This is a genomic window from Thalassotalea sp. SU-HH00458, assembly GCF_040362795.1.
In the GTDB taxonomy this organism is placed as follows: domain Bacteria; phylum Pseudomonadota; class Gammaproteobacteria; order Enterobacterales; family Alteromonadaceae; genus Thalassotalea_H; species Thalassotalea_H castellviae.
Genome location: NZ_BAABWW010000003.1, coordinates 1 through 115,343 on the forward strand (window position 1 = coordinate 1; position 115,343 = coordinate 115,343).

Consider the following 115,343-nt stretch of genomic DNA (forward strand, 5'->3'; position numbering starts at 1 on the left):
TAGAAAAGCCCGTTACGATAGTGACGGGCTTTTTGCTTTTTAAGTTACAACGATAAAATCAAGATAAAGGTTTGTAGTGCAATACCTTCGAGTAGAGTTCAATTTCTATTTCACCGCAATATTCTAAGAAACCGCTAATTGAAAAGTTAGCGGTTTTTTTCGTCTTAAATTTAATTATTAATCATAGGGTTTGTAGCGCAATACCTTTGAGTAGAGTTCAAATTTCTATGCAAAAAGTACGTGGTATTTTTATGACTTTTCGTTCGATAAAAATTAAATAAATTCTTAAGATTGTAAGTACAACACTTTAATTAAACCTGCTTTTAATATTTTTATGTTCAAAGTTTAAAGTCAATAAACTGTTTTTTTACAAAAGGTTGCAGTTTAAGTGATAAATAGTTACTGTAACTGTATAAATATCAACCGACGGATGTTGGTAATATTTGATAATAATAATATAAAAATATAATTGAAGAGGGGATGTTCTATGGAAAAAGTAAAAACTGAAGGTGGAATTGAAAACGAAAATTTATTCCGTGCACTTGTTACGGCACCAATTGCGGTCTTTTTTGTCATAATAGCGGTTAATTCAGTCACATCATCCGGTTTATTTTTATTTAAGTTTATCTTTGTTTGTATGGCGATATATTTTTCATTAAGTACACTCGCGTATGCAGCTTTCTATTCAAATGACCATCAAACAGAAAAAGCAGATAAAATTTTTAACAATAAGAATTTTTTCAACTTAGTGTTTACAGCTCCGATTTCTTTATCGCTGATAATTTTCACCGCTTTATCATTTTCTTCAAATGCAAGTCTGTTTTTTAATATTGTCTTTGGAGCGTTAGCTTTTATTTCCTGCTTATATACAATTGCTTATGCTGCTTTTTATACTAATGATTGTTATGAAGACAATGCCGAGGCTCATTAATTACTACTCTTTATTTATCAGCTACAGTCTTTAAATGTTGAAAAGCCCAGTAACTATATTGTTATAGGGCTTTTCAACATTTAACGAGTAAATTGTAATAAACTATGAATGGTGAACAGAAAACATACAATTCCGACAAGATTGATATATAGTTAGTGTTATAAGCATTCTAATTTATGAGAAATCTATTGGAGGTTTTATGCTTAAGCTATCTTATAAAAAATTATTCATTATTTTTTCTTGGCTTTTCATTGTTTCATGCCAGTCAACTATTGCGACTTCTGATAATACGCCTATTTATAACGAATTATATTTAGATGATGAATTTGAAGTTGATTCAGCACAATCCATAGAATCCGAAGAAGAAGTGTTTGCGCTCGATGATGAAATGAAATTAATGGTAACTGAAAAGTTACTTTCAGTACGAGCCCCAAATAAAAGAGCTAAACGATTATTAAGACATATTTTTGCAAAAGAAAATATCGATTTAGCATATCAAAGCGCTGCCAATCTCACGGCTAGTCAAGCCTACCATAGTCAAACGGCTAATTGTATGTCGCTCACAATCATGGCCTATGCTTTAGCGAAAGAAGCCGGGCTAGATGTGAAGTTTCAAGACGTGAAAGTTCCTGAATATTGGGTTAGAAACGGGCAATACAATATGCTCACTGGCCATGTAAATCTAATACTGACTGAGGCTAAAGTCCCGAATAAAACCGTAGTTTACGGCAGAGAATTATTACAAATTGATTTTGATCCTGATATTTATAAAAAATCATTTCCGAAAAAAGTTATCACTAAAAATACTGTTTTAGCGATGTTTTATAACAATAAAGGAGCTCATGCACTTGTCGACCAAAATTATCAACTTTCTTATAAATACTTAAAACAAGCGACACTTGTTGACCCGTCGTTTTCATCGGCATGGGGGAATTTAGGTATTCTATATAAGTTAAACGATTTAACTGACTTCGCGGAAAAAACTTATAGACATGCCATTGAATTAGATAACGATAACCTGACAGCACTAACTAATTTATCGCTATTATTAGAAGATAATAATAACCTTGAACAAGCACGTAAAATTGAGAAAATGTTGCATGATAAACGCATTAAAAACCCTTATTATCATGCGTTATTAGCAGATGAAGCTTTTTTTAGAGGTGACAACCAAAAAGCTTTAAAACATTATAAACGCGCTATACGTATGGATAATAAAGTCCATGAGTTCTATTTTGGTATTGCTAAAGTTTATTATGCCTTAAACCGAATAGAACGAGCCGAAAATGCGATGAATAAGGCCATTGCCTACAATCGTGCTTCTGCAATTGAATCCCAATACCTAGCGAAATTAAATTTTTTAAAAGACTTGGAGATTGACAATTAAACACAGAGTTAGCGTATTAGGTTTGATATCTGCTGGTTTACTCGTCTGTAGTGCATGTCAATCAACAAACACAGTAGAATATTTAAAACCATTAACAATAAATATTAAATCAGAACAACTACTGAATCATTTTAAAGTCTTGTCATCAGATACTTTTCAAGGACGAAAAGTGTCAACAACAGGCAATAAAAAAGCTCAACAATATCTTATTGACCAGTTATCAACCTTATCCGTTCAAGGTTTTAAAGGGCAATACAAGCATTCTTTTCATTATGGCTCTTCTACTAATCCTAAATCTGGTAACAATATAATCGCTTTCATTCCTGGTAGTAACGAAGCAAATAAGTATATTGTATTAACGGCACATTTTGATCATTTAGGTACTAAAGGTAATCGCATTTTTAATGGTGCAGATGATAATGCTTCTGGTACATCGGCATTACTTGCTATGGCTGAACAATTAGTTAATCAACCATTGTCACACCATATTATTGTTTTATTCACAGATGGCGAAGAAAATGGCTTAAAAGGGAGTAAAGCATTTATTCATGATAATCAAGAGTTACTCAAAAACATTAAGTTAAATATTAATATGGATATGCTTGCCGGTAGTAAACGCAGCAAAAACTTACATTTTATTGCGCGTGGTTTAACTAAAATATTGACCGATAATCAACTGACTATGTTTTATCAAAATCAACAAACCCGAGAGTTCTCTGTTGTTAAAGGGTTTAAACGAGAAAGGCATTCATTAAACAAACGGACTCATTGGTTGCTTGCCAGTGATCATAGTAGTTTTCATCGAGCAGGTATTCCATTTATATATTATGGTGTAGGCACGCATTCAAATTATCATAACCCGAGTGATGAATACTTAAATACCAATCATCAGCTATTAGTAAACTCTACTAATATTATTTTTCAGCAACTTTTGTTTCTCGATCAGGCAATTTAAACTCATCCTACCATTAACTTTTCATGTTAAAGCACGTTATAATAGTTAAAATCTTGAAAATTAGTTATTGGATATTTCAAAATGCAAAAGCGTTTTATTACGGCACAAGAGCTTTTAGAAGACTCATTTCGTGTGGCTGCAAAAGTTTATGAAGATGGTTTTAGACCTCAGTTTATTGTTGGTATTTGGCGAGGTGGGGCACCAATAGGTATTGCTGTACAAGAATATTTTGATTTTAAAAAAGTTGAAACCGATCATATTGCTGTTCGAACGTCATCTTATTACGGAATCAATCAACAAAGTAAAGAAATTAAAGTACATGGTTTACATTACATTATCGAAAATGCCAATGCTGACGATGGTTTATTAATTGTTGATGATGTGTTTGATTCAGGTCGCAGTATTGAAGCATTAATTGCTCAATTAGAATTACTTACTAGAAAGAACATGCCATCAGACGTTCGCATTGCTTGTCCATGGTATAAGCCAAAAAACTCTAAAGTTGCAATCAAACCTGATTACTATGTACATGAATCAGATGAGTGGTTAGTGTTTCCACATGAGCTTTCAGGCTTAACACAAGAAGAATTATTATCGGGTAAAACAGATTTAGCGAATGTTAAAGACTTATTTGTTTAATAACCTTTAATTGGTTTTAATAAGCACAATAACCTCATTATTGTGCTTTTTATTTTTTGGGTGATCATTTACATGGATACGGGGAAAAAATGACACGTATTATTTTGATAAGTGTATTGGCATTAATATCGTTTAATAGTTTTGCAAAAAATCCGGTGATTTTATTGTCTGTTGATGGCTTTTCACAACGATATTTAAAGGAATACCAACCCAAGAATATTCTTGCGCTTTCTCGAAATGGCGTTATTGCACAAGGGCTTATTCCTACTTTCCCCTCAAAAACGTTTCCCAATCATTTATCGATAGTTACGGGAATGTATCCTGCTAATCACGGCATTATTCATAATAATTTTTATAACCGATCATTACAGCTATACTATACAAAAGGTGCCGCTGCAAACAATCCAGCTTGGTTATTCGCAAAGCCCATTTGGACGATAGCTGAACAACAAGGCATAAAATCGGCAATATATTTTTGGCCTGAATCTGAAGCTAAAATTGACGGTGTATTACCGAGTTATTATTTCAAATATAAACACAATGAAAGCAATTTAAACCGGATCAATCAAATCGTCGATTGGCTAAAACTCCCTGAAAATCAAAGACCAGAGTTAATCATAGGTTATTTCTCAACCATTGATGATGCAGGACATCATTATGGTCCGAACTCAACTGAACTTGCTCAAGCGGTCAAAGATTTTGATCAATTACTTGGACAATTACTCGATAAAATAAACCAAGAAACTGAGTTGACACCAAATTTCGTATTAGTATCAGATCATGGCATGATGACAGTTGATAAACAAAAAAACTTATTGTGGAAAACATTGTTTGAGAATTTTACGTCGTTAAATATTGTTAATGGACAAACGCAGTTATTCATTTACGAGAAAAATCAAAACATATTAAACGATGTCCGATCACATTTATCATCACTGCCAGTAAAATCCTATTTTCAAGTTTTTGATAAAAGCGATTATCCAGAACATTGGCATTTTAACAATCATAATGCCGCTGTTCCTGACATGGTGATTAATGCGCTACCGCCAACAATATTTATTGATGAACACTCAGACAATAATCCTGGTGTACATGGTTATGATCCTTATGGCCAAGACGAATTAACGGGCATTTTCATCACACAAGGACCAGATGTAAAAACCGGCATTCAAATTGATGCTTTTGAGAATATTCATGTATTTTCATTACTCGAAAAATTACTCGAAATATCGCCTTCTGATCAGGTTGATAGTCAAATAAGCATTCTTTCAAATGTTATAAATACTACTAAAGCTAATAAATTAATCACTAAATCTAACTAAATGTATAAATTTCCCAATGAAAACACGGTTAATACTTTATTTTCATAGGGAAAGTAGGGTATGTTTAATAGTTAATAATGAATAACAACAATAAGTCTTATTAATAGATGTATAGTACCTATATTGCACGTCAAGCGATTCTTGACAGAAACTCAAAAACCATTGGTTATGAACTATTATTCCGTGATAGTTCTGAAAATACGTTTCCTGAAATTGACCCGGATGTAGCCAGTTCAAAATTAGTCATTCAAAATCATTTATTAGGTGATATAAAAGCAATCAGTCTAGGTAAATTGGCATTCATTAATTTCACTGAAAAATGTCTTATCAATAAATATCCCTTGATGTTTGACCGTGATTCAATTGTTATCGAGTTAGTAGGGCATATCACAGCAACAGATCGTCTGATCAAAATTATTAAGTATTATAGTGAGAAAGGCTATAAAATCGCGTTAACAGAATATGATCTTGACACTAAATGGGATGCATTATTCCCATACCTTTCAATCATTAAAGTTGATATTGAATCTGTAAATCCAAAACGTTTACAACCTGTTATTGAGAGAATCAAACCGTTTAATATAAAGCTTGCTGCAGAAAAAGTTGAAACTAATTATCAGCTTCAATCGCTTGCCGAAGTTGGTTTTAATTTCTATCAAGGTTTTTTCTATCATGAACCTGAAATTCTTGAAGGGCAGACATTAGCGCCATTTAAAACGCAAATGTTAAACTTGATCAGTGAAACATTTAATATTCCACTTAATTATGATGCTATTGCAGATATTATTAGTCATGACGTCAATTTAACTGTTGGCTTACTAAAAATGGTTAACAATGTCGCTACCAGCACTAAAGTAGAAATTACTTCATTAAAACAAGCAACTGCGTATTTAGGTGAAGATAAACTTAAACAATTTGTCACGATTTTAGCGCTATCCAAATTAACCACGGATAAAACTAACGAAGTATCAAGACAAGCTTTAATCACCGCCAAACTCATGACCGCTATTGCCACAAACCAACCATTTGCTGAAATTAGTGATTTTGCCTTTATCACAGGTTTATTAAGTGCTATCGAAGTTATTCTTAGTATGCCTATCAGTGAAATTGTTAAAACGATGCCATTAGCTTCACCCATTGAACGAGCGTTAGTAAGTCACGATGGTTTATTAGGTGAATTGTTAGAGTTAACAACAAATTATATCACCGGTACTGATGACCACATTGAACCGCTCATTGAAAGATATTCACTGGACGCTGAATTTATTCATAAAGAATTTGTTGAAGCAAGCCGTTGGTGTCAAGAATTGGGTTTTTAAACAACACTTGGTAAAAGAATATTGTTCTGTGGTGCTTATTGCCGAAAAGGCATAAGTACTTCGCAATGTTAGTTTTCTATATTGATTATTCTGATAAACATCAAACACATTAGCTAAGTGCTTTTATTGGGCGAATTCATGGCTTCACAACAATTAATTCCTTTATTTCCAACCTATGATGAATTAATTAAATTGGATTTTTCTGATTATCCACAGTTATCCAAATTTATAAATGATCCAAACCAACCTTGGCGATTAACACTATGGCAATGGGGTAAATCGTTCCTTGAATATACTGGTCGCAATAAATCAATTCACACTTATGATCGTTTTAGAAACGAAGTAGAGAAATTTCTTCTGTGGGCTTTTCTTATAAAGCAATCACCGATTGATGAATACCGAAAATCAGATATTTTAGATTATGCTGATTTTTGCTGGAAGCCTCCTGTAGCTTGGATAGGTTCGAGTAATCAAGAACGATTTAAGTTACAAAATGCCTATTTTCAAATAAATGTAGCTTGGCGTCCTTTTAAAATACAAGCGCCAAAAAGCCAGTTAATTAAAGACATTGATAAAAAGAAATATCGACCATCTCAACAAACCTTAACCTCTAGCTTTACCGGTATTATTGTCTTTTATAATTATTTGATGGGGGAAGAGTTTTGCTATGGAAACCCTGCTCAAATTGCCAAAAAAGACTGTAAACATTTCATCAATGATGCACAAGTTAAAGAAATAAAACGGTTAACCTCAGAGCAATGGCAGTATTTACTGGATACCGCTGTTGAACTTGCTAATGCTGACGAAGTGTATGAACGTAATTTGTTTGTTATCGCGGCTTTAAAAACCTTATTTCTAAGGGTTTCAGAACTCTCGGAACGCGCAAATTGGTCGCCAGTGATGGGGCACTTTTGGCAAGATGAAGATGAAAACTGGTGGTTAAAAATTTATGGCAAAGGTCGAAAACTAAGAGATACCACGGTACCTCCAGACTTTTTACCCTTTTTACAACGGTATCGATTATCGCGTGGGCTTTCTGGCTTACCATCAAGTGGTGAGAATAATGTCTTAGTTGAAAAAATACGTGGCCAAGGTGGCATGACATCACGGCACTTAAGACGTTTGGTTCAAGATATATTCGATCAAGCCTATTTAAAAATGAAACAAGCTTCAGGTGAAAACAAAGCCCTAAAACTAAAAGAAGCTACAACACATTGGTTAAGGCATACCGGTGCGAGTATGGAAATTGAACGAGGTAGGGCACTAAAAGATCTGTCTGAAGATTTAGGTCATGCCAGTATGGCCACCACAGACACCATTTATGTTCAGTCAGAAAATAAAATGCGTGCTGAGAGCGGTAAAAAACGCAAAGTCGATTAAGTGATTCATTACTTCACAGTAAAACAATGATTTACCCTTTGATATTTATCTTTTACGATTATTGATAAGAAAGGATGGATCAAGACGTGATTTAAGTGTTGACTCACTCAGTTCAGTCATTTCAATGGCCACATCTAATACGGTTCTATTTTCTGCATATGCTGTCTTGGCGATTTCAGCACTTTTATCATAACCAATTAATTCATTTAGCGCGGTTGCCAATATAGGATTTTTTGCCAGATTTTCTTCAACCTTGGCATAATTAATAGAAAAATCTCGTATGGCTTTATCGGCTAATGAACGTGCGCACTGACTTAAAATTTCAATGCTTTGTACTAAGGTATGGCCGATCAAAGGTAGCATAGTGTTAAGTTGAAAATTACCAGAATGACCGGCTAAACTAATAGTTGCATCATTTCCTATAACTTGTGTACAACCCATTAAAACAGCCTCTGGGATCACAGGGTTAACTTTTCCAGGCATAATGCTACTGCCTTTTTGAAGTTCTACTAACTGAATTTCATTCAAACCATTAATAGGGCCGCTACTTAACCAACGAAGGTCATTACTGATTTTACTGATGCTAATTGCCGTTGTTTTAAGAATACCACTAACAAATACTGCAGTATCTTGAGCACTAATAGCATGAAAATAATTATCAGCAGGTTGAAAGTTTAATTGTGTTTGTTGGCTAAGGTACTCGGTAACTTTCTTCGAAAAATCGGGATGTGTGTTCACACCTGTGCCGATAGCTGTACCGCCAATTGCCAGTTTTAGTAAACTTGGCAAAGCATTATTAAGCTGTTGATAAGCATGGTTTATTTGCGAACTCCAAGCGCTAATTTCGTGTTCAAAACTAAGCGGCATGGCATCCATTAAATGTGTTCTACCTGTTTTTATCGTAGTAGCATGTTTTTTAGCTTTGCTATCTAACGTGTCACGTAAGTGCATCAAAGAGGGCAATAAATTATCGGAAATGAGTTTAGCTGCGCTGATATGAATACATGAAGGAATAATATCATTAGAGCTTTGTCCCATATTGACATGATCATTAGGATGAACCGACACATTACCTTTAGTATTAAGCTCAACCAATGTGGCTATCACTTCGTTAGCATTCATATTAGTACTGGTGCCCGAACCAGTTTGAAAAACGTCAACGGGAAATTGTTCATCATATAAACCATCAGCAATCGCTTTAGCCGCTTGTTTAATTGCATCCGTTTGCTCTGCGCCCAATAAATCCAAGGCATTATTGGCTTGTGCACAAGCGCATTTTATTTCACCTAAAGCCCACAAAAAAGCTCGAGGCATTTTAATATCGCTAATCGTAAAATTACTCATTGCTTTTGTCGTTTCAGGACCATATAACACGTTATCAATGCCGGTTTTATTTTGTTGTTCAACGTCATTTTTATTCTGCATTAAAGTTTCCTTTTTCCTGGGTTTAATTTTTTAAGCAATTGATCATCATCATTAACGCTAAATACTTATTACATTGATAAATCATTCACATCTGATAACTTGTCCATTTAACCGATGATGTCTAAACAAATCCACTTGGTGTTCCGAATAAATCAAAATTGAATTGACGAAAATGTTTTATGATTATTAGTTAATATCATAGAACAATTCTTGGTAATAACTTTTTTACATTAAAGACAGGTTAAGTAAATTTAAATCAAAAATACAAATTGGAAATAATAAATCTCAACGGTGTAAGTTTTCTCTGTTAATTTTACCGGCAAAGATACGTAAAACTTGTCAGAATTCACGTAGCGTTACGTAAGTTAAATTATTTAAAACCTTAAATCTTGAATAAACCTTATAAAAGTCAGTTTAAGTAGATAACCACAAGTATTAGTCATGTTATTGTATCCACTCTTACTATGTCCGATACTAAAAGGTATCGGATATAGTGACATGTATTTTGAATACTCTATTCACTGTCTGCCGTTCAGTGTTAATCAAAATTAAGAATTAGATCAGATCCAGCTTTCACTGGGAAATTATCTTATTGAATTGATTAGTCTATTTAGTGTTTTAGCTTACTGACATTTTACCGTTTGCAAGTTAACAAGGTGTCCTATTTTGCGTAACGCTACGTGCATGAAATTTATTTTTGCGTATATTCCCTCGTAAATTTTACGTAGCGTTAACTTAATGTCTGCGATTAAAAGTGAATTCTAGTTTAGAAAATATTACTTTAAATACTTTTCAACTTCTTTTAGCGTTAAACCATAGTTAACTTTATTTCTTACAGTCTTATTCCAATAGTTTTGAATTAGTTCGTGACTTCTAACTGTTGCGCTAATTCCATGTGCCCAATTACGCCAAATCTCTAAAGAAATTCGACCTTTTTTAAAATAAAAGTATTCTTCAACACACAAAGAAAAATACTCATCAAGTATTTCTTTTTCATCATCTGTTAAGTTATTACCTTCATCCTTATTTAGAATGAGTTCGATTTTTGAAGCTAGTTTAAAGTATCGACTATTAAAGCTAGAGAAAGCTTCTAGTTCTAATTTGTCATCTTCCATACTTTGTTTTTGAACAAAGTATACGAATGAAATAATTGCTGTAATTATTGTTATTAGATTCTTTGTATCTAAATCTTCAATTAACAGTAATGGCGCTATAACTAAAGGAACTAGCCATACAATTTTCATTTTTATCTGTTTTACAATCTTTCTATGCATTTTATTTAGCTTCGTAATTCAAACATTAATAACCGCCCTGCTTTTTATAATCCTACACTACGCTGCATGCTTTGCGTCCACGAAGCTTTAAATGCACTATCTCCTGCGAATAACTTATACAGCTCTAGCTCATCTTTACGTCTTGCTAACATGACTTCTTTAAGCATTTTTTCAAACGCTAACTCACGGTTATGCGGATCAGGGTTGTTTTGATATTTCGCTTCAAAATCAGGGTGACTTTTCACACTTTCAGCAATGTTTATAAACTTAACTTTTTGTTCATCAGGTGTTGCACTCCAGCCTTGAAACCATCTTTCGTTAAAGTTTTTAATGATCTCGTCTAGTGGATCTTTTTCATCATCCCCGCCGTGAGCACCACGAGGGTTTGGGTTTTGAGGCTCTAATTCAGTTTCACCATCATCTAGGCCTATGCCATAATTAAGTTTTACACGCTGTAAGCCGTAAGAGCTTAAATCAACGGAATCTAATAATGCATCAAGCTTTTCTGAATCAGGATCTTTAACGATTAACTTTGGAATTAAGAACTTAAGGAACCAAAATAGCTTTTCCCAAGCAACAATTTCATAAGGCATGATTGAAGCCATCTGCCCGTAAATCTTCACAAATTGTTTAGCTTTAATCTTAAAGTCGACTTTATCGTCATCTTCTAGATCTAACTCAACATTAAAACGATTAGCCGCAGTATCAATTATTGGGCTTAAGGTTTGAGCGTCTTCATTATCAAAATAGCGTTTAACAAAATCTTCAACTTCGTACCATTCATAAACGCCAATATCATCCATTGCATCTTTTAGCTCATGTAATACATTTACATCAGTTGCTTCAGATAAAGTCGTTGAAGTATAAAATGGGTCAAATGCCATTTTTATTTCATCAACACTATTAAAGAAATCAAGTACAAATAAGTCCTCAGTCTTTTTACCAAGTTTAGGTGCTGAACGGTTTAAGCGAGATAATGTTTGCACACAAAGTACGCTTGCTAACTTTTTATCTACGTACATAGAACAAAGCTTTGGCTGATCAAAACCCGTTAGGTATTTATTGGCCACAACCAACAATCGATACTCATCAGTATCAAACTTATCTTTTGTTTCACTTTCAGCAAAGCCATTCATTTCAGCTTCAGTATACTCAATGCCATCAACTTCTTTGGTGCCTGAAAATGCTATCGCTATTTTAAATGGGCTACCCTGGGCTTCTATCACTCGCTTTAATGCTTTGTAATAACGAATAGCGGTTACAATATTTTGTGTAACAACCATACCTTTGCCTTTACCACGTAGCTTTTTGGCATTTACTACATGCGGTATAAAATGCTCAAGCATAATTTCAGCTTTGGTATCTATGGTCTGTTGGCTGGTTTCAACGAAGGCGCGTAAGCGTTTTTGCGCTTTTTTAATATCAAATTCAGGATTGTCTTGAATCGATTTTTCTATCTCGTAATAACTTTTATAGGTAGTGTAATTGGCAATAACATCAAGAATAAAGCCTTCTTCAATGGCCTGTTTCATTGAATATAAATGAAATGGCTTAAAGCTACCGTCTTCTTGTTTTTGACCAAACTTTTCTAAGGTGCTGTTTTTAGGCGTTGCAGTAAAGGCTAAATATGAAGCATTACCTCGCATTTTGCGTGAGCGCATCGCTTGCAGTACTTTATCTTGCGCATCTTCAGCTTCCTCTACTTCAGTTTTTCCCATCGCTCTGTTCATATTGTCGTGTGCAGAGCCAGACTGAGAACTATGTGCCTCATCAATAATCACAGCAAAACGTTTATCACTTAAATCACTGATGCCATCAATAATAAATGGGAATTTTTGAATAGTGGTAATGATTATTTTCTTGCCATTTTCCAAGGCAGATTTAAGTTCTGATGATTTAAATGCAGGAGCAACAATGTTCTTAACTTCTGAGAATTCTTTAATGTTATCTCTAAGTTGTTTATCAAGTAACCGTCTATCAGTAACCACAATCACTGAGTCAAATAGCGGTTGTTCAACACCTTTACTACCTTGAATATCAGCAGTAGCAGGATACGTTTCTATTAACTGATAGGCAGCCCAAGTAATTGAGTTCGACTTACCTGAACCGGCAGAGTGCTGAATTAAATAAGTGTGACCAACACCGTTAGTTAAAGCATGATCAATTAAGCGGCGAACAACATCCATCTGGTGATAACGAGGAAAAAACAAGGTTCGTTTTTTCAAATCATCTTTACTACTACCATCTAAACGAACAAAGTGCTGGATGATGTTAGCAAGGCTAGCTTTGCTAAAAACCTCTTCCCATAAATAGCTTGTCTTGTGGCCCCCTGTACCAAATAAAGAGGTATTTGGTGGATTACCCTGACCATGATTATTACCTTTGTTAAACGGTAAAAAGAAGGTGCTTTTACCTGCTAACTTGGTCGTCATATATACTTCGTCAGTATCTACCGCCATATGCACTAAACAGCGACCAAACTGCAATAATGTTTGCGAGGTATCTCTATCATTACGATACTGCTTTTGCCCATGGTAACGAGCATTTTGGCCGGTCCAAGCATTTTTCAGTTCTAGAGTTATCAACGGAATACCGTTAATAAACAGCACCATATCAATTTCTTGTAACGGATTAGTTTTTGAATACCTTAATTGACGCGTTGAGCTAAATATATTGGCATTAAAGTTCTGTTTAACAGAGTTACTACTACTAGCTAATGGTGCTGGATACATCAGATTTAAATGCGCATCTTCAACACTCAATCCTTTTTTAAGCAAATGCAAAATGCCATGTTTTTTAATAAGCCTATCAAAACGCTCAAGTACTTTCCGTTCCCAGTCATTGGGGCTATTTTTCTTAAGCTTTTCTAGCTCTTGCTCTTGAGTATTTTGCAAAAACTGCCAAAATAACTTTGTATCTATGGCGTAGTGCATATCAAAATCAGCAGGATAGCCTAGCTGATACATCGTGTTGTTATAGTCAGGCGCAACCTCTTGCACACTGGCTTTTAAATCTTCTAAACAAGTGCCAGTTAGGTGCTTTTCGATTGCTGCTTCTAAAGCTTGTTCGTTTGTTTGGCTAACCATCCCTATAATATCTCCCTGCATTTAAAACAAAGCTTCAAGCACCGATGTTTGATACTCTTGTTGTATAACTTTATGTTTAATCTTGTTAAGCTCTTCACTTAGTTGCCGCTCATCTAATCCAACACTGATCTCTACTAACGTTTTTAATTCGTTCTTAAAAATATCTATTTGCCTTTTTCTTGCGCTATTTAAAGCAGCCAAATTTAAAACTCTTATTGTTTCTTTAGCTTTATGAGTGTCATTGGCTGACAAGCCTTCTTTAGCTTCTATAACACCAGTAGTTAAGAAGTTAAAAAAAGAACAAGGGTCATCTACATCAGGCTTAATTATATCGTTAGCATTATATGCACCTGGACCTTGCATACCTTGGCGATCCTTAAAATGTCCACAAGTATTACTTTCAAACTTCCCGCAACAGCCAAAAAGGTTATCCCATGAAAATGTTAAATGACGATATGGTGCTGAACCATCAGGCTTTTGACCTTTATGAAAAAAATGTTCAATGTGACCACTGTTTTTAACTGTTGCCCTTTCACAAAATGCACAAAAATTTCCTTGCATTGCTTTAAATTTTTGCCAGATCTGAGTGCGGCAAGAACTAGATGGTCTATTGCTACTCCATGATTGAGTTCTGTAATCGTAATTTGATAATGCAGCGGGTGCCGACTGAGGCCTATTTAACTTTCGCATTGTTTATGATTCTTTTTTTAATCGAGCGTTCATTTCCATTATTCGAATTTGACTTTCGCAGTCGGCCACTACAGGATGATTATCACCAAAGTGAGCCTTTATCTTTAGGAATACTTCATCACGAGATTTTTTATCATTAGCTTTCAGTAATCTTGAAAAGTCATTTAACCATTTTGCCTCTTCAATATGTTCTGGTACCGAGTTAGTTCCCATTATTCTCGCTAAAATATCAGCACTAGTAACACCCTTAGTTTGAAATTGCGGTGTAGATACTAAAAGCTCGCTGTCATCACCAAAGCAAATTTGCCTAATACACTTATTATCAACAGTAGAAAGAATTTGAGGACTGTGAGTAGTTACAATGAATTGAATATTTGGAAATGTCTTTTGTAATCCTAATAATACTTCTTGCTGCCACCTAGGGTGAAGATGAAGCTCTACTTCATCAATAATAACTATTCCATGGCCAGACAGCGGGAATTCAATATCTGGGTTTAAGGTAGAAAGGCGGAGTGCTAAATCACCAGTTAGAGCTAATAAAGACTTTTGGCCTTGAGATAATTGAGAAACATTTACTCTATTACCAAAATTATTAACTAAAATCCTAGGGCTACCACTGCTTCGATCTACAGTTAAGTCTTTTACATCTGGAACTAAAGTTTCAATGGCATCATTTACCCATTTTAATAATTTTTGGTGCTTTATTGATTTTGAGCCCAATAAACTTGCTAAGTTTTTTTTCTCAAGTTTTAGTTCCTGAGCCAACTCATTATCATCAGGTACTTTTTTTCCGCTATGAAACTTATTAATAAGTTTTTCTAAAGCCTGAATGGCTTGTTTTGATTCTTTAATCTCTTGAGTCTCTTCCCCTTCAGCTAAGTTATACAATTCTATATACAAGCGAGTAAAATCATCTAACTGTGTGCTAGCTTCTAAGCTATCTTTTAATGCATCAAACCGAGAGTCAGGGCTATTTAATAGTGCTTTTTCTAATGATGCTTTAGGTAACTTAACACTTGACCTTTCAACAGAATAAAAAGCAAATAGAGGTAAAGGTAACAAACTATGCTCCGCAACCATGCGATACATATCACCAAATTGTTTAGCTGTAGCGACAACTCCTGAAACATTTCCTGAATACCCTGAAATAGGAGACGCTAATGAAATTTCAAATTTATTATCTTTATCAAGTTGAAACTTTCCAATCAACTCTGAATAATCTTTTGCCTTTGAATTAATATCAGATTCAACAATTTTTTTACCACTAACATTACTTTTTACCAAATTTCGATTAAACCAAGTTAGAGCTTTAGCGAGTGATTCTGCAATACTTGTTTTACCTGCTCCATTATCACCAATGATAACTGTTACCTGATTATTAAAGTGAATATCTAGATCTCTAAACCGTCTAAACTCGTGAAGGTTAATAGAACTAACCTTAAACTTTAGTGATGGAAGCTTGTCAACAATCATCTCCATATATGTTTGAGCAAGCTCTTCATTTACAGCCTCAACATTCTTACCAGTTGAATAGTTTTCATATAATTGAAACATAGATAACAAATTGCCTTTAACAGCGTTTTGCTTAAGATTTTTTATAGTTTTACTATGCTCTTTGCGATCTGGCTTATTCATAACTTTCCTCAAATATTTGAGCGATCAATCTAGTTGAATACTTAACTTCCAATCGGGTTATTAAAAATGGTTCGATGTGTTTTGCGAAAGCAAGCAAACCTTTTAAATGATGAATATCTTCTTTATCCAATTTATTAAATAGGTATTGATGAACTAAGTGCTTTATGTAGCGCTTTCTTTCTCTTCCAAGAGATAAATTACCATTGTTATCTATAGTGATTCCGGTCACATGCCTGTTATGGCCTTTCGAAGAAAAAGCTGTTTTTTTTCTGTTTACATTTAACGCGTCGTTAAAATGTTCTTTTAATTTTTCTGTGACTAATTTCGGAATGCTGAATAAAGTATCTTTATGATTAGTAGAGAAAGTTAAATCATCTGCATAACGTGTGTAGACTATATCCTGGTTCGAACATAGATCAGACATTGAGACATCAAATTGAAACATGAAGAAGTTTGAAAGCATTGGAGAAGTAGGTGCGCCTATGCTCAAAATTAGTTTTCCCGAAGAAGACTTACTAGGTGACCAAAATAATAACCTTTCCATGAGAACTTTTTCTTTATCTGATGGTACTGAATAGTGTATTTTCCAAACAGACCAAAAAAGTTCGCTAGTAATTGAATTAAAGAAGTTTTCTAAATCTAATTTAAGTAAATAACGATTACGTCTATGCTTATTAGCATTATCTTTAATACTTAACCCTTCACGGTATGCCATAGCGGCATCATGAATATGTAATTTGAATAGCGATAAAAATGCTCGCTGGTATTCTTTAAGTTCTCTCGAAGGCTGTGCTATAACCCTGTGTCCTGAGGTTCGCTTAGGAATGGTATAAACTTTATATTTAAGTGGAGCACTAGCTAGAAAGCTTATCATTTCTGATTCGCCTTTATTTAAATTCTCAGCTAGTTTTTTTATAAATTCCATTCTTTGACCTACAAATAAAAAAGCCCAAAAGCATAGCTCTTGGGCTTAGCTCTTTACTAGAGGCCGCGATATGTACGCAACCTTCATGAGGAACGAATGACGGTTGCGTACATATCGCAACCGTAAAGTCGTTCAATAAATTAGAGTCTGGCTAAGCACCCGACTAGACGAATTACGTCCTAAGCTAAAGAGCACTTCAAGTGTACAACAGCCCAATAACTACTTCAATTAATTAGTGATTATTCACCTTTATCTTCCCCGTTACCGCACTGTTGATCAGCGTTGTTTTATACTCTTTAAGTTTTCCGATTTGTTGAACTTGCAGTTTAATTGCGATATCAAACTTTTCACTTTCAGAATCGATATATTTTAATATTTCTATTTGTTCCTCTTCTGGTGCAATCGGCACTGAAATATCAAATAAGTCATCTGTATATAAACGAATAAAGCCTTGAACAATACCCGTTGCTCTGATGATGAATTGCTCTATATACTTTGGGTGTCTGAAAAGAACCTCTAAATATCGCATATCATGGATATATGCTTTAGGTTTATAAACGGCATAATCAGGACTTACCAAGCCTTTAAAGTCAATATTTGATTTAAAGAAAACTCCGAGATGAGCCTTTAATTTATTGAAGACTAGATCGTTTTCATACACGATTTTATTATCTATATTAGAAGCTGCTACTTCCTCTTTTACATGGTAATCAGATCTAACAACAAGGCCATGAATTTGGCTCATCATAAATAGTGGCTCTTCACCAGTTTTAGATCTTTCATTACGCTCATCAAGCACGTATTTAAGGCGCTTAAGCACCCAATGCTTAGGGATTTCACCAACCCAATCAACACCAGAATCTTTCATTGGTATATTTGGGTTTAATCCACGAGTTACTGCTTGTTGAGTAATTATTTGCTTACGCTCTTTTAACAGCTCAATTTGCTTTTCTTTGATGGTAATAGCTTCGTCAATTTGCGCTGTTTTTGTATCGAGAAACTTAGCAATAGTCGTTTGTTCAGCCTCTAAAGGAAACCATAAGTTTGTGTCTTTCAGAATCGTTTGAGTGATACTGAAAACTTTAACACCTTTCACTTTTTTACGAATTTGATTCCTATAACTTGTTGAGTCAATGACGTATGCTAAAAATCTTGGATTTATCCTACTTTTTGGTCGTGCGATTACCGTATGATATCCGGCAAACACATCTTTCGAACTATTTAGGTAAGTAAAATTTCCTGAGCCTTCTACATCTTCTGATGTGTCAGCAAAAACAAAATCACCGTGTTTCAACAAAGAACTTTTAGAACGTTTTAAGTAATCTGTATGGACACATTTTAAAGGGTGCTTAGCTGGATCAACTTCAAAACCATATTTTGAATGAATTTCACCATAATTAACGCAAGGCACACCTTCATCTTGTAAATTTTCTTTCGTAATTGTTAGCCCTTTGCCAAATTTAAAAATATTTTTAAATCGATTTATTTTCCAATGAGTTGGTATATTCCCAAGAGCTTCGACGCCTGAATTTTTATATGCCTCATACTTAGGCATAGTCGATAAATTATCCATCACTACACTCCATGTACTTTAGCGATATCAACACCAAGTATGTCAGCAATTAATCCCTCTGCTTTTTGCTCAAGGTTAATGATGTCGGTTGCTACGTCATCAATTGCTCGTAATGGTTTGTGCTGGTAGAAGTACTTGTTAAAGCTGATTTCGTAACCTATTTTGGTGCTATCGAGGTTTATCCACGCTTCAGAAACATGAGGTTGCACTTCATCAAGGTAATATTGGTGGATTTCGCTATTGTCTTGCACACTATTCTTATAAGCTTTATCTTCAAGATAAGTTAACGGTACTGATTCAGCATCACGTAAATCAGAGTTTGATTCAAAAGTGGTAAATTCCAATTTTTTACCTTCAACGGCATAATAACCAAAGTCAGCTAAATCCGTTTGTTCACAACCTAAATGATGTAATAGTTCATCGAGCTTATCTTGTTTAAATTTAACGACCTTTTTAATGATTTTTTCAGCATTTTCGTCGTACCAACTCATGGCATTAACCACTGTGGTGTAAAAGGCTTTGCGTTTATTTGCTTTAATATCTGCTAATACATCAGCTGAAACTTCTTTAAATTGAGCTTCCACATCAGCTTTAAATACGTTGTAATCGTTATATTCTTTGGTAATGGTTTCAGCTAGTTTGTTTGCAAGCTCAACCAATAACCTACCGTTTAGCCAAGTATCGGTTGAAAGTAGCTTGGCTTTCGCTTTAGCGTTTAGGTTGATGTCGTTATCTTCACACCATCCAATAATTTCCTTTTCCATCGCTTTATTGTCAGCTGTAAAAAAGTCAGCCTGATAAACCTTATCGCCATATTCCGCAAAAAGGTGTTCCATTGGCTCGCGAAGAGTTTTATCAAAACGCAGTGGTGCAATAAGTTCGTCTTTAAACTGAGCACTGCGTCTGTCTGGGCGTTCAATATTTACTTTGTAGTAACCAAAATCATCATTATTAAATACTTTAGCGGCAATGCCTGTTGGATCATTATCTTGTGTTACTTGGCGTTCAACACTTGCGGCATCAAGATAGGTTTGGGTAATTTCAGTAATATGCTCTGGTGAAAACTCACAGTTTTTGTTACCTAAATTTTTTCGTAGCTTTCTAAATAACAAACTCGCATCAATAAGCTGTACTTTGCCTTTACGCTGCTCAGGTTTGTTATTGTTCAGTAGCCAGATATAGGTAGTGATACCTGTGTTGTAGAACAAGTTATTGGGTAGTTGCACTATGGCATCTAGCATATCGTTTTCGATAATGTAGCGGCGAATGTTACTTTCGCCTGAGCCTGCATCACCAGTAAATAAACTAGACCCGTTATGTACAGAGGCAATACGAGAGCCTAACGGACTGGTGTCTGTCGACTTCATCTTGCTGACCATTTCCATTAGAAACAGTAATTGGCCGTCTGATGAGCGTGGCGTGGCGTCTACAAAGCCTTCTTTTGGTAAATTTCCCCAGTAATCTTTAAGTACAACCTGAAAGCGTGAGTCGATAACGTCTGAGCCTTCTTTAATATGCTTTTGTTCACTTGCCCAACTTTTACCGTATGGCGGGTTAGATAAACAAAAATCAAAGCGTTGACCTGCAAATTCATCAGTAGAAAGTGTTGAACCTACTTTGATGTTTTTAGGATCATTGCCTTTGATCATCATGTCTGATTTACAAATAGCGTAAGTTTCGTCGTTGATCTCTTTACCGTATAAATTAATATCACGGGTAGTGTTTTCTACTGGGTACTTTTCATTAATAAAGTTTTGTGTTTCGGTAAGCATACCGCCACTACCACAAGCAGGATCATAACAAGTAAGCGTTAGTGGTAAATCTGATTTGATTGGATCAAATACTAGGTGAGTCATTAACTCAATTACTTCACGTGGGGTAAAGTGCTCACCAGCCTCTTCGTTGTTATCTTCATTAAATTTACGGATTAATTCTTCAAAGACATAACCCATGCCTAAGTTGCTCAAGGCAGGCAGTTTATTACCTTCTGGGTCTTCAACTTCGTCAGGCGTTAAGTTGATAGTTGGTGAAACAAATTTCTCTAATACATCAAGCAATACGTCTTTACTTGCCATGTGCTGAAATTGAGATTTGAGGTTAAAGCATTCGATAATTTCTTTAACATTGGCACTAAAACCGTTTAGGTATTCTTCAATATTCGCCAAAATAATTTGGCGGTTATTGGTTGCTGTTTCTTTAATGCTGGTTAATGTCCATTTAGAAGTGTTGTAAAACACATATCCTGCGGCATCAATTAATGGTGCATCATCAAGCTCTGTTGCTTCCATTTCTTCTTTCTGAAATTTAACTTCATCAAGTACCGCTTGTTTAGTGGGCTCTAGTAAGGTATCTAAACGGCGTAACACCACCATAGGTAAAATTACGTCACGGTATTTACCACGTACGTATACGTCACGCAGGCAGTCGTCAGCAATTGACCAGATAAAAGAGATAAGTTTGTTATGTGCACTATGATCCATTTGTATTCCTAGTTGCATTAACCATTTAAGGTTTGCGTATATAATTCGTTAAAATCTGAGTCTGTAACCGTGCCTGGGAGTAAGGCGTTCAAACTGAGGTTACGTTTTTTATTTAATAATCTGTTTAGGTTAGCGTCGAATGAATGTTCACCGTATTTAGGGTGTATCGCCATCGGAATATAGACGTATACAGGCTTTTCTTGGCCTATACGAAATGCACGGTCTGTACTTTGATCTTCTACGGCTGGGTTCCACCATCTTGTAAGATGAATAACATGATTTGCTGCTGTTATCGTTAATCCGACACCACCTGCTTTAGGTGACAGTAACATAACGTCAAATTGGCCTATTTCACCTTTTTGAAATTCGTCTACATATTTTTTACGCGTATTACCATCAACTTGTCCATTGATCCGGAATGGCCTCTTATCGAGTTGGTATCGTTGTTGTAAATAACCTGATAGATATTCTTGAACGTCAATCGTTTCGCAAAAAACAAGTGCCTTTTCACCCTTGTTTTTTATCTCATCTAGTATTTTTATAAGCGAGGTTAATCTTGCTGAACGCTTTATGACACCATCATTAATACCTGAGCCATCGAACTCTTCGGCTACTAATGACGCTTTTCTAATTTTTTGGATAAATTTAAGAACTGCACCAGCATTGCCTTTTTCTAGTTGCACTTCCTTTACGATATTCTCATATTCTAGTGCTTGAAGTTCAGGCATCACCATCGGCACTTCTTTGATGATTTTTTTAGGCAATCCGTCAATATGGTCAACCTTCATTCTGCGAAGCATTAACGGAGGTGTACTCTTTTCGACGAGTAACTCTTTTAGACGTTGTGCTTCAAGTGGGTCAGCTTCCGCAGGCTTTGCATATTCATTATGAAAGCGGCTGAGTGAACCAAAAAGACCTGGTTGGGCAGTGTCAACAATACACCAGAGATCAGCTAGTTCATTTTCAACAGGTGTACCGGTTAACATTAATGTGAAATCAGAAGATAAAGATTTCGCCATTTCAGTTACACGCGAAACGGGGTTCTTAATTTTTTGCGCTTCATCGAATATCGTTATACCCCAATCTATCGATAGAAAGTATTTGATCTTATCCCTTAATGTTTCATAAGTTGTTAACACCCAGTCAGCACTTGTTAATTTTTCATTTCTTTCTACAACATTTAAGTCTTTCAATTTTCGGATACTTGGCCCGTAAGCTTCGAATAACTCTCCAACGCCTGGATTATGCAAATGTATTGCGGCTTCATCACGCCAGTTTTTTAACAGGCCTGAGGGTGCAACTATTAAAAACGGTTTATTAGGGTAATCATTGGTGTTCATTAACTGCTTAACACCAGCCATGAACGTTAAAGACTGTATGGTTTTACCTAAACCCATATCATCGGCTAATAACGCTCCAATAGAGCCTGACTGCCAATGATTTGCTAACCAAGCTAGGCCAAACTTTTGATGCTCGTACAAACTTGTTGTTTTCAGGCGCTGTGGAATTTGTGGTAAAACTGGCCTAGGTGTTTTCTTAATGACTTCAAATTCAACATCTTCAATATTGTCTTTTAAAATTGGGGCTTCTACAGCTAGTGCAAAGTCAGGTTTGTCACCTTTATCTTCAAAAGGTTTTAGCATTTTTATCAGAAGGTTTTTTACTTCTAATGTCACTGGCACTGTTTGACTTTTAAAGGTGATGTTTTCTAACTCATCGTCTAATGCTGTTTTGATTAACTCTAAGAGCTGCTTCATTTCTTCGACAGTGAAGTTAACCATCATATCTTCTATAGGGAAGAATAAGCGCATTTCGTCATCTGGCACCCAGTCTCCATCACGCTTAACAACATAAGCACACAGTTTTGGTTCCCATACACCTATTTGCTCAATTCTTTGACTAACAAATTCAGGTGTTTCAACAAAAATGGCTTCTAATTCTTCCGGTGTTTCATCTAACGAGAGTGACTCATTAATGTATTGATGCGGGTTCGCTACGAAGGCTAGTCGTTCTTCAGAAGATTTTTGTTGAAACTCTTTAACGACACTGAGCACTCTACTAACGCGTTCTGGTAAAACTACGTATGTACCATTACCAATCGCATAATTGCTTTTAGCACTGTTCCATTTTTTTAATTGTTGCTCAAATTCCTTTTGTTTTGCTTTTGGTACTGCGTATTCAACATCTGATTGGCTTTGAACGTCCCATGACTTCTCTGACGATGGCTTTATTAATAAAGGATTGAAAGCACCATGTTCTCTTATATCAAGTGTTAACCTATCAGCTCTGCAAATCGTAATTGTACTTAATTGCCCCTCTACAACTGAATCGTCAGGTAATAATTCTTGAACCTCACCCCACCTTACAAATCGTTCATCCAAATCATTAGTAGGAACTAAGTTAAAATAGTCAATCTGCTTTATTATGCTGTAAATAGGGTCAAGAATTAGTTGTTGTTCCGCTCCTAGTTTAAGAACAGCACCATCTATCTTTGCGCCAAGAAATGGCCTACCTTCAGGGCGAAGTAATCGATAGTTTAATTTAAAACCTGGACGGCTGATCAGGCCTTCAGCACTTATCTTTAGTTTAGCTTGGCAAACCGTTGGAAGACTAAGTTGTTTGGTTTCAATTTCTGTAAATGTGGCGATAAATCTATCTGAACATATCACTTTGTCTTCTAAAAATTGTGGGCGGTGCTCAGAGTCACACTCTCGAAATAAAGCATCAGCAATAACAACACTATCACCATTGGATAATTGATAACGGCCCCAGCTACTTGGCTCCAATTTTTTGTCATTAAACTCGACATAAAATTCAAATCCCTCTGAAGCTCTAGACCAATGTAAATTAGCTTTATTAGTCATTCATATAATCCTTTGCTAAAACTCTAAGTCCAGTTAAATCGCGAATATGCGTTGATAGCCTTTCTTGCCAACCACCAGTTTCATTACCGTGGTGGGCCCCAGTATGGTCACAATTAGCTATCACATCATCTCGGTTATAATGCTTTTCATAAAATGCGGGTGCATATTGAGTTGAGTTCCAAACACGATAACTACCTGAATGACTCCACTCTGTTAAAATTAAATCACCAATTTTCATTATTAAAACACTGTGTCTTGAATCTCCTCCTGATAGTGAAGAGTAGTTGTGTTTGCCTTTAATAAAGTTAGGTGCTTGTTCATACGCCCTATGACCAAGTGCAAACCACGCTTCTTCGATGTAACCCTTTTTCAAATAGGCATTCCAAAAGCGTTTACGATAACGCCAGTGTCTATCTGAATCCGACTGCGTATCAGCTACATGACTTAATAAGTTAAAGAAGTCTTCCATGGTTTTTTCAACTAACCAGCTTTGGAAAACTCTTCTAGCTTCATCACTAACGCCATGCCAGCCTGATAGCTCTACTCTTGGGTCGCCATAATGTGTCAGGAAAAATGTTTTTAATGCATCCTTAACAACTGGCTGAATTTGAATATGATGTAAAGACGTAAGAATAGAATCCGCTGTTTCTATTCTAAATTCTGGGTAACGCAGTTTGTCCTCAAGCTCAGAAAACTCGATCAAATTCGATATCAAGGTCATTTTTTGATTGAATGAACTCGAAGTAACATTTTCTTTAAAGTTACTAAGGTAATGACTTAAGAAAGTTAAAGTGAACTTACTACTACTAAGGCCTTCCAATAGTCCCCTGCTTTTAAGTTCTAAGCCAATTTTCCCAGTTCGAATTACATTCTGTATCAACGCTGAATGGGCATTTGTATCGAGTGTATTCCTACGAAGTATTTCAACCGACAGCCTTGCTACTTTTTTGTTTTTGCTGTTGTTAAATAATGACTTAATATGGTTTTGAATGTCATTTATATACTTTTCTTTATAAGGATAAGACACTAAGTAAGCGTTATAAAAAGCCATGATAAATCGGTAATTATCAACTTCATTTGTGAGGTTTTTATAAAAGTTCATAAAACGCCACCGCTTTATAAGTGGTTTATCCTCATCAAAATGCTCAAACAAAACCCACGGTGAATGATTTATATCGTAACGAGACAACGATGAAACATTTTTAGTTTCGAACGCCAACTTCAAACGGGTATAGATTTGCTGAAGTGAACTTTTGGATGGTGCTTGAATATCACTATCGATAGTTACTTTTGTAATGTCGTTACTTGCTTTTGCTAGTAATGACTCTCTAAGTGCTGGAGGCTTGTTCCAACTTTCTACATCAAGTGATTGAAGTGCAGATTTAGCAAACATTAATTAACACCTTCCGCATTAATGTTTTTCTGAACATCAGTCAATGAAGGTGGTGTCATGATAAAGCGTAAATCGATACGTCTATTAGTAGGATCAGACTTTGGGTATGAATAACTGTGACCAGCTACAGGTCTACCTTCTCCATAACCACTTACGGAGAAAATGGGCTGCATGTTAACGTTTACAATTTGGTTTAACACTGTATTAGGAATAAGTACACGATACGCCGTAATTGCACGACTTGCTGATAAGTCCCAATTGTCTTTATATTTGTATGACTTCATCGGAACATTATCTGTATGTCCCTCAACAAAGATTGAGTCTATTTTACCTTTGAACTCTTCAAAACCTTCACAGTCATGATGTGTAGGAGGGTTTGCGGCGTAACAAGGAATCACTGCATCTAAAACTTTGCCTATTGTTTTTAAATTCAATTCATTTTGTTCATCTAAAGAGGCACTGGCTGTTTCAAACTGGACGGCATTTTCAGTTAACCTTAAAACGCCATGTTCAGCATCCACTTCAACAATGATATTTTCAGCTGCTAATTTTTGTTTTAACAATAAAAGCAATTCGCTTCTTGTTTCATCCAAGTTAGTGAATTTTTTAACTAGCTCAGTCTTTTTTCTGGTAGCTTCTTTTTGCTTTTGAATCGCATCTTGAAAGTTAATAATAAAAGCGACCAAGGTTATGATGAATATAAATAGCAAACCAGACATCATATCACTTACAGAAATGAGGTATCCGGCACCTTCGTCTTCTAAGAGGTCATGTTGGCTCATCAGTTATTCCCTTATTGAACTGTGGCTTTTTTGCCACTGCTTGTCGCTGATGATATTTGTTTAATAAAGTCACTACTATGCTGCTCTAAACCATCACCTAATGATTCTATTGAGTCACTAATTTCTTTAGAAGCAAACGCGAGCTCTTTAACTACTTTTGCTGCATGCTTATCTAATTCAATAAGGTATTCATTTGTTGAACGAGCGTATTGGGTCATACCATCATTGAGGTTGTTAAACATGTTCCCTAAAGACTCATCTACTGTAGTAAATCTATCTTGGTAGTCTTTCCAGTTTTGTTTTATTTGCTCTTGAGTCTCAGAGATTAACACGTGAGTTTGCTCAATATTCTTAGCTGTATTCGAGAATTGCTCAGCGATATTGTTAGTTTGTGATATCAATTCACTTTGCTTATCAACGGTCGTGTTGGCATTTTCTAAAACGTCATTGCTTTTCTCAATTAAATTACCTGCTGTAAATACTGTCTCTTTAATTCTTTCGTGCAGCTCACCATTGCTTTCGTTCAGCCCTTTTTGAGCTGTTACGGCATTACTTAATTCACCAGATAGATCATTTATTTTAGTTGAAGCGTTTTCTGCAACATTAGTCATTTCATTCATAATAAAGGTTGCAGTTTCATTCATTGCTTTGTGACCATCAGATAAAGCAATTAGTTGTTCTTCTAGTTTCGCACTAATAGTCTTTATCGTCTCAGCAAGTGATTGCATTTCTACACCAGCAGCTCCTGAGATAGAAGCTGCAAATTCTTCCATTACCTTTTCAATGGTTTCATCGTTAGCAGATTTTTGATTTTCAGTCAGTTCATTAATGGCTTCAACTAGGGGCTCCGCAACTTGCTCTTGCATTACTTGTCCCATTGTTACTGCTAAGTCATTAGCAAAGGTTTCAAGAGCAAACGATTGTTTCTTGGATTCTTGAAGTACCTTATTTGAGAGGCGCTCAGCAGAAAAATACTCTACACGTTCATCTATTTCAGCAACAAAATCCTGACATAATATATCAAATTCATGAATTTTATTTTTCTCTGCTTTTGAAAAAAGCATTGAAGATGATAAGCCTGCTATTGAGGTGAGGAATGCGAGTGAAGCACCAGATAGCAAGACATTTAATGCTTTTTTAGCCTCATCAATATTATCTGCACTAAGGCCTGGAGAAGCGATATAAATTCCGGCTACTAACCCGATAAAGGTTCCGACAATACCAATGCCTGTAAGGATATTCGGTAATGCATTGAACCAACGCATATTAACTTTGGCCCAAAGGATATATCGCTGATTAAAGTACGTTGAGGTGTGGTGTGTATTAAGGATCTTTTCATCTTCATTATCAGGTTCAAAATCAACATAAGGTATTAAAAGAGTTTCGTTAAATTCTCTCCAACTATCACTTAAATATTTTGTTTTAGTCATTGATTCATTAAATGTTGAATCATAAAACGCACTAAATTCTGACTTCGAGTGTCCGGATTTGGTTAAAGCCTTATTTATATCTCTAAATTCACTAATAATCGGGTTAATTCTATTTGAGAATTTTCTATATTGAATAAAAGCGAATAAGACAATTCCAATTAAGACAATTACAACAGTTTCTGTTTTTATGAATAACGATGCTAAAAATTCCATTTTTTTACCTTCTATTTTAAAAATTATTGCCAGGCGCTAAAGCAAGATTTTCTGCGCCATCTAAAGTTTTATTATTCTGTAAATATAGCTGATATTCAGGGCCTGAAAGTGAGCCACTTTCAGAACAATCCACATTCCAACGCCTTAGTAAATAACCTGCCATTGCTGCTCTAACATCTAATTTGAGCACGCCATTTTCCATTCCGTAATCCATTTTAATGGCGGTTGGATATTCAACGTTCTTAGGGTGCGGAACGATTTCTAGTGGCATGATAGTATTCCACTGCTCATCTTGAACTTTAATTTCGTTTACTTCAGGCTCGTTATTAATCACCGTTACTTTGGCAAGGCGTGTTAAAACAAAATCTCTAAAGGCATTACTCTTTCTGTCATAAGCACGAACATGCCAGCGTAGACCATTATCAACAATGGTATGTGGTACTAATTCACGAGCACCAGAGCCACTTGAAAGTGAGGTATAGATAACACTTACCGCTTTGCCATTAATCATCGCTTGGGTGAGTTTGGCGATAACGTTTATATCAGGTACGTTAAGCTGGCTTGGTTGCTCTACGGGGAATTCAACATCGCCAATGGCATCAAAGCCATCAGAGATTTGATGTGCAAGCTTAACTAGCGTGCGCTTAGCATCATGTGTAAATAATGGTTTGAAGCTGTTGGTTAGAAAGTATTTCTTTTGGGTATTGTCATACGCCATGTTCTTTGTCGCATGTTCTTTATAGAGGTTGATATCGCGAGTCGCGGCAGAAACACCAAGCTTGAAATGCTGGACGATTTCGGAGCGTGTAACGCTTCCGGTAAAATACAACTTAAAGTCAATATAGGCGAGACGCTGCTGTTGAGCGTAGCTTAACTTTTCCAATTGATTGTCCATATCGTAGAAATTTCTTTTTATTATTCAAATAGTCAAAGTTAGTATGTCTCATAATGAATCACACCTCAATAGATAAAATATCAAAATCGGTTATTTGTCTGATAATTATTCGCATTAGTTAGTTTGTTTGCATGTGAAGGCCCTTTTACACTACTCCCTCAGTTTTACGGTTATTTCGCGTATTATATTAACGGTAATTTGACAATTACCAAATATGACTTATGGTTAATTTTTATACAATTATAATTACTAATAATGGTCAATATCATGGACGACTTTAATCGCCGGCAGATGCTGAAGGCTCTATCTATAGTACTAGGCTCATCTTTGTTACCCTCTTGCTCTATTTTCACTGGTAGAGATTCGTATTGTAAACACTATAAATTTGATCATTTAGATAAACCCGATCAAGACTTTTTAAAACTAACCCCTGTTATTGATATGCACGCGCACTTTTTTAATGCGACGGATCTTCTTGCCGTTGAGTATGTTATGGGCCCTGTGCTTAATGACTTTTTAGGTAATAAGTTCAAGTTTACCAGAGCATTATTAACACGTATTGCAAACGGTATTTTTGGTGTACTAGAAAGTAAAAGAAAATTTATTCATGCCAATGCCGAGCTAATTTGGCTGTCATCTTCAAGTGCTTGTGCACCTGATATTGAATATGGAGAAGTTTCAAGTCAATTTTATGATGTGGTGCAACAAGAAAACCGTAATAAATCACTTTCATTCGATAAAACCCAACCATCCATGAGTTTCGACGACCTACTTAATGCATCAGCAAATGAATTATCTGGTGGTTTCCAAGCTCAACAAAAACAACTTTATGACGCTAACACTAGGATTGAGTTTGATAAAGACACAATACTTAACGCGGTAAATTTTAATAGTGTGTATGAACAACAAAAAGGACTCACTAAGGGCTTTCGAACGTTTGCAACTTGCCCTTCTGATCCTGGTTTTTTCTCTAGAATTTTTGCTTTTGTTGGCCGTGTATTGGTTCGGCGCAGTACTAATATCCAAGCATACTATGATCGATATACTAAAAGTCCATTGTACGAAGGCACAGGCGTTAGGCATGTAATGAATATAGGGTGCGATTTTGATTTTTTCTTAGGTAAAAATTGTAGAACACCTAGCTCATCAATTGCTGATCAAATAAAGGTCAATGAAAAGTTATACGAACATACCAATGGTTATGCTATCCCAGTACTTGGCGTAAATCCTTGGAAAGCAGCTCATGATGATGATTATTGTGATCTCATCGAAGGCGCTCTTTCTAGAGGTATATATAAAGGCGTTAAACTTTATCCTTCGATAGGTTATTCAGTTACCGGAGATTTCAGGAGCGGAGTTAAAACTTATCAATGTGGTGGTAAAGGGGTAACTAAAGATAGTATTTTTTCAGGAATCAATAAAATATTCGATATCGTAGAGGATTATAAGGGCTATGTTACATCACATACTACTCACTCAAAAGGTGGTCAGCCAGGCTCTGAAAAGCTCGCATCATCGAAATATTGGAAAGAAATATTAGATCAACGCCAAGATATGCGGATTAATTTTGGTCATATGGGCGACACAGGTGGCAATATTGGGTCGCATTGGCGTAAAGGCTTTTTAGACTTAATGCTAAATTATGAGCATGTGTATGCAGATTTTGGTTATCACGAGTATGCAAACTATCAAACATTAAAGTCTGATTTAGTAACATTTAAACGTTACGGACAAGCGCTATTTAATAAAATCACTTATGGCTCTGATTGGTACATGATTTCAAAAGATAAAGGCTCAAATGCATACCTTTGTAATTCAGTTAGTAACTTTAGAAAAGCAGTGGCTGAAGGAATTATTAGCAAAGCTCAATTTAAAGCAATGATGTATGACAACGCTAACAAATTCTTAAAGCTTTAACTTCAATCTATTAAGTTTTGTTCTATGAGCATTGGGCTTAGTAGTCACTCAATTTAGTTTAGCTATAAATTTATAAGGAAATTCAATGTTATTAAAATGCGTTATTTATTCGGGTTTACTTTTTGTTATTTTTGCAACACCCACTCAAGCTAGGTCGATTTGGCTCAAAGGGGAGTACCATGAACAGATGAGCCTTGATTCCATGTATTGTGCACAGGCTTCAGGTGAACAACCCACTTCATGTACTAACCGCCCTACGTCTTGGCATCAAGGTATCGATTTAACGAGTATTCATATTGGTACTTTGTCACAAGAAGAAATGATTAAAGCCGTGCGATTCCCTGACGATCCTGTTAAAGAGTTATCCTTTAAAAATCCTATAGGACTTATTCGTTGGTCATGGAATATGGGAATTGTTGGTTGTAACGATAAAGTGAATGGCCTAGTACAAGGTCTACGCTGCAGTTCACATTATGGACCGTTTCAGTTTTTACATGCAATGAGTAGTAAAAATGATATTGAGGCAAAAGAAACCAAAGCAAAAATTATGTCATGGATTGAATACTTAACATTAATTATTGAAAATAAAAATAACTTTATAAAGTCAAACTATTGTGAATATTGGTCTAGTGAAAAAGAAAATCAAAACCCAATTGCTAACTATATGATCCCCGAAGGTAAAGATGGGTTTCCCTGTAAATTGGATAGTGGGTCCCCTTGGACAATAGCAACACCATTGGCTTTTCATTGTAAATTTAAAATCGTAACTTGTAATGTTAATTTAAATGAAAGGAATATAAAAAACAATGCGATAGGCGCTTTGCTACATTTGATTCAAGACTCTTATACTCAAGGACACGCTATACGGGGAGATTGTTGTAATAACACCTCAAAAGTTGATATTGCAAAATACCAATGTTTACCAATAGAGCAATTTAATTCTTATCAGAAGCAAGAAAAGAGCGCGCATGCCGATGCCGATGGACAACCCTCAGCCGGAACTTCCTGTAAAGATAATCAAGTGCAACACGATCCAATCACTGCTGGCGCAATAATATTGTGGAAAATACAACATGAGAAAACTAATTTATCGGCATCTATATATCAGTATTTAGATGCTAATGTTTTTCAACTTATTAACCCGAACGCTTTATCTTCAGCTGGGCAAGGTTTTCAAAAAATTTAGCTATCTGTAATGCAGTAAAGATAATGTTCGTACTTTTACATTTTTTATAAAGCGTTATTAAAATGTCTATAAAATAATTCTCACTATACTGGTGAACTATCGGTATAGTGATACAAATAAGAGCAACGTGTATTGGGAGGTAATTGAGCGTTTACCCTTGATGTTGCAGCTTAGTCCAGTCGTTGATGATCTCAGTGAGTGTTCCGTTTTGTCTTAAGGTTTTAATGGCATTGTTTATCTTAGTTAACACGGTTTTATCTGCTAGTTTTTTACTGATCATAATATAAATATCATCGCTGTAAATGGTGATCGGGTGCTGTTCGAATTCACCTTGCATTTTGTATTTATTGACAAAAGCATTCATGGTTACCGGATCAACTAAAAAGCCATCGATATGACCTTTAAGCAGTAATTGTACATTTTGTTCTATGTCTATTACTTCGTTAATTTGCGCGCGAAATTTAGATTGTTTGATCAGCTCTTGATACGCTTTTCCGTAGTAATATCCCCCTTCAACACCTATCATGTAAGGACTTGATATTAAATCCGCCAGTTTATTCAAAATAATGCTATTTACCTGACCTTTTTTAACATATAACTTTACGGTTTCTTGTCGATAAGGAATGGAATAATCCGCGTATTGCGCTCTGTCTTTGCTATAAGAAGCCCCCATCGCTAGATCCATGTCTCCGGTTTTAATGTAATTTAAATGGCGTTTCCATGGTAATTCGGTATAGGTAACCGATAAATTTGCTTGTTTAATGATGGCATTAAAAATATCTAAATCGAGCCCTGTTAGTTGTTGTTGAGAGTTATGATATTGATACGGGTACCATAACTCCCAGCCTACGGATAATGGAGCTTGTTGAGATACACTGTGAAAAGAAATCAAGAATAGACCAATAACGGATAGTTTATTTAACAGTCTTTTCATCAATGAATACCTCGCTTATCGGTTTTTATTTTAGTGGTTTTGCAGCTAAAACCAGTTTTGGATCTAAACGCATTTGATACCAATTAATGCGCCAATCTAAGTGTGGTCCTGTCGCTCTGCCACTAGCGCCTACAGCTGCAACAATATCACCTTGGGTAACGGTATCACCCACATTAACATATGCATCACTTAAATGAAGAAAGCTTGATGTGATGCCATGGCCGTGATCAATGATCATAGTGCCACCAGAGTAAAACATATCTGCAACATATAGTACAACAGTACCATCAGCCGGAGCTTTTACCGGATCGCCAGTTTTACCCGCATAATCTAAACCATAATGTGGGCTTTTCGGCACACCATTATAATAACGCTGACTACCGTAAACCCCCGTAATAGTCCCTTTTATCGGTGCAATAAACCCTTTTGCAAATGCGTCGTTTTCACTGAACTTAGCGCGAGCCGCTTTCACTTGGCTACTGTCTTTCTTTGCCCTAGCAATTGCCACAGGGTTTGGCTTCATAATCTTTTTAGCAATACCTTCAACGCGTTGTATATTATATTGACGTGGTTTAGGGGTAAGCATTCTAGTAAATGTTTTCCCTGTTACATCGGTAATTGTTAAGGTATGAGTTTGTTTATCATCACGGCTAAAACCAAAAACAAAATCGCCAGAAGCAGATACCGTTAGTTTTTTGTCATCAAGTTTGACTATATTATCAGCGTTTGTTTTACCTAAAACATAGCCTCCTTGTGCTATATTTCCTGATAATTCAAATGGCATATTATCGGCTTTTACAAGCGCACTATTAAAAATAATACTCGTAATAAAACATAAGTGAGCGAAGACGTTTTTTTTATGCACTGGCAATAGCTCCTTTCCCTACTCCTTCATAAGCAATAACTTTAATTGTTTGCGTTGGCTTAGGTTTATTGATTTGTCTGGCAATATAGTCCGCTAATAATTCAACGGTTGAATCACAATCTACCACTTCTAAAACCTTTTCATCCACCGCAATATCAAACCGCCCTTGAGGAGCTGTATATGAAAAATACTGATGAGCATCAGTCAATTTGTTTTTTGCTTGCTCCGATAATTGAATGTCAGCTTTAGCTACGCGATCATCTTCTGATGCAATATATATATCTTCCCAACGTTGGCACCAAAAAAGTTCGAGATCTGTTGATCGTTCATCATTAATATAAAAGTTAATTTTAGAGCGATGACCATGGGCGATTCGTTGACAATTACCATCGTGCAACTTTAAGCCATGCGTGTAATGATAATAATCACCAGCAATATTTTCAGGACGTAAGGTTAATGTTAACCCTTGCACATTAGTTGGTAACTCTTTCAAAATTATGTCAGTTAAATGTTCATTTACTGAAGTTATATTAATTTCTTCGGCAGCTATTTTTGCAAAAGCACATGTGGGTGACTGCAAGAAATAATCAGCGCGCTCTGTGTAAACATCAACAAATTCATGATCTACATTTTCTGTTGAGTTAGAACATTCAATCATTTTGTTATTTATCGGCAATAACAATTTATGATCAACGGCTTCGTCAATAATGGCTTTTATTTGCTTTTTCACTACCGCGAAATCTAATACCATGCTCATTTCATTCAATGAGCCATCGAGTAAAACATCAACAATCCAGCTTTCACCCACAATGCCTCGTTGAGGACAACAATAAGAAAAATCGATTACAGTTAAGTCATTTACAAAAAGTTGCATATTTTGTCCTTACTCTTTCACTTGCCAAGCAATCGTATCGTTTGCACGAATAGGCACCACAACGTCATCGCCAAAGTTAAGTGTTTCAGGAACGTGCCAACTCGTTTTTTCTAATGTGATTGTATCGTTATTAACGGGTAGATTATAAAATGCCGGGCCATGTAAACTGGCAAAACCTTCTAATTTATCTAACGCATTTTCTTGTTCAAATACTTCAGCATAAAGCTCTATCGCAGCATGTGCAGTATAAGCACCGGCACAACCACACGACGACTCTTTAGCATGTTTTGGATGTGGCGCAGAATCGGTACCTAAGAAAAACTTACTTGAGCCACTAGTTGCCGCTGCAATTAATGCCTGTTGGTGAATGTTGCGTTTAAGGATCGGCAAACAAAAATAGTGGGGGCGAATTCCGCCAACTAACATATGGTTTCGGTTATAAAGTAAATGATGCACCGTAATAGTCGCTGCTACATTTTCACCAGCCTGTTGAACAAATTCAACTGCATTTTTTGTGGTGATATGTTCTAAAACCACTTTTAAATTAGGGTAACTTGCCACTAACGGTTTTAAAATTGTGTCAATAAAAACCGCTTCACGGTCAAAAATATCGATATGATTATCGGTTACTTCGCCATGGATCAACAATGGCATATCTACTTCTTGCATTGCCGCTAATACTTGAGCAATGTTATCGATCGAAGTAACACCTGAAGACGAATTGGTTGTAGCACCCGCTGGGTATAATTTTGCTGCGTATACAATACCACTTGCTTTCGCCTGTTTTATATCTTCTGCCGTGGTGTTGTCAGTAAGGTATAACACCATTAATGGCTGAAATTGTGCCGCAGGTTTTTCTGCCATAATTCGTTGATGATAACGTTGCGCTAATTCTGCATTCGTTACTGGCGGAACAAGGTTTGGCATAACAATGGCACGACCAAAATATCGGCTAATATCTGCAACGGTAGTTTTTAAAGCATCACCATCGCGTAAATGTACATGCCAATCGTCTGGACGAGTTATCGTTAATGTTGTCATTTTTTACCCTATTTTCAATTATCTGTAATTCTGTTTGATTTTTGGTTTATTTCTTTGGTCAATTCAATGTGAAATGCTACACAATGAGCCTTTCAAGTAAAAGTGAACTATTTAGAATTCTTCATTTTGTTGATCTTGTTTATCTTGTGCTTGTAATAAACTCAATAATTGCTCTTTTAAATTTGGCGGCACTTTATAAATCGTAATACTTTCATTTGCAGCATTATAGATAACATCTTGTCCGAAATGGCTGCGCTCGAAACTTAAACTGATACCAGCACCAAAGCCGGAATATTTCGTGATTTTATTGACTACGGCTTGATCATGCGGAAAAGATTCTTCAATAGGATAAGACTGGTCTTGGCAAAACTGATAAAAATCTTGTTCACTGCCTTCTTCACCAATAACGTGTCCTAGCTCTTTAATTGATACATCTTGTGCCGATTCTTTTTGTTCTTTGCAATAGCTGAGTAATTCTTTTCGCGTTTTTTGCTTTTCTTGGGCATCTAGTTGATTAACCGCAACAAAATCTTCCACCGCTTGTACTAAGGTTTGAGTTTGCTCTTTTGCGTCTAAGCCTTCTTCACAGCCTAAAAATTCTAAAAAGAAATCCGATACTTTTCTACCTGCACGCCCTTTAATAAAAGAGATATATTTATTGCCGTTAGCATTTTGCTGATAATCAAATAAATCAATACGTGCCGCTAATTGCAGTCGTGACGTGTCTAAATGTTGATCCGCAGAAATATTTAATTCACCATCTACCGAGTAATGCTCTGAAATTGGAATAATAGCGGCAAGTAAATAACGACCTCCCATATATTCATAATGACAAACCACTAAATAGCCAGTTTCAGCCAGCTCATATTTTTCTAGTTCATTTTTTAATAAATTACCGGCTTGGCAACTAAAGTCATGAAACCCTTGCGCTTCTGACAGGTAACTTTCCATGATATCAACAAAGCGTGCTTTGTCACCTTCAGCTGGAATGGTAGCAAAATGGCCATAGGCTTTACTGCCTTTGCTGTTGTAAATACCGTGTAAGGCATCAACAAAGTTTTCTATTTTATGGGTAACTTCAACCGATTCAGGCCCTAAACGAAGCAAAACTTCGCCTGTTTCTTCTTTTTTCGATAAATAATGTAGTGCAATATTAGAAATAATTAAGCTCATAATTAAAGGTCAGTATTATATTGTTAACGCATTTGATAAACTTACGACAAATTATCCAATGCTATTTAGTAAATTATATGCCTATTGTATCTAAGTATTCGAACGAACGTGTAGAAAAAATTATCCAAGAGCTATTAAATGTTCTTGTTGCTGAAAAAGTAACGCCTGATCTTGCCTTAATGTGTTTAGGAAATACCATTACAGACATTATTCATAATGAAGTACCTGAAAACCAAAGAGCCGCGATGGTAGAAAATTTTACTAATGCGTTAAAACAGTCTATAAAGTAAAAAATTAATAAAACCAATATAATAGATAATTCAGTACCCTGCTATTGAATTAATAACAATATAAAAAGAGCACATACGTATCCATGGTTTCATTTGGTTCTACAACATATAGTAAACGGCTATTACCTTTAGTAAGTTGGAGCCATTGGTTTACGTTTTTTAATATTATTGCCTCAATTTTATTATCGTCTTTCTATTTATTTAACGAAGCGAGTCCTGAAACTTTATTAGGCAAAGTTTATTTAGTGATGACTTGGTTAAGTCATATGAGCTTTTTAACTTTTATTGGCTTTGTTTTACTTATATTTCCCCTAACGTTAATTTATCCTAAAACACGTTTTATCAGGGGCTCCGCCTCGGTAATATTTACCTTAGGGCTATTACTGCTTTTACTTGATGCTTTTATATATTCACGTTTAGGTTATCATTTAAACGCCTCGTCTAGCGATCAAATTATCGCGTTAATACAAACCCAAATAGCTGATAACAGTCGTGTTTTTTGGTTTGTTAGTGTTTTATTGTTTATCTCAATTCTTGTTTTTCAATTGGTGGTGAGCAATTACGCTTGGAAACATTTAAGACAATTACAAAAAACGGTGTTTGCTCGTTTTATTGTCATGGGATTAGTAACCGCGTTTTTTATCAGTCATTTATTACATATTTGGGCTGACGCTAACCTCAATTATGATATTTTAAGACAAGATACCATTTTGCCTTTATCTTATCCGTCGACAGCGAAAACGCTACTAACTAAATATGGCATGTTTGATAAAGAGGATTACATCGCCCGTAAAACGAGCCCTTTATCTTTTACTGATGTTTTACCTACTTATCCTGAATTAAACCAACAATGTGCCTCGATTAAACAGGTAAATCAATCAGCTATTTTAGTGTTAACCGATCGGTTATTAGATAATCAGCAAATTAGTCAGTTTGCGCGACGTGCAACAAGTAAAAAGCTAAAATTAACCAACCATATTGACAACGCGTTACCAAAAGATGCTTGGTTCAATCTCTTATATAGCTTGCCTTCTATCTATAAACAAGGCGTTATTGAGCAAGATAAAAAACCGTTACTTTTTTCTGCTTTATCAGCCAATAATTTAACGACTTCTTTAACCGTTATCGATGAGTTGAAAGATGTTTCGTCTGATTTACCTGGTTCTTTGTTGAACTACAAACCGCTTTTTGATGAGGTTAGTCATTTAAAAGATATTTCGAGCTTAGTGTTAAGCCAACGCCTCAATAATTTGACCCATGGCTTACATGTTTTTTATTTTACGGCTTCAGATCATTATCAATATGAATTGTTTATCGATGCCCTATTACTTTCTCAAAAAAATAAAACAGAAAAAGACATTGTTTGGATTAGCTCTGTTGGCAATAAAACTGAGGAAACTAGTTTAACCATTAAGCCCGCTTTGTTTATTTTACCTGATGAAAGAGAACAAGAAATTCATCATTTAACCAGTCATATGGATATACAACCGACGTTAATGCAGCATTGGTTAGCATGTGATATTTCATCTAGTTCATACAGTTCAGGTAAAGATATGGTTAAAGTGAATAATGACCGTGTGATCGCCAATACTATGGATAACGGCATGATAGTTTTTAATAAAGATAAGTCTGTTTTTATCGACCAAAATGGTAACTTTCAAAGTTATTCTCGAGAATTAGAATCTCCGATCACAGTCAGTGCTGATTTTCCTTTAATGATTGATGGCGTTCATTTTATTAAAAGTTTCGCTCAACAACAAAAAGTGACGAATAAATAAGCTAACAGCTTAATCGCTATAGTTTTTTCTTTGCATTAACGGGCGAATTCATTATCATACATGCGGTAAACTGATTATCCCTCCTCAAGTTTACCTTACTCAATAAATAATTCGGGGTGTAGCGCAGCTTGGTAGCGCGTGCGTCTGGGGGACGTGAGGTCGCAAGTTCGAATCTTGCCACTCCGACCATCTTTTATGTCTCCATACGTCCTTTTACGTTTTTATGTCTTTTTTTGTCAAGCAACACATCTTGTTGCCATTTACTTGGTGCTTTATCTGTTCGATGAATACAACCTGGCCAGCAACAAGGACGTTTCTTACCGTTCGTTAAATCATCTATGGTTCGATACACTCGCTTAATTCTGGTTTTTTCTTGTTTAGCATCTTCAATCCAACAAATAAACTCATTACGGCCAATTGGAGTTAAGCTTTCCCATTGATTAATCATTTCTTTTTCAATCAATAATTCAGCAAGAACCGCCGGTATTTTATGGAACAGACCATTTGAAAGTGTGTGATTCATGAGCAAAAACCTCCTTTATTTAGCATATCCTTTACCAGCTTAACTTTTTCGATAACTCAAGATTAATATTCGTTAATCGGCCAATAATCTTGATAGCCGGCAAGATATTCGACTGTTTTTGGACTTGGCGCTAAACATCGTGTTGCATTCGCTAACATCAATATTTCTTGAAAATTTGCAGTGATAAATAATTCAATATGGCAATGTAAGCCTTGTGATAGATATTGATAACCCGCCCACATATTTTTTGGCTCACCACAGGTATGATGTATTTTTATTAACTCATCTTTAAGGGTTTCAAGTGTTACTTGAGCTATATTGGCATCACCTAAATCTTTACAAAACCAAGTAGTGTTCGCCATAAAATAAACTCCTTTTATTTTTACTCAAGCAAACAGTATAGCGTTATATCGAGTTATTCAATACATTAGCAAATAGGCTTTTGTTAAGTCCATTGAATCACTTATCAAATATTGTGGATTGAATAATCTTGTTAACAACGTATTTTCGGGATGTCACGCCAGTTTGTGGTGTATTGAGGACTAAGAAATTGACGTTTCATATTCCACTTTTCGGTTTGTCCGGCACTGGCAATATTGATCGCCCCTGCTCCATAACGTTTATTAATGGTATCGAAGCACTGCATTAAAGCCGGATCACTTTTTTCAACGCTAAAAAGATCTCCTTGTTTAAATTGATCACTTGCCAGTTCAATAGCCCCCACTCCACACCGATAAAAATTAACGCCCGCCTGATATATTTGTGGTAACACCAATGAAACAATATTCGCTAAATAACTCGCACTATTGCTCGGAACAACCAGTGAATAAACAATGGCTTGCTTATAGTAATAATCATCATGTGGAGACGTTGAAGCAAACACCATTAACTTCTTAACCTGTGACGATTGCTGGCGTAGTTTTTTTGCCACAATACTGGCATGACTACACAATGCCGCTTTTAATACATGATAATCGCTAATGCGTTCACCAAAACTTCGTGTTGAAAATATCTCTTTTTTCGGCTCTTTAACCTCATCCCAAGTCAAACAACTGATGCCATTTAGTTCATTGACGGTCCGCTCAGACATAACACTAAATTGTTGACGAATATCTTTAGGATTTTGTTGGGCTAAATCAAAAGCACTATAAATATGTTGTGCGGCAAGCCTTTTACTAATGCGGCTTCCCACGCCCCACACTTCCGATGTTTGCATTCGCTGTAAAATTGGTGCTGCGCTATTAATATCATCAATTACAGCAACACCATCAAAACCATCCAGCTTTTTTGAGGCATGATTTGCTGCTTTGGCTAACGTTGCGGTAATGCCAAAACCAACGCCCACAGGTAAACGTATCTCTTTCCAGATGGCTTTTCTAATTTGGTGACCGTAGTCATACCAATTATCAATAACCTGATGAAAACGATCAAAATATAAAAAGGCTTCATCAATCGAATAAACATGTTGGTTATCACAATAACGAGCAATAATTGTCATCATGCGCTCTGATAAATCGGCATATAGCTCATAATTCGAAGAACGAATAACAACACCGTGTTTGTGTAATAAGTCTTTAATTTGAAAATAAGGCGTAAATTTAGGGATGCCTAATTTTTTAGCGATAGGACAAGCAGCACAAATACATCCATCGTTATTGGTTAATACCACCACAGGCTTATTACGGATACTAGGATCAAAAACCTTTTCAACAGAAGCATAAAACGAAGTGGCATCAACTAAGCAATACATGCTGAAAATTCTGGCACTTGATGATGTAAACGAATAGAACGAGTAACAACGCCTTCTAATTGAAAGTCATCTTCTGGTGTAATCATAACTGGCTGATGATGCTTGGACGCAGAAAGCAACCTAGCTTGTTGTTTATCAATTAATTTACAGACAAAGCAACCGTTAAAATTAGCCACAATAATGTCACCATTTCTTACGGTTAAAGATCTATCTACAATCAATAAATCACCATCAAAAATACCGACACCTTTCATTGAACCGCCTGATGCTTGGCCAATAAAAGTAGCATTGGGGTGTCGTATCAGTAATTGATCTAACGACAAACCTAATTCTTTATATTCTGCTGCAGGTGATTCAAAACCTGAAATTCCTGCTTCTATATATATCGGAATAACTTTCATAACGCTCACAAAATAACTGTATATAATTACAGTATACTTATCTATTGAAAATTAGAAAAGCTAAAAATATATATTTAACTGTTTGAGTTAAGATGTAGCGCTACAAACCCTTTTATTAAATTTATCATTGAAACCTGAAAAGCAAAAAGCCCGTCACTATCGTAACGGGCTTTTCTAAATATGGCGGTGAGATAGAGATTTGAACTCTACTCGAAGGTATTACGCTACAAACCCTAAAATTTATCTAACAAATTAAAGACGAAAAAAAACCGCTAACTTTTCAATTAGCGGTTTTTTAGAATATGGCGGTGAAATAGAGATTTGAACTCTACTCGAAGGTATTGCGCTACAAACCCTTATCTTGATTTTATCGTTGTAACTTAAAAAGCAAAAAGCCCGTCACTATCGTGACGGGCTTTTCTAAATATGGCGGTGAGCTAGAGCTTTGAACTCTACTCGAAGGTATTACGCTACAAACCCTAAAATTTATCTAACAAATTAAAGACGAAAAAAAACCGCTAACTTTTCAATTAGCGGTTTTTTAGAATATGGCGGTGAAATAGAGATTTGAACTCTACTCGAAGGTATTGCGCTACAAACCCTTATCTTGATTTTATCGTTGTAACTTAAAAAGCAAAAAGCCCGTCACTATCGTGACGGGCTTTTCTAAATATGGCGGTGAGATAGAGATTTGAACTCTAGAAGGGCTACAAACCCTTGCCGGTTTTCAAGACCGGTGCTTTCGACCACTCAGCCATCTCACCTGTGTGTTGCTTCGTTAAAAGCGGTGCGAATAGTAAAGACTACCAATATATTTGTAAAGGGTTATTTGAAAAAAATCTGTATTTTATTAAGAAAATATCAAGAATAAGCTTTCTCCCTTTCAATAAAAGCAATTGGTTAGTCAAAATGGTTGTTTAAACAAGACACTAAGATAAGTGACAAGAATAATAAATTATGGTTAAAAGTGCATAAAACTTTATGGTTGTGCTATGTTTTTATTAATAAAATATAATTTTTTAAAAGTTTCCTTCCTATGATAATTAAATTACCTACATTTATTGCTTGTAGTTTATGTAGTACCACTGTCTTTGCCCAAGAAAATTTTTTAGAAATAATAGAAGTTACCTCACAATTTAAAAAAGAAAACGTGCAGAAAGTCGCCATTTCAACCTCGGTAATAAATTATGAGCAATTTATCGAGCAAGATATCAACAATGCTACCGACCTCGCGAACATAACCCCCGGCATGTCATTTACTTCATTTGCACCTGGACAAGGAAATATGTCAATTCGAGGAATTCTCTCAAGTGAAGATGGCGCAGGAATGGATAGCTCTGTAGCGATATTTATTGATGGTTTATATCAAGGGCGAATGGCTCATTTAAATACTGAACTATACGAAATAGAACGTATTGAAGTGTTAAGAGGTCCGCAAGGTACAGTTTTTGGTAGAAATGCCATTGGCGGTGCCATTAATATCATTACTAAAAAGCCCGAAGATGAGTTTGCAGCCAATGTTTCAACGACGGTCGGTAGTTATAATACCTTACGATATAACGGCACGATTACAGGCCCCATCAATGAATATATGCAAGGTAAGATCAGTTTTAGTCATCGAGAGCACGACGGCTTTACCGAAAACATATTACTGAATGAAGAAAATCAAAATGAAGATAGCGACATTTTTCGAGCTCAGTTATCAATAAATGAAGCAAATTATCAATGGTATTTTTCTTATGAGAAAAGTACCGATGATCAAAATGATATGGGGCGAACCCCCATTGTAAATGGCAATTTTGACTATGTTAGTACTTGGCAAGCTTTGGGAGGAAAACCGTATTCTGCAACCTCTCCTATCTCTGGGTTTTCATTACGAGAAAGCGAAAGTATTACGATTCAAAATGACATTGAACTGGCTAATGGCAAAATAACGACAATTGTCGGATGGCGAGACAACTTATCTGACTGGGAAATGGCCAGTGTTGGCGCTCCTTTAGCGGGTAATTATGATCTCAATAATGGCATATTAGGTGCTGATGTTAATGATGATATTTATGAAAACGTTAAACAATATTCCATCGAATCACGTTGGTTAACTCAAATAAATCCTTCGTTAGATTTTACGCTTGGGCTCTTTTATTTACAGGAGAAAACCGACAGACTCGAACAATATAAACTCGATTTTAATTCCCTTGATACTGGGCAAAAAACCTTAGGGAATGAATTATCAAGTCAAAAAAATAAAACTCAAAGCGCTGCAATATATGCACAAACGCAATGGCAGTTTATGCCGCAGTGGCAGCTGATATTGGGTGGCCGATACAGCCACGACAAAAAAAATGCTGAATTTCTCACTATCAATTGTGGTCATCAAGACAACACGCTCGCCATTAATAGCCCATACTGTAGTTCAGGCCAAGGCAGCTTAAACATTTTACAAGAAACCTTTAATACCAAAGTAGATAAAACATGGTCAGATTTTTCACCTAAGTTGGCTATTCAATATTCACCAAACAAAAACATGATGACTTATGCGAGTATTTCTAAAGGCTATAAATCAGGTGGCTTTCCTGGCTCACCCGGGCTTGAGAATATTTCGTTGCAATCGGTTGATCCGGAAAAAGCGATAAGTTACGAATTAGGCATAAAATCAGATTGGTTAAAACAAAGGTTACGTGTGAATAGCAGTGCTTTTTATACCGATTATAAAAACTTACAAGTTACTTGGTTTGGTCCTTCAACGTTAAATCCCAGTTTTGGTAGTTTTGTTTCTACCAATATTGATAAATCAAAGATCACTGGGGCAGATATTGACGTACAATACGTAGTAAATGACTTTGTGTCGTTATCAGGAAATTACGGATACTTAGAGACAAAAGTAAATGATTTTATTATCCCAACTTTTAATGGTGAATTAGATTTAAGTGGCTCTTCACTGCGCCAGTCGCCAAAACATAAAGCCTTTATTTCAGCTGATATAGACTATCCTCTTGCTGATGCAAGCCGCCTATTATTCAATATCACTTACCAATACACAGATGAGCAACTTGGCGATTATCTTAATCAGCAAGTGGTTATGCCGAAAACTAACTTAACAAATGCTCGGTTAACTTGGCGGTCAGAAGATGAAAAGTATCAATGGACATTGTGGGCTGAAAACTTAAGTGATCAACAATATATTGCCCATAGTTATGTATTGGGTCCGGGAATAATAGGTGTTTGGGGAAGCCCAAGAACTGTTGGATTAACTTTTAGCATAAAGTTTGAGTAACACGATTATGGAACTATCTGTCATTATTAATATTGTAGGGATCACCGCTTATTCTTTATTAGCGATATTTTTTCTTTGGGTTATGTTAGTCCCGAATATACTATCTCGAACTTTTTTTTGGTTAATTTCAGTTCTTGCAATTCTTTTCGGTAGATTAAATTTATATTTTTTACCTGAATATCTTGCTCAACAAGAAATACAAACAATTTACATGTTCTTGTTAATAGTAGAAAAAGTGTTCTTAGTGTTGGGGTTATACTATTTTTTCAATAAAAGAATTTCTGTTAACTATTATGTAAAAGTTTTCTCATTCGCGATAACAGCGTTTGTTTTAATTATTGGTCTCAAATATGGTGCGGATGCTTCATTTATTGCAATGATAGTATTTTCAACTTGCCAAGCCTTTTTCTTACTGTATATCATGAAAATGCTGTATCACAAGAAAAAGCACATGTATTTAAATCAGCCTTTCTTTATTTTATCTCTATTTGTCTTTTACGCCATACATTGGTTAACGTACCCCATAGCATTAAATTATCCACTTTGGCTGACATACGGCTACTTATTTGGCAACGTATTGAATTTAATCATCTACCTTTACTTAGCTTATCTAGTGTTAGAACGTTTTCAATATAGAATGCTAAAGGCAGAAACATCAGCACTTGAGCTATTAGATGAGGCGAAAAAGGCAAATAGAACAAAAAGTGAATTTTTAGCTAATATGAGTCATGAAATAAGAACTCCCATTAATGGTGTCATGGGCATGCTTGAATTATTGCAAGATGCTGAGATGAAAACTGAGTATAAAGAAAAAATAAATATTGCGTTTACCTCAAGTAAAATTCTCCTTGATGTAGTAAATGAGGTTTTAGATTATTCAAAAATAGAAGCCGGAAAATTATCCTTAGAATACATAGAATTTGACCTGATCAATTTATTTACAGAGGTTTTTCATACCATGGAAAACCTAGCAAATAATAAAGCATTATCACTTACTTTAGACACTGACCTTATAATAAGTCGGCATGTAAAATCTGACCCACTTCGAATTAAACAAATTCTCTTTAATCTGATTGGTAATGCCATTAAATTTACCGAAGAAGGTGAAATCATTGTCAAAGCGAAACAAGTACATAAAGCTAATGTCGATTATTTAGTGTGTTCGATTATTGATACAGGTGTTGGAATTGATGAAGATAAATTAGCCACGGTATTTGAATCATTTCAACAAGCCGATAGTTCTACAACCCGTAATTTTGGAGGTAGTGGCCTAGGGCTTTCAATCTCAAAACAATTAAGTCAATTATTAAAAGGCGATATCACGGTTGAAAGTGTCGAAAACCAAGGCAGTATGTTTACCGTTACTATTCCTCTAGAAATCATTGAGGATTTTACTTTTGAAAGTACAGAACTTGATACAACTGACATACCTAAATGGCAAGAGAATACTAAAATATTATTGGTAGAAGATAATCGCATCAATCAAGTAGTTGCGATTCAATTACTGAAAAGCTTTAACTTAGTATGCGACGTCGCTGAAAATGGCGCCATCGCAATAGCTAAACTTAAATTATCATTAAGAATTGATACCCCCTACACTTGCATATTGATGGACTGCCAAATGCCCACCTTAGACGGTTATGAAACAACAAAACGGATCAGATCGGGTGAATGCGGTGGTTTATATAAAAAGGTACCTATTATCGCCATGACCGCCAATGCTATGACAGGTGATCGCGAAAAATGTTTAGCTACAGGTATGAATGATTTTATTTCAAAACCCATTGAACGAGAAGTCATGTCTAAAGTGTTAAAAAGCTGGATATCAGAAAAGTAAAACACTATGAGAGTAAAGGTGTTTCACTGTTTAAAAATAAAGCAGAGCCAATACTTAAAAACAATTATTTAATAGGTCTTTGACAAACTATTAACGATTCATTGCGTTTTAGTGAAACACGGTTGTTAGTTGTTTATTTTAAACGTAAGATAGCGACAAATTAATTGGTCATACCTATATTTGATTTTTCTAAAGCGGTATCTACTTCATGAATAAATTTAAACTTTTCGGCATTTGTCTGCTTCTATTACTTTTCATCGGTTACAAACATCATCAATCAGAAAACGAAGGCAATATTGAATATGTTCATGGCGCGGGATATGAAGCCTGGATTAACGGTCCTTCATCACATCCATTATCCCCTACTGATGCCGTAAAAGCATTTGAACTGCAAGATAATTTAGCGATAGAAAACGTAGCGGCAGAGCCATTGGTTCGTGATCCAGTATTAATCAGTTTCGATGCTAAAGGACGAATGTGGGTAGCTGAAATGACCAACTATATGCTTGATGTAGCTGGTACTGGCGAGACAGATCCTGTTGGCCATATCGTTATTTTAGAAGATACCAATAACGATGGTATCGGTATGGCGTAGTCTTTGCCTTGGTAACGATATTCTCCCTCGTTTAATCGCCCCACCACGGGAAATAAAATAGGAGCAGAGCCTGCCCAAATTGCAGGATCTGCTTGCCATATATACTCTTGATGGTGAGTGGTAGATACTAAACTGTTAAGCTCTGCACCTCGTTCATTAATTTGACAAGTTAACAAGTTGTTGGAAAGCGTATAAACAGCCATAGTCAGTTACTATCAAAGTTAAGCAAAAGTGCGTAACACTTCAAAACATGCGCCTAACGTGTGGTAGTCACATTTAGCGCCAGCACTACTTTTTTCATTAGATACCTTACTATTATCTCGGTTTAACAGTCTAAACCAAGCGCCATGACTATGGTCAACAAAATGATCATCACAATATTGCCACAGCTTCATATAGTGCTCTAAATATTTTGGTTCATTCGTTTCTTTATACAAGAGCGCAGCGGTTGCGAAACTTTCAGCTTGTACCCAAAAGTATTTATCATCATCACACCAGTTTCCTTGTCGATCAAAACCATAAATTAAGCCACCATATTGATTATCCCAGGCAAGGTTGTATGCTCGTTCATACAAATCAATTGCGCGCTCCACCAGCCAATCTTCTGGGGCGTGTCGATTCAGGACCAGCAATAATTTTGCCCATTCAGTTTGATGACCAGGTTGAAACCCCCAAGGTCGATATAAGTTTTTAGGATCATTTTTATTATAGTCCCAATCAGGTTCAAAGCTTGGTGTAAAATGTTCCCACACTAAGTCATCCGTTAAGCCCGCTTGTTTTACTGCGATATTTTCAGCTAATAATTTAGCACGAGTTAAAAACTTGTCGATTTTGGTTGCTTCGTAAGCGGCGATCATTGCTTCACATAAATGCATATTGGCATTTTGGCCACGATAATCACTAAGCACACCTTCTGGGCTAATTTCATCCGCGTACAAGCCAAAATCACTTTGCCAAAATCGTTGTTCTAATAAGTCATAAGTTGCCAGCAGTTTCTCATCACTGGCAATTATGCCTACTTTTCTTACCGCTGCATAAGCTAACAACACAAAAGCATATCCATAAGCTTGTTGAGTCATATCGCTTGGTTGATTATTGACAAGCGTCCATGCATAACGTTGGGTATTTGCTTGCCAATGTGTTTTTTCTAAAAACTCTAAGCCGTGTTTTGCAATTTCAACATACGCTTGTTTGTTAAAAACTTGCGACGCTAAAGCGTAATTAACAATTATACGAGTACTGCTAACTAATTGTTTATGTTGCTGATTAAATGTTTCACCATCATCATAGTAATTTTGAAAATAGCCGCCTTGTTCATCAACAACACGAGGCGTGTAAAAATCTAATATTTCTTGGCAATGTTGTAATAAAAATTGATCACTTAAATAATTCATTTTCTGATCCTACTTAATGAAACGTTCTCTATAAATGTGTTAAAACTGGTGTTGCTCCGCGCTGCGAGCAAACATAGGATGATACAAGACTGGCAAACTCACCGATTTCACTCAACGGCTTGTTTTGTAATAAACCTAAGGTAAGCGCCGCTGTAAACGAATCACCCGCCCCGACAGTGTCAATAACCGTCGTGGCAACAATTGGCACTTCTATCACTTCATCATGATGCAATAACACCGCACCTTGCGCGCCTTGGGTAAAAGCTATTGTCGTTAATTGATATAATTGTTTTAACTGTTGAAGTAACTCGTGGTTATCTCCTGAAATTCCAACGACTTTAGCAATAATCGGTAATTCTTCTTCATTCAGTTTTAGAACATTCGCTAATTCAAGTGACTGCAGAATAACTTCGGTCGAATAAAAAGGCGCTCTTAAATTCACATCAAACACTTTTAACGCTTGTTTAGGCACGTGTTGAATAAAGCGATGAATGGTCTCTCTTGAACCAGCATTACGTTGAGCTAGGCTTCCAAAACAAACCGCATCAATTGATGCGGCAGTTTCAGCAAGCTTGGATGACCATACTAAGTTATCCCAAGCACAATTATCAGCAAATTGATAACTGGCTTGATTAGCACCATCTAACATTACCGTTACCGTACCTGTTGGATAGTTTACTTTTTCAATAAGTCCTATATTCACTTGTCGATTTGCCAAATAAGCAATCGCATCATCACCTAATTGATCAGCACCTACAGCACTTATCATACTAACTTTAGCGTTTTTGCCTGATAAATCCGTGATAGCACAAATCATATTAGCAGGTGCACCACCAAAGCGAGGTCCGTCAGGGAAAATATCCCACAGCACTTCGCCGATGCCTACAATATTAAAAGGGTTTTTCATTGTTTACTGTCCTACTATTGATGAACTTTGTTTAATTTCAATATCATTATGAGAAGCAATGCCCAGTTTTTTCTGTAACGCTTCAAGGGGAACACCTTTTGTCTCTGGCACCATAAAAAATACCCAAATGAATTGACCTATCATCATCAAACAGAAAAAGCCAAAAACATATTGTGGTGAAAAAACCGCGACAACCGTTGGAAAAAACAATGTCATCATAGCGGCAAATACCCAATGGGTAGAACAACCGAGTGATTGACCAGTTGTGCGGTGCTCGGTAGGGAAAATTTCTGCAATAAATACCCAAATTACGGCTCCTTGCCCTACGGCATGTGCGGCAATAAAGAAGAAAATACAAAATGGAACAATAGCATATACTTCATTGGCAAACGCACATGCACATGTTCCTAGTGCAAGTATATAACCAACAGAGCCTATATAAAGTAAAGTTCTTCTACCAATACGGTCGATCAACCATAACCCAACAAAGGTAGCGATAAGGTTGGTAATACCTATACCAGCAGACTGTAATAATGCAGCCTCTTGCCCTAAACCGGTCATTTCAAAGATACGAGGGGCAAAATAAAGAATCGCGTTTATTCCTGATAATTGATTAAAAAAAGCAATTAAAAACGCCAAAATGATGGGATATTTTAAGCGTTGACTCCAAAAAGGTGTTTTAACTCCCACTGTGTTGGCTGCATTGACAATAGATTGTGTTAAGTCTTCAATTTCACTGTCTGTCATGTGTGGGTTTACTTGCGCTAACACTCGTTTACCTGATGCAATATTTTTACACTTACCTATTAACCATCGTGGGCTTTCTGGCAAGAAAAAACAAAAAGCACAATAAATAACCGCAGGTATGGCTTCCACACCAAGCATCCATCGCCACGCGTTTTCACCTATACCACCCAACAAAGCATTAGAAATAAAAGCGACAAGAATGCCAAAGACAATATTAAACTGGAACAAACCTGTTAAACGGCCACGTTTATCTGCTGGTGATATCTCAGAAATATATAAAGGTGCGACAATGGTTGACACCCCAACTCCTAAACCACCAATAAAGCGAGCGATCATAAATGAATAAGGATCAGTCGCTAACGCTGACCATAATGCCGACACTAAATAAAGCACACCAATGGCGACCAAGGTTTTTACACGACCAAACCGATCCGTGGGCCAACCGCCAAATAACGCTCCTAAAACCGTACCCCATAATGCAGCGCTTAACGCTAAGCCATGAAGTGTAGATGATAACCCCCATAACGATTGAATGGTTTTCTCAGCACCTGAAATAACCACAGTGTCAAAGCCAAAAAGAAAACCCGCTAAAGATGACGTGAGCGCCCATAAAAATAATTTATTTTTATTATTTGTTTTTTTATTATCGACCATTAAAGCATCCTTTAATTTGTTTTGTATTACGATTCTATCCTTAAAAATTTGATTTAAAATGGTTCTTATTGCTATTTTCTTGTGATAGATTGTGATTTGGTAAAAATTAACAAACATTAGGTAAAGCGTGCAGAATCAAAATCCCCCCGATTATTTACGCTGGGATCACCCGCTATCTGACGATAATGACAAGGTTATTCGCCATTGGTTTGGCGATGAACTCCAGCCCGAATCGTTAATGACCGTGCGTGGTATTGGTATTAAAGAGCCGATGGTAAATGCCAATGTAGATAGACCCATAGGTACGGGCGATTGGTTGATCATGTTGTTTCATCAACCGGCCAGATTGATTAAACAACAAAAAGCACCTTCTACTGAAGCTAAAACGTTGATCATTTGGCCACCAGGTGAAAAACAATTTTTTAGTTGGGCGACCAAAGCAGGCATTGAATACCACTCTTGGATGCATATTGAAGGGACATGGGTAAATACACAAATTGAAAGTAATTTATTACCAATAGCAACACCGATAACTTTAACGGATGAGTCAGTAATGATCTGTCATTTACAAAATATGATGGATGAAATGCTGCACCCTATTGCATTTGATCCCATTATTATCCAAAACCTTTTTCAAAATTGGGCTCGTGCCATAGCAAGACAAATTGGTACAAAAAATCCTTACAGTAAAATGCCAAGTTATGTACTCAGTGTTAAAAACTATTTAGACAAATATTTTAATCAAGCGATTGTATTAGATGAATTAGCGTCATTAGCTGGCGTCTCTAGAAGTCATCTTTGTCATCAATTTCGACAGCATTTCGATACCAGTATTAGTCATTATGTTATTCGAAAACGGATGGCAACCGCGCAAAGGTTGTTATTTGATGTTGATATTAAACTCGGGGCAATTGCTCACCAAGTAGGTTATGCTGATATTTATCAATTCTCTAAACAATTTAAAAAAACCTTTGCTGTTTCACCAAGCCAGTATCGTAAACAACAGCTTGTACATTGCCAATAAAATAAAAATCTACTTCAAAAAACAAACCATTGATTAAACTTGATGACTTTCATTAATGACAACTTGCAATTGTTTTGATTCTTTTCAAGTTTTAAATTGAGTTCATCAAGTATTTTCAGCTGCTTAGTTTCAGCATTTAATGAAAAAAGCATTCACCATTATCTCAATATGTTCTTTTTCAATTTCCGTTATCGGTTTTAAAATGATCAGACACTATTGAAAATTACCAGCAAATTTTGGCAATTCCTACCTGACAATCTCGGATATTTAACTGTCGTAACTAACACGATAACGTCTGCAATTTCTTATATTTACCACATTATTTACAACCCTAATAACTCCTTAGTACTTTATCTCTATTGGCTTAGATGGCTAAACACACCTTTAATAAATATCCACTGATTTAACTATTTACATTGAAAGTGAATATTCACATCAATAAAACACAGAGTTATCAGAGTTATTACCGCTCAAGATTCAAGAGTTATCAGAGTTATTAACATTAATTTAATGGAGTTATCGGGGTTATTAGTTATTGACCATAAGGGGTTATCAGGGTTACTATGAAAAACTCATTAAAAAGGGACAAAAACAATGAAATACCCTATTGCACTAAAAAAGATTATTGGCAGTGAACACTATAAAGTTAGCGTGCCTGATCTACCTGGTTGCGAGTGTCATGCTACGACCATTGATCAAGCTTTAATCGACATAGAAAAAAGCATGGCATCACACTTTTCGATTTTGGCTGAATATGGGGAAAGTATTCCTCATGCGTCAACGATAGAGAAACATCAGGAAAGTATTAATCAGGTAATTTGGTGTTTAGTTGATATCGACATCACGCCCTATTTAGGCAAAAGTCATAAAATTAACGTGACATTGCCAGAGCTGTTAATTAAACAAATAGATGATCGGGTGAGTAAATCAGAAGCACATAAAACACGCTCTGGTTTTATTGCCAGTGCGTGTTTACAAGCATTAAATAATTAACTTATGTATGACAGTTATATTCTAAAGACGCTTATGTTTTAAAAGTACAAGCGTGTTAAAGATGAGCCAGAAGCGGTTGTAAATTAAATTTAGCCGCTGCTTTTTGTATATCGGTTTGTTTATCAAGTTGTGCTAGCAAAGGCATAGGAAAAAACTGTGATAGTTCAGCAATGTTTTCCTCAAGATATGGCATGTTGTCTAGGCAATTTGCCACCCAGCCTACACACGTTAAACCGTCTGAAACAATTGCTTGATAAGTTAAAATTGCATGATTTAAACAACCAAGTTTCATATTAACTACGAGAATAACGTCTTGCTTGCTGCTTTGAACAAATTGCGATAAAAATTGTCCATTACCTAGCGGTAGGCGCCAGCCACCAGCCCCTTCAGTGATCACAACATCACAATGATTATTGGTGATACTCTGATAATGTTCATCAAGAAAAGCTAAATCTATCACCTTATTATGTTTTTGAGCGGCAATATGCGGTGCAATGGGTTCTTCAAAAGCAATCGGGTTTACGTTCGCTAACGATTGTTGACAATTTGAAGCATTTGCCAGTAATAAGGCATCTTCATTAACAAGCTGGAAACCCTGCTGCATTTCGACTTTATCACAGCCTGCTGATATTGGTTTATAAACAGCAACGGTTAATTGCTGTTCAACAAGTGCAGTAATAAGCGACTGCGCCACATAAGTTTTACCCGCATCGGTGTCAGTAGCAGTAATAAAGAGTTTAATCATTTAGTTTTACCATTAAGCCAGAAAAAACTTTATACGTGGCAGGATAAATACCACTAGGTTCAAGAAAGTCCTGATAAGAAACCATCATTTTTTGCCATTTATCTTTACCTGCTAAGCCCTTTGATTGCTTTTTAGGTACTTGGTTAGCGCCTAAACCTTTTAGTTCTTTGGCAAGATGAAGCACATTTTCATATTCTAAAACAATATCTTTGTTTGAAAATTCAATTAACTTTGATTCATCGGTATTGAAGATCGCGGAAAGGTCTTGTTCAGTTTTAAAATCAATAACATGTTTATCATCATCAACTTGTGCCCACGACGATTTTAGTTCGAATAAGGTTCCATCGACTAACGTTGAAAAGATAAATAAACCACCTGGTTTTAACACTCTAATGATTTCAGCTTTTAAAACAGGTAAAGCTTCACACCATTGGATCATCAAATTAGAATAAATCAGATCAATGCTACCATTTGCAAAAGGTAACTGGTAAGCGTCGGCTTCTAACCAAACAATTGACTCATTTCGGTTGTGTTTGGCAAATTCCAACATTTTCGTCGATATATCTAAACCAATCACTTGATGATATCGAGACGCTAAAATATCAGTAAAAAATCCGGTTCCGCTGCCTAAATCTACCACGGTTAAATCGTTACGATTTGGTAACCAAGGCATTAAATTTTTTCCACTATAGCGTTGTAAACGAGCAGAAATATCGTACGACTCACTGGCTGAGCCAAATGATCGCGCTATCTTTGATAAATTTATATTTTCTGGCATCAATTGATGGCCTTATTAATGTTTTCAGCTAAGTACTTGATATCTCGTTCATTATGATTAGCACAAATAGTAACACGTAACCGAGATGTACCATTAGGAACGGTCGGTGGCCTAATGGCCGTTAACCAAATACCCTTTGCTTTTAATTTCTCTGCAATGTCTAAGCTCTTCTTTTCATCACCGACGATTATGGCGTGAATTGATGAGGATGTTGGGATCATTTCGATGTTATCATTTAAACTTTTGGCAAAAAGTCTACTTAACTCTGCAATTTTTTCACGTCGCCAATTGTCCTTTTGAATAATTTCGACACTCTTATTTGTTGCCCAAGCAATTGCCGGTGACATTGCGGTTGAATAAATATAATGACGTGAAAAATTAATCAAATAATCATGCAGTGTTTCATCACACGCAATAAACGCACCTGATGTGGCAACAGCTTTGCCAAATGTCGCCATAACGATATCAACGTGCGGATTAATACTGACACTGCCTTGACCTTTTTCACCTATGATCCCAAGGCTATGAGCATCGTCTAAATATAGCCAAGCTTGGTGTTTTTGCGCGATTTTTTGTAAGGCATTTATATCGGCTTGATCACCATCCATGCTAAATACTCCTTCAGAAACAATAAGATTGTTTGCTAAAGATTTTTTCAGTAATAATTGTTCCAGTTGCTGATAGTTATTGTGTAAAAAGCGTTTCACTTTCGCTTTTCCTGACAATGCTCCATCGATAAGCGATGCATGAGAGAGTTTATCTAACCAAAATTGTGTTTGCTCAGATGCTAAAGCACTCAATAGACCATGATTTGCAGAAAACCCACTATTAAATAACAAACACTTTGGTTTGTTTAACCATTCGCATAAAGTATTTTCTAACGCGTTATGAGCATAACTAAAACCAGTCACTAAACTGGAAGAACAAGACGATACACCAAATTTACTAACCCCTTCTTGTAAAGCATGATTAATATCAGGATGTTGATTTAACCCTAAATAATCATTCGAAGAAAAATTTAAATATTCTTTATCATTACAGAAAAGGTTTGCTTCTTGTTGCTTTGCAATACAATGGCGTTGCCTGAAACGATGGGTAAGTTTTTGCTGAGCGAGTTGCTCAGCAAGATATTCAAAAGCCATAATGTTTAGTCAGTTAAACGCAGACTATGCTTGAGTAGCATCATAAAACAACTCACTGTTCTGCTGATTGATCACAGCAGTGTGAATGGCTTTTTCGTCATTTTGATCAGGGCTATCAACCGTTTCAGTATTTATCCCTAATTTTGCAAATAACTGCATATCTTTATTCGCTTCAGGATTACCTGTGGTTAGTAGTTTACAACCATAAAAGATTGAATTAGCTCCTGCTAAAAAGCACATGGATTGCATTTGTTCATTCATGGCATCTCGGCCTGCTGATAAACGAACATGACTTTTGGGCATCATGATACGAGCAACGGCAATACAACGAATAAAATCGAAATGATCTAAATCGTCGACATCTGCTAATGGCGTGCCTGCTATTTTCACTAACATGTTAATTGGCACACTGTCAGGGTGCTTAGGTAAATTCGCGAGTTGGGCTAAAAACGAGACACGGTCTTGTGCTTTTTCGCCTAAACCAACAATACCACCACTACACACTTTCATGCCGGCATCTCGCACGTTTTGTAAGGTGTCTAAACGGTCTTGGTAACTACGGGTAGTAATAATTGAATTATAATGCTCAGGTGAAGTATCAAGATTATGGTTATAGTAGTCTAAACCAGCTTCTTGTAGTTCACCGGCTTGATCGCTATCAATCATGCCTAAGGTCATGCAAGTTTCCAACCCCATGGCTTTTACGCCTTTCACCATTTCTACAACATATGGCATATCACGAGCTTTTGGGTTTCTCCATCCGGCTCCCATACAAAAGCGCGTTGAACCTTGCTCTTTAGCAATTTTTGCGGCTTCAAGTACTTTTTCTACTTCCATTAACCGTTCTTTTTCTATGTCCGTGTTATAACGAGCACTTTGAGAACAATATTTACAATCTTCAGGGCAAGCACCTGTTTTAATGGACAATAATGTACTGACTTGCACTTCATTTGGATTGAAATTTTCACGGTGAACCGTTTGTGCTTTAAACATTAAATCATTAAAAGGTAAGTCAAATAATGCTTTCACTTCAGCATGTGACCAATCGTGACGGATTTGACTATTGGGGTTAATGCCTAATTGATTATCTTGAACCATTGCGCTACAGCCTATTTTAATTGAAATTGCATCATATAATTTTAACGGGTAGTCTATGGCGCATTAGCGAGTTGTCAACAAAAAACACTACAAAAAGTTTACATATGAACAATAAATATACAGAATTACTTGAATTTGATCGCCAACACATCTGGCACCCTTATACGTCAATGTCAAAACCATTACCGTCATACCTTGTCGAATCTGCTCATGGAGTAGAAATTAAACTTTCATCCGGTGAAACATTGATTGATGGCATGTCTTCTTGGTGGTCAGTTTTACATGGTTATAATCATCCTGTACTTAATCAAGCATTAACAGAACAAGCTCAGGATTTTTCTCATATTATGTTTGGTGGCCTTACTCATCAACCGGCGATTGATTTAGCCAAAAAGCTGATTCATTTAACCCCGAAAACATTAGACAAAGTCTTTTTCTCTGATAGCGGCTCTGTTGCAGTAGAAGTCGCATTGAAAATGGCGTTGCAATATTGGCAAAGTAAAGGACAATCAGATAAGCACCGAGTTATGACCGTCAGAAACGGCTATCACGGTGACACTTTTGCAGCAATGTCCGTGTGTGACCCCATTACAGGTATGCATCAAATTTTCGAAAAAGTACTGATGAAGAGTATTTTTGCTCCTGCACCAAGTATAAACATTGATGAAACTTGGCACGATGATGAAATCACGACACTAGAAGCTTTATTTAAACAACATCATCACGAAACAGCCGCCTTTATTATTGAGCCTATTGTTCAAGGCACTGGCGGCATGCGTTTTTATCATCCTAATTACTTAAAAGCGGTACGTCAGTTATGTGATCAATATCAAATTTTATTTATCGCAGATGAAATTGCCACAGGTTTAGGCCGTACAGGAAAATTATTTGCTTGTGAATGGGCTGATATTTCACCTGATATTATGTGCTTAGGAAAAACATTAACCGGTGGTTACCTAACCTTAGCAGCAACCCTTTGTACGGCTGAAATAGCGCAAACCATTAGCGAAGGTGAAGCCAGTTGTTTTATGCATGGCCCCACTTATATGGCTAACCCCCTTGCCTGTGCTGTTGCAAATGCGAGTATTGACTTATTAATTAATCAAGATTGGCAACATAAAATTAGTTCGATTGAACTACAGTTCCAACAACAATTATTACCATTAAAGCAATGTAACAAAGTAGCCAGTACTCGTGTGCTTGGCAGTATTGGGGTGGTTGAAACCACTCATGCGGTTAATGTGGCAACGATTCAAAAACGTTTTGTTGAGTTAGGGGTTTGGATCCGCCCTTTTGGTAAGCTAATTTATATCATGCCGCCGTTAGTGATCAACAAGACACAAATAAGCCAACTGGTTTTAGCGATTAAAACTGTCCTTTCGGAAGATGAGTGTTTTCTCGATTAAACCAGTCTAGTAACAATATAAGCAACCCATGCGATAGAGACAATAAACAATAGAAAGACATTAAATTGTTTATTGTCGGTTTTTCTTCTGCTGCGATATTTGTGCACAAAAATAGAGATATAGCTAAATAAAGCACTTAACCACAACATAATATATAAATACCCAGTCAAAGGTGTTAACCAGAATTTTCTAATCGAGATATTGTGATAACGTAAAACACCGTAATCATTTTCAGGTGCTGCATAGTACGAAATGATCAACGCAATGGTAAATAATCCCCACGCTAACAAGGTAGAAATACGAATAGCTTTTAACCAAAAATCTTCTGATCGCCTCCGTTCTTGTTTATCTGACTCCATAAAAATGCCTTTGATTTAAAAATTTATAAAAATTCATCAATAATTAGACCGTAAAACTCAACTTTTACTTGTTAAACAGTACAAGCACGGTAACATATCCCTCCTTATTTCGAGAACAAAAATTTACTAGCAAAGAGGTTGATAAATGTCAGTTATAGCAATTACTGATGTCTTAGCAGGACAATACCCTGTAAACGAAGAAATAACCATCAACGGTTGGATTAGAACTCGCCGTGATTCTAAAGCAGGTATTTCATTTTTAGCGATACATGACGGTTCATGTTTTGATGCCATTCAAGCAATTACGCCAAGTGAACTAGACAATTATCAATCTGAAGTTTTAAAACTGACTACCGGTGCTGCAGTTAAAGTGACGGGTATTTTAGTTGAATCTCCAGGTAAAGGTCAGTCATATGAAATTCAAGCAACCAATGTTGTCGTTCATGGCTTAGTGGATGATCCTGATACTTACCCAATGGCAGCTAAACGTCATAGTATTGAGTTTTTACGTGAACAAGCTCACTTACGTGCACGAACAAATATTGGTGGCGCTGTCACTCGTGTTAGAAATAGCTTAGCCCAAGCGGTTCATCGCTTTTTACATAGCAAAGGTTATTTTTGGATCAGTACCCCTTTAATTACCGGCAGTGATTGTGAAGGCGCAGGTGAAATGTTCCGCGTAAGTACGTTAGATATGGAAAACTTACCGAGAACAGACAAAGGCGATGTTGATTACCAAAAAGACTTTTTTGGCAAAGAAACCTTTTTAACGGTTTCAGGCCAACTAAACGTTGAAACATATGCATGTGCCCTTTCCAAAGTGTATACCTTTGGGCCAACCTTCCGTGCTGAAAATTCAAATACCACGCGTCATTTAGCGGAGTTTTGGATGATTGAACCTGAAATAGCTTTTGCTGATTTAGCCGATGCCGCCGATCTGGCAGAAGAAATGTTGAAATATGTTTTTACTGCTGTACTTGAAGAACGTGCCGACGACATGGCGTTTTTCCAACAACGTGTTGATAAAACCGTCATTGATCGTTTAAATTCAGTGATCAATAACGACTTTGTTCGCCTTGATTACACTGACGCAATTACCATTTTAGAAAACTGTGATAAAAAGTTCGAAAATCCTGTTTCTTGGGGAGTTGATTTAAATTCAGAGCATGAACGTTATTTAGCAGAAGAACACTTTAATGGCCCAGTCGTTCTACAGAACTATCCAAAAGATATTAAATCGTTCTATATGCGTTTAAATGACGATGGTAAAACGGTTGCTGCAATGGATATTTTAGCACCCGGTATTGGTGAAATTATTGGTGGTAGCCAACGTGAAGAACGTCTTGATGTCCTTGATTCGCGTTTAGCAGAAATGAACCTCAATCAAGAAGATTATAGCTGGTATCGTGATCTACGTAGATACGGCACTGTGCCTCATTCTGGTTTTGGTTTAGGGTTTGAACGTTTAGTAGCGTACGCAACAGGTATGCAAAATGTTCGTGACGTGATCCCATTCCCAAGAACACCAAATAATGCGGCTTTTTAGATAATTAAGTGTATTCTACACTGCATTAATACCTTATGAATTACAAAGCCCTTTAATAAGGGCTTTTTTTTGTCTTGTTCACTTTATCTGTTTTATCTAACACGGCTTTAAAAGCAAGTTAGTACCCTTTGACACGGGATGATTTTTCAACAGAAACCGGCCGAATTATAAATAACTGACCCGATCATCATATAGTTTTGTTGGTTTTAACGGTAACGATTTAGCTTGCGTACCAATATATAAAAAGCCAACGATATCTTCATGTAAATCAATTGATAACGCATGTTTAACATGATCATTTAAACTTAAATCCCCTGTTCGCCACATCGCACCATAGCCTAATGCTACGCTGGCCATTTGCATGGCATGTACACAACAACCCGCCGTGATAAGTTGCTCATGTTTTGGTACCTTATCGTGGCGTTGATATTGAGTGGAAACAACCACAATTAACGGTGCTCTAAAAGGCATTTTCGCTGTTTTATCTAACTTAGCTTGATCTGTCGTTGAGGGTTTTATCGCCTGAACAAAAATATCACTGAGTTTTGTTAATCCTTCATTTTGTACAACGGTGAAGTGAAAAGGTAATAATCCTGCATGATCAGGCACCCGCATCCCTGCTGTTAAAATAAGTTCCAAGTCGGTTTTATCGGGTGAAGGCGCGATTAATTGAGGAGTAGATTGACGAGTAATAAGCAGATCTATTGCATTCATATTCTATTTTTATTCACTAAACGAGGTTTTAGCCAGTGATTATATAGGTAATGATCTATGCTGGTAAACCTCCCTGCACCAATAAAAAACAACGCCAATAATAATATGAAATAAGTCGAGGCAAACTCAATGCCATTATTTAGCACAACGATTGAGCCTGTTTCATATAACCATTCAGTATGACCATTTTCTGCTAATAACCCCCGCATGGCTTCTAAACGTTTAGCCGCTTCAAGGCTATTGTCTAAACTGCTACTTGCCTGTTCAAAGCCTAACCAAACGAACACTTTGGCAGGACTAATATCTGGATTTGTTGGCGTAATGGCAAACCATCCATTTTCGCCATGAACAGAAGTGGCGGCAATGATCATGGTAAACATTAGAGGAATTGAAATTAATCGAGTGAATAATCCGAACAAAAGTAGCCATCCTCCTAAAAACTCACTCCATGCAGCTAAATTAGCTAACAGCTCAGGAAAAGGTAGACCAAGTCCCCAGTCAGCATTACCTAACCATTGGACGATATCTGGCGAGGCAAAAAATTGCTTTATTCCAGAAACAGAAGGATCCGATAATTGTAGTTTGCTATAACCTGCCATAATAAAAACAGGAGCTAAATATAAGCGAATCAGAAAAGCCGGTAAGCCATTAACGTAATGGAGTTTATCCAATAATTTATGGTAAAACGAAATCAGCAACATAAGTCATTTTCTGTAAATAAAGATACTTATAAGAACCCTGCTCACTAACAATAATTTCAATGGATTAACAAAATATGTATTTTTTTACAATTATTACTACATAAAGGGGTGAGATTTCATTAGCATAGGGTATTAATTTTAGTCGGTAACATGGTTATTTATGAATGAACATCCAAGTGCAATTAAGCGCATCTCAAAAAGTCTTTTTGAACTCCTCAATATCTCCCGAAAAATTATCGTTAACTTAGTATTTTTTACGGTGTTATTGCTGTTATTTATTGTATTAACTGCCGATGAAGACGAAATTAATGTTCCCAATAAAGCGGCACTGGTATTAAATTTAAAAGGCGATATTGTTGAACAAAAACAAGAAATTAAACCAATGGATGCTTTTTTAAATGAAGCGTTTGATCAACCTCCTGAAACTCCAGAGGTGTTATTGGCTGATATCATCAATGTGATAGATACCGCAAAAAACGATAATAGAATTCAGGTATTAGCATTACAATTACAAGGCATGAAAAGTGCGGGGTTAACCAAACTAAGAGATATTGCTGAAAGTATCGAAGCATTTAAAGCAACAGGTAAAAAAGTTATTGCATACGGCGATCATTTTCAACAAGACCAGTATTATTTAGCCAGTTACGCCGATGAAATTTGGTTAAACCCAAATGGCTGGATGATGTTAGATGGCTATGGCCGCTACCAATTATATTTTAAATCAGCATTAGAAAAACTGTCTATTAGCCAACATATCTTTAGGGTTGGCACTTATAAATCTGCCGTTGAGCCTTATATGCGTGACGATATGTCCCCTGCTGCCAAAGAAGCCAATAAACAGTGGTTATCAGATCTATGGCAACAATATAAACTCGATGTTGCTAGTCAGCGTGAATTTAGCATAGATAATTTTGATGAAACCACTGATGCCTTACTGGAAAAACTGCAGCGTGTAGACGGAAAAATAGCACAATACGCGTTAACCAATCATTGGGTTGATCAATTAAAAACTCGCCAAGAAATCACCCAAGAAATGATTTCACTCGTTGGTCAAAATAACCACAATACTTTTAATCAAATATCATTTAAAGAATACTTAAAAGCAACATCGGATCCTTTTCCCGCGTATCAAAACACTGGTGATCAAGTTGCTGTGATTGTTGCCAAAGGGACTATATTAGATGGCACGCAAAGCCCAGGTACCATAGGTGGTGATAGTACGGCTCGATATTTGAAAAAAGCACGCTTAAACAGTCAAGTAAAAGCCGTGGTGCTTCGGGTTGATAGTCCAGGTGGTAGTGCTTATGCTTCAGACATTATCCGCCAAGAAATAGAATTAATAAAAGCGGCAGGTAAACCTGTGATTGCTTCTATGGGCACTTATGCAGCCTCGGGTGGCTATTGGATTTCTGCACCAGCAGATAAAATTTTTGCATCGCCAACAACTATCACAGGGTCTATCGGTATTTTTGGTTTATTCATGACCTTTGAAAACTCATTAAGTCAACTTGGCATTCACACTGATGGCGTAGGAACAACCGAAATAGCGGGTTTTGGCGTAACACGTCCTCTGAACGATGGCATGGCGCAAATTTTTCAATTAGGCATTGAGCGTGGTTATCAAGACTTTATTGAGCTGGTAGCGAGTAATCGAAATATGTCATTAGAACAAGTAGATGCTATTGCTCAAGGGCGCGTTTGGTCAGGTATGCGAGCTAAGGAACTAGGTTTAGTGGATGAATTAGGTAATTTAGATGATGCGATTAATGAAGCGGCAAACTTAGCAAAACTTGATTCGTTTGAAACTTTATTAATCGAAAAAGAACGTTCACCACAAGATCTCTTTTTTGAAAGTTTCTTTGGTCAAGCAGTAAAAATATTGCCTGAGCAGCAAGTTCGAACACCAGACGTTATAGATAAATTACTCTTGTCTATTCGAAATGAATACCAAGCCCTTAGTGAACTTAATGATCCGCAAGGGATCTATTCATTTTGTTTAGCTTGTCAGATAAATTAACTCATGATCTAAGACAAATATTTGTTATTATAGCCCCGACTTCCGGGGCTTTTTAATGCTCTTAACTAACAGATTATAATAATGAAGAAACGAATATACATTGCTTACACTGGCGGTACCATTGGTATGAAAGCTAGTCAAAATGGTTACATACCCGTTAAAGGTCATTTAACCGAATCAATAAATGCCATGCCTGATTTTCATCGTGAAGAAATGCCTGATTTCACTATTCATGAATATCAGCCATTAATTGATTCATCCAATATGACACCAGCTGACTGGCAAAGAATAGCGGATGATATTGATAAAAACTATCACGCTTATGATGGTTTTGTTGTTTTGCATGGCACAGATACTATGGCTTATACCAGTTCAGCCTTATCGTTTATGTTCGAAAATTTATCTAAGCCTATTATAGTAACAGGCTCGCAAATTCCTTTTAGCCAATTACGTTCAGATGGACAGGTGAATTTACTCAATTCATTATTTATTGCCGCAAACTACCCGATTAACGAAGTTGGATTATTTTTTAATAATCGATTATTTCGAGGAAACCGTTCGATAAAAGCTTATGCAGATGGCTTTAATGCGTTTGATTCACCAAATATGTCACCGCTGTTAGAAGCCGGTATTAATATTAAAGTACTTGCAGGAAAAATAAATGAGAGCACAAACAACAAAGTGACTCTTTCTAGCATTACTCCTCAACCGGTAGGGGTTGTGCATTTATATCCTGGAATAAGTGCAGAGCTGATTAAAAATATAATCAAGCAACCTGTTAAAGCCCTGATTATTAGAAGTTATGGGGTTGGTAATGCCCCTCAAGATGAAGCTTTACTTAACTGTTTAGCAAAGGCACATCAGCAAGGGATCATTATTGTAAACTGTAGTCAATGTATAAAAGGTACGGTAAATATGGATGGTTACGCCACCGGAGTTTCATTAAGTCAATGTGGTGTGATCAGCGGTGCCGATATGACTCTAGAAGCGACTTTGACGAAATTACATTATTTATTAAGTCAAAATTTTTCCGCCGATGAAATTCGCTCTAAATTACAAGAAAACTTACGCGGTGAGTTGACGTTAAATTAGTTCCACGAAATGTTTGTTAACTTAAACCTTAATTGAGCATTTGCATGACTAAGGCAATATCAAAATTATAATGGTCATTATTCGTAGTTGTTAAAGTGAACACATTAAAATCCACCTTTTGCCACGCGACTTTTTCCGCAAGTAGATAAAAGGTATCAATATTGTCTTGATCAATAACTTGTAGGTCATAAGTTTTTTGATCAAGACCTTTGATGAAAACATTTTTATCATGATGGTGATCATATATTTTTATTAACCCCCACGCCGCTTGAAAAATATGCCCTCCTACCGTAGCGACTAACTCTTTCGATTTCACTTTTTCGATGGCTTCGACCGTCCAATCAAAACCACCAATTTTCATCTTAGGATTCAGCTCTTCGTAGCCACTTTTAACAGAATCAAGTACCCCTAGCGCCATACCATCTGACGCAGCCCAAGCGATATCTATTTTCCCAAATCGGCCGGCCATTTGATGAATAATATATCGGCTTCTTTCACGACTCCATATAGCCGGAGCTACTTGTAATAACTCAATATTTTCGTGTTTATCAATACTTTTCTCTAAACCTAACGTTCGTTGAGTTGATTCGCCACTGAAACTACCCGCAAGTCCGGCGACTTTCAGTATGTTTTGGTTATCTTTAACGGCCGCAGCGATTAAGGTATCCGCTAATAGTTCTCCAGCAGCGGTATTGTCATGAAAAATTTCACCGAGCCAATAACGATATTTTTCTAGGGGTAACTCAAGAAGTTTTTGTTCTTCGGGTAAAAGCGTCCGTTCTAAAGTGATAAAAGGGATTTTAGCATTCTCCAACGTGGAAAATGACAGCTCTGAGTTGCCATCGTAAGGCATAAACATCAAATAATCAGGTAAGATATTGTTTGAAGTGACGGCTTGGATGGCCTGTAAATTAAAGACTCGGTTATCTTTGCCATACACAACGGTTAAATTGATATCAAGATCTTCAGCGGCCGCTTTTGCGATGGCGGTTACTCTATCCCAAAAAGGAGTTCCCGGCACAGAAGGATTAATAAAGGTGACTTCAATCGCAAACACTTGCGATTGACACAGCAACAAAAACAAAAAATAAACATACTTCATCTGATTTCTCCTAAAGTATGTTATTTAATATAGCAGTGTTTCAGAAATGTTTTATTTCAGCATGAAAAAGCATTTTGTCACGATAGAAGTTTCAGATACTGATTACGTTTCGATAAAGATCTTATGTACCCGTGCTAATAATGGTTTATCTTCCGAGCTAAGTTGTCCTAAATTGAGCCATTCAAAAAACTGTTCTTCTAAATTAAATGTTTCGCCAGATGACATGTGGCTTTGCATTAATTCAACTTGAATGGCTAATCGCTGTTGTTTGTCTTCATCAGGAGATTCAACTTTTGCCATAATTTCTAATGCAATCGTTTTAGCAAGACGATCGTTCGGATCACATGATTCACTCGTTAAGTTCGCCAATTTTTTCTGCCAACTCATCGGTAACGCGTTAAAGTCTTTGCTGTCTGTAGCTATAGGGCTGTCGATAGACTCTGTAAGTATCGAAAATACACGTTGCCAATTAATAACACGTTCTTGTTGTTTCAATTGTGTGAGTGTTTTTTGAAAACTTACCTGTAAAGTCTCAATTTTTTGTTGAACTGCTTTAAGTGGAACTGCCTGTTGCGCCACTTTATCTTTAAGTTGTTTTAAATCACTTAGACATGCCTTTAAAATTTTACTCGAGTTGTCTGTTGACACTTTCTGTTCAATCTCAACCAGCGATTGCATAAAAGCATTAGACATTTGTATTGCTTGTTCTTTTTCTTTGTTTTGTGCTTCATTTCTTCGTGCGAAGACTTGATCATTTATCGTTCTAAATTGTTGCCATAATTTATTTTCATCTTTTGGACCGCTGTAACCTATGTCACGCCATTTAGTTTGTAACTTTTTAACGTGATCAACCGCCACTTGAATGTTTTCTTCGGCTAACACTTTTTCAGCTTGTTTTATTAACGACAATTTTTCATCTTTATTATTAAGATGATGCTGATGAATCGCCAGTTTAATAGGCTTAAGTAAGGTATTAAATTCTTCATTGAGTGTTTTATATTTTTCTCTATCAACCTCACCTGCATCACGCCACTTTTGCTTTAATTGATTAATTTTTGCGTCAATTGATTTCCAATTAACATTTTCTTCATCAAAATTCGCCGTGAAAGTAGCGACCTCTTCGAGGATAGTTAACCGGTTAGTAAGATGGTTAGCACGGATTTTATCTTGCTCTGCATAAAACAATCGACATGGAGCAAACGCCTGTTCACAAGCGTGATTAAACTTATCATTCAATTCTTGTTCAACATCATCTTCAGCATGACCTAAAGCATTCCATTGTTGACGAAATGCTTTTACCTTACTTGCTTGTTCAATGGGATTATCTAAAGGAACGTTAACCAACAGATTGATTTGCTCGAGTAATGCTTGTTTTTTCGGCGTTGAAACATAATGTTCCCAATCACTGAGTTCATTGATTTTTTCCTGCGCGGCAGTAAACTCGCGTTCTAATCTATGCTGTTGTTGACCACTTAATAATTCATAGCTGGATTTGATCTTTTTGAATAAGCCAAAGCAAGGATTAAATTTCCCTTGGGATATTAACCGATTGAAATCATTCAGTTTTCGCTGTACCTGATGAAAGTTTTGTTTTTGTTGTTGATGTAAGGGTTTTAATGCTATATCCCACTGATTAACAATCACTTGGTATGATTGCACAATAGAGTCAGGTAAGCTGCCATTTGATTTTTCACTGATAAGCTGCCAATTTTCAAGCCACGCTTGATAGCTCGCTTCTTGTTCTCTTAATTGGGTTAAATTTTCAGGCACAGCATGTTGCGACATCTTAGAGATAAGATGCGTGGCTTGCGTTAACGACTCAGCTATTTCAGGTAACTTTGACAGTTTATTTTTTATTACTTCAACTTGCTTAATAAACGTATGTTTTTCTTTTGCTGCTAATACGGATGTATCGATAGTTGCTTGAAGTTGAGTAAGTTGTTGAATAAATTCGTCTTCATCTATTTGAATACTATTAAAAATAGCATCACTTAAAGATTGCTCATATTTTTGAATATGTTCAGCAAACTGTTTAGTGAGCAATTGTTTTTCTTTTTCTAAAGCATCAGCGATCTTTTGTTGTGCAAATAATTCGGCTTTCACGGCAAATATTTTTTCAAGCTGATCATTAATATCTTGATATTTTGTAGTAAAAGTTAACTGTTGTGATTCTTCTAAGCATGTAAAGTCAGTGGTTAAATCACCCCATTCTTTCGTTAAAGACGCCTGTTTTTCCAAAACGGTTTGATAATCACTGACATCCTTTAAGGCAAGGAGCTTAGCTAAAATTAATTGCGCTCGCTTGGCAATTTTAATCGGTTTTTCTTGTTCAATTTTAATGGTAATAATTTTAGCTTTTATGGATTCAGTAATTTCAGCTATTGTGCTTTTTTTCAATAATTTTTCTAAATTATCAATACTTGTAGCTTGTTCAACTAAATACTGTTGGATTTCAATATGGTTATGGTGTTTGAATACGGTTAAAGCTAATTGCGGTTTCGCAAGTTTTTGGTAAATGGCGATAACTATTTGTGGGTCTGACTCTTCTTTAAGCCAGGTTTCTAAGAATGCTAATGTTGGCTGATCATTTAAATAAGCCAACTTTTCATCTTTGGATAATTTTAAGCTCCGCTGATTTAAAATAATCGCTACAACTTCTTTTCTCGCATAATCACGAACATTAATGTCATCATTGTTTTCACTAGTTTGTTGCCAAAGTGAAAAATCATTGAATTTAATTAAAACGGCACGACGAACAAGTTCATTGGGATCCTTTGCTAATAACGAGAGTAAAATGTCTTTTTGTTCGACGTTAGAAATATCTAAGTCATTGTTAACAGCACTAATGCGCGTATTACTATCTTTACTTTGCCACGTACTTTTATTGCGGAACCGAGAAAAAATCATATATCAGTAAACCTAGCTATATCGTCTTGTATTGGCGCGTTTTCTTTATTACACGCTGTTATTTCACCCTTATTATTATCTGCACTAAATTGACTTTTTAATTCACGTTTGGTTTTAGTGACTAACTCACCATCTGAGCCAACAGTTAACATTTGATCTGAATTTAAATGTCTAGCTTGATACGCCATAGAAAGTTGTAATGCAGAATCTCGTTGTGCTTGTTCAACCGGAGTACCCTCTGGCCATTTACCGGTTTCTGCTGCATGTTTTAATCGTTGATACATCTCTGGTGACATATTATCGACGACTTGGTGTAGATCCATATTATTTACTCTCTCGTTTTAATAAGATTAACTGCACTCGCGTAGCGATATAGATAAAAAAACCAATTACGGTAGATCCTACGGAAAGGTAATATTGCCATGTGCCAGGCTGCACATTCTTCCAGTAATAAACTAAGAAGCCACCACAAAACATTAACATTGCAATAAATGACCATGTCATAATGCGTTGTGATTTATTGATACGTTCAACTTGCCTATTCGCAGCAAGTTTTTCTTCATCTAAGTTCACTAAATCAATTTGACAATGTGAACATGATTTGGCTTTATCGGAAATTTTTTTACGACAACTTGGACAATTTATAACAGCCATATCTTTCCCTCTTAATTTCAATGGCGATATTCTACCTAATTAAAATAAAAAAAACGCCCTTATGGGCGTTTTTTATTAAATAATTCGATATTATTTTTTACTATCGTTTTCGAATTTTTTTTCCCAAAAGTCAGCATTTTTAATCCCTAATGATTTAGGATCAAATGTGTACTCACTTACACCTTCTTTTTGCTGTCGTTCATAATCTTTTAATGCTTTTATAGCAGGTTTAGACATAAAGAATATGATGATAATTCCGATAATATTTAACCACGCCATAATGCCAACACCAACATCCCCCATTCCCCAAGCAGCACTTGGCTCTGCGACGGTACCGTAAAAAACAGCGCACATAATTAATAGTTTTAAGAAAAATCTTAATACTGGGAATTTAATCGTTCGATTTATATAAGAAACATTGTTTTCAGCAATAAAGTAGTAAGCTAATACTGTTGTGAATGCGAAGAAAAACAATGCTAACGCGATAAATGGCTTACCAACGCCAGTTAATACACTATCCACTGCTATTTGCGTGAAAGCGGGACCATTGATCACAACATTTTCCGCTAAATTTTGTTCAACGAAAGCGGTTGCTCCTTCTGGCATCACGTTATATGACTGAGTAATTAAAATCATAAACGCTGTGGCAGAACAAACAAATAACGTATCAATGTATACAGAAAATGACTGCACTAAACCTTGTTGAGCGGGATGGTCAACTTCTGCAGCAGCTGCAGCATGAGGTCCAGTACCTTGACCGGCTTCATTAGAATAAACACCACGTTTTACCCCCCAACCTATCGCGGCACCAAAACCAGCCATTGGTGTGAATGCATCTGTAATAATCAGTGAGAATATTCCCGGTAATTTATCAATATTTAACGCGATAATTGAACATGCAATGATAATATAAGCAAGCGCCATAAATGGCACAACAACTTGCGTGAAACTAGCAATGCGTTTAACTCCGCCAAAGATAATAAAACCAAGAATTATGACAATAAAAACAGCGGCATATACTTTGGTTAATGGTAACTCTCCAATAACAGAATTAACCGTGCCCCCTTGACCAAATACATTTACTAATGCATCACCAATACCATTTGATTGCACAACCGGTAGTAATAAACCACAAGCTAAAATAGTGGCAAGCGCAAACGTCCATGCATACCATTTTTGCCCCATGGCTTTTTCAATATAATAAGCGGGACCACCGCGATAAACGCCATCTTCTTCTTCTTTATAAATTTGTGCGTTGGTCGATTCAATATAAGCTGTGGCAGCGCCTAAAAAGGCTACAACCCACATCCAAAACACAGCACCTGGACCGCCAAAACCAATAGCGGCAGCTACACCAGCAATATTACCGGTTCCGACTCGACCAGAAAGAGAAACTGCAAGCGCTTGGAATGATGAAATGCCTTTCTCGGAACTTTTACCTGACATTAACAGGCGCCACATTTCTCTAAAATGACGAATTTGGGTAAAGCGTGTGGCAATGGAGAAAAATATCCCGGCACCTAAACAAAGGTAAATAAGATACGAACTCCAAATATAACCATTAAGGGTATCGACTAATTCTTGCACTATTAACTCCTGAAATTATTATAATTATTTTATATGTAGTGGGTAACGGATTATCGTAACTCATCTACAATATGATAAATAGCCGTTAAAACATCTCGACCAAATAAACTACTTCTATTATCAGACCAACCTACACTATGATCTGGCAGTAAGTCATTATCTTTAAATGGCATTTCAATGGTATAGGATAAACACTTGAACTGTTCACCAACCCAAGTTGCACCCAGCGTCAGGTTTGCTTGACCTGCTTCGTCTTTATCATAACCAAACTCATCTTGAAACTCTGGCGTGATCGCTAATAATATATCTTTAAAAGATTCTTCCAATGAATGATGTCGTTCATCGTACGAAGGAATACCTTCACAACCAGCAACAAAATTATACGGAAGCGCTTCGTCACCGTGTATATCAAGAAACATATCAACGCCTGTTTCTAACATTTTATTTCGCACAAGGTAAACTTCAGGACTTGTTTCCATGCTAGGTGTAGCCCATTCACGATTTAAATTAGCACCAGCAGCATTTGTTCTTAAGTTACCTCTTACGGAGCCGTCAGGATTCATATTGGGTACTAAATAAAATACTGCTTTATTAAGTAAGGCACGAGCAACTCCATCATCTTCATCAAGTAATCTATCAATAAAGCCTTCCATAAACCATTCGGCCATAGTTTCACCAGGGTGTTGTCGCGCAGTTAACCAGATGACTTTTTTATTTTCACCTTCTTCACCCACTTTTAACACCGACATATCTCGTCCGTCGATTGTTTGCCCTAATACTTGCAATTGACAGTCAACATCTAACTGAGCTTGGTGTAATAAGTCTTGGTGGCGCTCATAACTATAGGGCGTAAAATAAGCAAAATACACGCTATCGTGATCGGGAGTAAAAGTGATAGTAAGGTTTTCACCATCGAATTCTGTAGGAACTCTAAACCAATGTTCTCTATCGTAAGAAGCAAGTGCTTGATAATTTTCCCAACCGTCAACAAACGCAGATTTACCAGCATTTCTTATCGTCATAATATGTTCTGCACGAACATTATTATTTAATTTAAAGTGAAACCATTGGAAGAAATCTGATTGATTATCTTTATTTATTTCTAAAATAATATTGTTGGGGGTATCGGCTTCTATAACATGAATGTTGCCGCTATCAAATTGAGCAGAAATTTGCATAGGATAAGATCTATTTTATTATTTGAAAGTCCTAGTGTACACAATCAGATATCAGATCAGAAGTACTAAAATGATCTTAAATAAAGACCTATCTCCGTTGAATATCCGATAGATTTTGAAATAACTGTATTATCTTCATCAATGACATAATAACTCGGATAACCGGGAACTTTGTATGCTTGTTTAACATTTTCATTGCCGATTGCGACCGGAAAAGTTAATTGATGCTGAGCGACAAAAGCTTCAATTTCTTCAACATCAACAAAATCTAAGGCAACCGCTATCACATTTATTGTTTCATTTTTCTCATAAAGTGCTTGTAAATTTTCGATACTGGCATGACAAATACTACACCATGGGGCAAAAAAGTAGATGACTGTTTTTTCATTAGCCGTTAATGAAACCACCTCACCTGTTACTGTTGGTACATTAAAGTTTAGCGCGCTTAAATTTTGCTGCGTATCAAGCATGCTTGATTCTTTAAACCAAGTGAGTAATTGAAAAATAACAAAAAATATTGTTATTTGAATAACTAAATTTTTCAACAAAATTAAACTCTACTTTGACAAGTCTGTTTTTATTAAGACCTAAGTAAACGATAAATAATTCGTTAAGGCGACAATTTTTTTAACTTTACGAATAAACATAAAAATGAGCTTATTAGATACCATTGATTATTCATTTAGCAAAAAAAATCCGACCAAAAGCCGGATTGTTATAAAACGAAATCATCGTCGTTAATGAAACATAAACGCAATTAACTAATCTTAGTTAAACCTTTCATATAAGGTTGTAAAACCGTTGGAATATTAATACTACCATCTGCTTGTTGGTAATTTTCTAAAACCGCAACTAAAGTTCTTCCCACGGCTAAACCAGAGCCATTTAAGGTATGGACTAATTCAGGTTTATTGGTTTGTGAATTTCTAAAACGAGCTTGCATACGACGTGCTTGAAAATCCCCCATATTTGAACAAGAAGAAATTTCACGATAAGTATTTTGTGCCGGCAACCACACTTCAATATCAAAGGTTTTGGTGGCGCTAAAGCCAATATCACCGGTACATAACACAACTGTACGATATGGTAATTCGAGTTTTTCAAGAATTTTTTCAGCATGACCGGTTAATTCATCTAACGCGGTAAACGAATCTTCAGGTTTAACAATTTGCACCATCTCAACTTTGTCAAATTGATGTTGACGAATGAGCCCGCGAATATCACGCCCTGACGAGCCTGCTTCACTGCGAAAGCATGGTGTATGAGCGCACATTTTTATCGGTAATGCTGATTCTTCAACAATTTCATCTCTGACTAAGTTAGTTAAAGGGACTTCTGCCGTAGGGATCAGTGAAAATTGACGATTGGCTAAATCTGTGTGAAATAAATCTTCACCAAATTTCGGTAATTGTCCCGTTCCATACAATGAATCGTGATTGACAAGATAGGGTACGTACATTTCTTGATAGCCGTTTTCTTCACTATGTACATCAATCATAAACTGAGCAAGTGCACGGTGTAATTTTGCAATATTGCCTCGCATCACCGCAAATCGCGTTCCGGCTAATTTAGCCCCACTTTCAAAATCTAACCCTTTATCTAAAGCGACAGCAAGATCAACATGATCTTTTACTTCAAAATCAAAAGTTTTTGGCGTTCCCCAACGTCGCACTTCAACATTGTCATCTTCACTTTCACCATGAGGAACAGAGTCATGAATTAAATTGGGGACGGCTGATACAATGGTAGATATTTGCGCCAATACCGCTTTCTCTTCTTCTTTAGCGGCTTCAAGATCTGCCCCTAATTGATTTACTTCTGCGAGTAACGGTTGAATATCTTCACCACGTGCTTTTGCTTGTCCGATAGATTTAGAGCGGGTATTTCGTTGACTTTGCAATTCTTGTGTTTTTACTTGAATCGCTTTACGTTGCTCTTCTAATTGCGTTAATAAAGCAGTGTCTAAGGTATAACCACGTTTAGCCAGTTGTGCTGCAGTAGTTTCAATGTCTGTTCTAAATAATTTTGGATCTAGCATTATTGGTCACGTCTGAATGTAAGTTTATTTATTAAAAAAAGTAACTAAATAAATGCCTATACCCGCTGCAAATATACATAAGCTTACATTGAGTAGCACATTTATCATGGCTTTAAATAGTTCACCTTGTTGCATTAATAATAATGTATCAAGGGAGAAGGTTGAAAAGGTGGTAAATGCCCCTAAAAAACCAATACCTATTAATGTTCGGTAGATGCTAACTTCAATAACACCTTGTTCAATGAGTCCGTATAACGTTCCCATTATTAATGAGCCGGAAATATTAACCGCCAGCGTCGCAAAAGGGAATCCTTTTCCGAGCCAATTTAATATTAATTGCGAAATATAAAACCGCAAACTCGCCCCACCTGCTCCACCAAGAGCAACAAAAGCATATAAAGTGAAATTACTTACCGAATTAGTCATAACGTTTATCTTGTGATTGTTGATCTAATTGTTTTAAGAAAGCTAATTTTTCTTTTAATTGTTTCTCCAAGCCACGGTCACTTGGTTGATAGAAACACGTATGGGCAATAGGTTCAGGAAAATAATTTTCTCCGGCAGCATAAGCATTGGCCTCGTTGTGCGCATAACGATATTCACAGCCATGCCCTAAGTCTTGAGTGATAGCACTGGTCGCATTCTTTAAATGTAAAGGAACATCAAGGTTTGCCGTTTCTTTTGCTAACGCCATAGATTGCTTAAATGCTTGATAAACTGCATTACTCTTAGGAGCTAACGCCATATATACCGCTGCTTGAGCGATTGCACGCTCACCTTCACTTGGTCCTACACGTTGGTAAGTATCCCAAGCATTAATCGCTAATTGCATTGCTCTAGGATCAGCATTACCAATATCTTCACTGGCTATGGCTAATAAACGTCTTGCCACATAAAGCGCGTCACCACCGCCGGTTAATATTCGAGCATACCAATAAAGTGCAGCATCAGGATCTGAGCCCCTAACCGATTTATGAAAAGCGCTGATCATATCGTAAAAGGCATCACCACCTTTATCATATAACGCTATTTTATTGCCCGCCACTTGCTTTATTTGTTCACTTGCAATAATAATTTCATCATTAATAGCATCAACTAAATCTAAACAATTCTCTAATAAATTCAGTAGCCTTCTCGCATCACCATCAGCTAATTTAATCAACTGATGACGAGCATTATCTTTAAACTTGATGTGCAATTGCTGTGTGCGAGTTAAGTAATTTAAGCCATTTTCTAAGACATCGGCTAAATCAAGTTCCGTTAATTTTTTAAGTGTATAGACTCGAGTTCTTGACAGAATCGCTTGGTTAAGTTCAAACGCTGGATTTTCGGTAGTGGCACCAATAAAGATTATCGTACCGTCTTCAATATGAGGTAAAAAAGCATCTTGCTGACTTTTATTAAAACGATGAACTTCATCAACAAAAAGAACGGTTCGTTTTTGTTGATGTATTGCCCTATCTTTTGCATTGCTGATCGCTTCTCGAATATCTTTTATCCCTGATGTGACAGCAGAAATTCGGGCTATTTCAGCGTCAGCATGGCTGGCAATAATTTCTGCTAGGGTTGTTTTGCCGGTTCCTGGCGGTCCCCAAAAAATTACCGAATGACACTTTCCTTGTTCGATCGCTTTTTGTAAAGGCATCCCCGCAGCTAATATATGTTGCTGCCCTACGTAATCGTTTAGGGTTTTAGGTCTTAACTTTGCTGCAAGCGGTTGAAAATCAAGATTGTCATCGAAAGTTAAAGATAATTCGCCGTTAGCGCTGGTCATCGAGATATACGCCATCTGGTAAGATAAATTTAAATAAATTAGGCTCAATAGTCTGATTAATCGCGACATCAGCCAGTTTAATAACACTTAATTGGCCGGTTGAGTCAATTATACTTAAACTTTTCAGTATGGCGCTATTGGAAACAAAGTTCAGTTCAAGTGTTTTAACACGACTATTGATGTCATTGGCATGAATTAAAAAATCATCATGATTGGTTTGAGTCACGCTATATTGTTGCCACAATACTTTATCCGTAGACGTTAATAATAAAATGGGAGTGTTAGCCACTGAGTCGTCAACTCGATATGCTGTTGCTTGCTCTATAAAAGGGTCGTAAAACCACAAGGTTTCACCATCTGAAACAATCACTGATTCTTCAGGTTGTTCCGTTTGCCAAAAAACTAAATTGGGTTTTTTAACTGAAAGTTTGCCATGGCCTTCTTGTAAAATATTTTGTTCTTCATCGATCACTTGCTGAGAAAAGGTCGCTGAGAAATGGTCAAAGCCAGATAAACGTTCCATCAATGCTTGCTTTGCCATAGAAACTTGTTGCGACTCTGAGCTAGCGAATACATCAGTGGATTGCTCAGCAAAGATTTTTGCTGGCATAAATAACAATGCGCTACAAAGCAAATGAGCCGATAATAATTGTTTTAACGTTAATTTCATGAATTTAGTCTCTTACAGGAGGTGGCGCTAACACTTCTCGAGCACCATTATGGCCTGGAGTGCTAACCACCCCTTGCGATTCCATATCTTCAACAATTCGTGCTGCACGGTTATAACCAATCCGAAATTTGCGTTGTACACTGGAAATAGATACGCGTCGACTCGTGGTCACAAATTCTACTGCTTCATCATAAAGCGTATCTAGTTCGGCATTTTCATCGGCTTCTGCTTGTTCTCCCGGTAAGAGAATTTCATTCTCTGTATCACCGGTTAAGATATCTTCAACATAAGCAGGTTCACCGCGTGACTTCCAGTCATTAACCACCGCATGTACTTCATCATCATTAACAAAAGCACCATGAACGCGCACAGATACTGCTTCACCAGGAGGCAGATAAAACATATCCCCCATGCCAAGTAATTGTTCTGCGCCTTGTTGATCAAGGATAATACGAGACTCCATTCTTGATTGTACCCGTAAGGCCATACGCGTAGGAATATTTGCTTTTATCAAGCCAGTAATAACATCTGCGGATGGACGTTGTGTTGCTAAGATCAAATGCATACCAGCGGCTCGAGCTTTTTGAGCAATTCGAGCGATTAGCTCTTCCACCTTTTTACCAGCAACCATCATCATATCAGCGAATTCATCCACTAAAATGACGATAGCAGGAAGTTTCTCTAATAACGGTGGTGTTTGGCTAAAGGCATCACTGGGTTGCCATAACGGATCGATTAATGGCTCCCCGGCTTCTTGAGCTTTAACGACTTTCTCATTAAAGCCTTTTAAATTTCTGACACCCAAAGCTGACATTAGTTTATAACGACGTTCCATTTCACCAACACACCAACGAAGTGCATTCGCTGCCTCTTTCATGTCAGTGACTACTTCAGAAAGTAAATGCGGAATACCGTTATATACAGATAGCTCTACTTGTTTCGGATCAATCATGATCATTCGCACTTCTTCAGGCGATGATTTATATAGAATACTAACAATCATGGTATTAACCGCAACAGACTTACCAGAGCCCGTAGTACCAGCAACAAGTAAATGTGGCATTTTAGCTAAATCGGCTACAACCGGTTTTCCTGAAATATCGCTACCTATTGCCATAGCAAGGTTGGAGGAAGAATCAGAAAACTTTTTATCTGAAATAACATCAGCAAAAAATACCGTTTCTCTAAACTTATTCGGTAATTCAATACCTATAACTGATTTACCTTCGATTACTTCGACTACTCGAACACTTTTAGCTGATAAAGAACGAGCAATATCTTGTGATAAACCACTAACTTTACTGGCTTTAATACCAGGAGCTAAATCTAACTCAAAACGAGTAATAACAGGACCAGGAAAAACGCCGACGACTTCAGCTTTCACGCCAAACTCTAAAAGTTTTTCTTCGACTAATCGGCTTATTTGTTCAAGTTCAACAGGATCTATGGGGTTATCGGAGCGATTTGGACGGTCTAATAACTCTAAGGAAGGTAAACCTTGAGATATGTCACTTTTGTGTTTGTTAACTTTAGCCGCTGGTTCATCAACTACTATCGGCTCTTCTGCTTCAAATGCCGCATTTATCTCATCTTCACTGACATGTTCTTGTACATTGATGGCTAATGGCTCTCCCATTAAATCATCAATATCAACAAAGTGTTCAATTTCATCGTCAAGCTTGAAAGGGATATCATCTTTGCTTTCAGCAAAGGCTTCGGTATTGTGATCGGTAGTAATGGTGTTTAAGTCGGCTTGATAACTTGCTTCATCGTCGTCAGGATAATTATCAGATGCATGTAAGCTATTGGATGTATGCGCTTGTAGCGTTTGTTTTTCGGTGTTTTCTAACTCTTTAACTTTGGCTTTTTTTGCTAATTTGTTTAATTTAGTTTGATCTTCAGTATCGAACTGAGTGCCAAATTTATCTTTTAACAAACGGGGTAACTGAGCTAAACCAAAGGCAAATTTAATAGTTTGCGCACCAATATAATCGATCATTTTCAATAAAGATAAGCCGGTTAATAATACAAAACCGGTGCCAATGAACATCAAAAATAATAATGTGCTACCTACAAATGAAAAATATGGGATAAGCCCGTTACTTAAAATATCACCCAATATCCCGCCAGCTGAAAAGTAAAAGACATCATCAAAATTCATACTGGCAATTGCCGTAACGCCGATATAAAACATAATAAAGCCGATGAATTTCAAACCTAAGGTTAAATAATCGAGCTGAATTAATCGATGGTATTTCTGAAATAACACCCAACCAGTTAAGGCAATCACAAAAGGTAAGCTATAAGCGATAAGGCCAAATAAATTAAGAAGCAAATCAGATAAATATGCGCCAACTGCCCCACCTAAATTACGAATAGGAGTTTGATAGCCAGTTTGTGACCAACCGGGATCGGCCGGATCAAAACTAAATAAAGCCATCATAATGTACATAGCAAAAACACAAGAAACTAAAAGCCCTGCTTCTAATAACCGTTGTACACCATTTAATTTTGAAGATTCTACAGACAAATTACGCGCCAAAAATTCTATTGTTGTTATATACAGTAAAGTATCAAAATATTGTAATAAGTTAAACGCTTTAATCAATAGCTAAGGCGTTTTAATTAACATTATCGTTTGATCGGTAAAAAATTAGTCGATTTGACTTCTTCCATGACCACATAAGTACGGCTTTCACTTACCGCAGGTAATCGTAATAACGTATCGCCAAGTAATTGCCTATACGCTGTCATATCTGCAACACGCGTTTTCAATAAAAAATCAAAATCACCCGATACCAAATGGCATTCTTGGATCACTTCTAAATCATCCACCGCTTTTGAAAAATCATCAAATACATCGGGACTGGTTTTAGTTAATGTTATTTCTACAATAACTAAAAGAGCAGCCTCTAATTTTTCAGGGTTTAATATCGCTTGATAGCCTTTGATATAGTTGTCATTTTCTAAACGTTTTACTCGCTCTAAGCATGGTGTAGGACTTAACCCTACTCTTTTAGATAATTCAACATTTGATAAACGGCCGTTTTGTTGTAGCTCAAATAAAATATTTTTATCGATACGGTCTAATTTTTTTTCTGCCAACAAACTCATTATATAAAAAACCAATAATATTTATATTTACGATATTATATGCTGACTTACTGAAAATTACGACAGGTTAATCTAGAAATTTAGCACTATACTAGTCGCAAATATTACAACAGCATTACAAAAGAGAGTTAAGTATGATTATTGGTGTACCAAAAGAAATTAAAAATCACGAGTATCGTATCGGTTTAACGCCAGCAGGTGTTAAAGAGCTAATCGTCAATGGCCATGATGTTATTGTTGAAAATAATGGTGGCGCGTCAATCGGTTTTGATAATGAACAATATATCGCAGCCGGCGCTAAAATCATTGATTCTGCAGAAGAAATTTTTGCCACGGCAGAAATGATCATAAAAGTAAAAGAGCCACAACCTAACGAATGTAAAATGCTTCGTCCAGGTCAAGTTCTCTTCACTTACTTACACTTAGCCCCAGATCCACAACAAACAGAATTATTAGTTGCTTCAGGTGCTACTTGTATCGCTTATGAAACTGTTACCTCTGCTGCTGGTGGTTTACCGTTATTAGCGCCAATGTCAGAAGTTGCTGGCCGTATGTCTATTCAAGCTGGTGCTCACGCCCTTGAAAAAGCACAAGGCGGTTTAGGTGCCCTTCTTGGTGGTGTACCAGGTGTTGCTCCTGCCAAAGTATTAGTTGTTGGTGGTGGCGTTGTTGGTACACAAGCGGCTCGTATGGCCGTTGGTATGGGTGCTGACGTGACTATTTTAGATCGCTCATTGCCTCGATTACGTCAATTAGATACGGAATTTGATGGTCGTTTAAAAACCGTTTATTCAACTGCTGATGCGATGGATCAATTAATTATTGATGCTGATTTAGTCATAGGTGCAGTACTTATTCCAGGTGCAGCAGCACCAAAATTAGTGACCAAAGAACATATCAAGTCAATGAAAAAAGGCGCTGTTGTTGTTGATGTAGCCATTGATCAGGGGGGTTGTTTTGCAACGTCTAAAGCGACAACTCACCAAGAACCAACCTATGTAGTGGATGATGTGGTTCATTATTGTGTAGCAAATATGCCTGGTGGTGTCGCACGTACGTCAACCATGGCGTTAACTAATGCAACATTACCCTTTGCAGTGACACTCGCTAATAAAGGCGCCAAGCAAGCCTTATTAGATGACGAACACTTAATGGCTGGTTTAAACGTTTTAGGTGGTAAGATTACCTATAAACCAGTCGCTGATGATTTAGGTTATAACTATGTTTCGCCACAAGAAGCATTAGCTGCTTTATAAACATCGCGAGTATGTTTAAAACTTGAACAAGTAAAAAGCTCCTTGCGTGAATTCACTAGGAGTTTTTTATTTATAAAGCAAAAGTGTTATATCGTATTTGTTCAACAACTATACGAAAGATTAACAACTCGTACAAAAATTATTGCATTTAAATCCCCTTATCGAATATTTATCTTGAAAAGTTAGTGTACCTACTTGAGATCTTCCCTTAATATCCCAATCATTAAGTTATTCAAATTTTATATTACTGGAGTAATTCATGAGCGAAGCAAGACATTGCCCGTTACTCATTTTGGGCTCAGGCCCAGCTGGCTATACTGCTGCTGTTTATGCAGCCCGCGCAAACTTAAAACCTGTAATGATCACAGGTATGCAACAAGGGGGTCAATTAACAACAACCACCGAAGTTGAAAATTGGCCAGGAGATGCTGACGATCTAACAGGTCCAGCGTTAATGGAACGTATGCAAAAGCATGCTGAAAAGTTTGATACTGAAATTATTTTTGATCATATTGAATCCGTAGATTTCTCCTCAAAGCCTTACAAATTGTCAGGTAGTAGCGAATACACTTGTGATGCTTTGATTATATGTACCGGAGCATCCGCTCAATATTTAGGTCTACCATCTGAAGAAGCTTTCATGGGTAAAGGTGTGTCAGCTTGTGCAACATGTGATGGATTCTTTTACCGCAATCAAAAAGTAGCGGTTGTTGGTGGCGGTAATACTGCGGTTGAAGAAGCGCTTTATTTATCGAATATTGCATCAGAAGTACATTTAGTACATCGTCGCGACACTTTCCGTTCAGAAAAAATATTGACTGACCGTTTAATGGAAAAAGTTAAAAACGGTAATATCATCTTGCATACTGATCGCACTTTAGATGAAGTATTAGGTGACAACATGGGTGTTACAGGCATTCGAGTTAAAGATACAAAATCGGATGCGACTGAAAATATCGACGTAGCAGGTTGTTTTATAGCCATTGGTCACAAGCCAAATACAGATATATTTAAAGATCAATTAGCGATGAAAGATGGTTATATTACCATCAATAGTGGTACACAAGGTAACGCGACTCAAACAAGTGTTGAAGGTATTTATGCTGCTGGTGACGTTGCCGATCATATCTATCGTCAAGCGATCACTTCTGCAGGTGCTGGTTGTATGGCAGCGCTTGACGCAGAACGCTATTTAGACGCAAAAGGCGCTTAATAACATATGACTCAGACTATCCCATTATTGTCATCGGATAGTCTGATTTTCCCTCCTGTTCACTCCGCGCTTAAAGAGCCAAATGGATTACTTGCCTTTGGCGGCGATTTAACCCCTAAGCGATTAGCTAAAGCTTATTCATCAGGAATATTTCCTTGGTTTAGTGAAGGTGAAGTTATCATGTGGTGGAGCCCCGATCCTCGTGGCGTCATTTATTGTAACGAATTAAAAATAAATAAAACCCTCAGAAAGCATCTTAAAAAACAGACATTTACTGTAACGCTTAATCACGCTTTTGAAGAAGTTATTGAGCTATGTGCTGATGCGCCCTTTCGTAAAGAAGGTACTTGGATTGTTGATGAGATGATAGACGCTTACATAAACATGCACCAAGAAGGTTTAGCCCATTCCATTGAAGTATGGTCAGGCAATCAATTAGTCGGTGGTTTGTACGGCGTGGCCATAAACGGTTACTTTTCGGGTGAGTCAATGTTTTATAAACAAAGTAATGCTTCAAAAACCGCACTAGTTTATTTAATTGATTTGCTTAAGAGTCAAAATGTTGAATTTCTCGATTGCCAAATGTTAAACCCTTTCTTAGCAGAGATGGGCTGTTGTTAAATATCACGTGATGCTTTTCTTCAACATAAAGCACAAGCCTTAAAAAATCGATTACCCAATGATTTTTGGCAGCCACGTCAACTATACTTAAAAGATGAATGAAAATTATCAATTAGGGATCAGTCAAACATTTCCCTGCAGTTATTTACCGGATCAGCAAGAGCGATTGTTAATTGCGGTTGATGAACGCCTACAAGACGCTGAGCATTATGGCTGGTTAATGTCGCAAGGCTTTCGTCGAAGTGGTGATCAAATATATCGTCCTCATTGTATAAACTGCAGGGCTTGTCAATCCTTAAGGGTGCTGGCGCATGATTACGTGCCAACAAAGAGTCAAAAGCGATTATTAAAGAAAAACGGTACCTATACCATTAAAGTCAATGATGAATTACAAGAAAGTTATTACCCTTTATATAAAAATTATATCAATGAAATTCATAAAGATGGTGCTATGTACCCCGCTAACTATGCACAATATCAAAGTTTTTTAAGTGGCAAACTCACCCAACAATTATTTTTAGAAATATGGCATGATGAACGACTGATCAGTGTAGCTGTGACGGATATTTTAAGTCATGCATTATCGGCTGTTTATACCTTTTACCACCCTGACTATCGAAAAAATGGCATCGGTGCTTTTTCGATCATTCAACAAATACTCTTGGCAGATAAATTAAACAAAAAATATCTTTATCTAGGTTATCAAATAGATGATTGTCAAAAGATGAATTATAAAAATCGTTATTATCCTCACCAGCTTTTGAAAGAAAATAGCTGGAAAACCATAAATAAATAACACTATAGCTTTACTTTAGCCGCTGATTTGGGCATTATCTGCGCAGCTTTTTATTAACGCACAATTTAGAGGTTTAACGCCCAATGGCGAAAGAAGAAAATATTGAAATGCAAGGTACGGTTTTAGATACCTTACCAAATACTATGTTTCGTGTTGAATTAGAAAATGGACACGTTGTAACGGCTCATATCTCAGGAAAAATGCGTAAAAACTATATTCGTATTTTAACGGGCGATAAAGTAACAGTTGAGTTAACACCTTACGATTTATCTAAAGGCCGCATTATTTTCCGTGCAAGATAATAGCAATAAATTTTTTAAAGAAGCTCTAGTTATAGAGCTTTTTTTATACCTGAAATTTTATGATTACAAATAAAAAAGCAAATAACCTCATCATGTTATTTGCTTAAGAATGATATAAAAATGAATTAAGAGCGTTAAACTTAATGTTCAACAAGTTCCTTTTTAGACTCATAACTTAATACAAGCTTATCTTTCTTAACTCCTATTTTCGCAATACCACCGTGAGTCAAACCGCCAAAAAGTAATTCATTGGCTAATGGTTTTTTCAGATGCTCTTGGATCAAACGCGACATAGGCCGTGCTCCCATCGCTTTATCGTATCCATGCGTTGCTAACCATTTTTTAGCGTCTTTCGTTAACTCTAACGAAACGCCTTTTTCATCTAATTGAGCTTGGAGTTCAACAATAAATTTATCCACAACTTGATGGATCACATCATCCGATAAATGATTGAACCAAACAATATTGTCTAAACGGTTTCTAAATTCTGGAGAAAATACTTTATTGATTTCATCCATGGCATCAACACTATGATCTTGCTGTTTAAAGCCGATTGACTGACGAGTAGTTTCTTGAACCCCCGCGTTGGTCGTTAGCACTAAAGTAATGTTTCTAAAGTCGGCTTTACGGCCATTATTATCCGTTAATGTTCCATGGTCCATCACCTGCAACAAAATGTTGTATACATCTTCATGAGCCTTTTCTATCTCATCTAATAAGACAACTGCATGAGGGTGCTTTAAAACGGCATCTGTGAGTAGACCACCTTGTTCATACCCCACATAACCAGGAGGAGCACCTATTAAGCGGCTAACTGCATGTTTTTCCATATATTCAGACATATCATAGCGCAGTAACTCAACCCCTAATATTTTAGCTAATTGTTGGGTGACTTCCGTTTTACCGACCCCCGTAGGGCCAGCAAATAAAAACGAACCGATAGGTTTTTCTTCATTACCTAAACCAGCACGCGATAACCGGATCACGGAGCTAAGTTCATCAATGGCATGATCTTGACCAAAAACAACTAATTTTAAATTTCTATCTAAGGTTTTTAAGCTGTCTTTTTCAGAAGAAGATACTGATTTTTCAGGAATACGAGCGATTTTTGCAACGATCGTTTCTATATCATTATCGTTAATAACTTTTTTACGTTTTGATGCTGCAACTAATTGTTGTTTAGCGCCTGCTTCATCAATGACATCAATGGCTTTGTCCGGTAAAAATCGTTCATTTATATATTTAGCAGATAACTTAGCAGCAGCATGTAACGCCTTATTGGTATAACGAATCCCATGATGTGATTCGTACTTTTCTTTTAAGCCTTGTAATATTTTAGTGGTATCAGAAACACTGGGTTCTACAACATCAATTTTCTGAAAACGACGAGCTAAAGCGCGATCTTTTTCAAAAATACTTTGATACTCTTGGTAAGTTGTCGAGCCAACACATTTCAATTTACCTGATGATAAGAGTGGTTTAATTAAATTGGACGCATCCATCATGCCACCAGAAGCCGCACCAGCGCCGATAATCGTATGGATCTCATCGACAAATAAAATAGCATTCCCTTCTTTTTCCAATTCTTTTAGCAATGCTTTAAACCGTTTTTCAAAATCACCACGATATTTTGTCCCTGCTAGTAACGCCCCCATATCTAACGAATAGATGGTGGCATCTTTTAAAAACTCCGGAACTTTTTCTGAAATGATGAGATTCGCAAGGCCTTCTGCAATAGCGGTTTTGCCAACTCCCGCTTCCCCCACGTATAAAGGATTATTTTTACGTCGACGGCCAAGCACCTGCAGGGTTCGTTCAAGCTCACTTTCACGCCCGACAAGCGGATCAATATTGCCGCTTCTTGCTTCATCATTTAAATTTGTCGCAAAATTTTCAATGGTTCTAGGCTCTTCATCAGTTTGCTGTGTTGTTTCTTCTACAGATTGAGCATCATTTAGTTCAACTTTAGCAATGCCATGAGAGATATAATTAACAATATCTAATCGGCTGATATCTGATTTTTTAAGAAAATAAGCGGCCTGTGATTCTTGTTCGCTAAAAATGGCGACCAAGACGTTAGAGCCATTGACTTCGCTTTTACCCGAAGATTGCACATGAAAAACCGCTCGTTGCAGAACTCGTTGAAACCCTAGTGTAGGTTGTGTTTCTCGTTCTTCTTCACCAGCAGGGATAACAGGCGTTGTTTCTCCAATAAAATCAAGCAACTCTTTGCGTAATTTACTCATATCTGCACCACATGCTTGTAATGCATCAATAGAAGAAGGGTTATCTAATAACGCCAATAATAGATGCTCAACCGTCATAAACTCATGGCGGGACTCTTTGGCTTGGCGGAACGCCAGATTAAGGGAAATTTCTAAATCTTTATTTAACATAGGCTACTCCACATTAAAACCTAGTAACATTACGCTTTCTCCATCGTGCACTTTAAAGGGTGCTGATTTTCTAAGGCATAATTGCACACTTGATTTACTTTCATCTCTGCTACTTCTGCAGTAAATGTGCCACAACGGCCTTTACCTTTGTAATGAATTTCTAACATTACATCAGTTGCTTTTTCTTCATTCATACTAAAAAATTTTCGCAATACATCTATGACAAAATCCATCGGAGTATAATCATCATTTAATAAAACAACATTATACATTGGCGGTTTTTGATATTGCTTTTCAACTTCTTTTTCGAGGAGTTCTTGATCCTCAATCGATGGTTTCCAATTACTCATATTTCTATATTAGTCTGTCGCAGCAATTTTTGCTGCATCATTTTTGATAAAACAAGATAAAATTCTGTTAAATATATGTGAATTTTACTTGACTATTTAAATAAATTATCTACGATTTAATCAGTGGCGATTTATTAGTCACTTTTTTTAGGTGGATAATGCTTTTGGGGAAGCATACCTAATTACCGATGATTTTAGAAGGAAGTTGAAGTATGGCTCACGGTACAGTTAAGTGGTTTAATAACGCGAAAGGTTTTGGTTTTATTCGTCCTGAAGATGGTGGAGAGGATATATTTGCTCATTACTCAACCATACAAATGGATGGTTATCGTACGTTAAAAGCGGGACAGGATGTAAATTACGAACTAAATGCAGGTCCTAAAGGGCATCATGCAGCAAGTATTACTCCTAATGATATTGAAGAATCAAACGAATAACGCTTTTTATTTGTTAATATCAATATTACTCAAGTATATTTAATAAAAAAACACAGCTTAAGCTGTGTTTTTTATTTTAGTGAAATAAAACTTAGCATGTTTAATTACATGTTTTCGATGATACATTCACCAAATTGAGAACACGTCACTAATGTTGCCCCTTCCATCAATCTTTCAAAATCATAAGTAACGGTTTTTGCATTGATAGCACCTGATATTCCTTTCAATAAAAGATCTGCAGCCTCAACCCACCCCATGTGTCTTAACATCATTTCTGCTGATAAAATCACAGAGCTTGGGTTTACTTTATTTAAACCCGCATATTTTGGTGCGGTGCCATGAGTAGCTTCAAATATCGCAATTTTTTCACCAATATTTGCACCTGGTGCAATACCTATGCCTCCCACTTGAGCGGAAAGAGCGTCAGAAAGATAATCACCATTTAAATTTAATGTAGCAATAACATCATATTCTGCCGGACGAAGAAGCATTTGTTGTAACATAGAATCGGCAATAACATCTTTGATGATAATTTCTCTGCCGTTTTTTGGGTTTTCAATTTTATACCAAGGACCACCATTTAAAAGTTGTGCTGAAAACTCTTCTTTGGCAAGTTCATAACCCCACTCTTTAAAAGCACCTTCGGTATATTTCATAATATTCCCTTTATGTACTAATGTAACCGAAGCACGATCATGATCTATGGCGTATTGAATTGCTTTCCTTACTAACCGCTGTGAACCTTCTTTTGAAACAGGCTTTATACCAACACCGCAAAGATCGGTAAAACGAATATTATTTACACCCATTTCGCTTTGTAAAAATGAAATCAACTTTTGTGCTTGTTCACTTCCCGCTTGATATTCAATTCCTGAATAAATATCTTCAGAGTTTTCTCTAAAAACCACCATATTAACTTCAGAAGGTTTTTTAACGGGAGTCGGAACTCCGGTAAACCATTGAACCGGACGTTGACAAACATATAGATCCAACACTTGTCTTAAAGCAACATTTAACGAACGCATTCCTCCACCTACGGGTGTCGTCAACGGGCCTTTTATGCTTACTTTAAATTGTTTAAACACCTCAAGCGTTTCTTCTGGTAACCAAGTTTCACTATCATATATTTGTGTGGCTTTTTCACCTGCGTATACTTCCATCCAATGAATTTGACGATCACTTCCATACGCTTTAGAAACCGCTGCATCGACTACCATAAGCATTGCTGGTGTAACATCAACACCAATGCCATCTCCTTCGATAAATGGGATTATGGGGTGATTAGGAACACGTAATAAACCATTTTCTATTGTGATCGCTTCACCGTTTTCAGGGATATGAACATTAGTGTACATAGGTATTTCCTCATAGCTGATGCAAAGTTTTGTTATCGGCTGTTAGTTTTATTCTCGCCTTATGCTTAACCTAATGGATTATGAGTAATTACACTAATACTGATATTGTGATACCGAACATAACTATGGTGAATAATTAACAAACAATTTGAATAAATGTTTTACAAAATTATAGATAAAACAGCTGAAAAACCGTAAAACCTTCCAGAAAGGTTTAAGGGTGTACAAGGAAAATAAAATTTAAATAATTTAGAAAAGACAGAAAAGTATGCTGAATATTCAGCATACTTTGTCATGTAGATAAGCACTAAGATGAATAATAACTAAAGAACGCTACCGTAAGTTTATTTAAGATCATTTACCGCGACACATACACCTTCCATTCCTTGATTAATTTCTAAAAAGATCCCCTCTACATTCGATATAAGTTCACTACCTTCTTGTGATTTTTGTTGGGTTTCAATAATGTTTTTAGATAAAGCCATAGAAAGTGACGTATTATTTTTAACAACATCAGAAATTTCAGTTGTCGATGTACTCGTTCGAGCGGCTAATTGTCTGACTTCATCGGCAACAACAGCGAATCCCCTACCTTGTTCACCAGCTCTTGCCGCTTCTATTGCAGCATTTAAGGCAAGTAAGTTAGTTTGATCAGCGATAGAAGAAATAGTATTAACTATATTATTTATCTTATCAGACTGCTCGTTAATCGCGGAAATATCTTTGGCGACAACTTCGACATTACGAGTCACTTCATCCATGATTTCAACGCTATTAGTTAACACTTGTTTACCTTGTTGAGATACTTGCTCAGTTTCTGTTACCGTCGATTGTACTGCTTCTGTTGCATTATTGATTCTTGCTATTCTATCTGTCACATTCGTGGCAAATTTTACCACTCTAATTAAATGTCCATCTTCATCAAAAATCGGGTTATAGCTTGCTTCTAACCAAAGAACATTACCCTGGGCATCTCGCCGTTCAAACAATCCTTGCATGTACTCGCCATTATTTAATTGTTGCCAAAACTTTTTATAATCCTGACTGGCAGCGTATTCCGGTGCACAAAACATTTTATGATGACGACCTTCAAGCTCTGATAGCGCATACCCTGTAGCATTGAGAAAATTGTCATTTGCTTGCAAAATTTTCCCATCAAGATCAAAAGAGATATTAGCAGTGGAACGATCGAGTGCTTCAATAATGCCTTTTTGTACATTTGAACGCATCACATAATCAGTAATATCACTGGCTAATTTCACAACAGAAGTGATCTTGCCTTGTTCATCTTTTACTGCGTTATAACTTGCTTCTAACCAAATAGGACTACCGTCTTTTGTATATCTAAGGTATTTGTCTGATAAAGACTTACCGGCAGCTAAGTCTTGCCAAAAGCGAATATATTCAGGTGTTTGAACGTACTTTTTGTCGCAAAAAATACTATGATGCTTTCCTTTAATATCACTGAGTGAATAACCAACCGTATGTAAGAAATTATCATTTGCATCAATTATCGTGCCTTCGGGGCTAAACTCTATAAATGCGACGGATTGTTTTAAACTGTCTAAAATATGGTAAGACTGTTTTTCTTTAATTTGCTGTATTGAAGGAGCATTGTCCGTAATTTTTTCTTTAAAAAATAATCCCATTATTTCAATCTGTTAATAATACATTCAACGTTAATCATTAGATTAGTCTAAGAACGGACATCGTACAATTTATCTATTAAAAAAAATGTATATTTATCGATAACAAGCTTTTGAGGGTATTTTTATGCAAAAAGGCCAATAATCAGGTGTTAAATCAGAGGGAAATAAGGATAAAAATCGAATTATCGTGAAATAATGTTTTGTGGTTTAACATTGAAAGTTTAGATAAGTATGGTACCCGGGGCCGGACTTGAACCGGCACGCTCTTACAAGCGAGGGATTTTAAATCCCTTGTGTCTACCAATTCCACCACCCGGGCATAAGGGAAGTACTTTTTATAGTAGAGATTGGTTCCCTACTTTTCTCATAAAGAGAATTGGAGCGGCTAACGAGACTCGAACTCGTGACATTCACGTTGGCAACGTGATGCTCTACCAGCTGAGCTACAGCCGCTTCGCATGCTTACTTTAGTAAGACTGTCTGGTTTGAAAATTTGGAGCGGCTAACGAGACTCGAACTCGTGACATTCACGTTGGCAACGTGATGCTCTACCAGCTGAGCTACAGCCGCTTCATCTTTTCAGGTCGCGCATTCTAGCGCATTGTTTTTTCTAAATCAACTAGTACAACTCTAGCGGATGAAATGGTACCCGGGGCCGGACTTGAACCGGCACGCTCTTACAAGCGAGGGATTTTAAATCCCTTGTGTCTACCAATTCCACCACCCGGGCATAATGGAGGCGGGTCCCGGAGTCGAACCGAGGTCCACGGATTTGCAATCCGCTGCATAGCCATTCTGCCAACCCGCCGTTTCATCAACTACGAGTCGAGTAGTATTCCTTAGAATTTTTCACTTAATAAAAAGTAAAATTGGAGCGGCTAACGAGACTCGAACTCGTGACATTCACGTTGGCAACGTGATGCTCTACCAACTGAGCTACAGCCGCTTCATCTGTTGACTCCCTGTCAACTGGTGGTGCATTCTACATTGAAATATGGGTGAGTCAACCCTTTAGTTTCAAATTAAATTCAATTTTTTTTCAACTGCTTAAAAACCGACTAAAATGATGATTTTTTAACACATATTTCGCCGGTTTGCGTGGTTTTTAACCAGCACCCTAGTCTTTTAATTCTGGCCAAGCAGCTTTAAAATATATCACCATGGTCCAAACGGTTAAAATAGTCGCAATTGCATAAAAGAAATAGGCAGCGCCATTAATAAGTTGATGTGGAATATATAAAAAATTTAGCAAGGCATCATTGGCACTTGGTTGCCATATTAACCCCATTATCCCCAACATTTGGGCAGCAGTTTTATATTTACCTAAGGTTGACACGGCAACTATGTCTCTTTTTCCCCTAGATGACATAAATTCTCGAAGCGCACTGATAAAGATTTCTCTTGAGATCATTATCATGGCAGCGACTGCTATATACCAGATTTGATAATCTTCCGCGATCATGATCAATGCTGCTGCCACCATTAATTTATCAGCCACAGGATCAATAAAAGCACCAAATGCAGAAGATTGATTTAACTTCCGAGCTAAGTAGCCATCTAATGCATCACTGATAGCGGCAAACCAAAAAACGACAAATGCGCCAAAGTAATTCCACTCAACCGGTAAATAGAAAACGATAATAAAAACTGGGATCAATAAAATTCGAAATAAAGTTATTTGATTGGGAATAGTCCACATTTAATTTCACACTACTTAATTGAAGTATCACGAACATCAGTTAGTTAAAATAACGATATCGCCTTTAAAGTTTTATTCTACACAGATATTACGTTAATTGTCATGTAATGCCTCATAAATTATTGTCGCTAAAGCAACACTTATCCCAGGAACTTTCGATAAAGTACTGACATCCGCTTGCATGACCTCTTGAAGCCCGCCTAAATATTTTAATAACATTTGTCTTTTTTTAATGCCTATCCCTGGAATTGACTCTAAAGCAGACTTTTTACTGACCTTTTGTCTTTTCGCCCGATGACCAGCAATGGCAAAACGATGTGACTCATCTCTGATGTGTTGCACTAAATGTAAGGCGGGAGAATTTCCCGGTAATGAAATTAATTGATGACTGCCCGCTAATATTAAGGTTTCTAAACCTGGCTTTCTTGACTCACCTTTAGCAACACCTACCAATAACGGCGTTTTCTCTAAATTTAAATCATTAAAAAATTGTTCAGCTTTTGATAATTGGCCTTTACCGCCATCGATAAAAACGATATCTGGCAAGTTTTCTATATCTGTGACTTTTCCATAGCGTTTATTTAATGCAAATGCCATAGCAGCATAATCATCACCAGGGGTTATACCATGCACGTTATAACGGCGATAATCACTTTTTACTGGACCTTCTTGGTTAAAGACAACATTTGAGGCGATAGTTTGTTGCCCCATCGTATGACTAATATCAAAGCATTCAATTCGTTGTATTCCGCCGTCTAAATCAAAAACTTCATTTAAGGCAATAAACCTTGCTTGAACCGATTCTTTATGACTATTTTTAGTGATCAGTGCGCTTTGGGCATTCGTATTCGCAAGCTTTATATAATTCGCCCGCTCAGTGCGAACATTAAATAATAATTTAACCTCATGTTCAGCTTGGTCAGATAATAATTGTTGAATATCAACACTATTTTCAATCTCAAGAGGAATAACAATTTCTTTAGGAATACGCCCTGCCTTCATATCTTGACCGAAATAATGCTGGCTAATAAAAGCCTGAATAATATCTTTATCTTGTGTTTCAGCCGGAATGCTTGGGAAATAACTTTTGCTGCCCAAGACTTTATGATCGCGAATAAACAATAAATGGATACAAACTTGAGTTTTATCACGATAAATACCAATAACGTCCATTTCAGCGGCAAAGCCACTAACATATTGCTGTTGTTGAACTTTTCGCAACGTCGTGATTTGATCACGATATTTTGCGGCTTCTTCAAAGGCTAATTCGACACTGGCTTTTTCCATTTTTTCAACCAAATGTTCGATGACTAATGAACTTTTTCCTTTCAAGAATAGTTTTGCTAGGTCAACTTGCTGTTGATAATCCTGCTTTGATATTTTATCGACACATGGCGCTGAACAACGATTTAACTGATATTGTAAACAAGGGCGACTTCTAGCACGATAATAACTATCTTCACATTGTCTGATAGGAAAAAGTTTTTGCATTAAACGTAAACTTTGCCAGACTGCTCCAACTGTCGGAAACGGTCCAAAATAATCACCTTTGACTTTTTTGCCACCGCGGTGAAGACCTAATTTGGGATGTTTATGATCGGTTATCAATAAATATGGGTAACTCTTATCATCTCTTAATAAGATATTGTATTTAGGCTGATATTTTTTTATGTAGTTGTTTTCAAGAATTAATGCTTCACCCTCAGTATGGGTGACAGTGACATCAATGGCACAAATTTGCTTCACTAATGCTTTAGTTTTACTACTGCCAACATCTTTTCGAAAATAACTGGAGAGGCGCTTTTTAAGATCTTTTGCTTTACCAACATAGATAACCGTTCGCTCTTTATCGTACATTCGATAAACACCAGCCTGTTGTGTAACAACTGACAGGAAAGCTTGGTGATCAAATTCAGGGAGCGGACTGTTCACGGATAGTGCTAAATCAATCAAGCTATCGGTTATAGCTTTTCAGTTTTTAACATACCGTGGCGAATAGCCAAATGTGTTAATTCAACATCATTACCGACATTGAGTTTTTCAAACATACGGTAACGATAGCTGTTAATAGTTTTTGTACTTAACATCAATTGTTCAGAGATATTAGGTACTTTTTCACCACGGGTTATCATCAACATGATTTGTAATTCACGTTCAGACAAAATATTGAAAGGATTTTCTTCAGCCGATTTAAACTGGTTCAATGCCATTTTCTGGGCGATTTCTGGGGTAATATATCGTTGACCACTATTAACAGCACGAATCGCATTAACCATTTCATCAGGGCCTGCACCTTTAGTTAAATAACCTGCGGCGCCTATTTGCATAACTTTCGTTGGAATAGGATCTTCACAATAAACGGTTAAAACAATCACTTTTACATCGGGTGCATAACGAATAATTTTTTTAGTCGCTTCTAAACCACCAATACCAGGCATGTTCATATCCATTAATACCACATCGGGCTCAGTTTTTCGGCAAAACTGAACAGCCTCTTCGCCTGTTTGAGTTTCCCCGATAACCTTAAGTCCTTTCACTTCATCCAGTATTTTTCTAATACCGGTACGAACTAACTCATGATCATCAACTAGTAAAACATTAATCAACGGAGAATCACCTTATTATTTTTGTCTAATGGTCTAAAGACTATCGCTTAGCCATTGAGTATAGCGATTAATCTTTTAAAAAAATATTACTTATTTTATTAATCTTACAAAGGTATATGTAAATAGTTGTTACAAACTATTTAAAGTTTATTTTTTGTCAGCCAACTGTTCAATAATCCTACTTGACCATTTTTATACGCTGCATAGGTCAATCTTACCGCATTACTTAAGATCACACTGTCATTCCAACCGGTTTGTTCAGATATTAAACGATAGCATTCTTTTGCTTCTGGCGATAAGTAGCCTCTCATTTCTTGTTTACCACGTTCTTTTTGTCTCTCTCGGTAGCGTTTTTGTTTTTCGGCATTGGTTAATGCTTTTTTATCTTTTGATTTCAGATTGTTATCATTCATAAATCAGGTGTTCATCTTAGTTATGCGTTACCATATTTTACTGAAATTATGATATATGACAAATAAATTTATAAAAAACCACTGTTCGGAGTTGTTTAGTGTACAAGTGTTCGCTAAAGTAGCGCCTTTAAAAATCAAAGAGTAAAATCATTCCCATGACACAAAAAAATTCGTTTTCAAAAGAAGATCTGATCTTAGCCGGTACCACTGATTTTTTCGGTGAAGGCAACAGTAAATTACCTTCTGATAATATGTTAATGATGGATAGAATCAACCTCATAACAGAAGAAGGCGGTTTATTTGATAAAGGTGAAATTATCGCTGAATTAGATATCACCCCTGATCTTTGGTTTTTCGATTGTCACTTCAAAGGTGACCCAGTAATGCCTGGTTGTTTAGGTTTAGATGCCATGTGGCAACTTGTTGGTTTTTACCTTGCTTGGGCAGGTGGACCAGGTCGTGGACGTGCGCTAGGTGTTGGTGAAGTTAAATTTACCGGACAAGTGCTACCAACGGCGAAAAAAGTCACGTATAAAATTGATTTAAAACGTGTCATTAAACGTAAGTTATTTATGGGCATAGCTGATGGCACGGTAAGTGTAGATGGCAAAGAAATATATGTTGCTAAAGATTTAAAAGTTGGATTATTTGCTGACACATCAGCTTTTTAATTTCTTTAGATAATTCAGCTTTACATTCAAATAATAAAAAACGCTAATGACTTACGTTATTAGCGTTTTTTTTTAAGATAAGCGTTATTAAACCTTGTTAATAACGCTAGTCTTATATTTAGGCTTTTACATGCGCTAAGGCTTGTTTGGCTAGTTCTGTTATCTGCTTCCAGTTCTTCTGTGCGATAATTTCATCTGAGACTAACCAAGAGCCACCACAACAGGCAACATTAGGTAAAGCTAAATAATTATTGATGTTGTTGATATTAATCCCGCCCGTTGGGCAAAAACGAATATCGGCAAATGGACCACCAATAGATTTAATGGCATTTACGCCACCAGAAGCCTCGGCAGGGAAAAATTTAAAATGATCATAGCCATAATCTATCCCATCCATTAATTCAGAAATGGAAGAAATCCCAGGCACTAACGCAATTTCACCTTCATTACCCGCCTGTAATAAATCTTTAGTTAAGCCAGGACTAATGGCAAATTTTGCGCCGGCATCAACAGAGCGTTGCAGCATTTCACGATTAGTTACCGTGCCAGAGCCAACAATGGCTTCAGGTAAGGCTTTGGCAATAGTGCTGATCACATCTAAAGCCGCCGGTGTTCTTAAAGTTACTTCAAGTACTTTGATATCCGCTTCAAGTAAAGCTTCAGCGATCGGTAACGCATCTTCTACATCCTTAATCACTAAAACAGGAACTACAGGTCCCATGGCGAAAAGGTCTTTTGGCGCTATTTGCCAATTTTTTGGTGAGGTCATAATTCCTAGTTATCCTTTGTTTTGAAGGTTGTGTTGTCGAAGGTATGCGGAAGCGCCCAAAATACCAGGCTGCGATTCTGTGATCACAAATGTCGGGATTGTTTGGTTAAACGTTATCCTACCTTTACTTTCGAAACGACTTCTAAATTCACTTTGTTTTAAATAATCAATAAATCGTGGCACGATACCGCCGGCAATATATACACCGCCAAAACTGGCTAGTGTTAACGATAAATTACCAGCAAAACTGCCTAAAATTTTACAAAACTGTGCTAATGTTTTTTCGCACAGTTGACATGTATTCGATAGCGCTTTTTCTGAAATATCTTGAGCAGACAATATTGGTTGTTCAGCTTGTTCAATATGATTTAACGCTTGATAAATTTGCTCTAAACCTAAACCAGATAACAATTGTTCATAGGAAACGTGCTGGTACTGGTTTAATAAATACTCAAGGATTTTAATTTCTGTTTGATCAATCGGGGCAAAATCAACATGTCCACCTTCTCCACCGAGTGCTTGCCATTGACCTTCCGCTAAAGGTACAACGTTTGCTACACCAAGGCCCGTACCTGGTCCACAAATGGAAATAGGCTTACCATCAACCACTTCACCGCCACCAATTTGCACTTTTTGTTCCTTATCGAGATAAGGTACAGCATGCGCGATTGCCGTATAGTCGTTGATCAATAAAAGTTTGTTCAGTGATAACTCTTCTTTCAAGGCTTTTTGAGAGAATGTCCACGGTAAATTGGTCATCGAAATCAGATCATTTTCCACAGGACAAGCAATGGCTAAACAGGCATTAATCGTTTTCTCAGCTAAGTTTTCTTCGTCTATATAAGTACGGATAACCTCTGATAAACTTTGATAATTACCACATTGATATACTTTCAGTGCAGTGACCGCCGCCCCATGTTCAAAAGTGCCCAATCGGATATTAGTGCCACCAATATCCGCAACTAAGTTTATTATTTGACTCATCTTTAATGCCCGCGAAGGTTATTCATCATCAAAAAGTGAACAAGCACCAGTTTCAGCGGTACTTAAATTACGACGCATTGCGCCAAATAACTCACGGCCCATACCTAAATGGTGATTATTTTTTTGGAATTGTGCACATTGACGTTGACTTAACTCGGCTTCATCAACAAGTAAGTTCAACTCACCAGTTTTACAATTCAGTTCAATAATATCGCCAGTATTAATTTTAGAGATAATGCCGCCATCTAATGCCTCTGGGCAAAGATGTATTGCTGCTGGCACACGACCTGAAGCACCCGACATTCGTCCATCAGTGACTAATGCTACTTTATGTCCATTTGCTTGTAATACACCAAGCGGTGGCGTCAATTTATGTAACTCTGGCATGCCTCGGGCTTTAGGGCCTTGGAAACGAACCACGGCAACAAAATCTTTATTTAATTCACCGGCTTTGAACGCTGCGTCGATTTCATGTTGGTCTTCAAAGACAATCGCAGGAGCTTTGATCACAACATCATCAACGGGCATAGATGAAGTTTTAATGACCGACGTACCAATATTGCCTTTAAGCGTTAATAAACCACCATGTTTACTGAAAGGTTTCTCAAAGGTAGCTATCACTTCTGGATCACCTGATACTTTAGGAATATCAACCCAGACTAATTTGCCATCTTCTAACGTTGGTTTTTGAGTATATCGGCTAAGTCCTCTACCACAAATCGTTTCTACGTCTTCGTGAATTAAACCGGCATCAATTAATTCTTTAAATAATAATGCCATGCCACCTGCTTCTTGGAAGTGGTTTACATCCGCATGACCATTAGGATAAATACGGGTTAATAATGGTACAACTTCAGATAAATCATGGAAATCATGGAAATTAATGATAATTCCCGCGGCTTTGGCAAACGCAATAATATGCATGATCAAGTTTGTTGAACCACCAGTGGCTAATAAAGCAACAATAGCATTAACAATTGATCGTTCATCAACCATTCGGCCAATCGGCATATAATTACCAGATTGTTGAGTAATACGAGTTACTTGACGTGACGCAGCTTTGGTTAATTCCTTACGCAGCACAGTGTTAGGTTGTACAAACGAAGCACCGGGTAAATGCAATCCCATAAATTCAACCACTAGTTGATTGGAGTTCGCCGTACCAAAGAAAGTACAAGTGCCTGGTGCATGATAAGAAGCAGATTCGGCTTCTAATAATTTATCTTTCCCTATTTCGCCTTTCGCGTATTGCTGACGAACGCGGGCTTTTTCTTTATTTGGAATACCTGAAGGCATTGGTCCTGCTGGTATAAAAACAATTGGCAGATGTCCAAATGACATACTAGCGATTAATAAACCTGGGACAATTTTGTCACAGATACCAAGCATTACCGCACCGTCAAACATATTATGTGATAACGCGACAGCCGTAGACATCGCAATCACATCACGACTCATTAAGCTAAGATCCATACCATCTTGACCCTGCGTGACACCGTCACACATTGCCGGGACACCACCAGCAAACTGGGCAATACCACCGGTTTCTTTTACAGCTTCTTTAATAATAACAGGATATGTTTCATAAGGCTGATGCGCAGAAAGCATTTCATTATAGGCGGAAACAATCGCAATATCCGAATGGTTGACGCCACGTAAAATTGCTTTATCTTCTTTACCACACGCTGCAAAACCATGCGCTAAGTTGCCACAAGCTAAATTAGCACGATGAACGGTTTCTGATTTGGCTGCTTCAATTCGATTCAAATAAGCAGAACGTGTTGGCTTACTACGTTCGATAATACGATTAGTAATATCGACTATTTCTTTTTTCACAGGTACTTCTGTTGAATGACTCATAATTTACTCCGCCCAATACACATTGGTATTAATTTCAGGGTCTTGTAAAAATGCCCTAATTGGCATTTTTTTAATATCTGTTTCTGCTAATGCGCTATTAAGCACAGCTTTTTTATTTGCACTACTAATATGAAGAAAAACATTTTTACTGTTTTTTAACGCAGCAAAACTGAACGATATTCTGTCGTGAGGCGCTGTTTTAGGACTGACTTTTAGCAATGGAGATTGAGTCGTAAAACACTCATCAATTTCGTCACTACAAGGAAATAAAGACGCGGTATGACCATCTTCACCCATGCCTAAAATTAATACATCTAACGGCAACAATGCAGAATTTGCCGCTAAATTCAGATCGGCTAACGTTTCTTCACAAAGCTCATCACCTTGTTTCAAATGAAAAAACTTAGCATTTACCGCATTGTTTTGTAATAAATTCTCATGAACTAAACGAGTATTGCTCGCATCACTTTCCATGTTTACCCAACGTTCATCCGCTAAAGTAATAGTAATATCATTCCAAGGTAAATCTTTTTGTGATAACGCGGTAAAAAAACCTTTTGGTGTTGATCCGCCAGAAACAGCAATACTTGCTTTCCCTTTTGTCGCGACGGCTTTTGTTAAAATATCAGCAACTTTATCAGCAAGTTGAGAATCTAATTCTTCGCGTTTATCAAATTCATTTAATTGGTACATTATTCCACCCACTGTCTGTCATCACGTGCTATCAATGAGATAGAAGAAACAGGTCCCCATGAACCAGCAGCATAAGCTTTAGGCGCTTCATTCGTTGATTTCCATGCGTCTATAATACTGTCTGCCCACGTCCAAGCAGCTTCCACTTCGTCACGGCTAACAAATAATGATTGATTACCATTGATCACTTCTAACATTAAGCGCTCATAAGCATCTACCACTCGTTGATTTTCATACGTATCTGAAAAGCTCAAATCAAGTTTGTTCTCTTGAATATGCATTTGTGAGGCAATACCAGGTATTTTATTCATCATTTGCAATTCAACGCCTTCGTCTGGTTGTAAACGAATGGTCAATTTATTTGCTGGTAAATCTGCATGACTATCTTTAAAGATGTTATGTGCTTGTTCTTTAAAGTGAACGACAATTTCGCTATGTTTAGCAGGCATTCTTTTTCCTGTTCTTAAGTAAAAAGGAACACCGGCCCATCGCCAATTATCAATTTCGGCTTTAATTGCCACAAAAGTTTCAGTATTACTGCTCGTATTAGCACCTTCTTCATTTAAATAACCAGGTACAGGATTACCATTTAAATAACCGTCAGCATATTGCCCTCGCACAGTTTTATCTTTGACATTACTGCGATCAATAGGGACTAATGCTTTCACTGCTTTTAATTTTTCAGCACGGATACTTTCCGCACTTAAATCTGCTGGAGGCTCCATGGCTAATAAAGAAAGTATTTGTAATAGGTGATTTTGGATCATGTCACGCATTTGACCAGCATCATCGTAAAACCCCCAACGACCTTCAATACCAACACTTTCTGCTACCGTTATTTGAACATGATCAATACTGTTTCGATCCCAGTTATTGGTAAACAAAGAATTCGCAAAACGAAGCACTAATAAATTTAATACCGTTTCTTTACCTAAATAGTGATCAATTCGATAAATTTGATTTTCGTTGAAATAACGCGAAACTTGGTCATTAATCACTTTCGATGATTCTAAACAATGGCCAATGGGTTTTTCCATCACAACACGATCAGCAGGTGTAATTAAACCGGCTGCTTTTAAACCATCAGAGATATCACCATAAATAGCAGGAGGCGTTGAAAAATAATAAACACGTGTTTTATGACCGTTCGCTAACGTATCCGCTAAATTTTTATAAGCTTTCGTGTCTTTAAAATCTAATTGCTGATAAACAAGGCGAGATTTGAAACGTTCAATAACGTCGTCATTTAATCCTTCTTTCACAAAATTGGTCAGGTTCTCCATGACAAACTCAGTAAAATCCTCAAGACTACTATCTTGTCTTGCTACAGCAACGATACGGCTTTCAGGATTTAACAAACCTACTTGATCAAGTTGATAAAGTGCTGGTAATAACTTTCGACGAGATAAATCACCAAGCGCACCAAAGAGTACAATTTCACTAGCAGACTGATAATCGGTGTTTTTCATAAGGGGTAACTCTCTAGTTTAAATAATTTAATTGTAACTAAACTACATTTGGCACTAATTTAGCGTTTGTTGGCAGTTCAGTAAAGAACTTTTTGTAACTTTACTACAAAATGATATTTCCCGATGTTTTAACGGCAATATTAACTAAAATTTCATGCTATACATTATTAAACATTTGCACAAAATTGCCATTATGTTTTATATTATTAAGAAAAATGAAAGAAATTTTCATTTTTTCTGTTTTATATTGAGAAAATTAATTACACTTAATAAAAATAACTATGGTGGTAATGATGAATATTTTAGAAAAAATAGCGAATGAATTAGACACATTCAGTAAATCAGAACGTAAAGTTGCTGAAGTGATTATGTCATCCCCTAACACAGTTATTCATGCAAGCATTGCTGCTTTAGCTAAACAAGCGAACATCAGTGAACCTACTGTTAACCGTTTTTGTCGAAGATTAGACACTAAAGGCTATCCAGATTTTAAATTACATTTAGCCCAAAGTTTGGCAAATGGTACTCCTTATGTAAACAGACACGTTGATGAAAATGACAGCGCCGATGAATATACCGCTAAAATTTTTGAATCGACCATGGCGAGTCTTGAATTAGCCCGCAAAAGTTTAGATACCAACACGATAAATCGTTCCGTTGACCTACTAACTCAAGCCAACAAAATCTCCTTCTTTGGTTTAGGTGCTTCCGCCGTAGTGGCGCATGATGCCTTAAATAAGTTTTTTCGTTTTAATGTTCCTGTTGTTTATTTTGATGACATATTAATGCAACGAATGAGTGCTATTAATAGTCAACAAGGAGATGTTGTTGTTGTTATCTCCCACACAGGAAGAACAAAGTCTTTAGTTGAAGTTGCTAGTTTAGCTAAAGAAAATGATGCTACCGTCATCGGTATCACAACAGAAGGTACACCACTAGCTAAAGAATGTAACATTGTCTTATCTGTCGATGTTGCTGAAGACACTGACTTATATATGCCAATGTCGTCTCGAATTGCTCAATTAGCACTTATTGATATTTTAGCAACAGGTTTCACCTTACGCCGCGGTACTAAATTTAGAGACAATTTGAAGAAAGTAAAAGATAGCTTAAGAAGCTCTCGTTTTGAAAGAAAAGAACCATAACTTATTATTAATTAGTTTTTAGACTAAGGATTAAAATGCCTAGAAGAACGAAAATTGTTGCGACTTTAGGTCCTGCAACAGAAGATAGAGAAACGTTAAAAAATGTGCTCGCTGCCGGTGTTAACGTTGTTCGCTTAAATTTTTCACACGGTACTGCTGAAGATCATATTCAACGAGCTAAAACAGTACGCGAAGTTGCCAATGAACTTGGTATATATGTAGGTATTTTAGGAGATTTACAAGGTCCTAAAATCCGTGTTTCCACGTTCAAAAATGGTCCGATCAAACTTGCCATCGGTGATAAATTTGAGTTAGATGCCACACTGCCAAAAGGCGAAGGTTGCCAGGAAAAAGTGGGTATAGACTATAAAAAATTACCTGAAGATGTTTCACAAGGCGATATTTTATTACTTGATGATGGACGTGTGCAGCTAAAGGTATTAAAAACAGTTGGCCCATCTGTTTTCACTGAAGTGACTGTTGGAGGTCCTTTATCAAACAATAAAGGCATAAACCGACAAGGTGGTGGATTAACCGCCCCAGCTTTAACGGATAAAGATAAAGAAGATATTAAAACAGCAGCTAAAATCAATGTTGATTTTCTAGCGGTTTCTTTCCCACGTGATGCTGCAGATATGCGTGAAGCGCGTTTGTTAGCACAAGAAGCTGGCTGCGAAGCACAACTTGTTTCTAAAATAGAACGTGCTGAAGCCGTAAACGATGACAAAGTGTTAGATGACATTATTTTAGCGTCTGACGTTGTTATGGTAGCGCGTGGTGATTTAGGTGTTGAAATAGGCGATGCTGCGCTTGTTGGCAAACAAAAGCACATTATTGCTCGAAGTCGTAAATTAAATCGTGTCGTTATTACTGCCACCCAAATGATGGAAACCATGATTGAGCAACCAATGCCAACACGTGCTGAAGTGATGGATGTGGCAAACGCTGTACTTGATGGTACTGATGCTGTGATGTTGAGTGCTGAAACGGCTGCAGGTAAATACCCTGTTGAAACAGTCAAAGCCATGTCTGAAGTTTGTCTAGGCGCTGAAACTCATCGCTCTGTGAATACTTCAGGTCATCGTATGGACATAACTTTTACTGAAATTTCTGAAACCATTTCACTTTCAGCCATGTATGCAGCAAACCATTTAGACGGTGTGAAAGCGATTATTGCTTTAACTGAATCAGGGCATACCAGTAAATTAATGTCACGAATTACCTCAGGTTTACCGATTTATTCACTTTCACGTCACAATAAAACATTAAACAAGACGGCTATTTACCGTGGTGTTTATCCGGTTGAATTTGACTCAACGGAAAGCAGTAATGACGATTTAGCCAGAGACGTTTTAAAAGCTGTTATTGATAAATCAGATTTAGCTGTAGGAGATAAAGTAATATTTACTCACGGTGATCTGATGGAAACAGTTGGTGCAACGAACACTTTAAAAATTCTTAACGTCAAAAAAGAAAATCTTTCATAAATAAATTTTGAAAGAAATTTAAAAGGTAACTGTTTGATGAAATCAAGTAGTTACCTTTTTTGATCTTGCTCAATTCCATGTGTTTTTTCACTACTATTCATATTTCTTATATTCCCAAAGCAGTATTTCAATGTTAGATTTTATCTAGGCACAAGCTAAAAAACACCAAAAAACATGACTAAAAATATAGCTATTTTAACCAGTGGTGGTGATGCACCTGGAATGAATGCGGCAATACGAGCAATAGTCTTAGCTGGACATCGATATCAATATAAAATTTTTGGTTTTTATCATGGCTATAATGGTTTGATCAATAATGAACTTAAACCATTAGCAATTAGTGACGTTGAAGGTGTTATCCATCGAGGTGGGACTCTTTTAAAAAGTGCTCGCTGTAAAGAAATGCGAAGTAAAACGGGCGTTAGTCAAGCAGTCAATGTGTTATTGAAAAATAAAATTGATGCGCTAATTGTTATTGGTGGCGATGGCTCTTTTAATGGTTTGTTAGCCATTCATGAACAATGGCAAGGTCAAGTCATTGGGATACCAGGTACCATAGATAACGATATCGACGGCACTGATTTTACCATAGGCTTTTCAACAGCCGTCGATACCGCCCTTTCCGCCATTGATAAAATACGGGATACTGCAGACGCATTTGAACGAGTGTTTTTAGTAGAGCTGATGGGAAGACAAAGTGGCCAGATAACATTCAATGTTGGAGTGTCTTGTGCTGCAGAAAAAGTCCTGTCTTTTGAAAATTTTAATATTCAGCAAGAACAAGAGACCTTAGAGCAAATTTCAACGCAAATTCAAACCGCCAAACAAGCAAAGCATAGCAGTTTTTTAATTGTGATTGCTGAAAACCTATGGCCAAATGGCAGTGAGGCGTTGGCGAAAAAATTAACAAGCATGACAGGAATAGATTGTACTTTGTGTACGTTAGGCTACATTCAACGCGGTGGCTCACCCGTGGCAAAAGATAGAATATTAGCGACAAAAATGGGGGTTTCAGCTATTCAGGCAATTTCACAAGGAAAAAGTAATATCATGGTGGGAGAACAAAATAATGCGATTTGTTTGATCCCATTAACCCAAGCCGTTGAACATAATAAAACCGTCAGCCCATTGCTTATCGATGCCCAAGAGAACATTTTAGCGTTATCAAAACAAACAGATGCTTATTAACTTGTTATAGTCTTCAATAAGTAGTTATTGCGTAACTGCTAATTTAACTTTGTCTTTATAACTTCTGCTGACTTTTAGTTCTTTGCCGTTATTCATCACTAAATAATATTCGCCATTTAACTGACTACAAAATTTATTAATGAAATGTTTATTTACTATGGTGGAACGATGGCTACGAATAAATTGTTTCGGATCTAAACTTTCTTCTAATTGCTTCATAGTTTTACGGAGTATGTGGGTATTTTCTTTGGTGTGAACACACATATAATCACCAGCAGCATCAATCCATAAAATATCTTTTACGGGCACCCTGCTTACTTCACCAGCATCTTTAATTGCTAAAACATCAGAATAATGTGAAATTGAAACAGGTTTATTTTGCGCTAAGTCGTTAAGAATATCAGCACAATCGTTTCCAGTGACATCACTCACCAGACGTACTAATTGCTCTTTATGCTGAGCATTTTCTTCACCAATTAACTTTTCTCTTATTTTATCAAGTGCTTGTGCAAGGCGGGTTTCATCAGCAGGTTTGAGTAGATAATCATGAGCATGAACATCAAACGCTTTAAGTGCATATTGATCAAATGCGGTAACGAAGACAACCATAGGTAATTCAAGACCTTGATCCGCGATTTCTTTTACGACTTCAAAACCGTCTAAACCCGGCATCTGAATATCTAAAAACATCAGATCAGGTTGATATGCTCGTACGGCTTCTATCGCTTCACGGCCATTACTACATTCTGTAATAATCTTTATATCTTTATGTTCTTGCAACCTTATCGCTAAGCCTTTTCTGGCAAGAGCTTCATCATCGACAATAATGGTGGATAAGATTTTACTCATTCTATAGTTCCAGTTTCATAAGGCATCCTGATGTTAACTTTAACACCGTTAGGCTCATTATTGGAAACAACTAATGAAAATTCATTACCATACAATGCTTGTAACCTTTCTCGGCTATTCGCTAAACCAACACCATGCTCACGAAATAAATTGCCATTTTTAATTTCCGCACCAGGACCATTATCGGTAAGTTCAATTAATAAATCTCGACCAAACTTAGAAACATTTACCGTAATTGCACCACCTTGTTCTTGAACGGCAATTGCATATTTAATAGAGTTTTCAGCCAGTGGCTGTAAAATCATGCTAGGCACTAATGCTTGTTGGCAATCTTTTGCGACATGAAAGTTTACTTGCAAACGCTCTTCAAAACGCACTTTTTCAATATCTAAATAGAGTTTTAACGCTTGAAGTTCACTCTCTAATGTCACTTTTTTCATCGGATCTTTATCAAGGGAATAGCGCAGAAACTCACTCAATTTAGTAACCATGGCATTAGCGGTGGTATTTTCTTTCACTAAAATTAGTGTAGAAATCGCATTGAGAGTATTAAAAAGAAAATGAGGATTCAGTTGGTAACGTAACATTTTCAATTGCGCTTGATGAGCGACCGTATTGGCTTGTAATACGTTTTGTCGTTCTTTTTGTAGCATTTGATAATACTTAGTTCCAAAGTATAAAACACTCCAACTCAACATAATTGAGAAAGAAAACAAACCATTACGTGTGTAATAAATAATATGCTCAGGCCGATATCCGTGTTTATAGATTTCCCAAAAATTAATATTTTGAACCACTTGCCATAATACCCCTGTGACCGCAGAGGTCACAATCACACTAGCGGCAATTTTTAATGGGCTATAATTCCAAACATAACGGTAGACATAACGCAGAGGTATACTGAACAACCAACCGGCGTAAGCATTAAGAAAGATGATAACGACAAAAATATCGCGTAAATCGTGAAGTAAAGAGCTTAGGTAATATACTAAAGCAAAACCAAACCAGCCTGCACTATGTACAAACCAGAATAATTTATTTTTGTCTTCAATAAATTTTGCCCACTTCACTCAGCACAACCTTTTTCGTTACTTTATGGTAAATTATGAATGACCTTACGGGGAACTGCACGACAATTAAACGTAACTTTTACACACTTTGTCTCATTTAAATGTTTACAAAGGTGTAAAAGTTAGTATTTCTCTTAACAGATTGATTTAGCGTCGTGAAAGGCTATTAAAAACCTTATTTATTTAGCATTTTCCCTAAAGGTTCTCCGCCTACTAAATGCAGATGAATATGATAAACCTCTTGTCCACCATGTTGGTTACAATTCATGATCAATCGATATCCATCTTCTGCAATCCCTTCTTCTTTAGCGAGCTTTTTAGCAACAGTAAATAAGCGACCAAGGGCTAATTCATCTTGTTCTTCAACATCATTCACCGTTGGGATCAATTTATTGGGAATGATCAATATATGACTTTTAGCTTGAGGAGAAATATCTCGAAAAGCCGTCACTAAATCATCTTGATACAATAGCGGTGTTGGTATCTCTTGTCTGATAATTTTAGAAAAAATGGTTTCTTCTGCAATGGTATTTTTATTCATATTAAACTCTATGATGCTGTCTGAAATTTTGATTTAGTAAGTCTAACAAACTCTTTCGCATCTTCTACCAATAAATAATTAACCGGCACAAGGACTAAGGTAATAAATGTCGCGAAAATAATACCAAAGCCTAATGAAACCGCCATGGGGATCAAAAATTGTGCTTGGGTTGCTTTTTCAAATAATAATGGCATCAAACCAATAAAGGTTGTTAATGAGGTCAACATAACCGGCCTAAACCGTGAACGCCCAGCCACCAACACCGACTCCATTAATTCAGCGCCTTCGAGTCGTCTCTTGTTAATAAAATCAACCAATACAAGACTATCGTTTACCACAACACCAATCAGTGCCATCATGCCTAGCATACTCATAATGGTTAAATCCATCCCCATAATCCAATGACCAACAACTGCGCCTATTGCACCGAATGGGATCACCGACATAACAATAATCGGTTGAATATAAGATTTAAACGGGATCGCTAATAAACAATAAATAATAAAAAAGATAAATATTAGACCTGTCGCCATACTACCAAACGATTCTCGCTGCTCTCTTGCTTCCCCTTCTAAAGTAAAGCTCACACCTGGATATTTACTCGTCAGTTCTTCTAAGTAAGGTTGTAATTCAGCGTTGAGCACTGTCATATTCGTGTTTTGTTTATCAATATCAGCGGTTACATTCACCGTTCGATAACGATCAATGCGATTAATCGCTGAGGGACTTTTGCCTGGTTTTAACGTCGCGACATGGGACAAAGGCACCTTGCCGCCTTGAGGAGTACGAATTAACATATTACTTAAATTAGCAATTGATTTTCGCTCACTTAATGGAAACTTAAGCATCACTCGAACATCATCTCGACCGCGTTGAATACGTTGAATTTGAGAGCCAAAAAATGCATTTCTCACTTGTCTAGTGACAAAAGAGCTCGACATCCCCATGGCATGTCCTTGCTCGGTTAATTCAATCGTTAATTCTTCTTTACCATTTGATAAACTGTCAGATATTTCAAATACCGTTGGGTATTGAGTCAAACGTGTTTTCACTTGCTCAGCCACTTCTTTTAATGTCGCTAAATTGGTCGCTGAAAGTTGAATATCAATAGGATCACCTGCGCGACCTATTTCAGCTCTAAAAGTTAAGCTTTCTGCTCCGGGTAAATCACCAATCAATTCTCGCCATTCAGCCACTAATTGTCGAATATCAACCCCCGTTTCATTTTGGTCTGCGGGCAATATTTCAAAACGAACTCGGCCGGTTTCATTGCGAGTAATAGCCAAGGTATTTAAGATAACGCTGTTTCCTTGTTCATCACGATATTTGTCTTGCAATGTTTTTGCCGCATTTGACATTTTTTCCACATAACTATCAACTACATCATAACTTGTGCCTACCGGCATGGTTAAATTAGCACGAGCCGTTTCACTAGCAATTCGGGGAAAGAAGACAAACTTCGTCCAACCACTCGAGATAAAGGCAAAAATTAATATAAATATTCCGGCAAATAACGAGACGGTTGTTAAGCGGTTTTTCGTCGCAAGCGCTAGAATAGGTTGATAATATTTTAAAATCGCATTTTCAAAACCATCGGCAAAGCGTTGTTGCCAAGCACTAAATTTAGAAACTTTTGTTTTATCACTACGCAGTTTTAGATGTTTTAAATGCGACGGTAAAACAAACTTAGACTCGATTAATGAAAATAATAATACAGGGATTACGATGACTGGGATTTGCGCAAACATCGCGCCTCTTCGCCCTTCGATAAAAGCTAAAGGTAAAAATGCCGCCACTGTGGTTAAAATACCGAAAGTAACGGGCGCAGCAACTTCTTTTGTTCCCTCAATAGCCGCTTGTAAACTTGTTTTAGCCGTTTGAGTATGCCGATAAATATTCTCCCCGGTGACAATGGCATCATCAACGACAATCCCCAGCACTAAAATAAAACCAAACAAGCTCATGATATTAATAGAAATATCGAAAACAGGCATCATAACAAAGGCTCCCATAAAGCTTATAGGAATACCAATGAATACCCAAAAAGCGATAGAAGGCCTTAAAAATAAGGTTAATAATAATAAAACCAGAAACCCACCTTGCAAGGCGTTGGTTATTAAAGTATTTAAACGGCTTTTGACAATTTCTGAGTCATCATCCCAATAACCTAATTTAAAGCCTTTAGGTAAGGTGTCTTGTCGGTCATTAATATATTGTTTAACCGCATCCGTAACTTCAATTGCACTTTGATTACCAATCCTAAATACTTCAATTAACGCGCCTTGTTCACCGTTAAAACGAGCACGTAGTGGTTCTTCTTCAAAACCATCATTGACGATGGCAACATCGCTTAAATGTAAAAAAGTTCCGTCTACGTGAGTTTTTATCACTATTTTTTCAAATTCATCACGTCGATATGCTTGGCCTTTACTTCGTACTAAAATGTCACCACCTTCAGTACGTACGTTACCGGCAGACATATCGATAGAACTTGCTTGTACGGCATCAGAAATATCCGATAAAGTTAATTGATATTGCTGCAGTTTTTCTTGGCTAACCTCAATATTAATTTCATAGTTTCTAACTGCATCTAAACTGACTTGCGTAACTTGCGGTAAACTTAATAAATCATCACGTACTTGTTCAGCAAATTCACGTATTTCTTTTTCACCATAAATTGACGAAACAGTAACAGCCATAACATCACGTATCCGTTGCCTAATCGCAATAATCGGCTTTTCAGCATCGGCAGGAAAAGTATTAATCGCATCTACACGACTTTTCACATCAGATAACAGCTCTCGAACGTCATATCCCGAATCCGCTTCAATGCTAACCGATGCAGATCCTTCAACCGAGGTACTACTGATTTTTTCAATTCCTTCTAGGTCTTGCACTGCTTCTTCAATACGAATCGCGACACCTTGTTCAGTATCTTCAGGTGTTGCACCACGCAAACTCACTTGTACACTTACAATATCTGATTCAAATGAGGGGAAGACTTCTAATGGAATATTACCTTTCAATGAAAATAATCCCATTAACAAAATCGTTATCATTAATAAATTAGCGGCAACGTGATTACGAGCGAACCAAGCGATCATGATTTTGCTCCTTTTTCTTTATCATTGGGCTTTCTGGAAGGATGCTTCTTTTCTTGGCCATTTCTGCCCGGCTTTGCTTTTTTCTTGACGGTTTGTTTTTGACCATCAAAACTTGAAATCGCTACCGGAGTTCCTGAAGTAACTTGTCCAAGCGGCGTCATGACTAATAATTCATTAACGTTAAGGCCACTTTTAATAATGGCGACATCTTCATTTTGCCATTCAATTTCAATTTCTTTTCGTTCAAGCACACCGTCATTAACAATATACACATAGCTTCCTTGATAAATCGCTTTGTTTGCTACTGTGATAACATCATCAAGAACGCGACCTTTAATTTTAGCACTGACATACTGACCAATTTTAAGTGGTAAGCTTTGCATATTATTATCACCATAAGGGTCATCAATTTGCGCAACAACAAATAACTGTTGTGAGTTTTGATCAAAAGCCCCTTCTGTACGAACTACTTTACCAAACCAAGTATCACGCTGAGTAAGATCAGAATATATAGTAACGGCTGGTTGTTCATCTGGAGTTGCTTTTTTAAAGCGTTGATTTTCAGGCAGAACCATATAACGTAAGTCTTTATTTTTTAATGGCAAACGTATTTCAACATAGTCAACCGCGTAAATTTCAGCTAACTGAGTGCTTGGCGAAATTACCTGACCTAAATCAACATTTTTAGATAAGACTCTTCCTGTATAAGGAGCAACAATTTTACTGCGTTCTACTGCAAGCTCAGCTTTTTCAAGGCTCGCTTGCGCTGATAATACTTTAGCTTGTGCAGCAAGTAATTGTGGTTTTCTTAAGACTAAATCGGGTGCAGTATCACTATTACCGAGTCTTAACCAATCTTGTTTCGCTTGCTCAACACGTGCTTCTTCTTCACTTAACGCTTGTTTAGCACTATACAAATTTGCTTGTGATATTTTAACTTCTGACAAAAGGTCTCGATCATCAAGTTCTATTAACACATCACCTTTTTCGAAAAATTCACCCGCTTGAAAGTTTTTGCCAATGCTTATAATTTGCCCCGACACTTGTGGAAGTAGGATACTTTGCGTTCTTGGCCTAATCGTTCCATAACTTTCAATAACAACCGGATAAGATTCTTTCTTTAGTGTTTTCACATCAACACTAATTTGTGGTGCTGCACTCGGTTTACCTCGTTTTGCAGTCGGCGGATTACTGGTTATCACTTTTGCTAATAAAATAAAAACAACAATAATAACAACAGGAACAAGCTTTTTATTTTTAGACATAAGAGTTTGGATAGACATAATTGATTAATTAACCTGCTGATTGTTAACGAGTGTAGAAGTAGTTTGTGCGCTGTCATCCTTTGAAGATGATAAAGGTGAGCCACCAAGCGAAACAAACAAAGAGATACGATTTTGAAGCATTTGATTTGTTAATTGAATTAATGAATTTTGAGCGTCAAACGCCCTTCTTTGTGACTCTAATACTGTCGTGTAACTCACTAAACCACGCATATATTGATCAAAAGAAAGTTTCTCTGCTGTTAAAGCATTTTGCCCTGCTAACGTTAAATGTTGATAACGTTCCTTCAATGCCTTGCTATTTGCAATATAATTTTCAACATCAGCAAAGGCTTGATAAAGATCATTTAAGTAATATTGCTCTTGTTGTTGTACCGCAAGTCTTGCTTGTTCTTCAAGAGAGGCAAGTCGGCCACCATCAAACAAAGGTAACGTCAGGTTACCAATCAACGACCATGCGAGAGAGCCTCCATCAAGTAAGTTTTGTAGTTCATCAGAGCTATCACCGGTACTGGCAAATAGTGAAATTTTAGGGAAACGTTGCTTATGGGCAACCGCTAACCCTGCATCTAAGGCAAGTAATTGATACCAAGACGTTAATATGTCATGTCTTTGTGTTAAGAGCTGCGCAGGTGCGCCTAAAAATATCTCTTGATTTAATACAGGTAACTCCACATTACTTATTAAATCACCATCAGGATACTCTCCAATCAACAGTTCAAGTTGGCGTTTAGCTGCAGATAATACTTGCTGCTGTTGTGCAACACGCGCCGCTTCCTGACTAACATCATTTTGAGTTAAATATACATCTAATGCTTCGTTAAGACCTAAACGATACGAAGCTTGGATCATGTCTAAATTATTCGCTAAGTTTTTTGCTCTTTCTTGATACAAGTTTAATAACTCTTGGGCTGATATCACATCAAACCAAGCACTAGCCACCGCTGCAACTAAGCTGTTTTTTTGATGTTCATAAGTACTTTTAGCCGCGGCAAAATTCAATGTAGCTTGATTTTGTTGATCGGATAACTTTCCCCACAGATCGACTTCTAGACTTAATTCAAGCTCTACATCGGCACTATTTGTATACTGTACATCATCACTAGAAACTGTTTTACGCCTTGAATTCCCTTGGTTTAATGTCAGTTCAGGTAATCGACTTGCGCCGCTAGCCAAGGCTTTTTGTTCCGCCAATTCCATGGTGATTTTTTGAGTTTTAAGTGTCCGATTTTGTTTAATGGCTTGCTGAACAAGAGCAACTAATTGCGGATCGTTAAACGTGGATATCCAATTAGCACTACTTTGTTTATTTTCATTTTCTCCTGACTTAATCGATTGCCAGTGTTGTGGATAAACAATATCGCTACTAGCGTCAGTTCTCCCAGATGTTGAAGTACAAGACACTAAAAATAAACTAACACTGCAAAGTGTAAATACAGTGGGTAAATTGAGTTTTTGTTTGTTGGTATTGCCGGTTTTCATGTTCACCATCAAATTTAGTTAATACAAAGTCGATCTTTATATAGGGTTCAAAGATTAATTTTAGCTCAGTTATACAACAAGTTTATTTACAAAGATTTACACTGCAATTCTAATCCGTTTAGACAGGTTGCTGTATAGGCAAGTTAAATAACATTTATGTTGTTACTGACGGCAAATTTCGATTATTATCTTCGCCTTAAAAACACCTTAGGCATTTACCTTGATCGATATTGCATTAATTTCACTTTTTATTCCTACCTTTTTTCTCGTTAGTATTACCCCCGGAATGTGCATGACGTTAGCAATGACGTTAGGTATGTCTATCGGCGTAAAAAAAACAATGTGGATGATGTGGGGCGAGTTATTAGGTGTGGCATCTGTCGCAATTGCCTCGGTTGTGGGTATTTCCTCAATGATGCTAAAGGTACCGGTAGTATTTCACTGTCTCAAAATTATTGGAGCCCTATATTTATTTTATATTGGCTTTAATATGTGGCGTTCAAAAGGAAAACTTGCTTTAGCAGAACCCGTAACAAATACCTTACCGGTGAATAAGAAACATTTATTCAATCAAGGCTTTATCACGGCAATTGCCAACCCTAAAGGATGGGCATTTATGGTTTCATTACTACCGCCATTTATTAACAACAATTACGCGTTACCATTACAACTAACTGTTTTAGTTGCAATAATTATTGTATCAGAATTTATTTGCATGATGATATATGCAACTGGAGGTAGGTCTATCGCTCGAATATTAATACAAGAAGATAATGTTAAAATACTCAATAAAATCTCAGGAAGTTTAATGATCGCAGTGGCAATATGGTTAGTTTTAAGTTAAGTGTGAACTGTTCACTGAAATGAATTCGTTTAATATTTTAAAATATCACGCCACGTAAATTTCAAGGCGTTAAATCAAACGAGTAAAACAAAACAACTAAGCTCGATAACTGGTAAAGTCGATAAATACTTGTTGCGCTTTATCAGGATTATCTTGCTCTGAAATGGTTAGCCACATACGCCAAATCATTTCTTTTTCGGCACAGCTACCTAACATGGTCGATGCGACAAAATTCCCTTGACCATCTTTTTCAAAAAATAACGGGATTTTCCCCATATACATTTCTTTTCCTTCTAAAAAACCGTTAACGAGAAATTTATCTTCAAGTAATTTAGCTTTAACAATTATATTAAATGTTTGTTCCGGAGTGACCCTTGCAACATTGAATAACACATCAAACCTAGTTTGCTCAATATAAACGTGACATTGACTTTGGCTTGATAAACATTGGGGAGCAATATAATTTACCGACTGTTTTTTAGGAAAACAGCCCATTAAAAGGAAGATTAAAACGAAAAATAATCCTTGCGTGGATTTAGACATATGAAAACACCAAGTGATAAAAGTTTGTATTTAAACATTCGTAAATACAGCTAATGGTATTTTTACATATCAAAATTAAACTTTCATCTAGCTTAACACTAATATCTAGTCTACAGTTTTTTATAATTATTTTGTTTTTAGTTCAATAATTAAACGATCGTGTATTTATCATAAAATTTAATCAAAGGTAAATCCTTTTTATTGATTTAAATCATATTTTTTCATTGATCTAAATCAACTCCAAAAGGTAAAATTACACGTGATATAATACGTTACGCTCAAAAAATGTGATTTATATCATACTCACGAAAACTATTGAGAAATATATAAGCTGAAATCTTTCATTACTTATTTTTCAACATATAGTAAAACTAACTTTGTTAACGGAACAATAAAAATGACAACAACGCTTGATCAGCCGTCATATAACTTTGATGTAGTAAAACAATTTACCGTCATGACAGTTATTTGGGGATTCGTTGGTACGCTTGTCGGTGTCCTTATTGCCGCTCAATTAATTTGGCCAGCATTAAATTTTGAAACACCATGGTTAACCTACTCCCGACTTCGCCCACTTCATACTAACGCAGTAATTTTTGCTTTTGGTACAAGTGCCTTATTTGCTACCTCATATTATGTTGTACAGCGTACTTGTAAAACAACGTTGTTTGGTGGCAAGCTTGCGTCATTCACCTTCTGGGGATGGCAGGCAGTCATTTTATTGGCCATTATCACTTTGCCTTTAGGTTATACCAGTAGTAAAGAATATGCTGAATTAGAATGGCCAATTGATATTTTAATTGCCGTCGTATGGGTGAGTTATGCCATTGTATTTTTCGGCACCCTACTAAATCGTAAGACTTCCCATATTTATGTGGCAAACTGGTTTTT

General features: G+C 36.6%; 98 protein-coding genes and 8 tRNA genes (1 of these 106 running past the window's edge). 33 read left to right on the plus strand and 73 right to left on the minus strand.

Going from position 1 to position 115,343, the window contains the following annotated elements; translation table 11 throughout:
- Positions 1-487 precede the first annotated feature (487 nt).
- The 7 genes from ABXH06_RS05255 to ABXH06_RS05285 all read left to right on the plus strand — a co-directional run bounded on the left by ABXH06_RS05255 (position 488) and on the right by ABXH06_RS05285 (position 7,933).
- Positions 488-931 (plus strand): PDDEXK family nuclease, encoded by a 444-nt coding sequence (locus ABXH06_RS05255; RefSeq protein ID WP_353517521.1) that lies wholly within the window; start codon positions 488-490, stop codon positions 929-931.
- 199 nt (positions 932-1,130) lie between these two features.
- Positions 1,131-2,318: a tetratricopeptide repeat protein gene (locus ABXH06_RS05260; protein WP_353517522.1), complete on the plus strand. Its 1,188-nt coding sequence runs from the start codon at positions 1,131-1,133 to the stop codon at positions 2,316-2,318.
- Positions 2,308-3,273, plus strand: a complete 966-nt coding sequence (locus tag ABXH06_RS05265) for a M20/M25/M40 family metallo-hydrolase (RefSeq protein ID WP_353517523.1) — start codon at positions 2,308-2,310, stop codon at positions 3,271-3,273. The genes ABXH06_RS05260 and ABXH06_RS05265 overlap by 11 nt, the downstream gene beginning before the upstream one ends.
- A gap of 81 nt (positions 3,274-3,354) precedes the next feature.
- Positions 3,355-3,912 (plus strand): phosphoribosyltransferase, encoded by a 558-nt coding sequence (locus ABXH06_RS05270; RefSeq protein ID WP_353517524.1) that lies wholly within the window; start codon positions 3,355-3,357, stop codon positions 3,910-3,912.
- Between the two features lie 89 nt (positions 3,913-4,001).
- Complete coding sequence (locus ABXH06_RS05275; protein ID WP_353517525.1) at positions 4,002-5,234, plus strand: alkaline phosphatase family protein; 1,233 nt, start codon at positions 4,002-4,004, stop codon at positions 5,232-5,234.
- A 107-nt stretch (positions 5,235-5,341) separates the two neighbouring features.
- Complete coding sequence (locus tag ABXH06_RS05280; protein WP_311575361.1) at positions 5,342-6,553, plus strand: EAL and HDOD domain-containing protein; 1,212 nt, start codon at positions 5,342-5,344, stop codon at positions 6,551-6,553.
- 138 nt (positions 6,554-6,691) lie between these two features.
- Positions 6,692-7,933 (plus strand): tyrosine-type recombinase/integrase, encoded by a 1,242-nt coding sequence (locus ABXH06_RS05285; RefSeq protein WP_311575363.1) that lies wholly within the window; start codon positions 6,692-6,694, stop codon positions 7,931-7,933.
- 45 nt (positions 7,934-7,978) lie between these two features.
- Here ABXH06_RS05285 and ABXH06_RS05290 read toward each other — a convergent pair whose 3' ends face one another.
- The 13 genes from ABXH06_RS05290 to ABXH06_RS05350 all read right to left on the minus strand — a co-directional run bounded on the left by ABXH06_RS05290 (position 7,979) and on the right by ABXH06_RS05350 (position 28,598).
- Positions 7,979-9,358: a class II fumarate hydratase gene (locus ABXH06_RS05290; protein WP_353517526.1), complete on the minus strand. Its 1,380-nt coding sequence runs from the start codon at positions 9,356-9,358 to the stop codon at positions 7,979-7,981.
- 776 nt (positions 9,359-10,134) lie between these two features.
- Positions 10,135-10,602 (minus strand): hypothetical protein, encoded by a 468-nt coding sequence (locus ABXH06_RS05295; protein WP_353517527.1) that lies wholly within the window; start codon positions 10,600-10,602, stop codon positions 10,135-10,137.
- Between the two features lie 74 nt (positions 10,603-10,676).
- Positions 10,677-13,718, minus strand: a complete 3,042-nt coding sequence (locus ABXH06_RS05300; RefSeq protein WP_353517528.1) for a type I restriction endonuclease subunit R — start codon at positions 13,716-13,718, stop codon at positions 10,677-10,679.
- Between the two features lie 21 nt (positions 13,719-13,739).
- Positions 13,740-14,408, minus strand: coding sequence for a retron Ec78 anti-phage system effector HNH endonuclease PtuB (gene ptuB / locus ABXH06_RS05305; RefSeq protein ID WP_353517529.1), 669 nt, complete (start codon positions 14,406-14,408; stop codon positions 13,740-13,742).
- A gap of 3 nt (positions 14,409-14,411) precedes the next feature.
- Complete coding sequence (gene ptuA / locus ABXH06_RS05310; protein ID WP_353517530.1) at positions 14,412-16,043, minus strand: retron Ec78 anti-phage system effector ATPase PtuA; 1,632 nt, start codon at positions 16,041-16,043, stop codon at positions 14,412-14,414.
- Entirely contained in the window at positions 16,036-16,968 is a 933-nt protein-coding gene (locus ABXH06_RS05315) for a retron St85 family RNA-directed DNA polymerase (RefSeq protein ID WP_353517531.1), read from the minus strand. Before ABXH06_RS05315 ends, ptuA begins: the two co-directional genes overlap by 8 nt.
- A gap of 232 nt (positions 16,969-17,200) precedes the next feature.
- Entirely contained in the window at positions 17,201-18,541 is a 1,341-nt protein-coding gene (locus ABXH06_RS05320) for a restriction endonuclease subunit S (RefSeq protein WP_353517532.1), read from the minus strand.
- Positions 18,542-18,543: 2 nt separating this feature from the next.
- Positions 18,544-21,021 carry a type I restriction-modification system subunit M gene (locus tag ABXH06_RS05325; RefSeq protein WP_353517533.1) on the minus strand — a complete coding sequence of 826 codons (2,478 nt, stop codon included), beginning with the start codon at positions 21,019-21,021 and terminating at the stop codon, positions 18,544-18,546.
- A 17-nt stretch (positions 21,022-21,038) separates the two neighbouring features.
- Positions 21,039-23,885 (minus strand): DEAD/DEAH box helicase, encoded by a 2,847-nt coding sequence (locus ABXH06_RS05330; RefSeq protein ID WP_353517534.1) that lies wholly within the window; start codon positions 23,883-23,885, stop codon positions 21,039-21,041.
- A complete protein-coding gene (locus ABXH06_RS05335; RefSeq protein WP_353517535.1) occupies positions 23,878-25,278 on the minus strand; it encodes an EH signature domain-containing protein in 1,401 nt (466 codons plus the stop codon). The genes ABXH06_RS05330 and ABXH06_RS05335 overlap by 8 nt, the downstream gene beginning before the upstream one ends.
- Positions 25,278-26,060, minus strand: a complete 783-nt coding sequence (locus ABXH06_RS05340) for an OmpA/MotB family protein (RefSeq protein WP_353517536.1) — start codon at positions 26,058-26,060, stop codon at positions 25,278-25,280. The genes ABXH06_RS05335 and ABXH06_RS05340 overlap by 1 nt, the downstream gene beginning before the upstream one ends.
- Before the next feature lie 11 nt (positions 26,061-26,071).
- A complete protein-coding gene (locus tag ABXH06_RS05345; RefSeq protein WP_353517537.1) occupies positions 26,072-27,703 on the minus strand; it encodes an anti-phage protein ZorA-like protein in 1,632 nt (543 codons plus the stop codon).
- Positions 27,704-27,719: 16 nt separating this feature from the next.
- Positions 27,720-28,598 carry a BrxR family transcriptional regulator gene (locus ABXH06_RS05350; RefSeq protein ID WP_353517538.1) on the minus strand — a complete coding sequence of 293 codons (879 nt, stop codon included), beginning with the start codon at positions 28,596-28,598 and terminating at the stop codon, positions 27,720-27,722.
- Positions 28,599-28,865: 267 nt separating this feature from the next.
- Here ABXH06_RS05350 and ABXH06_RS05355 point away from each other — a divergent pair, with 267 nt between their 5' ends.
- Entirely contained in the window at positions 28,866-30,515 is a 1,650-nt protein-coding gene (locus tag ABXH06_RS05355; RefSeq protein ID WP_353517539.1) for an amidohydrolase family protein, read from the plus strand.
- A gap of 85 nt (positions 30,516-30,600) precedes the next feature.
- Complete coding sequence (locus tag ABXH06_RS05360) at positions 30,601-31,701, plus strand: hypothetical protein (RefSeq protein ID WP_353517540.1); 1,101 nt, start codon at positions 30,601-30,603, stop codon at positions 31,699-31,701.
- 151 nt (positions 31,702-31,852) lie between these two features.
- Here the strand turns inward: ABXH06_RS05360 and ABXH06_RS05365 are convergent, their stop codons facing one another.
- The 5 genes from ABXH06_RS05365 to yejK all read right to left on the minus strand — a co-directional run bounded on the left by ABXH06_RS05365 (position 31,853) and on the right by yejK (position 36,588).
- Positions 31,853-32,635: a substrate-binding periplasmic protein gene (locus ABXH06_RS05365; protein WP_353517541.1), complete on the minus strand. Its 783-nt coding sequence runs from the start codon at positions 32,633-32,635 to the stop codon at positions 31,853-31,855.
- 25 nt (positions 32,636-32,660) lie between these two features.
- Complete coding sequence (locus tag ABXH06_RS05370; RefSeq protein ID WP_353517542.1) at positions 32,661-33,500, minus strand: M23 family metallopeptidase; 840 nt, start codon at positions 33,498-33,500, stop codon at positions 32,661-32,663.
- Entirely contained in the window at positions 33,493-34,374 is an 882-nt protein-coding gene (locus ABXH06_RS05375) for a 6-carboxytetrahydropterin synthase (protein ID WP_311575429.1), read from the minus strand. The genes ABXH06_RS05370 and ABXH06_RS05375 overlap by 8 nt, the downstream gene beginning before the upstream one ends.
- Before the next feature lie 9 nt (positions 34,375-34,383).
- A complete protein-coding gene (pyrC, locus tag ABXH06_RS05380) occupies positions 34,384-35,415 on the minus strand; it encodes a dihydroorotase (RefSeq protein WP_353517543.1) in 1,032 nt (343 codons plus the stop codon).
- Between the two features lie 111 nt (positions 35,416-35,526).
- Complete coding sequence (yejK, locus tag ABXH06_RS05385; RefSeq protein WP_353517544.1) at positions 35,527-36,588, minus strand: nucleoid-associated protein YejK; 1,062 nt, start codon at positions 36,586-36,588, stop codon at positions 35,527-35,529.
- A gap of 77 nt (positions 36,589-36,665) precedes the next feature.
- Between yejK and ABXH06_RS05390 the strand changes: the two genes are divergently transcribed.
- The 3 genes from ABXH06_RS05390 to ABXH06_RS05400 all read left to right on the plus strand — a co-directional run bounded on the left by ABXH06_RS05390 (position 36,666) and on the right by ABXH06_RS05400 (position 38,845).
- Entirely contained in the window at positions 36,666-36,878 is a 213-nt protein-coding gene (locus tag ABXH06_RS05390; RefSeq protein ID WP_311575440.1) for a YejL family protein, read from the plus strand.
- 83 nt (positions 36,879-36,961) lie between these two features.
- Positions 36,962-38,656 (plus strand): DUF3413 domain-containing protein, encoded by a 1,695-nt coding sequence (locus tag ABXH06_RS05395; protein ID WP_353517545.1) that lies wholly within the window; start codon positions 36,962-36,964, stop codon positions 38,654-38,656.
- 112 nt (positions 38,657-38,768) lie between these two features.
- A tRNA-Pro gene (locus ABXH06_RS05400) sits at positions 38,769-38,845 on the plus strand.
- Positions 38,846-38,849: 4 nt separating this feature from the next.
- Here the strand turns inward: ABXH06_RS05400 and ABXH06_RS05405 are convergent.
- The 5 genes from ABXH06_RS05405 to ABXH06_RS05425 form a co-directional block, all read right to left on the minus strand.
- Positions 38,850-39,179: a YdeI/OmpD-associated family protein gene (locus tag ABXH06_RS05405; RefSeq protein ID WP_353517546.1), complete on the minus strand. Its 330-nt coding sequence runs from the start codon at positions 39,177-39,179 to the stop codon at positions 38,850-38,852.
- A 62-nt stretch (positions 39,180-39,241) separates the two neighbouring features.
- On the minus strand, positions 39,242-39,541 hold the full coding sequence (locus tag ABXH06_RS05410) for a hypothetical protein (protein WP_353517547.1): 300 nt from the start codon (positions 39,539-39,541) through the stop codon (positions 39,242-39,244).
- 131 nt (positions 39,542-39,672) lie between these two features.
- Positions 39,673-40,929: a Y-family DNA polymerase gene (locus tag ABXH06_RS05415; RefSeq protein ID WP_353517548.1), complete on the minus strand. Its 1,257-nt coding sequence runs from the start codon at positions 40,927-40,929 to the stop codon at positions 39,673-39,675.
- A complete protein-coding gene (locus tag ABXH06_RS05420; RefSeq protein ID WP_353517549.1) occupies positions 40,917-41,330 on the minus strand; it encodes a LexA family protein in 414 nt (137 codons plus the stop codon). Before ABXH06_RS05420 ends, ABXH06_RS05415 begins: the two co-directional genes overlap by 13 nt.
- A gap of 673 nt (positions 41,331-42,003) precedes the next feature.
- Positions 42,004-42,094: transfer RNA gene (locus tag ABXH06_RS05425), tRNA-Ser, on the minus strand.
- 272 nt (positions 42,095-42,366) lie between these two features.
- On the opposite strand from ABXH06_RS05425, the gene ABXH06_RS05430 reads away from it, so the two are divergent.
- The 3 genes from ABXH06_RS05430 (at position 42,367) to ABXH06_RS05440 (ending at position 47,036) form a co-directional block, all read left to right on the plus strand.
- A complete protein-coding gene (locus tag ABXH06_RS05430) occupies positions 42,367-44,604 on the plus strand; it encodes a TonB-dependent receptor (RefSeq protein WP_353517550.1) in 2,238 nt (745 codons plus the stop codon).
- A gap of 7 nt (positions 44,605-44,611) precedes the next feature.
- Entirely contained in the window at positions 44,612-46,441 is a 1,830-nt protein-coding gene (locus ABXH06_RS05435; protein ID WP_353517551.1) for an ATP-binding protein, read from the plus strand.
- A gap of 208 nt (positions 46,442-46,649) precedes the next feature.
- Positions 46,650-47,036, plus strand: a complete 387-nt coding sequence (locus ABXH06_RS05440) for a DUF7133 domain-containing protein (protein ID WP_353517552.1) — start codon at positions 46,650-46,652, stop codon at positions 47,034-47,036.
- Here ABXH06_RS05440 and ABXH06_RS05445 read toward each other — a convergent pair.
- The 4 genes from ABXH06_RS05445 to ABXH06_RS05460 are packed head-to-tail and all read right to left on the minus strand — an operon-like array spanning position 46,940 to position 50,855.
- Positions 46,940-47,239 carry an aldose epimerase family protein gene (locus ABXH06_RS05445; protein ID WP_311575488.1) on the minus strand — a complete coding sequence of 100 codons (300 nt, stop codon included), beginning with the start codon at positions 47,237-47,239 and terminating at the stop codon, positions 46,940-46,942. The genes ABXH06_RS05440 and ABXH06_RS05445 overlap by 97 nt on opposite strands.
- A gap of 18 nt (positions 47,240-47,257) precedes the next feature.
- Positions 47,258-48,430 (minus strand): AGE family epimerase/isomerase, encoded by a 1,173-nt coding sequence (locus ABXH06_RS05450; RefSeq protein ID WP_353517553.1) that lies wholly within the window; start codon positions 48,428-48,430, stop codon positions 47,258-47,260.
- 28 nt (positions 48,431-48,458) lie between these two features.
- Complete coding sequence (locus ABXH06_RS05455; RefSeq protein WP_353517554.1) at positions 48,459-49,337, minus strand: carbohydrate kinase family protein; 879 nt, start codon at positions 49,335-49,337, stop codon at positions 48,459-48,461.
- Positions 49,338-49,340: 3 nt separating this feature from the next.
- A complete protein-coding gene (locus ABXH06_RS05460) occupies positions 49,341-50,855 on the minus strand; it encodes a sugar porter family MFS transporter (RefSeq protein ID WP_353517555.1) in 1,515 nt (504 codons plus the stop codon).
- A gap of 10 nt (positions 50,856-50,865) precedes the next feature.
- Between ABXH06_RS05460 and ABXH06_RS05465 the strand changes: the two genes are divergently transcribed.
- Both ABXH06_RS05465 and ABXH06_RS05470 read left to right on the plus strand, forming a co-directional pair.
- Positions 50,866-51,762, plus strand: a complete 897-nt coding sequence (locus ABXH06_RS05465; protein WP_353517556.1) for a helix-turn-helix transcriptional regulator — start codon at positions 50,866-50,868, stop codon at positions 51,760-51,762.
- A gap of 594 nt (positions 51,763-52,356) precedes the next feature.
- Complete coding sequence (locus tag ABXH06_RS05470; RefSeq protein WP_311575509.1) at positions 52,357-52,755, plus strand: type II toxin-antitoxin system HicB family antitoxin; 399 nt, start codon at positions 52,357-52,359, stop codon at positions 52,753-52,755.
- 55 nt (positions 52,756-52,810) lie between these two features.
- Here the strand turns inward: ABXH06_RS05470 and bioD are convergent, their stop codons facing one another.
- Genes bioD through bioB form a run of 4 tightly spaced genes read right to left on the minus strand, consistent with a single transcriptional unit; the run spans position 52,811 to position 56,518 of the window.
- Positions 52,811-53,500 (minus strand): dethiobiotin synthase, encoded by a 690-nt coding sequence (gene bioD, locus ABXH06_RS05475; RefSeq protein ID WP_353517557.1) that lies wholly within the window; start codon positions 53,498-53,500, stop codon positions 52,811-52,813.
- Positions 53,493-54,278: a malonyl-ACP O-methyltransferase BioC gene (bioC, locus tag ABXH06_RS05480; protein WP_311575518.1), complete on the minus strand. Its 786-nt coding sequence runs from the start codon at positions 54,276-54,278 to the stop codon at positions 53,493-53,495. The genes bioD and bioC overlap by 8 nt, the downstream gene beginning before the upstream one ends.
- Positions 54,278-55,420 (minus strand): aminotransferase class I/II-fold pyridoxal phosphate-dependent enzyme, encoded by a 1,143-nt coding sequence (locus tag ABXH06_RS05485; RefSeq protein WP_353517558.1) that lies wholly within the window; start codon positions 55,418-55,420, stop codon positions 54,278-54,280. Before ABXH06_RS05485 ends, bioC begins: the two co-directional genes overlap by 1 nt.
- Positions 55,421-55,444: 24 nt before the next feature.
- A complete protein-coding gene (gene bioB / locus ABXH06_RS05490; protein ID WP_311575529.1) occupies positions 55,445-56,518 on the minus strand; it encodes a biotin synthase BioB in 1,074 nt (357 codons plus the stop codon).
- A gap of 104 nt (positions 56,519-56,622) precedes the next feature.
- Here bioB and bioA point away from each other — a divergent pair, with 104 nt between their 5' ends.
- Positions 56,623-57,924: an adenosylmethionine--8-amino-7-oxononanoate transaminase gene (bioA, locus tag ABXH06_RS05495; protein ID WP_353517559.1), complete on the plus strand. Its 1,302-nt coding sequence runs from the start codon at positions 56,623-56,625 to the stop codon at positions 57,922-57,924.
- Here the strand turns inward: bioA and ABXH06_RS05500 are convergent.
- Positions 57,921-58,283, minus strand: coding sequence for a hypothetical protein (locus tag ABXH06_RS05500; protein WP_311575538.1), 363 nt, complete (start codon positions 58,281-58,283; stop codon positions 57,921-57,923). The genes bioA and ABXH06_RS05500 overlap by 4 nt on opposite strands.
- Before the next feature lie 145 nt (positions 58,284-58,428).
- On the opposite strand from ABXH06_RS05500, the gene asnS reads away from it, so the two are divergent.
- Positions 58,429-59,829: an asparagine--tRNA ligase gene (asnS, locus tag ABXH06_RS05505; protein WP_311575542.1), complete on the plus strand. Its 1,401-nt coding sequence runs from the start codon at positions 58,429-58,431 to the stop codon at positions 59,827-59,829.
- A gap of 165 nt (positions 59,830-59,994) precedes the next feature.
- Here the strand turns inward: asnS and ABXH06_RS05510 are convergent, their stop codons facing one another.
- Together ABXH06_RS05510 and ABXH06_RS05515 are read right to left on the minus strand one after the other, a co-directional pair.
- Positions 59,995-60,543 carry an NAD(P)H nitroreductase gene (locus ABXH06_RS05510; RefSeq protein ID WP_353517560.1) on the minus strand — a complete coding sequence of 183 codons (549 nt, stop codon included), beginning with the start codon at positions 60,541-60,543 and terminating at the stop codon, positions 59,995-59,997.
- Complete coding sequence (locus ABXH06_RS05515) at positions 60,540-61,244, minus strand: HvfX family Cu-binding RiPP maturation protein (RefSeq protein WP_353517561.1); 705 nt, start codon at positions 61,242-61,244, stop codon at positions 60,540-60,542. The genes ABXH06_RS05510 and ABXH06_RS05515 overlap by 4 nt, the downstream gene beginning before the upstream one ends.
- A 160-nt stretch (positions 61,245-61,404) precedes the next feature.
- Between ABXH06_RS05515 and sppA the strand changes: the two genes are divergently transcribed.
- Both sppA and ansA read left to right on the plus strand, forming a co-directional pair.
- Complete coding sequence (gene sppA, locus ABXH06_RS05520; RefSeq protein WP_353517562.1) at positions 61,405-63,261, plus strand: signal peptide peptidase SppA; 1,857 nt, start codon at positions 61,405-61,407, stop codon at positions 63,259-63,261.
- Between the two features lie 78 nt (positions 63,262-63,339).
- Positions 63,340-64,353 carry an asparaginase gene (ansA, locus tag ABXH06_RS05525; protein ID WP_311577375.1) on the plus strand — a complete coding sequence of 338 codons (1,014 nt, stop codon included), beginning with the start codon at positions 63,340-63,342 and terminating at the stop codon, positions 64,351-64,353.
- 28 nt (positions 64,354-64,381) lie between these two features.
- On the opposite strand, the gene ABXH06_RS05530 is transcribed toward ansA, so the two are convergent.
- The 13 genes from ABXH06_RS05530 to lrp all read right to left on the minus strand — a co-directional run bounded on the left by ABXH06_RS05530 (position 64,382) and on the right by lrp (position 79,377).
- Positions 64,382-65,455: an ABC transporter substrate-binding protein gene (locus ABXH06_RS05530; RefSeq protein WP_353517563.1), complete on the minus strand. Its 1,074-nt coding sequence runs from the start codon at positions 65,453-65,455 to the stop codon at positions 64,382-64,384.
- 102 nt (positions 65,456-65,557) lie between these two features.
- The gene (locus ABXH06_RS05535; RefSeq protein ID WP_353517564.1) at positions 65,558-68,362 is read right to left on the minus strand and encodes a DUF349 domain-containing protein; all 2,805 of its coding nucleotides are present in this window, start codon (positions 68,360-68,362) and stop codon (positions 65,558-65,560) included.
- Positions 68,359-68,685, minus strand: coding sequence for a YeaC family protein (locus ABXH06_RS05540; protein WP_353517565.1), 327 nt, complete (start codon positions 68,683-68,685; stop codon positions 68,359-68,361). The genes ABXH06_RS05535 and ABXH06_RS05540 overlap by 4 nt, the downstream gene beginning before the upstream one ends.
- Before the next feature lies 1 nt (position 68,686).
- Positions 68,687-69,016, minus strand: a complete 330-nt coding sequence (locus ABXH06_RS05545; RefSeq protein ID WP_311575566.1) for a hypothetical protein — start codon at positions 69,014-69,016, stop codon at positions 68,687-68,689.
- A gap of 90 nt (positions 69,017-69,106) precedes the next feature.
- A complete protein-coding gene (locus ABXH06_RS05550; RefSeq protein WP_311575569.1) occupies positions 69,107-70,603 on the minus strand; it encodes an alanine/glycine:cation symporter family protein in 1,497 nt (498 codons plus the stop codon).
- A 50-nt stretch (positions 70,604-70,653) separates the two neighbouring features.
- Positions 70,654-71,781: a M14 family metallopeptidase gene (locus ABXH06_RS05555; RefSeq protein ID WP_311575575.1), complete on the minus strand. Its 1,128-nt coding sequence runs from the start codon at positions 71,779-71,781 to the stop codon at positions 70,654-70,656.
- Positions 71,782-71,846: 65 nt separating this feature from the next.
- Positions 71,847-72,251: a TlpA family protein disulfide reductase gene (locus ABXH06_RS05560; protein ID WP_311575579.1), complete on the minus strand. Its 405-nt coding sequence runs from the start codon at positions 72,249-72,251 to the stop codon at positions 71,847-71,849.
- 287 nt (positions 72,252-72,538) lie between these two features.
- The gene (serS, locus tag ABXH06_RS05565) at positions 72,539-73,819 is read right to left on the minus strand and encodes a serine--tRNA ligase (RefSeq protein WP_311575582.1); all 1,281 of its coding nucleotides are present in this window, start codon (positions 73,817-73,819) and stop codon (positions 72,539-72,541) included.
- Between the two features lie 24 nt (positions 73,820-73,843).
- Positions 73,844-74,245, minus strand: a complete 402-nt coding sequence (gene crcB / locus ABXH06_RS05570; protein ID WP_311575586.1) for a fluoride efflux transporter CrcB — start codon at positions 74,243-74,245, stop codon at positions 73,844-73,846.
- A complete protein-coding gene (locus ABXH06_RS05575) occupies positions 74,238-75,593 on the minus strand; it encodes a replication-associated recombination protein A (protein WP_353517566.1) in 1,356 nt (451 codons plus the stop codon). The genes crcB and ABXH06_RS05575 overlap by 8 nt, the downstream gene beginning before the upstream one ends.
- Positions 75,580-76,263 (minus strand): outer membrane lipoprotein periplasmic chaperone LolA, encoded by a 684-nt coding sequence (lolA, locus tag ABXH06_RS05580; protein WP_311575592.1) that lies wholly within the window; start codon positions 76,261-76,263, stop codon positions 75,580-75,582. Before lolA ends, ABXH06_RS05575 begins: the two co-directional genes overlap by 14 nt.
- Positions 76,264-76,267: 4 nt before the next feature.
- Positions 76,268-78,793, minus strand: coding sequence for a DNA translocase FtsK (locus tag ABXH06_RS05585; protein ID WP_353517567.1), 2,526 nt, complete (start codon positions 78,791-78,793; stop codon positions 76,268-76,270).
- 101 nt (positions 78,794-78,894) lie between these two features.
- Positions 78,895-79,377: a leucine-responsive transcriptional regulator Lrp gene (lrp, locus tag ABXH06_RS05590; protein WP_311575598.1), complete on the minus strand. Its 483-nt coding sequence runs from the start codon at positions 79,375-79,377 to the stop codon at positions 78,895-78,897.
- A gap of 134 nt (positions 79,378-79,511) precedes the next feature.
- Between lrp and ald the strand changes: the two genes are divergently transcribed.
- The 5 genes from ald (at position 79,512) to infA (ending at position 83,565) form a co-directional block, all read left to right on the plus strand.
- Entirely contained in the window at positions 79,512-80,633 is a 1,122-nt protein-coding gene (ald, locus tag ABXH06_RS05595; RefSeq protein ID WP_311575601.1) for an alanine dehydrogenase, read from the plus strand.
- Between the two features lie 259 nt (positions 80,634-80,892).
- Positions 80,893-81,846, plus strand: a complete 954-nt coding sequence (gene trxB, locus ABXH06_RS05600; protein ID WP_311575604.1) for a thioredoxin-disulfide reductase — start codon at positions 80,893-80,895, stop codon at positions 81,844-81,846.
- Positions 81,847-81,852: 6 nt separating this feature from the next.
- Complete coding sequence (gene aat / locus ABXH06_RS05605; protein ID WP_353517568.1) at positions 81,853-82,467, plus strand: leucyl/phenylalanyl-tRNA--protein transferase; 615 nt, start codon at positions 81,853-81,855, stop codon at positions 82,465-82,467.
- A gap of 94 nt (positions 82,468-82,561) precedes the next feature.
- The gene (locus ABXH06_RS05610) at positions 82,562-83,263 is read left to right on the plus strand and encodes an arginyltransferase (protein WP_353517569.1); all 702 of its coding nucleotides are present in this window, start codon (positions 82,562-82,564) and stop codon (positions 83,261-83,263) included.
- Between the two features lie 83 nt (positions 83,264-83,346).
- On the plus strand, positions 83,347-83,565 hold the full coding sequence (gene infA / locus ABXH06_RS05615) for a translation initiation factor IF-1 (RefSeq protein ID WP_011043571.1): 219 nt from the start codon (positions 83,347-83,349) through the stop codon (positions 83,563-83,565).
- 140 nt (positions 83,566-83,705) lie between these two features.
- On the opposite strand, the gene clpA is transcribed toward infA, so the two are convergent.
- Entirely contained in the window at positions 83,706-85,961 is a 2,256-nt protein-coding gene (gene clpA / locus ABXH06_RS05620) for an ATP-dependent Clp protease ATP-binding subunit ClpA (RefSeq protein WP_353517570.1), read from the minus strand.
- A 29-nt stretch (positions 85,962-85,990) separates the two neighbouring features.
- Positions 85,991-86,311: an ATP-dependent Clp protease adapter ClpS gene (gene clpS / locus ABXH06_RS05625; protein ID WP_311575640.1), complete on the minus strand. Its 321-nt coding sequence runs from the start codon at positions 86,309-86,311 to the stop codon at positions 85,991-85,993.
- Positions 86,312-86,523: 212 nt separating this feature from the next.
- Here clpS and cspD point away from each other — a divergent pair, with 212 nt between their 5' ends.
- Positions 86,524-86,748: a cold shock domain-containing protein CspD gene (cspD, locus tag ABXH06_RS05630; RefSeq protein WP_311575643.1), complete on the plus strand. Its 225-nt coding sequence runs from the start codon at positions 86,524-86,526 to the stop codon at positions 86,746-86,748.
- Between the two features lie 104 nt (positions 86,749-86,852).
- Here cspD and icd read toward each other — a convergent pair whose 3' ends face one another.
- The 12 genes from icd to ABXH06_RS05690 form a co-directional block, all read right to left on the minus strand.
- Positions 86,853-88,103, minus strand: a complete 1,251-nt coding sequence (gene icd / locus ABXH06_RS05635; protein ID WP_353517571.1) for an NADP-dependent isocitrate dehydrogenase — start codon at positions 88,101-88,103, stop codon at positions 86,853-86,855.
- Positions 88,104-88,447: 344 nt separating this feature from the next.
- Positions 88,448-89,752: a methyl-accepting chemotaxis protein gene (locus ABXH06_RS05640; protein WP_353517572.1), complete on the minus strand. Its 1,305-nt coding sequence runs from the start codon at positions 89,750-89,752 to the stop codon at positions 88,448-88,450.
- 232 nt (positions 89,753-89,984) lie between these two features.
- Positions 89,985-90,071, minus strand: a tRNA-Leu gene (locus tag ABXH06_RS05645).
- 58 nt (positions 90,072-90,129) lie between these two features.
- A tRNA-Gly gene (locus tag ABXH06_RS05650) sits at positions 90,130-90,205 on the minus strand.
- 41 nt (positions 90,206-90,246) lie between these two features.
- Positions 90,247-90,322: transfer RNA gene (locus ABXH06_RS05655), tRNA-Gly, on the minus strand.
- Positions 90,323-90,395: 73 nt separating this feature from the next.
- Positions 90,396-90,482: transfer RNA gene (locus tag ABXH06_RS05660), tRNA-Leu, on the minus strand.
- A gap of 4 nt (positions 90,483-90,486) precedes the next feature.
- Positions 90,487-90,560: transfer RNA gene (locus ABXH06_RS05665), tRNA-Cys, on the minus strand.
- 62 nt (positions 90,561-90,622) lie between these two features.
- Positions 90,623-90,698: transfer RNA gene (locus tag ABXH06_RS05670), tRNA-Gly, on the minus strand.
- Between the two features lie 171 nt (positions 90,699-90,869).
- The gene (gene pgsA, locus ABXH06_RS05675) at positions 90,870-91,451 is read right to left on the minus strand and encodes a CDP-diacylglycerol--glycerol-3-phosphate 3-phosphatidyltransferase (protein WP_353517573.1); all 582 of its coding nucleotides are present in this window, start codon (positions 91,449-91,451) and stop codon (positions 90,870-90,872) included.
- A gap of 93 nt (positions 91,452-91,544) precedes the next feature.
- Positions 91,545-93,383: an excinuclease ABC subunit UvrC gene (gene uvrC / locus ABXH06_RS05680; RefSeq protein ID WP_353517574.1), complete on the minus strand. Its 1,839-nt coding sequence runs from the start codon at positions 93,381-93,383 to the stop codon at positions 91,545-91,547.
- A gap of 29 nt (positions 93,384-93,412) precedes the next feature.
- Positions 93,413-94,057, minus strand: a complete 645-nt coding sequence (uvrY, locus tag ABXH06_RS05685; protein WP_303451942.1) for a UvrY/SirA/GacA family response regulator transcription factor — start codon at positions 94,055-94,057, stop codon at positions 93,413-93,415.
- A gap of 140 nt (positions 94,058-94,197) precedes the next feature.
- Positions 94,198-94,470, minus strand: a complete 273-nt coding sequence (locus ABXH06_RS05690) for a hypothetical protein (protein ID WP_311575663.1) — start codon at positions 94,468-94,470, stop codon at positions 94,198-94,200.
- Positions 94,471-94,625: 155 nt separating this feature from the next.
- Between ABXH06_RS05690 and fabA the strand changes: the two genes are divergently transcribed.
- Positions 94,626-95,141: a bifunctional 3-hydroxydecanoyl-ACP dehydratase/trans-2-decenoyl-ACP isomerase gene (fabA, locus tag ABXH06_RS05695; RefSeq protein WP_303451946.1), complete on the plus strand. Its 516-nt coding sequence runs from the start codon at positions 94,626-94,628 to the stop codon at positions 95,139-95,141.
- A 118-nt stretch (positions 95,142-95,259) separates the two neighbouring features.
- Here the strand turns inward: fabA and ABXH06_RS05700 are convergent, their stop codons facing one another.
- Genes ABXH06_RS05700 through zwf form a run of 5 tightly spaced genes read right to left on the minus strand, consistent with a single transcriptional unit; the run spans position 95,260 to position 100,916 of the window.
- On the minus strand, positions 95,260-95,910 hold the full coding sequence (locus ABXH06_RS05700; protein WP_353517575.1) for a bifunctional 4-hydroxy-2-oxoglutarate aldolase/2-dehydro-3-deoxy-phosphogluconate aldolase: 651 nt from the start codon (positions 95,908-95,910) through the stop codon (positions 95,260-95,262).
- Positions 95,911-95,919: 9 nt separating this feature from the next.
- Positions 95,920-96,894 (minus strand): glucokinase, encoded by a 975-nt coding sequence (locus ABXH06_RS05705; protein WP_353517576.1) that lies wholly within the window; start codon positions 96,892-96,894, stop codon positions 95,920-95,922.
- 18 nt (positions 96,895-96,912) lie between these two features.
- On the minus strand, positions 96,913-98,730 hold the full coding sequence (gene edd, locus ABXH06_RS05710; RefSeq protein ID WP_353517760.1) for a phosphogluconate dehydratase: 1,818 nt from the start codon (positions 98,728-98,730) through the stop codon (positions 96,913-96,915).
- Between the two features lie 27 nt (positions 98,731-98,757).
- On the minus strand, positions 98,758-99,447 hold the full coding sequence (pgl, locus tag ABXH06_RS05715) for a 6-phosphogluconolactonase (protein WP_353517577.1): 690 nt from the start codon (positions 99,445-99,447) through the stop codon (positions 98,758-98,760).
- Complete coding sequence (gene zwf, locus ABXH06_RS05720; protein WP_311575675.1) at positions 99,447-100,916, minus strand: glucose-6-phosphate dehydrogenase; 1,470 nt, start codon at positions 100,914-100,916, stop codon at positions 99,447-99,449. Before zwf ends, pgl begins: the two co-directional genes overlap by 1 nt.
- A gap of 293 nt (positions 100,917-101,209) precedes the next feature.
- On the opposite strand from zwf, the gene ABXH06_RS05725 reads away from it, so the two are divergent.
- The 3 genes from ABXH06_RS05725 to ABXH06_RS05735 all read left to right on the plus strand — a co-directional run bounded on the left by ABXH06_RS05725 (position 101,210) and on the right by ABXH06_RS05735 (position 104,736).
- Complete coding sequence (locus tag ABXH06_RS05725; protein ID WP_311577381.1) at positions 101,210-102,061, plus strand: MurR/RpiR family transcriptional regulator; 852 nt, start codon at positions 101,210-101,212, stop codon at positions 102,059-102,061.
- A 35-nt stretch (positions 102,062-102,096) separates the two neighbouring features.
- Positions 102,097-103,548 carry a pyruvate kinase gene (gene pyk, locus ABXH06_RS05730; RefSeq protein ID WP_311575677.1) on the plus strand — a complete coding sequence of 484 codons (1,452 nt, stop codon included), beginning with the start codon at positions 102,097-102,099 and terminating at the stop codon, positions 103,546-103,548.
- Between the two features lie 174 nt (positions 103,549-103,722).
- The gene (locus ABXH06_RS05735; RefSeq protein ID WP_311575679.1) at positions 103,723-104,736 is read left to right on the plus strand and encodes a 6-phosphofructokinase; all 1,014 of its coding nucleotides are present in this window, start codon (positions 103,723-103,725) and stop codon (positions 104,734-104,736) included.
- Between the two features lie 24 nt (positions 104,737-104,760).
- On the opposite strand, the gene ABXH06_RS05740 is transcribed toward ABXH06_RS05735, so the two are convergent.
- The 6 genes from ABXH06_RS05740 to ABXH06_RS05765 form a co-directional block, all read right to left on the minus strand.
- Complete coding sequence (locus tag ABXH06_RS05740) at positions 104,761-105,585, minus strand: LytR/AlgR family response regulator transcription factor (protein ID WP_311575683.1); 825 nt, start codon at positions 105,583-105,585, stop codon at positions 104,761-104,763.
- Positions 105,582-106,655 carry a sensor histidine kinase gene (locus ABXH06_RS05745; RefSeq protein WP_311575688.1) on the minus strand — a complete coding sequence of 358 codons (1,074 nt, stop codon included), beginning with the start codon at positions 106,653-106,655 and terminating at the stop codon, positions 105,582-105,584. The genes ABXH06_RS05740 and ABXH06_RS05745 overlap by 4 nt, the downstream gene beginning before the upstream one ends.
- Positions 106,656-106,830: 175 nt before the next feature.
- On the minus strand, positions 106,831-107,181 hold the full coding sequence (gene hinT, locus ABXH06_RS05750; RefSeq protein ID WP_353517761.1) for a purine nucleoside phosphoramidase: 351 nt from the start codon (positions 107,179-107,181) through the stop codon (positions 106,831-106,833).
- A gap of 23 nt (positions 107,182-107,204) precedes the next feature.
- Positions 107,205-110,300, minus strand: coding sequence for an efflux RND transporter permease subunit (locus ABXH06_RS05755; protein ID WP_353517578.1), 3,096 nt, complete (start codon positions 110,298-110,300; stop codon positions 107,205-107,207).
- Positions 110,297-111,583: an efflux RND transporter periplasmic adaptor subunit gene (locus ABXH06_RS05760; RefSeq protein ID WP_311575694.1), complete on the minus strand. Its 1,287-nt coding sequence runs from the start codon at positions 111,581-111,583 to the stop codon at positions 110,297-110,299. The genes ABXH06_RS05755 and ABXH06_RS05760 overlap by 4 nt, the downstream gene beginning before the upstream one ends.
- A 6-nt stretch (positions 111,584-111,589) precedes the next feature.
- The gene (locus ABXH06_RS05765) at positions 111,590-113,065 is read right to left on the minus strand and encodes an efflux transporter outer membrane subunit (RefSeq protein ID WP_353517579.1); all 1,476 of its coding nucleotides are present in this window, start codon (positions 113,063-113,065) and stop codon (positions 111,590-111,592) included.
- A gap of 220 nt (positions 113,066-113,285) precedes the next feature.
- Between ABXH06_RS05765 and ABXH06_RS05770 the strand changes: the two genes are divergently transcribed.
- Positions 113,286-113,909, plus strand: a complete 624-nt coding sequence (locus ABXH06_RS05770; protein WP_353517580.1) for a LysE family translocator — start codon at positions 113,286-113,288, stop codon at positions 113,907-113,909.
- A gap of 96 nt (positions 113,910-114,005) precedes the next feature.
- Here the strand turns inward: ABXH06_RS05770 and ABXH06_RS05775 are convergent, their stop codons facing one another.
- Positions 114,006-114,452 carry a hypothetical protein gene (locus ABXH06_RS05775; protein WP_353517581.1) on the minus strand — a complete coding sequence of 149 codons (447 nt, stop codon included), beginning with the start codon at positions 114,450-114,452 and terminating at the stop codon, positions 114,006-114,008.
- Between the two features lie 397 nt (positions 114,453-114,849).
- Here ABXH06_RS05775 and ccoN point away from each other — a divergent pair, with 397 nt between their 5' ends.
- On the plus strand, positions 114,850-115,343 hold the 5' portion of the coding sequence (ccoN, locus tag ABXH06_RS05780; protein WP_311575707.1) for a cytochrome-c oxidase, cbb3-type subunit I. 928 nt of this gene lie beyond the right edge of the window; only the first 494 of its 1,422 coding nucleotides appear in the window; it begins with the start codon at positions 114,850-114,852; its stop codon lies off the right edge, out of view.

Bases quoted from the DNA above. Each gene is read 5' to 3' on its own strand.
- ABXH06_RS05775 (WP_353517581.1), bottom strand. From the start codon at position 114,452: ATGTCTAAATCCACGCAAGGATTATTTTTCGTTTTAATCTTCCTTTTA.
- ABXH06_RS05300 (WP_353517528.1), bottom strand. From the start codon at position 13,718: ATGGTTAGCCAAACAAACGAACAAGCTTTAGAAGCAGCAATCGAAAAG.
- ABXH06_RS05510 (WP_353517560.1), bottom strand. From the start codon at position 60,543: ATGAATGCAATAGATCTGCTTATTACTCGTCAATCTACTCCTCAATTA.
- ABXH06_RS05530 (WP_353517563.1), bottom strand. From the start codon at position 65,455: ATGAAGTATGTTTATTTTTTGTTTTTGTTGCTGTGTCAATCGCAAGTG.
- ABXH06_RS05260 (WP_353517522.1), top strand. From the start codon at position 1,131: ATGCTTAAGCTATCTTATAAAAAATTATTCATTATTTTTTCTTGGCTT.
- crcB (WP_311575586.1), bottom strand. From the start codon at position 74,245: ATGACTAATTCGGTAAGTAATTTCACTTTATATGCTTTTGTTGCTCTT.
- sppA (WP_353517562.1), top strand. From the start codon at position 61,405: ATGAATGAACATCCAAGTGCAATTAAGCGCATCTCAAAAAGTCTTTTT.
- ABXH06_RS05275 (WP_353517525.1), top strand. From the start codon at position 4,002: ATGACACGTATTATTTTGATAAGTGTATTGGCATTAATATCGTTTAAT.
- ABXH06_RS05330 (WP_353517534.1), bottom strand. From the start codon at position 23,885: ATGACTAATAAAGCTAATTTACATTGGTCTAGAGCTTCAGAGGGATTT.
- ABXH06_RS05725 (WP_311577381.1), top strand. From the start codon at position 101,210: ATGAATATTTTAGAAAAAATAGCGAATGAATTAGACACATTCAGTAAA.
- lrp (WP_311575598.1), bottom strand. From the start codon at position 79,377: ATGAGTTTGTTGGCAGAAAAAAAATTAGACCGTATCGATAAAAATATT.
- ABXH06_RS05735 (WP_311575679.1), top strand. From the start codon at position 103,723: ATGACTAAAAATATAGCTATTTTAACCAGTGGTGGTGATGCACCTGGA.
- fabA (WP_303451946.1), top strand. From the start codon at position 94,626: ATGACACAAAAAAATTCGTTTTCAAAAGAAGATCTGATCTTAGCCGGT.
- ABXH06_RS05485 (WP_353517558.1), bottom strand. From the start codon at position 55,420: ATGGCTTTTGAATATCTTGCTGAGCAACTCGCTCAGCAAAAACTTACC.
- bioD (WP_353517557.1), bottom strand. From the start codon at position 53,500: ATGATTAAACTCTTTATTACTGCTACTGACACCGATGCGGGTAAAACT.
- ABXH06_RS05470 (WP_311575509.1), top strand. From the start codon at position 52,357: ATGAAATACCCTATTGCACTAAAAAAGATTATTGGCAGTGAACACTAT.
- ABXH06_RS05295 (WP_353517527.1), bottom strand. From the start codon at position 10,602: ATGAAAATTGTATGGCTAGTTCCTTTAGTTATAGCGCCATTACTGTTA.
- ABXH06_RS05255 (WP_353517521.1), top strand. From the start codon at position 488: ATGGAAAAAGTAAAAACTGAAGGTGGAATTGAAAACGAAAATTTATTC.
- bioB (WP_311575529.1), bottom strand. From the start codon at position 56,518: ATGGTTCAAGATAATCAATTAGGCATTAACCCCAATAGTCAAATCCGT.
- ABXH06_RS05420 (WP_353517549.1), bottom strand. From the start codon at position 41,330: ATGAAAGTTATTCCGATATATATAGAAGCAGGAATTTCAGGTTTTGAA.
- lolA (WP_311575592.1), bottom strand. From the start codon at position 76,263: ATGAAATTAACGTTAAAACAATTATTATCGGCTCATTTGCTTTGTAGC.
- ABXH06_RS05395 (WP_353517545.1), top strand. From the start codon at position 36,962: ATGGTTTCATTTGGTTCTACAACATATAGTAAACGGCTATTACCTTTA.
- ABXH06_RS05270 (WP_353517524.1), top strand. From the start codon at position 3,355: ATGCAAAAGCGTTTTATTACGGCACAAGAGCTTTTAGAAGACTCATTT.
- ABXH06_RS05280 (WP_311575361.1), top strand. From the start codon at position 5,342: ATGTATAGTACCTATATTGCACGTCAAGCGATTCTTGACAGAAACTCA.
- aat (WP_353517568.1), top strand. From the start codon at position 81,853: ATGACTCAGACTATCCCATTATTGTCATCGGATAGTCTGATTTTCCCT.
- ABXH06_RS05610 (WP_353517569.1), top strand. From the start codon at position 82,562: ATGAATGAAAATTATCAATTAGGGATCAGTCAAACATTTCCCTGCAGT.
- ABXH06_RS05415 (WP_353517548.1), bottom strand. From the start codon at position 40,929: ATGTATTGCTTAGTTGATGCCACTTCGTTTTATGCTTCTGTTGAAAAG.
- ABXH06_RS05365 (WP_353517541.1), bottom strand. From the start codon at position 32,635: ATGAAAAGACTGTTAAATAAACTATCCGTTATTGGTCTATTCTTGATT.
- icd (WP_353517571.1), bottom strand. From the start codon at position 88,103: ATGTACACTAATGTTCATATCCCTGAAAACGGTGAAGCGATCACAATA.
- ABXH06_RS05765 (WP_353517579.1), bottom strand. From the start codon at position 113,065: ATGAAAACCGGCAATACCAACAAACAAAAACTCAATTTACCCACTGTA.
- pyrC (WP_353517543.1), bottom strand. From the start codon at position 35,415: ATGACAACATTAACGATAACTCGTCCAGACGATTGGCATGTACATTTA.
- serS (WP_311575582.1), bottom strand. From the start codon at position 73,819: ATGCTAGATCCAAAATTATTTAGAACAGACATTGAAACTACTGCAGCA.
- pgl (WP_353517577.1), bottom strand. From the start codon at position 99,447: ATGTACCAATTAAATGAATTTGATAAACGCGAAGAATTAGATTCTCAA.
- ABXH06_RS05640 (WP_353517572.1), bottom strand. From the start codon at position 89,752: ATGGGATTATTTTTTAAAGAAAAAATTACGGACAATGCTCCTTCAATA.
- ald (WP_311575601.1), top strand. From the start codon at position 79,512: ATGATTATTGGTGTACCAAAAGAAATTAAAAATCACGAGTATCGTATC.
- ABXH06_RS05450 (WP_353517553.1), bottom strand. From the start codon at position 48,430: ATGAATTATTTAAGTGATCAATTTTTATTACAACATTGCCAAGAAATA.
- zwf (WP_311575675.1), bottom strand. From the start codon at position 100,916: ATGAAAAACACCGATTATCAGTCTGCTAGTGAAATTGTACTCTTTGGT.
- ABXH06_RS05325 (WP_353517533.1), bottom strand. From the start codon at position 21,021: ATGGATCATAGTGCACATAACAAACTTATCTCTTTTATCTGGTCAATT.
- ptuA (WP_353517530.1), bottom strand. From the start codon at position 16,043: ATGAATAAGCCAGATCGCAAAGAGCATAGTAAAACTATAAAAAATCTT.
- ABXH06_RS05555 (WP_311575575.1), bottom strand. From the start codon at position 71,781: ATGCAAATTTCTGCTCAATTTGATAGCGGCAACATTCATGTTATAGAA.
- ABXH06_RS05335 (WP_353517535.1), bottom strand. From the start codon at position 25,278: ATGTTTGCTAAATCTGCACTTCAATCACTTGATGTAGAAAGTTGGAAC.
- ABXH06_RS05545 (WP_311575566.1), bottom strand. From the start codon at position 69,016: ATGGCTGTTATAAATTGTCCAAGTTGTCGTAAAAAAATTTCCGATAAA.
- ABXH06_RS05340 (WP_353517536.1), bottom strand. From the start codon at position 26,060: ATGAGCCAACATGACCTCTTAGAAGACGAAGGTGCCGGATACCTCATT.
- ABXH06_RS05700 (WP_353517575.1), bottom strand. From the start codon at position 95,910: ATGACCTCACCAAAAAATTGGCAAATAGCGCCAAAAGACCTTTTCGCC.
- pgsA (WP_353517573.1), bottom strand. From the start codon at position 91,451: ATGTGGACTATTCCCAATCAAATAACTTTATTTCGAATTTTATTGATC.
- ABXH06_RS05315 (WP_353517531.1), bottom strand. From the start codon at position 16,968: ATGGAATTTATAAAAAAACTAGCTGAGAATTTAAATAAAGGCGAATCA.
- ABXH06_RS05460 (WP_353517555.1), bottom strand. From the start codon at position 50,855: ATGTTTGTTAATTTTTACCAAATCACAATCTATCACAAGAAAATAGCA.
- ABXH06_RS05405 (WP_353517546.1), bottom strand. From the start codon at position 39,179: ATGAATCACACACTTTCAAATGGTCTGTTCCATAAAATACCGGCGGTT.
- bioC (WP_311575518.1), bottom strand. From the start codon at position 54,278: ATGCCAGAAAATATAAATTTATCAAAGATAGCGCGATCATTTGGCTCA.
- ABXH06_RS05360 (WP_353517540.1), top strand. From the start codon at position 30,601: ATGTTATTAAAATGCGTTATTTATTCGGGTTTACTTTTTGTTATTTTT.
- ABXH06_RS05355 (WP_353517539.1), top strand. From the start codon at position 28,866: ATGGACGACTTTAATCGCCGGCAGATGCTGAAGGCTCTATCTATAGTA.
- ABXH06_RS05560 (WP_311575579.1), bottom strand. From the start codon at position 72,251: ATGCTTGATACGCAGCAAAATTTAAGCGCGCTAAACTTTAATGTACCA.
- asnS (WP_311575542.1), top strand. From the start codon at position 58,429: ATGTCAGTTATAGCAATTACTGATGTCTTAGCAGGACAATACCCTGTA.
- ABXH06_RS05535 (WP_353517564.1), bottom strand. From the start codon at position 68,362: ATGATTTTTTCTCGGTTCCGCAATAAAAGTACGTGGCAAAGTAAAGAT.
- ABXH06_RS05390 (WP_311575440.1), top strand. From the start codon at position 36,666: ATGCCTATTGTATCTAAGTATTCGAACGAACGTGTAGAAAAAATTATC.
- ABXH06_RS05345 (WP_353517537.1), bottom strand. From the start codon at position 27,703: ATGGAATTTTTAGCATCGTTATTCATAAAAACAGAAACTGTTGTAATT.
- ABXH06_RS05410 (WP_353517547.1), bottom strand. From the start codon at position 39,541: ATGGCGAACACTACTTGGTTTTGTAAAGATTTAGGTGATGCCAATATA.
- clpS (WP_311575640.1), bottom strand. From the start codon at position 86,311: ATGAGTAATTGGAAACCATCGATTGAGGATCAAGAACTCCTCGAAAAA.
- yejK (WP_353517544.1), bottom strand. From the start codon at position 36,588: ATGAGCTTAATTATTTCTAATATTGCACTACATTATTTATCGAAAAAA.
- ABXH06_RS05540 (WP_353517565.1), bottom strand. From the start codon at position 68,685: ATGGATCTACACCAAGTCGTCGATAATATGTCACCAGAGATGTATCAA.
- ptuB (WP_353517529.1), bottom strand. From the start codon at position 14,408: ATGCGAAAGTTAAATAGGCCTCAGTCGGCACCCGCTGCATTATCAAAT.
- ABXH06_RS05440 (WP_353517552.1), top strand. From the start codon at position 46,650: ATGAATAAATTTAAACTTTTCGGCATTTGTCTGCTTCTATTACTTTTC.
- ABXH06_RS05375 (WP_311575429.1), bottom strand. From the start codon at position 34,374: ATGCAACTTTTTGTAAATGACTTAACTGTAATCGATTTTTCTTATTGT.
- ABXH06_RS05290 (WP_353517526.1), bottom strand. From the start codon at position 9,358: ATGCAGAATAAAAATGACGTTGAACAACAAAATAAAACCGGCATTGAT.
- ABXH06_RS05740 (WP_311575683.1), bottom strand. From the start codon at position 105,585: ATGAGTAAAATCTTATCCACCATTATTGTCGATGATGAAGCTCTTGCC.
- ABXH06_RS05430 (WP_353517550.1), top strand. From the start codon at position 42,367: ATGATAATTAAATTACCTACATTTATTGCTTGTAGTTTATGTAGTACC.
- ABXH06_RS05690 (WP_311575663.1), bottom strand. From the start codon at position 94,470: ATGAATGATAACAATCTGAAATCAAAAGATAAAAAAGCATTAACCAAT.
- ABXH06_RS05760 (WP_311575694.1), bottom strand. From the start codon at position 111,583: ATGTCTATCCAAACTCTTATGTCTAAAAATAAAAAGCTTGTTCCTGTT.
- ABXH06_RS05515 (WP_353517561.1), bottom strand. From the start codon at position 61,244: ATGTTGCTGATTTCGTTTTACCATAAATTATTGGATAAACTCCATTAC.
- ABXH06_RS05455 (WP_353517554.1), bottom strand. From the start codon at position 49,337: ATGAAAAACCCTTTTAATATTGTAGGCATCGGCGAAGTGCTGTGGGAT.
- clpA (WP_353517570.1), bottom strand. From the start codon at position 85,961: ATGTTAAATAAAGATTTAGAAATTTCCCTTAATCTGGCGTTCCGCCAA.
- ABXH06_RS05285 (WP_311575363.1), top strand. From the start codon at position 6,692: ATGGCTTCACAACAATTAATTCCTTTATTTCCAACCTATGATGAATTA.
- cspD (WP_311575643.1), top strand. From the start codon at position 86,524: ATGGCTCACGGTACAGTTAAGTGGTTTAATAACGCGAAAGGTTTTGGT.
- infA (WP_011043571.1), top strand. From the start codon at position 83,347: ATGGCGAAAGAAGAAAATATTGAAATGCAAGGTACGGTTTTAGATACC.
- ABXH06_RS05500 (WP_311575538.1), bottom strand. From the start codon at position 58,283: ATGGAGTCAGATAAACAAGAACGGAGGCGATCAGAAGATTTTTGGTTA.
- trxB (WP_311575604.1), top strand. From the start codon at position 80,893: ATGAGCGAAGCAAGACATTGCCCGTTACTCATTTTGGGCTCAGGCCCA.
- ABXH06_RS05755 (WP_353517578.1), bottom strand. From the start codon at position 110,300: ATGATCGCTTGGTTCGCTCGTAATCACGTTGCCGCTAATTTATTAATG.
- bioA (WP_353517559.1), top strand. From the start codon at position 56,623: ATGAACAATAAATATACAGAATTACTTGAATTTGATCGCCAACACATC.
- ABXH06_RS05445 (WP_311575488.1), bottom strand. From the start codon at position 47,239: ATGGCTGTTTATACGCTTTCCAACAACTTGTTAACTTGTCAAATTAAT.
- ABXH06_RS05435 (WP_353517551.1), top strand. From the start codon at position 44,612: ATGGAACTATCTGTCATTATTAATATTGTAGGGATCACCGCTTATTCT.
- ABXH06_RS05350 (WP_353517538.1), bottom strand. From the start codon at position 28,598: ATGGACAATCAATTGGAAAAGTTAAGCTACGCTCAACAGCAGCGTCTC.
- pyk (WP_311575677.1), top strand. From the start codon at position 102,097: ATGCCTAGAAGAACGAAAATTGTTGCGACTTTAGGTCCTGCAACAGAA.
- ABXH06_RS05320 (WP_353517532.1), bottom strand. From the start codon at position 18,541: ATGGATAATTTATCGACTATGCCTAAGTATGAGGCATATAAAAATTCA.
- ABXH06_RS05575 (WP_353517566.1), bottom strand. From the start codon at position 75,593: ATGACCAGCGCTAACGGCGAATTATCTTTAACTTTCGATGACAATCTT.
- ABXH06_RS05705 (WP_353517576.1), bottom strand. From the start codon at position 96,894: ATGAGTCAAATAATAAACTTAGTTGCGGATATTGGTGGCACTAATATC.